This window comes from Vibrio sp. CCB-PB317 (assembly GCF_022808245.1).
Taxonomy (GTDB): Bacteria; Pseudomonadota; Gammaproteobacteria; order Enterobacterales; family Vibrionaceae; genus Vibrio; species Vibrio diabolicus.
In genome coordinates this window covers 56,705-172,047 of record NZ_JALGNU010000002.1, presented here as the reverse complement: position 1 = coordinate 172,047, position 115,343 = coordinate 56,705, and the positions used below count along the sequence as shown (strand labels likewise).

The following is a 115,343-nucleotide window of genomic DNA, read 5'->3' as shown; positions in this document are numbered from 1 at the left end:
ACCATCAAATGCACAGCATGTGAAATTCAGCAGAGAATAATTAGAAAATAACTAAGGAAGGAAAGGGCTGCGATTACTGCCGCTCTCTCCATAACCGAGTATGAAGAACAAAAGTAATCTAGCGGCTCCCGTAGAGTCGCAAATTTGAAAGCGTGTGATACGCCTTTATAGATCTGGCGTGCGGGACAAGCCGCCCTGTTTAGCTATTAATCATAGCTATCGCTCTGAATTAGATAGCTGCCGACGTATGCCTGGTAGGATGAGGAATCACTTCTCCAATTGCACGATGATTACAGCATCGGCAGTAGTATTGTGGTTCCATCTCGTAGTAGTGTTCACCTGATACAAATTTCGCCATCAGCTGTGTAAAACTCACCACTTTACCTGTCAACGAATCAACGGGCTGTGGCTCGCAACGCTTCATGATCACTTTATGTTGCGTTGATTTTCTACAAGCTGCGCAATATATATCCGGCATTTCTCTTCTCCCTGTTTTTCAGTACTACTGACAATTGACATATTTTGTTCAAAATAATTCCACAATAAAAAAGCCCCTTTAATTTTTTGTGTCCTATCTTCAAAAAATTGGACGAAAGTATCAAAAAATTGAGACATTGGTCAGACCTCAACTTTTGTACCATTATTATGAACGAACGCGCTTATGTGTGTAATAATACGACACATCACACATAACCAATTGTGGCTACTCGCTATTTCAATCTGCAATGATCAATTTTATGGCGTTTTAAATATGGCTTTCACTCACATTTTCGATTCAGGCATTACTTGGTTGTTTAAACACGCCTGATTTACAGTGTGAATCTGCAATTTCCACAATACTGACTCATCTCAAGGACGCACGATGACGCTTCAACCAACGCTCACTACAGAAAGGCTTATTCTTCGCCCATTTCATCCGGCAGACAGCGCAACAGTCGCACGACTCGCAGGAGACAAGAGCATTGCTGATATGACCGCAAACATTCCTCATCCCTATGAAGAGCCGATGGCACAAATTTGGATTAAGAGCCATGTTGGCGTATATCACCAACGTAGTGGGGTCATATATGCTATTACTCTACGTCAAGACGAAGCGTTAATTGGTGCTGTTAGTCTGCTAAACATCTCGGAGGGAGTCGGCACATTAGGGTATTGGCTTGGCGTCGATTATTGGGGGAATGGGTTTGCTCAAGAAGCGTCAATGGCTTTAATTCAGTTTGCCAGACCACATTTTGAGTTATCGGGCCTAAAAGCGATGCACTTGGTCGAAAACAGACAATCCCAATCAGTCATTCAAAAGTTGGGCATGACGTATATCGACAATCACATCATCAAAATGCAGGGAAAAGAACGAGAAGTCTGCGTATACCAGCAAATATTTTCGCCTCAAGTAACCGTAGCGACCTCTCAAAATTAAGGCACTAAAAAACCAGCCTCTCAGCTGGTTTTATCTTTCACCTTGAAAGGCAAAATACTAGTCTTGTGCGACTTTCACACGAATCTTGCTCTTGTGTACTGAAGACAGGTTTAGTGCCTCCAACGCCGCAACGGCTTCGGCTTCATCCGGCATGATCACAAAACCAAACCCTTTTGATAAACCCGTTTCTTGATCAAGCACGACGGTGCAAAGCTCAACTTTGCCGTAGTTTGAGAACAGAGTACGGATGTCTTGCTCTGTCGTCTCACGAGCTAAGTTTCTTACTAGAAGTTTCATATTAAACCATTTTATGTTTATAACGCCTCAATTCTCTCAGCTTCTCCCTTACAAACCAAGTGAATAATGTTCTTGCGAAGGCTAGATGTATCTAAGTGTTTCTGTTTAAATGATTTTTAGTGATAACGCTCTGAATCCTGCATTACGAAACGATTGGAGTATAAAAGCCTAGGAGATTCGACATGGAAACCAAACGTTTAAAGCTCATCCCAGCTTGCTTGGAACGTGCAGAAGAAGCACATCAGGCCGTTGTTCGTAGCCAAAAAACGCTTGAAGTTTACCTGCCATGGGTACCTCACGTGCTCACTTTAGAAGCGATGATTGCAGGGACAGAGAAAGCCATCGCAAACTTTGAAAACTTCGAAGAAGAGTTGCGCTACTACCTAATCGACAAGGAAAGCGATCGTTTACTCGGTGCCATTGGGTTAATGATCCATGATCAAGAGATACCGGCATTTGAGATTGGCTATTGGCTTGATGATCGCGCGGTAGGCTACGGTTATATCTCTGAGGCGGTAGCGGCGATTGAAAACTATGCATTCGAAGCGTTGGACGCGAAAAGAATCACGATTTTAGCCGATGCGAATAACCGCAAAAGCCGTGCGGTTGCTGAGCGCTGTGGGTATGAGTTTGAAGGTGAGCTACGCAATGCTCGGCGTGCGTCTTCTGGCGAGCTGAGTAACACCGTCATTTACGCCAAAGTTCGTCGTGACTAACACACTCACAATGAATAAAGCGACGTGAAAATCTGGCCTCAAGCAATCACCATTAACGTTTATTAAATTCAGATAAAACAAAGCCCGCTGTATAAGCGGGCTTTGTGTTCGTAAAGGAAGTAATTAGTCTAGTTCAACTAGTTTCTTCTCGTACGATTGATGTTGGTCTAATACGTCTTGCGCAGCACCGCCCGTTGCTTTACTTACCACAATGATAGCAAGCGTAGAGAAGATGATGCCCGGTACGATTTCATACACATCAAACCAACCGCCAGTTAGCTGCTTCCAAACTACGATAGTGATACCACCAACAAGGATACCTGCTAGTGCGCCATTACGGTTCATACCGCTCCAGTAAAGGCTAAGTACAACCGCAGGACCAAATGCAGCACCGAAGCCAGCCCAAGCGTAAGAAACAAGACCAAGTACTGAACTATCTGGTGTCATTGCTAGGAATAGCGCAACAAGCGAAATCACGATAACGCCGATACGGCCAATCATTACGATTTCTTCAGAAGAGGCTTCTGGCTTGAATACTTGCTTGTAGAAATCTTCTGCAAGCGCTGAAGATGAAACAAGAAGCTGTGAGTCTGCTGTACTCATTACCGCCGCGAGGATTGCTGCTAACAACATACCCGCAACGACAGGGTGGAATACTGCGTTAACCAATAGCATGAAGATCTTCTCGCCATCTTCTAGTTGAGTGCCCGGATGACCCGTAACCCAAACCAGACCGACAAGACCAACAAGCATTGCACCAACCATAGATAGTGCAGTCCAAATCACAGCGATACGACGTGCAGTCGTTAGATCTTTGTTTGAACGAGACGCTTTAAAACGCGCTAGGATGTGTGGCTGGCCAAAGTAACCAAGACCCCATGCCGCTAAAGAGATGATCGCAATCGCAGACAGTGGTTCGCCTTTGGCGTCATTCCATAGCGTTGCAAGTTCTGGGTTGATGTCATGCAGATCAGAAGTTAGCTGACCTAGACCACCGTCCATTACTGCAACAGGAACAATCATTAGCGCAGCCGCCATTAGCAAGCCTTGCACTAAGTCAGTCCAAGATACCGCAAGGAAACCACCGAATAGTGTGTAAGAAACGACACACACCGTACCGATGATAACAGCGTAGGTGTAATCTAGACCGAATACCGTCTCAAACAGTTTGCCCCCTGCGACCAAACCTGAGCTGGTGTAGAAAAGGAAAAATAGAAGAATGAAAAACGCAGAGATTGTCTGGATCAGTTTCGACTTATCGTTGAAGCGACGTGACAGGAACTCTGGCAACGTTAACGCGTCAGTTTGGATACTGTAGGTACGTAGGCGTTTTGCACTGATGAGCCAGTTTGCCCATGTACCAAGAAGTAGACCGCCGGCTAACCAGAAGGCCTCGATACCCGCAGCGTACGCATAGCCAGGCAAGCCTAGCAGCAACCAGCCACTCATATCTGAAGCACCTGCAGATAATGCAGCAGGCCACGGACCTAGGCTACGGCCACCTAGGAAGTAATCAGATGAATTGGAAGTCCTCTTATACGCGTAAACGCCAATAGCAACCATAATCAGTAAATACGCCACAAAAGTGGACGTGATAGCAAAGCTATTTTCTATCATTAGATAGTCCTCGTTATAATTATTTCCTTCCTTGCCTGCCCTGATATTTTACCGTCTCAGCAATACATCAGAGTATAAGAAACCAATCTGGACTGGCTCTCAGTCCAGTTATTCCAGATTGGTATCACAAGTCAGGTTAGTGAGTTTCGTTCCCCAACTCGAGTAGAGTCGCGTTACCACCCACCGCGGTAATATTTATCGTTCGAGTGCGCTCGGTAATGAAGCGCAACGAGAGATGAGGATCATGAGCCAATTTCGGTGACTCTAAATCCGTTTCAGAAACTAAGCCGACGATTGCACCGTCACGCTTAGCTAGTTGAAGATTGAGCGCATGCTCAACCTGTGAACGCCCAACATAACCCACACTACGTACATCGCTCTCAAGCAACGGGGCAGACGCATCGTACGCAACAACCTGGACTAAGTTAGATGGGAAGTTTGCCAACGCTACAGCTTGCTTAACCAGTTGGTGTAGCTCTGCATTGTCACTGCAAACGACCACACTGTTGCCTGCAATTAAGGCACAGGTGATCATCGCAAAAGCACTGTATAACGCATTATCAGCAGGCTCGATGTTGTTTTCACAAATCACCAAAGCCACACCGCGTCCTGCGGCATACAGTTCGTTAGTTTCCCCTGTAGGGCCAACTAACTGGTGAGTTTCTGCAAGAAGAGTTGATGCTTGTTGCAAGTGGTAAGAAACCACTTTGGCAACGGTAGACTGCTGCCCTTCTAATGCAGATTTAAATGCCAGAACATGCTCGCATTTGTAATCAAAATCAGTCAGATTCCACTGCTCCCACGCAGAGAATGCATCTTTAAAATAGGTGATCTGATGAACCATAATGCGACTCCTTATGCGTTTTCTGCTTGAGCAAGAAGATGTTGAGTAAAGCGGAATAGGTAGTGTGGACCACCAGCTTTCGGGCCAGTACCCGACAAGCCTTGACCACCAAACGGCTGTACGCCAACCACAGCACCAACTTGGTCTCGGTTGATGTAGCAGTTACCCACTCGAGCGTGTTTCTCAATCCAACGGTACGTGGTTTCGTTACGGCTATGGATACCCATCGTCAAGCCAAAACCCGTCTTGTTGATCTGCGCAACCACGTTCGGTAATTCAGAGGCTTTAAAGCGAACAATGTGCAAGATTGGACCAAATTGTTCTTCTTTCAGCACATCGATGCCCGAGATTTCAAACGCACTTGGTGAGACAAAGTCACCATGCTGGCACGATTCGTCAAGTTGCAGCTGAGCGACTTTAGTCTGTGTTTTGCTCATTTGCTCAAGGTGAGCAAGGAGTTTTTGTTTTGCGTTGCTGTCGATAACCGGACCAACATCTGTTTTGTGTAGGTAAGGTAAACCAACATGCAGTTCATTCATCGCACCTTGAATCAGGTTGATCATACGGTCTGCAACATCTTCTTGTACAAATAGAACACGAAGGGCAGAACAACGCTGACCGGCAGATGCAAACGCTGAACGAATCACATCACGCACCACCTGCTCTGGCAATGCAGTACTGTCCACGATCATTGCGTTTTGACCACCTGTTTCCGCAATAAACGGAACCGGTTTCGCGCTGCGCTCCGCAAGCGTGACGTTAATGCGTTGCGCAGTTGCCGTTGAACCAGTGAATGCCACACCAGCAATGGCATCATGAGAAGTCAGTGCATGACCAATCTCAGCGCCGCGACCAGTAAGTAACTGAATCACACCAGCAGGGAAACCCGCATCAAGCATTAATTCAATAGCGCGAGCGGCAATTAAGCTTGTTTGCTCAGCAGGTTTGGCAACCACTGTGTTACCCGCAATCAGTGCTGCCGTTACCTGACCAAGGAAAATAGCCAGAGGGAAGTTCCAAGGGCTAATACATACAAACACACCAAGGCCTTCACGGCTAGAAATGCGTTTCACACCGTCAAAACCTTCTAGCTCAAATGGCTGTAGGTTTTGCGCTTGTTTCGCGTAATAACGACAGAAATCCACTGCTTCACGAACTTCATCAATACTATCGTGAATCGTCTTGCCCGCTTCTTTGTGACAAATCGCCACCAGCTCAGCCAGGTTTTCTTCCATTAAGTCAGCAAGCTTTTCTAAACAAGCCGCTTTTTGCTCAACAGGCACACCTTTCCAATCAGAGAAAGCGGTTTGCGCCGCATCAATTGCAGCGGAAACATGATCAAGTGTTGCAAATGCCACCTTGCCGACTTCAATTCGGCGATCGTACGGTGCGGTGATGATCTCAGCCGCATTTTCCTTGATCATGCTTTCGGCAAAACGCTCACCATTGATCATCGGGCCTGCAACCCACTGATTGTCCATGAAGCTTTCTACTTGCGCTTCAAATGGCTTCGCCTCACTGTCGATATCAATGTTGACGCCGTATGAGTTCTTACGCTCAGGGAATATATCGGCAGGTAATGGGATCTTGTCGTTGTGTAACGTGTCAAAACCCGTCAACACATCAACAGGGTGATGAGTCAACTCGTAAATCGGACAACGCGCATCAACCAATCGATGTACAAACGAGCTGTTTGCGCCATTTTCAAGCAGACGACGAACCAAGTACGGAAGAAGATCAGCATGGCTACCGACAGGAGCGTAAATACGTACTGGCTGACCGTACATTTTCATAACATGGTTATACAGTGAATCACCCATACCATGCAGGCGCTGGAACTCGTATTCTTTGTGCTCCGCCATGACAGCAATTGCCGTAACCGTGTGAGCATTGTGGCTTGCAAATTGTGGGTAGATATTACCGCGAACACCTTCGCTAAGTAGGAAACGAGCACAAGCTAGGTACGCAACGTCCGTCGCTTCTTTGCGAGTGTATACCGGGTAATTAGCGTAACCCGCTTGTTGAGACCACTTGATTTCGCTGTCCCAGTACGCGCCTTTAACCAAACGCAGCGGAATAAGGTCACCCTGCTCTTTTGCGAGTGCGTTTAGCCACACCAAGACTGGTAGAGCACGTTTTGAGTAGGCTTGAATAACCAAACCAAACTTGCCCCAACCTTTCACAAGATCGCTACGGTACACTTTCTCAAATAGCTTCAGAGAAAGCTCAAGACGATCCGCTTCTTCTGCATCGATTGTGATTGCAACGTCGACTTCAATTGCACGTTTCAATAGCTGCATTAGTGAGTCATACAACTCTGTCATTACACGTTCTTCATTTGCGACTTCGTAGCGCGGGTGTAATGCAGAAAGCTTGATGGAAATCGAAGGCGCAGGACTGGTGTCATTGCCGTAAGTTTCTCGACCTACCGCTTCGATCGCCATTAGGTAATCTTTGAAGTACTTGTTCGCGTCCGCTGTAGTTAACGCCGCTTCACCTAACATATCAAATGAGTAGGTGAAACCTTTGTCGCGCATTGGGCGACCGTTCTTTTGCGCTTCTTCTATCGTACGACCACGAACAAACTGGTGACCCATAATCTTCATTGCCTGATACATGGCTTTACGAATCACAGGCTCAGAGAATTTATTTACCAGACGGTTTACAGCCTGACCTGGGCTCTGGGTGCCTTGCTCACCAAGACCAACCACTTTACCTGTTAGCATGAGGCCCCATGTTGATGCGTTAACAAACACAGAGTCAGAGTTTTTCAGGTGAGATTTCCAGTCTGCGACGCTCAACTTATCTTTAATCAAAGAATCTGCTGTCGCGGCATCTGGGATGCGCATTAATGCTTCTGCAAGACACATCAGCAAGATACCTTCTTGAGTATCTAAGCTGTATTCCAACAATAGAGCATCAATCATCTGGATTGACTTCTTATCGGCACGAATGGCTTCGATAAGTTGGGTCGTTTGGGTAGTGATCGCCGATTTTTCATCCTCTGTCGGCGTCGCTAGTGGCAATAGTTGCTCTAGCCATTGAGACTCGTCCACCATATACAATGGCGAGATCAGTGACCACAACTTATCAAGCGGCTGCCCGATAAATTCCGGTGTCAACACGTTCGTAGCTGTAAACATGTGTGTTCCTCAATCTCACTCCTCGAAAACCGCTTCGAGGATTATCAATGGCTGGCAGTGTATTTTGAGGCCGATAAGAATACTTGTCAAAAACTACGACATTTTTGCCAAAAACTCGCTTTTATAACAAAACATCCACATAGTCACATTCAAATAGGTAATATTTTGTGTTGTAAATTTTAATTTTTTCATTGCATTCACAACAAAATGTCAGGAATATCAATAAGATTTTTGTGAAGCGCTCGTTCTAAGAGAAAATGTAGGATCAAGTGGCATATCAGTCACACCAAAGGACAGAGAATTTAACAAAACGAGAGATAGGTCACGTGAATAAAACACAAAAAAACCATGCATATTGCATGGTTTTGTTCTGATTGCTGCTAATTTGACCTAAAAATACGCGTTGTTATCCAACTTGTTTTTTATAGCGGGATGGCGATATTCCCTGTAAGCGAGTAAAAGTATGAGTAAACGTACTCTGGCTTGAGAAACCAGTGAATTCCGCAATTTGCCCTAAAGAAAGGTGGCCTTGCTCGATTAATTCACGAGCCATGTCGATACGCTTTCCGAGAACATATTGATGAGGTGTAATCCCCATCTGCTCCTTAAACAAGCAATGGAACTGACTTTCCCCAAGAAACACTCGTCCCGCTAACTGAGCCACACTGATCTTATGGCTAAGGTGCTGCTCGATGTAGCGATCAATCGCCTCCAAATCAAAGCGTGACTCTTTTCGGCTAGTCTCAAATGCAGAGATATGGCGCTGCATCAATGCAATCACGGTGTCATTACACGCGCGACTAAGCAGCAGATCATCAGGATGGTTACGCATTTCCTGTACCAACATCTGTATCAGCTTCTGAATTTGACCGTCTAACTGAAAGTAGACATGGTCTCTCTCCAGATTATTGATTTTCTGCAGCATTTCAGGATCATCATTTGTCGGTTTCGGCATATTCAGCACCAAAATATCCGATTGATTAATGACGCCACCGAAAGCATGATCAGAGCATGCGGTTACCACACAACCTTGGCCAGGACCGACAAGATTACCTCGTCCACGCACTTCAAATTCGGCTTGTCCTTTTAAACCAATCACGATCTGTGTGTAAGAATGATCATGGCAATCCATATAAGACGGAAGTGTGATCAGTTCTGCTGGCTTAGGCAGCATAATCTCTTGATATGGCAGGGCTTTGGGGTTATCTGAATCACTCATTTTAAACAGTCGTCTTTACACGGTCAGCTTCCGTCTTGGCATCATATACCTTCCTTGTTGGGTTGCAACTTTTCCCCAACTCAATCGCACAAGATCAAAACAGCATGATCAAGTTCGTTTACATGATCATAGTTCCGGAACGATGATCATGCGAGGTTAACTTACGGTCAATGAGCAACCAATTTTATTAATAAAAACGGATAGATAGAAGCACCTTACGTATACATAACCAATAGATATAAAGATCCTTGCTACCGAACAATCCGTTATTTGGTAGAACACTGCGGTTCAAAATAGATAAATCGCCTCATAAACAGATCAAAGCCACCTCTTGAAATCAACATAGAGGGATTTCCCCCCTTACTAATATGCTTCTGATTCAATACATTAGTCCTCGAGCTTTAAGATGCATACGATCTAAAGCTCTCGGTATCTCATTGATACCTCTAACTTACTTAGCAGACCCTCGCTAGGTAATTTAGAACCTCTTCTACACGTCGACAAGATTATATCTTGTGTTGCCAGCCCGTCTTCAGGCTGGCTTTTTTTTCGCTTCTCAACAATGAAAACAATGGCATAAGCTGATATTATAGCTTTCGTCTCACTGTCCCTCTCATATGACTTAGGCGCCGTTCTCCCTCTCGATGAGTGATATGAACGCCAATTAAATTACAACTGAGTTGTAGGAAGCATGATCAAGGACGATACGAGTTGTAAGCCGAACATCAGGCGGACATCCGTGAGCACACATATCTGTAATGAAACAGACCATTTTCCCAATTAAATTCTTCGTTCAATTTCGTTGTTGTTTATCACTGTGTGACGAAAATATCGAACACCATGAACTTAATTGGATTGAGCGCCAATCAACGAACGTGTTCTAGCAACGTGACTGCCTACTTGGCAATGTCAATATTAACAACGCAACACGGACGTCTCTGTATTGGTAAAAGCAGTATGTAGTGAGTCCTTTTGTGAATATTTCAGTCGATACCATAGAACAATCCCTCCTTAAACAGCTACCAGGTTGTTGGGGATGCAAAGATAAAGATTCGGTATTCCGCTACGTAAATCAGGAATACGCAGAACTGTTGGGACACACGTCGCCCGAGGAGTGCGTCGGTAAAACTGATTTTGAGATGGCAAGCCCAACCACTGAATGTGCACAAGAATTTCAACGCCAAGATAAACACGTCATCGAAACTGGTGAGTCACTCAAAATTCTTGATATACATCCTTATCCAGATGGCCGCTGGCGAGCGCATATCTTTACTAAAACACCGTGGCGAGATGACAATGGTAACATCGTAGGGACCATTTTCTACGGAAGAGAACTCACCGACACCGCCGTGATTGAAGTGGGGTATTGGGTTTGTCGTGCAATCAGCACCAACCCTAATCAGCAATCCATCTTTCGTTTCTCTGACTTACAGCCAAAACCAGAGAAGCTCACATGTCGCGAGCAAGAAACGCTTTTCCTCCTGCTCTACGGCAAGAAGCCACAATTCATCTCTCAGGTCATGGGTATATCAACAAAAACCGTTGAAGGACACGTCGCACGCTTACGTAATAAGTTTGCAGCGAACAGCAAGAACGAACTAATAGATAAAGCAATGGAAGCTGGCTACGGATCTGTTGTACCCAAAACGCTGCTTAAGCATCAATTATCGGTAGTGTTGAATGGAGAGCGATAATTCGCGCCACTTTCTACCTACAAAAACACCGCCCAAGTGGGCGGTGTTTGTTTATTCATGAGGCACGAGAGTTTATGGCGCTAGACGGTCAATGTCCCAACTTCCGTCATGTTGGGAGAAAAGAAAGCGGTCATGAAGACGGTGTTCACCACCCTGCCAAAACTCGATGCTCTGTGGTTTTACGCGAAAGCCACCCCAGAAGGTTGGAACCGGTATTTCACCCTTAGCAAATTTCTGTTTTAGCTCTAAAAACTTACCTTCTAATACGCCTCGAGCAGAAATACGGCTACTTTGCTTGCTCGCGATTGCGGCTAATTGGCTCTCTTTTGGACGAGAAGTAAAGTATTTCATATTTTCTACGGCGGTGAGCTTTTCCGCCACACCAGTAATATGAACCTGGCGCTCTAACGGATGCCAAGGGAAGTGCAAACTAATATTGCTGTTATGCTCAAGCTGCTGGGCCTTGCGACTGCCTAGGTTGGTGTAAAATACAAAGCCATTTTTGTCGACGTTTTTCAATAGAACAATGCGTTGAAACGGCATGCCATTTTCATCAACCGTTGCAACTGTCATCGCAGTCGGATCCGTTAAACCCGCTTCAACCGCTTGCTCTAGCCACAGATTAAATTGATCAATAGGATCAGCTTTCAAATCTTTACGACGTAGCCCACCTTTGGTGTACTCACGACGAATATCAGCAAGTTCCATCTTTACTCCTTCACTCGTTTTTGTCGATTGTGCTCCCGATACTGAGGAAATACAAGGACATCATTATGCTTGTTATCGTTGCCGCTCACAGCATCACAGTGTGTCATTTGATACCATGACACAAAAAACCAGTGAGCTGATCGTGAACTTACTCAACCCTAAAGCCCTACGTCATTTTCTACTGCTGCTGTGTGCCGTTGGCATTTCAGGGCTTGCGCTTACTCATCATTACGCAACTCAATACCAACATGATCAGTGGCAACAAAAGCTAGAGAGACAAGCGGCGCAAGTGTCGCAAGAAGTAGACTACGAGCTGGCAAAGTTTGAACAGATACCAAACCTATTAAGTCACGATCCGAGATTACTCAAAGCAGTAGAACGCGGAGCGCCCTCTCACGAGCTCAACCTATTGTTAGCAGATTGGTTGAAACAAAGTTTGGCCGATACGATTTACGTTCATGACCGCACAGGGTTAGTCATTGCCTCAAGTAACTTTCAGCAAGAAGATACGTTTGTTGGTTCCAGCTTTAGCTATCGTCCCTATTTTAAAAATGCGCGACGCGGTGAACCTGCTCAATATGTCGGGTTAGGCGTTCGTTCAAATAAACGTGGGTACTTCTTCTCATCTCCGCTTTGGGTAAATGATGAGGTCGTTGGGGTGATCACGGTAAAAGTGAATTTGGAGCAGTTAGAACAGCGTCTTTCGCAAACCACGACGGACGTACTCATCACGGATAAACACAATGTCGTGTTTATGAGCAATTTGCCTAACTGGCGCTATCGTGCACTTTTCCCGCTGTCACCGAGTGCAATAAACGAGCTTACCGAAACGCGTCAGTATGGCGATACCTTACCAGAGTATTTTGGTGAGCTTACCGCGCAAAGTGGCGTCACCGAGTTTGCTGATAATCAATTGCTCCTCTCACCCAATTACCTCGCATACGCGACACATTTATTGGATAAAGGATTTCGCGTCGTTGCCTTGATAAACCACAACAGCGTCCTTGCCGCCGTTTTACAGGCTGATATCGTCTTCCTGATTCTATATGCGCTCATTGCGCTGATTGCGTTAGCGTGGTTCCAAACACTCGTGAACAAGGCACGCCTAGCCGACCTTAATGTGAGCCTAGAAGAAAAAGTAGTGCAACGGACACTAGTGCTGAGTGAAGCCAACCAAAAGCTACAACAGACCATCCGCCAATATGAGCAAAGCCAGCAGGAGCTCAAACAAACACAACAAGAACTGACTCAAGCCGCGAAATTGGCGCTACTAGGCGAGCTGTCTGCCAGTATTAATCATGAGATAAATCAACCACTTTCCGCACTAAGAACCTATACCGAAAACTCACAGCGTTTGTTGGCAATGGAACGATACCCAATGGTCGCCGACAATTTGGGCAAAATGCTGGCACTCAATGACACCATTTCGGAAGTGATCGCACGCTTAAAAGTCTTCACTCGGAAAGCCACGCACGATTCACACAATGAAATCGCGGTACTGCACGACGCAGTGCATACTGCCACCAGCATTTTGAGCAACAAACTCATTAAACAAGGGGTGACATTAAAAGTCCCAGCCATCGATTATAATGTGAAGCTAGCAATTCACAGCGTTGAGTTAGAGCAAGTTCTGATCAATCTCTTCCATAATGCTGCACAAGCGATGGAAAACTACTGCATTGATCCGCAAATATCTATTGCCGTTCAGTGTCATGATGACAGCTGTGACATTCTTGTTTCCGACAACGGGCCCGGCATGTCGGACGAAGCCCTAGCAAAAGTCTTTGACCCGTTTTTTACGACTAAGCCAGAGGGCTTAGGATTAGGTTTGACCATCTCCAAACGCATTTTAGAAAGCTATCACGGCTCACTCAGTGCTTATAAACATCAGAACACGGAACAACAAACAGGAGGCATGACCTTTATCGTAACGCTGCCAATCGCTACCCAAAACCAACGCAACCCAGAAGTGGAAAACAACCATGAATAATCCCGTTTTCTTTGTTGATGATGAACCACATATTCGTGATGCCGTCGCTCAAGCACTGCTTATTGAAGGGATAGACGTCACCTGCTTACCAAACGCCGTGGAAGCCTCGCGCGTTATCGACCCAAATACGCCAGCGATCATCATCACCGATATCCATATGCCTGTGATGGATGGATTGGAGTTCATGCGAACGTTGCGAAGCAAAAACGATCACTTTCAATTTATCGTACTTACCGGACATGGAGATGTGAAAACCGCGGTAGATGCGATGAAAAGCGGCGCGTACGACTTTCTCGAAAAGCCTTTTTCAACGGAACAACTTATGAAGTCGCTCAATAACGCTGGTGATAAGTTGAATCTATTGCAGGAAAACATCTGGCTTAAAAAAGAGCTCGACATGCAAACTCATGTTGGTCCGAAAATGATTGGTCACAGTAAAGCCATGGTGAGCATTCGTCGCGCTTTGATCAGCGCACCAACGAACCAGCCGATCATTTTTGTTGGTCAAGATGGCACAGGTCGCCGGCTCGCCGCACAATTTGCCCACGACATACATGCAACGCCAGACAGCGAGTTAATCGCCGCTTCTGGTGAGGATCTCTATGAGCTTTCATTAGAAGCCCTCGATAAAGCCATACATCGCTTGATTGAAGGAAAAAGCCATTGCAGCTTGTACTTACATAGTGCTGAGCATGTCTCATATGAACAATGGCAATGCTTGTTTAACCACCCGAAACTTGAGCGTGTTTTTGGTGCGACAACCCAAGTTGATCCGTCTATCAAAGCTCTGGCTACTCTAATTCACTTGCCGACACTCGATGAAAGAAAGGAAGATATAGGGCCTTTATATAAGCACTTTGTACGCCACGCAGCGAGCCGTTATCAGCTTCAACCGCCACACATTAGCTTAGAAGAAGTCAAACATCTGACCGATTTAGAATGGCCAGAAAATATTAAGCAGCTGCGCCAATTTGCAGAACTTCGCGCGCTCAAGCCAGATACCTTCCGAATGGAAGATTGGAACAGTGAAAAAAGTATCGAAATTCAGAGTATGACTCAGCGCACAGAATACTTTGAATATTGCTTATTATTCGATGCACTACAAAGACACCGAGGCAGACTCAAAGAGGTTCAACTAGAATTACAGGTATCACGCAAAACCTTGTACGACAAACTAAAAAAACATCAGTTGGATAAAACCAAGTTCAAGGCGCAATAGCCATACTCTGACGATATCTTCACTTTTCTTTTGCTAGAGAAGCATTGAAAACGCTCATTCGGAGAGAGAATGGTCTTCGTCTCATATTTTTATTCGCCGAGCATACTGACATGATCGGTTAATAATAATAAGATCAAAAAGATAATCAGCATTTATATAAGCAGGGACTGTGATGAGCCGAGATAACTACAACAAACTCAACAATGAAGAGTTGGATTTTGTTGACGACAAAACTGCAGCATTGCTCCTCAACACCCCCAACAGCGCACGTTTGATGCTCTGGGTGATGGTGTTGTTTTTTATTGCTGCAATAGGCTGGGCATCTTGGGCTGAAATCGACCAGGTCACTGTTGGTCAGGGAAAAGTCATTCCCTCTTCACAGATTCAAGTTGTACAAAACTTAGAAGGTGGCTTAGTCAAAGAAATTTTAGTCAAAGAAGGTCAGTTGGTTGAAAAAGGTCAGCAGTTACTTCTTATCGATGACACTCGCTTTCGCTCTGATTTTCGTGAGCGTGAACAACAAGTTGCCAACCTAACTGCGTCTGTGCTGCAACTCTCAGCTTCGATCAACAGTGTTGCCGTGAATCGTGATTTTGAAACGGAAAACTGGCGCCAAAGCGTAGTACTCGATTATGGCAAACTGACCTTTCCACCAACTTTAGAAGAAACTCAGCCGAAACTCACTCAGCGCCAGAAAGCTGAATACCGCGAAGATTTAGACAATTTACGCAACCAACTTTCGGTGATTGACCAACAAGTTCAGCAAAAGCAGCAGGACTTAGTAGAGATTGAAGCGCGAGTAAGGAACTTACGTCAAAGCTATCAATATGCGAAGAAAGAATTAGACATTACCAAACCGTTGGCTGATGAAGGTGTTGTGCCTCGTATTGAATTACTCAAATTACAACGCCAAGTCAACGACACCCGCCGCGAAATGACGTCCAGTGAGCTCAAAATCCCGGTATTAAAGTCAGCGATTCGAGAATCCATGCTTAATCGCATTGATGTTGCGCTCAAATTCCGCTCTGAACAGCAAGAGAAACTCAACAGCGCCCAAGACCAGTTATCTGCCTTGGTTGAATCAGCAGTGGGTTTAGAAGATAGAGTCAATCGAACCGTTGTGAACTCGCCAGTAACAGGCAAAATCAAAACGCTGAACATCAACACCGTTGGGGGTGTTATCCAACCAGGCATGGATATCGTCGAAATTGTACCAACTGAAGATACGTTATTAGTAGAAGCGAAAATTGCGCCAAAAGACATTGCATTTTTGCGCCCGGACCTACACGCCATCGTGAAGTTTACGGCTTACGACTTCACTAAGTACGGCGGCTTAGAGGGTGAGTTGGAGCACATCAGCGCAGATACAACCCAAGATGAAGAAGGAAATAGCTTTTACATCGTTCGTGTCCGCACCGATAAAACGAATTTTGGTCAAGATGCAGATTTACCAATCATTCCAGGAATGACGGCATCGGTCGATATCATCACAGGGAAGCGAACCGTTTTGGAATATCTACTTAAACCGATTTTAAGTGCCAAAACGAACGCCTTGAAGGAGTAAATCACACCAAGGTACTCACAACGGCGAGTATTGAGCGATAAGTGATTAAATAAAAAGCATTTGTTTCTCACTGACGAACCCTTTAGAAGAGTATACTTGTGATATGAGTCGAATATGCGATCCAATTTGAAGCGTAAAGTTACATTATTAATCAGTTTAAGTTGTTTTTCGTTCCAAATTGGTGCGTTAAGCAGTAAAGAACAACAATGGGTCAATACGGTCACAGCAGTGTACGGCGAACGTGCGGGATTGCGCGTAAATACATGGCGAAAAAACCTCGACTTATTTAAACAATTAGAGACACATGAACAGCTCGCTGGCGTCAACGACTTTTTTAACCAGCTGTATTTTGTTGACGACATAAAACTGTGGGGAAAGACAGATTATTGGGCTACGCCACTCGAATTTTTAGGGAGTAATGCAGGGGATTGTGAGGATTTCACCATCGCCAAGTACTTCTCGTTACTCGAGCTAGGAATACCAGATTCTAAGATGCGTTTGATCTACGTAAAAGCCATCGAACTGAATCAGTTTCACATGGTATTAGCTTACTACCCAACCCCAAGCTCTGAGCCGCTCATTCTCGACAATATCAACCCTGATATTGTCCGAGCCTCTAAACGTAGCGACTTGCTACCGATATACAGTTTTAATGGTACAAACCTGTGGTTGATGAAGTCTTCTGCTAGCACTGGAGAGCTGGCAGGGAAAGCATCACGGTTGAGCCTTTGGAATGACTTACGCTCGCGCGAACGTAAGTTGCAGTTAAATAAACCTAAAATTAACTATGACGAGTGAGAAACATGACCCTATATAAGAAGCTTGTAGTGGGAATGGTTACGGTCTTTATACTCTTGTTGGCATCAGTATTCGTAATCCAATTCAACACGACTCGAGACAGCTTGGAACAACAGCAACGTTCAGAGGTCAACAACACCATTAACACCGTAGGTTTGGCATTGGCTCCTTACCTTAAAGACAAAGATAAAGTCGCGGTAGAATCCGTGATTAATGCTCTGTTTGACGGCAGTACCTACTCGGTTGTTCGCCTGACCGCTTTAGATTCTGACTACCAAATCGTGCGCACTTACCCGGTTAAACCAAGTACGGTGCCACAGTGGTTTATCGACATGAATCTATTCAAAGCCATTCACGATAAGCGCGTGGTGACCAGTGGTTGGATGCAACTTGCTGAAGTGGAAATCATTAGCCACCCAGGAGCAGCTTACGAGCAGCTCTGGCAAGGCTTTATTGGTTTGTTATCTGCGTTCAGTGTCATTTTCCTGGCTGGTTTAATTGCGATTTCGTACATCCTCCGTCGCTCACTAAAACCATTAGCGGCCATCGTGAAAAAAATGCATGAAATCGCTAATAACCAATTTGGTGAACCACTTGCTCGTCCAAGAACTAAAGATCTGATCGCGGTGGTAGATGGCATTAACATGATGTCTGCTCAAATTGAGCTGTCATTCAAAGAGCAAGCGAAAGAGGCACAACGACTGCGTGCTCAAGCTTACCTCGACCCTATCTCCAAACTGGGTAATCGCTCGTTCTACATCAACCAAATAGACCAATGGCTTGCAGAGCAAACGCAAGGGGGTATCGCGCTACTCCATGCAGAATACATTGGTGACATTTACGAGACAAAAGACTACCAACGCGCCGATGCCCACGTAAAAGAACTGTCTCAACGTCTGAAAAACACCATTGATGTGCCGGGAGCTACCATTGCACGCCTATCTAGTGATGAGTTTGGTCTGCTTTTCCCACACATGGATGAAAGCGAACTACGCATTTTGGCGGACAGCATCGTGAACTGCGTTAACGGGTTGAACACTGATCCAACCGGTCTAGCCAAACCAAAAGCAGCCTTAGGTGTTGCGCATAGTAAAGACCAAAAAACGCGCTCTGAAATCTTATCTATGGTGGATAATGCGCTCTCGAAAGCCAAAGCTCAACCAGACAAAGCTTACGGCTTTATCGGCAGTGACACACCTTCTAACTTAATGGGTAAACAGCAGTGGAAAGCGCTGGTTGAAGAAGCGATTCATAGCGATTGGGTTAAATTCCGCTTCCAAGCAGCGAAGAACACTTGGGGTAAAGTGTTCCATAACGAAGTGTTCTCAAGCATCGAAAAAGAGGGCGAAACGTTCCGTGCCAACCAATATTTATTCGCACTAGAGCAGCTAGACGCCACCAATATTTTCGACCAATACGTTATTGAGTCGATGATTAAGATGTTGGAAAGTGGCGAGCTAACCGATCCTGTCGCGATCAATATTGCGCAAAGTAGCTTGTCTCAGCCATCGTTCATTCGCTGGACCACCAGCATGTTGGAAAAACACGCAAAAGTGGCCTCTAAGCTACACTTTGAAATTCCAGAGGAGTGTTTTATTGATCAGCCTCACCACACGGCGCTGTTATGTAATGCCATTCGCCAATCCGGGGCTGAGTTTGGCGTAGATAACTATGGACGTAACTTCCAATCATTGGAGTACATCCAAGAGTTCCGTCCTAACTATGTGAAGCTCGATTACCTATTCACACACAACTTACACGACGAAAAACAGAAATTCACGCTAACGTCGATTTCTCGTACTGCCCATAACCTAGGCATTACGACTATCGCGTCGCGTATTGAAACTCAAATCCAGTTGGACTTCCTCACCGAGCATTTTGTTGAGGTATTCCAAGGATTCATCGTCGACAAGGAATAAAAAGGTTTACCACAGATGAAAGACCCTTTACTGAATTCGCTCATCTACGTTAGCCGTTACTATGGGTTAGCTAACTCGCCAGAAGCGCTAGTCAATGGCCTTCCGCTTTCAGACGGCAAGCTAACTCCGTTTTTGCTACCAAGAGCAGCGGAAAGGGCCGGATTGGTTGCCAAGGAAAACCGTGCAGAGCTGGAGAACATCTCCAGCCTGATTCTGCCGGCAATCTTAGTTCTTAAAGGCGGTGACTCATGCGTTCTCAACAGCATTAACGCGGAGACACGCGAAGCCGAAGTCACCACCTTAGAAAGTGGAATGGTGCCAATCTCCATTCCATTAGAAGACCTACTTGAGCAGTACACTGGTCGCTACTTTTTAGTTAAAAAACAATTCCGTTTCGATGAGCGCTCTCCCGAGGTGCTCAAAACCAACGAAGGTCACTGGTTTTGGTCAACCTTGTGGCAGTCAAAACGTATCTACCGCGATGTTTTAATCGCCTCACTTCTCATCAACCTCTTTGCCGTTGCCGCTCCGCTATTCACTCGTTTGGTGTACGACAAAGTGGTACCGAATCTCGCGTTTGAAACCTTATGGGTATTGGCAAGCGGCATATTTGTTGTCTTTCTATTCGATTTCATACTCAAATCGTTGAGAAACTACTTTATTGATGTCGCAGGAAAGAAGTCTGACATTCTGATTTCCTCCAAGCTGTTCAGCAAAGTGATGGGCATCCGAATGGAGTCCAAGCCGCCTTCAGTCGGCGCATTCGCTCGCCATCTTCAAGAGTTTGAATCTATTCGAGAATTCTTCACGTCTGCAACCGTCAGTGCCCTAATTGACCTGCCTTTTGCCATTCTGTTCTTGGTGATTATATGGCTAATGGCTGGCGATCTTGTGTATGTTCCAATGGTCGGCGTGGTCATTTTGATTGTCCATTCGCTACTGATACAAGGACCGCTGCGTCGCTCTATAGAGGAAGGGTCACGCTTAGCATCGCAAAAATACGCCAACTTAATTGAGAGTCTAGCGGGGCTAGAAACCGTAAAAATGCTCAGCGCGCAAAGCCAATTCCAATACCGTTGGGAAGAAGCGGTGGCGCACATGGCGAACTGGAACATCAAAAGCCGCCGCATTACCGACAGCATCCAGAACGCGGCTGGCTTCGTACAGCAAAGTAGTAACGTTGGGATGATCATTCTCGGTGTTTATCTGATTGCAGAAGGCGAACTCACCATGGGTGGCTTAATTGCCGCAACCATGTTGAGTGGTCGCGCCATAGGGCCTTTGGTTCAGTTGTCTTTGCTCTCAACGCGCTACAACCAGGCGAAGTCTTCTATGACGATTATCAATCAAGTCATGGAAATGCCGGATGAGCAAGAAGAAGGGAAACGCTACATCCATCGCCCAATAATCCAAGGTAAGATTGAAATTGATCGCGTAACGTTTCATTACCCAGACTCTCCTGTCGCGTCTATACGTAACATTTCTCTCACGATAAATCCTGGTGAAAAAGTCGCGATAATCGGTCGGATTGGTTCGGGTAAGACAACGTTAGAGCGCTTGATTATGGGCTTGTATAAGCCAACAGAGGGGCACGTACGTATCGATGATACTGATATTGCACAGCTTCATCACGTTGATGTTCGACGTAACATCGGCTGTGTGCCTCAAGATTCGAATCTATTCTTCGGTTCGATTCGCGACAATATTACCTTGGGTCGTCCACTAACCGATGACCGAGACGTGCTTGATGCAGCAAACCGTGCAGGCGTGACCGCATTTACACAATCGGATCCAGCTGGTTTAGAACGTCAAGTAGGTGAAGGTGGTGCGATGCTTTCTGGTGGTCAACGTCAAGCCGTCACGATTGCTCGTGCATTTTTGGGCCGTCCTCCCGTCCTACTTATGGATGAACCGACCAGCGCGATGGATAACCGCTCTGAAATGCATATTAAGCACCAGCTATCTCAGCTCAAACCGAGCGAAACATTGATACTGATTACGCATAAAACGTCGATGCTCGACATCGTTGATCGAGTGATTGTGATGGAGAAAGGCAGCATCATTGCTGATGGTCCTAAAGCGCAAGTGCTGAATGACCTGAAGCAAGGCAAAGTACGTGCGGTTAGCTAACCGAAATTAGCATTTACAAAAGAGAAAGGCCCCGTTTGACTCATGTTTAACGGGGCTTATTTTATTGAGAATCCAAGATAGTTAAGCTCTTCAAGCACTATCCAAACGAGCACTAGCCCCACAATCACTACCAACATCATAATCGCCTTTTCATCTTCTTCCATTTGATAGATATCCTAGCAAGCCATTTCACTCAACACGTCTTAGGTTATCAGGACAAAAATCATATTCAGCACGTTTATACGCTCCTAGCCTCATACAATACCGGATATGAGATACAGCTCAAACATTAAACACTTTAAAACCGCATCAACTTTGGTTGAATATATGCGGTGAGCGCAAACAGAAGCAAAGCTCTGCACACTATTGATAAAACTCTACAACTCTCCGTAGGCTCTAGGGCGAAGTTCCTAGGTAGAGAGACGAAAAATGGAGAGAGAAAATTTGTGATTACTTACATCAGAAAATCAGCTATAACAGCGGTTTTCTTAATATCGTCGAGTTGAAGAAATGAATGATTGGATCCATCTAGATCAAGTGAGCCAGTATTTCACCGCTGGCTCTCTCGGGTACAAAGTCTTAATGGGCATTATTGTCCTGATTGCTTATCGCATTCTGAAGAGAATCGTCAATCGAGCCATTTTAAACTTAGCGACCTCAAAAGGTGTAAAAAAGGCCCGCCTGAGTTTTATTCAGCGTTGTTTTAACGTCGTGCTTTTATTTTTAACCGCGTCTGTTTTTGCCATTATCACCGGGATTGGCTATGGTGATGTGTCATTGTTCCTATCGTCCATTTTCGCCGTATTGGGTGTGGCGTTTATTGCGCAATGGTCAATTCTGAGCAACATCACTGCCAGCTTTTTGATCTTTTTTGTCTTCCCATACCGAGTGGGCGATCGCATCAAAGTCGTAGACAAAGACGAAGACATCAGCGGCGAGATTCAAGAAATCAGTATGTTTCACGTGTTAATTAAGCACGATAACGGTAACTTGATCACTTACCCAAACAACCAGATTTTGCAAAAAGCGGTACTAAAGCTGGCGAAAAACAAGCCAGAGCCAAGTAAAGCAAAATCTCGGATTTATACTCGCAGAAAGAAATAACCCACTAAAAAGCCGATGTATCTACATCGGCTTTTTAGTATCACTTGGTGGTCACAAATAACCCAAAGTTAATGGCGAAAAACAGTGAAGAGACAAAACGTATAAGCTGAAGGTCACCACTGTATTCTTTCATGATAAAAACATGACACATCGCCGAAACCAAAAGCGCCACTTTAACCAAAGGAAGCTTCTTATTTACGAACCTTAAATAAATACAAAAAATAGAGATGGTGCAAGCAAAGAAAAAATCGTCACTAGTTCCATCTTCCTTAAAATACAAGGACATGGTTTTAGGTAAGCTTATATTTTTAGCTTCATTATGAGCCACCCACTAATATTTAGCGAGATAAGGGCAGAAAAGAGGTAAAAAACAAGACTGACCGAAACAAAAAGTAGTGCATGCACTTTTTCTTCTAAGCTCTCTGGATGAACATTCATATCCACATCAAACATCCCCCCTATAAAGTGTGCAAATACCGTGGAAGAGGCTGTAGAAAGGCCTCCTACCATAATGATAATAATCCCTCGCCTTAAGAAACGATGAAATGTACTTTTCCCGCCTTGGATCAGGTCTGAGTTTACATATTTTAATCTATTTTTCCGCCTATTAATCATCACTAGCATCGGTACCTTTATCATTGTTTCCAAGAGAGTTTTCTACATCTTTAAGCTCTTCCTTTAACGCTTTTATACACGACATTCATCGTCGTTGCATTCACTGTAGTTATGCCGTCGACTTACCCTATAAGAAAGCTCTTTAGATACCAATTCGTACTTTATCTATCTCAAATCTCTTCTTGACCTCAACTTAGCTTGAGGTTTTAGCCTTAGTCGCACGATTAAAAATCAACAATGAAAAAAGGAACCATTGTGTCCAAAATTGCGATTATTTATTTCTCTAAAACCGACGTTACTGGTCAGCTTGCTCGCGCGATTGCCGCAGGCGTTGAACAACAAGGCATTAAGCAGCAAGATGAATGTGAAATCCTCTCTCACCGAATTGAAGGCAGTGAGATTATTGAGGGACGTTTTGTGAACCCTAAACTAATGGATGAACTTGCTGAGTGTGATGCGATTATCTTTGGCTCACCGACCTATATGGGCGGTGTAGCAGCGCAGTTTAAAGCATTTGCAGATGCAAGCAGTGAATCTTGGTATTACCAAAAATGGGCGAGCAAAATCGCGGCTGGCTTTACCAGTGGTGGGGCAATGAATGGCGACCAATCTTGCACATTACAATATCTACAAACGCTCGCTAACCAACACGGCATGATGTGGGTCGGGTTGGATAAGATCAGCAATTCTGGGGAGCAAAACCTGAATCGTTATGGTGTACAAGGTGGTATTGTTGCACAAGGTGGTGAAGGTGGTCAGTTGCATGCTTCTGATGTTGCAACAGCAGAGTATCTTGGCAAACGAGTCGCTATGCTCGTGAACAAGCTCTCCGCTCGCTAACAATAAAAAGAAGCCCCGTAAGACACATCTTCGGGGCTTCGTATTTATCGCTTGTTTTGAGCGCTACTTTTTAATGTAGAGATCTTTCGAGTAGATGCGCCCTTCTACGTTGTTCTTTGCAAAGCCACCCACGGTTGGACGAACCAAACGTGCTTGCATGTAGTAATAGATTGGTGCGATGGGCATATCTGTCGCCAGCAACTGTTCAGCTTGGTCGTAAAATCCTTGGCGCGCTTTCTCATCGGTTGCAGCCAGTGCCCTGTTCATCGCGTTGTCGTACGCTGCATTGCTGTAACGTGCAAAGTTACCCGAAGAACCTGAGCGAAGTAAGCTCAGGAAAGTAGACGCTTCATTGTAATCACCACACCAGGAAGCGCGCATCACATCGAAATTGCCTTGTTTACGCGCCACTAAGTACGACTTCCACTCTTGGTTTTCTAACTCCACGTTTGCACCGAGATTTTTTTGTAGCATCGACGCTATCGCAACCGCGATCGATTTGTTTGCCTCACTGGTGTTGTACAGCAATTTAAAATCGAGCGGCTTGTCTTGGCTGTAACCCGCTTCTTTTAACAACTGACGCGCTTTCTCGTCACGTTGTTGCTGACTCCACTTACTGTATTCAGGCGGCGTCGCATCAAACCCTGCGGTGTACTGATGCGCAAAAGTATAAGCAGGAAGGTTGCCCACTTGCGTGACACCATTTGTAATCACATCGCGCATGATGGAGTACGACACCGCTTGACGCACTCGCACATCATCAAATGGCGGACGAGTGGTATTGAACGCGTAGTAATACGTGCACAACAATGGCACCACCGTGTAAGCCTGCTTGTAATCTTGTTTAAGCTTCTGCGCCATATGAGTCGGCACATCTGACGTGATATCCAACTCTCCTGCCGCATAACGATTGATCGACGCGTTTTGGTTTTCAAACGGAATGTAAGTCACTCTGTTTAGATGCGTATCTGCGCTGTCCCAGTAACTTGGACTCTTAACCAGTTCAATGCGCTCATTCACGACCCACTTATCCAATGTGAATGCACCGTTGCTAACAAATTGGTCTGGATCGCTCCACGGCTTGTCGCGGTTTTCCACTGTCGCTTGATGCACTGGCATCATGGACGTGTGCCCAGTCATAGCAACAAAGTACGGCACTTGACTGTCCAACTCAAAACGTAGGGTGTATTTATCCACTGCCTTGATACCGAGATCGTCCAAAGGCTTTTTGCCCTCTGCTACATCGGTGATGTTTTTGATCTTGGTGAGTTTGAGATACCAAACATTTGGAGAAGCGGTTTTCGGATCCACCGCTCGGCGCAGTGAATAGACAAAATCATCCGCTGTCACAGGCTCGCCATTCGACCATTTCGCGTCTTTGCGCAAGTGAAAAGTAAAGGTTTGGTTGTCGTTGGTTTCCCATGATTCTGCCACACCGGGAATGATGTTTCCGTCACGATCTTGAATCACAAGCCCTTCAAATAAGTCACGAATCACATGCATTTCTGGCAGACCTTCGGCTTTCGCTGGGTCAAGCGTCGCCGCCTCTGCGTCATTCGCACGTACTAAATGCTGTTCTGCGGCAAGTTGAATGCCTTTAGGTAAGGTCTCCGCAGCAACTGATGTAGCAAGAAAAGGGGTGAATAAAGAGGAAATCAGCAACGCCGTTGAATGTTTTTTAAAATCCATATCGTTTTTCGTTCTCCTAACGCGTCTTGTGAAGCAAGTGCCACAATTAACATTTCAACCGTTGACGAGTTTAAACGGTTCAGTTTAGCTAGGTGTAATTAGCTTAGATATTGATACTACTTCATCAATCAGGAGATTACGGTGAGTCTAATTCCAAGAACGGAAAGAGCGGCATTTTTAATTCGGCCAACAATATACGGTCAATCCGTGCTTGGTGCGCCATTACTGTATTTTCCGGCTCAAGTCGAAAGTGCTTCGCGAGGTTTGATTTTGGCAGGCACTCACGGGGATGAGACGGCCTCAATTGCAGGTTTGTCCTGCGCGCTAAGAAGCTTGCCTGCTGAAAACTTACGACATGATGTGATTCTGTCAATGAATCCTGACGGCAACCAGCTAGGCACACGTGCAAATGCAAACCAAGTGGATCTCAATCGCGCGTTTCCAACCCAAAATTGGACTGAGCATGGCACCGTGTATCGATGGAGCTCTCACACACCCGTTCGAGACGTAAAGGTGAAAACTGGCACTAAAAACCAACTAGAGCCTGAAGTTAGCGCATTAATTAACTTGATTGAACTGCGCAAGCCAAAGTTTGTGGTGTCATTTCATGAACCGCTTGCGTTTGTGGATGATCCCAAACATTCCAACCTTGCCAAATGGCTCGGCGAGCAGTTTCAGCTGCCAATCGTGGACGATGTCGACTACGAAACACCCGGCTCATTCGGCACTTGGTGTAGTGAACGTGATTTACCTTGCATCACGTTGGAGTTACCGGCAATTTCTGCCGATCTCACCATTGAAAAGCATCTATCCGCTTTTATTGCTTTACTGATGCACGATCCGGATCTTTAGTTCGCTGTTGGTTAAGCGCTCATGTGAGGATCTGTTTGATGTCGGTACTGATATCGCTGATCAACTGACGTGCACTTTCGTCTCTTTGCTGAACCAAGATGATAAACAGCAAATCGGTGATCACGTTTTGCGCGGTGCGTGAAGCAATGGATGAGCTGCGATGTTCCGTTTCATTGGCAATCGTATCAAACGTAATATCGGCAATACCGCGCAAGCGACTTCTCCCAGGAGCAGATAACGCAATCACCTTCGCGCCCTGCTCTTTTGCCGCTTCTGCCGCGACGAGAATTTCTTTGCGTTCGCCCGAATACGAAATCGCGATCTGCACATCTTCTGAAGAGAGGGTACGAGCAACAGCAATCTGCACGTGGCTGTCTTGTTCAGAAAGCGCCGTAATACCGAGTTTAAGCAGTTTAAAGCTTAAATCCTTCGCGGTCAGGGCTGAGCCCCCAATCCCGACCACTTGCACTCGACGCGCTTCACTCAACCATTTCACCGCTTGGTGACAAGCTTCATAAGACAGCGCATTGGTGGTTTGAAACATAGCATCTGTTTTTGCTTTCACCAGCTTTTGTGAAATAACCGCAATGGGGTCGTCAGCCAAAATATCACTGTGCAACGGTGTCGACTGCATCGCATGCTTACGGCCAATCTCTTCATTCAGAGCTAACTTAAACTCGCTGTAGCCTTTAAAGCCAATACGCTGAGTAAATTTTACAATGCTCGATTGACTCACTTTTACTTGCGCCGCAAGTTCTTGGCTAGTGAGCAGCGCCGCCTTTTCTGCGTTTTCAACAATCCAATCGCCGACCAAACGACCACTTTGCGAAAGCTGAGTACGCCTCGCGACTATCTTATTGATAACTGACACAACAAAAACCTCAAAAAATTTAAATAAATTATTCCAAAACAAAAATAATTGGAGTTTGATTTAACTCCATGATTATTCTAACCAAGCCAGTTTATACCGGATGTAATGGACATATATTTTCTCTCATTATTCCAAATTTCTCCTGCACAAAGAATAACCTCAAGTGTGATTTTTATCACCAAAACAGAATATTTTATTCCATAGAATCGCCCTCAGATTGAACATTACGAAGAGTGTAAAACATGAAAATTGATTTAAGCCGATTGGTGACAGAAAGCCGTAATCCAGCCAGTGCAGAGATTGATACGCTTTCGACCATCGAGATGCTGCAAGTCATTAATGAAGAGGATCAAAAAGTCGCGCTCGCGGTCAAAGCAGTGCTACCACAAATTGCAAAGACGGTTGATGCAATTACTCAAGCGTTCGCCAATGGTGGCCGTTTGGTTTACATGGGAGCTGGCACATCAGGCCGCTTAGGAATTCTTGATGCGAGCGAGTGTCCTCCTACCTACGGCACGCATCCAGACATGGTGATTGGCTTAATTGCTGGTGGACACCAAGCGATTTTGAAAGCGGTAGAAAACGCCGAAGACGACGCGAAAATGGGTCAAGACGACTTAAAAGCGCTTCACCTCACCAGCCATGACGTGGTTGTAGGCATTGCAGCGAGTGGCCGTACACCTTATGTACTAGGTGGTTTGGAGTACGCTAAATCCATCGGAGCTACGACCGCATCTATCGCCTGTAATCCAGAATGTGCCATGGCAAAAGCGGCCGACATCGCGATTCTGCCGATTGTTGGCGCAGAGGTTGTCACTGGCTCTTCTCGCATGAAAGCCGGCACCGCACAAAAACTGGTGTTAAACATGCTCACGACAGGTGCAATGATTCGTAGCGGTAAGGTATTTGGCAACTTAATGGTGGATGTAGAGGCCACCAACGCCAAGCTCATCCAACGCCAAACCAACATTGTTGTCGAAGCAACCGGCGCATCAAAAGAAGAAGCAGAGCGAGCATTAAATGCCTGCGATCGACACTGCAAAACTGCCATCTTAATGATTTTGGCCGATTTGGATGCCGAACAAGCCAAATCACGCCTCGCCGCGCACAACGGTTTTATTCGCGCAGCACTAAATAATAACTAAATAATCCGAGTTCTGAAGGATAGACCCTATGGCAAAAATAACTTCAAACACAGTATCGCAGTTGCTGTCCGCAGTGGGTGGCAGCAGCAACGTAAGCAAATGTGGTAACTGTATGACGCGTTTGCGTTTATCGCTCGCCAACAATGGCTTGGCTGACCAGTCTGTTATCAAGCAAATTCCCGGCGTAATGGGTGTGGTGGAAAGCGATGAGCAGTTTCAGATCATTCTCGGTCCCGGAAAAGCTCAACAAGCGGCTGAGATGATGAATCAATTGATCGACAGCTTAACCTCTGGTGACAGTGAAGAACCAGATATGCCGCAACAAGATCTTTCTGCCGTCGCGGCCGAGCAGAAAAAACAGATGAAGAGTAAGCAAACCAGTGCGGTTCAGCGTTTTTTAAGCAAGTTTGCTACCATCTTTACGCCGTTGATCCCTGGCTTTATTGCCGCTGGTTTGTTGCTAGGTTTTGCGACGTTATTGGAACAGATGTTTGTTCTCGACCAGACACCAAGCCAGTTTATGTTGGATTTGATCGCCTACATGAAAGTCTTTGGTAAGGGTCTGTTTGCTTTCTTAAGTATTCTGATTGGTTACAACGCGCAGCAAGCGTTTGGCGGCTCTGGTGTTAATGGTGCCATTCTCGCCTCTTTGTTTGTGCTGGGTTACAACCCAGAGGCTACATCCGGCATTTACTCTGGCATGAACGAGTTTTTCGGCTTTGCGATTGATCCGCGCGGCAACATTATCGGCGTACTTTTGGCGGCGATCATCGGTGCGCAAGTCGAGCGTAAGGTTCGTCAATACATGCCAGATGATCTGGACATGATCTTAACGTCCGTTATCACTCTGTTGATCATGGGTGCGGTAACCTTCTTGATCATCATGCCAATCGGCGGCGAGCTGTTTAAAGGGATGTCTTGGTTGTTCCTCAACTTGAACGATAACCCATTAGGCGCTGCAATCTTGGCAGGTTTGTTCTTAATTTCTGTGGTATTTGGCATCCACCAGGGTTTTGTTCCAGTGTACTTTGCATTGATGGAAGCACAGGGCTTTAACTCGCTATTCCCTATCCTGGCGATGGCTGGTGGCGGTCAGGTTGGCGCGTCAATGGCACTGTATTTCAAAGCAAAAAGAGACGCTCTACTGCGCACTCAAGTTAAAGGAGCTATTATTCCGGGTCTTCTAGGCATTGGCGAACCATTGATTTACGGCGTGACATTACCACGCGTAAAACCATTCGTTACCGCTTGTATTGGTGGTGCTGCGGGCGGCTTCTTTATCGGCTTAGTTTCTTACCTTGGCTTGCCAATTGGTCTTAATACGGTGTTTGGCCCGTCCGGTATCGTGGCGATTCCTCTCATGACATCAGAAAATGGCATCTTCCCGGGCATGATGGTGTTTGTTGCTGGCCTGCTTATCTCTTACATCGTTGGCTTCCTCGCGACTTACTTCTTTGGCTGCAAAGACGTCGATTTAAGCTAAATCATTCTTCCCCTATAGGAATGGACTAGCTCGCGCCCTTGGCAAACAAGGGCGCACCCTCTCTCTACTTCACGACAATTTTTCTTATTCCGTTACTCGGAAGGGGCTTTGTCGTACCTAAAACAATAGAAATGAAAGGTCGTTAATCATGAAAAAGCACATTTTGACTCTACTTCTCCCAACATTGATGGCATCAAACGCAATGGCAGCGCAGCTGTATCAAGCAGAAGATGGGTCAGTTTTAAATATTTACTCTCGTCTTGGTTTCAATGTCACCAGTAAAAATGATGAGCATGGCGATGCAAATGGCGAGTTTGATGGCCGTATTGGTTTAAACGGTTCACAAACCATCAACGAGTACGCGTCGATCATCGGCCAAGCGCAATACCAAGTGGGTGCCGCTGAATACGCAAACCAAGTAAACGACAAACCGTCTCTGACCGCACGTTATGTGTGGGCGGGTATTGATGCGAAAGATTATGGTCGCATTACTGGTGGTCGCGTGGCATCTGGATTGATTATGTTTACCGATATTGGTGATGTGTTCGCCTCTTCCGATGTTTCTATGGCGCGCCAAGCGAATAAAGTAGACAAAACCGCGACGCAAGTTTTCCGTCAAGATGGCACGCTGCAATACCAAAATAGCCTAGGTAATTTCGACTTTTCTGTCGCGTACATTTTAGGAAACAACACTTCTGAGCTTGACTACGGTTACAACGCTGCACTGCGTTATACGCTAGACATGGGGAATTTGGGTACCTTGGCACCAGTGGTAGCGATGCAGAAAAATAAAGGTGATGCACGTGAAAGCAACGACACCGATTACACATTCTGGGGCGCAGGTACGCGTTACTACTTAGGTGATTTGATGTTGGGTGCGTTGTACTCGGAAGATGAACTAGAGGGCTATTACTCACAAACTAGTACCGACAAAGTGATGGAACTGACGGCGGTTTACAGTGTAAATGACAAATGGGCACTGCGTGCTGGTTATCGTTCTTTAGAAAACAGTGAGGGTGACGAGCTAGAGCTGAAAGATACAACGCTAGAAGTGCAATACAAACTGACGCCTCGTTCTTCTATCTACACAAACTACGTTGATCGTAACGGCTCGCGTGGCTACAGCAATGGACAAGAAGTCTCGTTTGGCGGTGCGCACGCAGACGAAAGCTACTACCACTTAGGTCTGCGTTACGAGCTGTAAGCGCGATACTTAATGTCAGTTAGCTGAATCCAATGAGCTTCTTCTGTGTCCGGTCAGTAGTTATTGCCTTTAATGCTGATTTGAAGAAGCTCACCCTCGTAATATATTTTCTTCGTTACCTGTTTTGACCAACACGCCTGCATCAGGAAAGCTGGTGACAGTAGCTAACAATTTTCCATCAACAAAGTGCAATGCCGCATAATCGTGAATGCCATAACAAGTGATGCTCGGTTGAGAACGAGCAAAGGCTTGGAAAACCTCGAACTTCTCACCTACATGAGAAAAATGCGCCGCAGCCAAACCGTCAATTAATCCAAGACAACGCATAACTTGGTATGCTTCGGGATCACTGTCTGTCACCGCAAACTCAAACCAACAAATTGCACCAGCGCTCATGCCACAAATGATAATGCCTTGTTCATAACACTGCTTGAGTATTCTATCGATTCCCCATTCGCGCCAAATGGCCAACATCGAACGCGTATTACCGCCACCGACGTAAATGATGTCTTGTTCAAATAGCGTTTCTTTCCAACCAGCATCAAACTTAAACAGCGGAAAATGAGTTACGTTTTCACTAAGCTTCGCATTGTAAAAACGTTCAATAACTTCATCGGCGTCTCCCGTGGCTGTCGGTAGAAAACAAATGTTTGGATTCTTCTTACCAGACAAAGACAAAATGTATTGATCGAGCGGGCTCGGATTCTCTCCCATCATCCAGCCACCACCACCAATCGCAATACAGTGTTTTCGCATTCCTTTGCTTCCTCTATTGTTACTAAGTTTGCTGTCGCTATTCGCCGACAGAATATATGTTCCTAAAGTGATCAATGAACGCTCGCGTTCTTCTTGGTAAGTGCTCACGTTTTGGGTAAAGCAGATAAAGCGGCAAAATCGCATCCGTTTGCCAATCTGGCAGCAAACTCACGAGTTGTTCTTTTTGTGCAGGTTCGAGTTCGGCCAGTGCAAATTCATCTAACATGGCTACACCACAGCCAGCCAAAGTAGCATCCAACATGGACTGGACAAGATTAAAACTCAGCGTACTTTCTAACTCAATGCTGCACTGCTGTTGAGTTTGCTTATGCGTAAACGTCCACTTGTCTAACCCCAAGTCACGACTTTTATAAAGGATGTGCTCCAAGTCGCAAAGCTCCTCTGGCGTACTTACATTTGGTTTATCAGCTAAATACGAGCGATGAGCGATCGGTTTACATTGTAAAGTGCGTAGCTGATGGCCGACGTATCCCTCTGGAGGAGTATCGGTAAAGTAGAATGCGATATCAAACCCAGCCTCAATCAAGTCGAGAGGTGTCTCTGTGAAGATCACTTCGACGCTCACTTGTGGATGTTGCAATCGAAACTCGATCAATGTTTGGCTGAGTAACGCGGCTCCAAAAGAAGCAGACGCCGCTATTCTCAATTTTCCCGATACGATCTCGTTTGCCATGACTTGCTCATTGATCTGCTCAGCGCCTTCGAGCAGTTGCTTTACCTGCTGATAAAACCGCAAACCATCGTAGGTCAAATTAAACTGGCGCGTAGTTCGCTGAATAAGCTGCACCGACAATATCTCTTCAAGCTGTTTAAGTTGCCGACTTACATGCGCATTCGAACAATTCAGGCGCTTTGCCGCGCCAGCAATACTTCGCTCCTCGCACAAAGCGACGTAAAGTGGTACGTAGCTGAGCCATTTTATTTCCATACAGTAATTCTGAATCTCTAAAATCAAACTACTGGAAATAATAGAAAGCATCTAAACTCTGTACAACCTAAATTTGAAAGGATGAGTTATGAGTGTTTTCGACACGTGGTTAAAAGGTCAAATCATTAAAGATCACATCACTAATCCCAATATCAATGTTGGCGATTACAGCTATTACTCGGGCTTCTATCATCAAAAAAGCTTCGAAGAGCAAGCGGTACGCTACTTGTTGGGTGACCCCGTCACACTTCAAGAATGGCAAAGTAGGGAACCCGATAGCATCGACAAATTAATCATTGGCAAGTTTTGTTCCATCGCTTCTGGAGCCACCTTCATGATGGCAGGAAATCAAGGTCATCGCATTGACTGGATTTCGACCTTCCCCTTCTCTCCTGAAGAATTTGGAGAAGGCGTACAAGACGGTTTCGAGCGTGCCGGAGACACGGTGGTGGGGAACGATGTTTGGATTGGCAGTGAGGCGATGATCATGCCCGGAGTAAACATCGGCGATGGAGCAGTCATCGGAGCACGCGCCCTAGTGACGAAAGACATCCAACCTTATTCGGTGGTGGTTGGAAACAACCAAGTCGTACGTCAACGATTTAGCGATAAAGAGATTGAAACTCTACTCAATATCCAATGGTGGAACTGGCCAATAGAACACATTAAACAAGCAATGAAAGTAATGTGTAGCAGCCAAGTCGGTGCGCTTGCGGACTACTATCAAGAGCACATTGTCGATTTTTAGTTAAACAAAAGCCCACACATCTTGTTTCGACATGTGGGCTCAGTAAGTAAGAAAGCTTAAACCGCAGCGACGTCCTCATCTTCCAAGTTCGCCGAGACTTGAATTTCGTATTGATTGAAACGGAACGAACAACCGCCATGAGTACGCTTTGTCGTTACTTGCTCGTCGCCAAACAGCACCGTCACACGAGTGAAGACATGCTCTTTGGCTTCGACAATATTTTCTTCTAACGCGACTTCAAAGTCATGTTCCGTTTGTTCTAACTTTTGCTTTATCGCTTCAAGCTGCTCGTTGTTTTGTGTTTTCATCACATCAATCTGAGCTTGTTCTTCGTCGGTACGTTCGGCTTTAGGACGTTTCTTAAATTCGAGTTCTTTACGAATCACATCCATCGTTCCTTCTTGAGCGCGTTTATATTGATCTTTGAGCTCTGCTAATCGCTCCTTAAATGCAGAATAGCGCGCGAACGCTTCTACCTTAGTGGCGGTGTCGCCTTCTACGCCCAATTGTAAGCACACCACTTTGTCACCGACTTTTGCATCTCCGCCGCTGAGCGTGCCGTTCCTACCGTTCGCATCCAGCACCGTCAGATTGCGCCCACAAACAATATCGTTATTCATGCTGTGCACCGCCAACTCAATATCTTCGCCGGCTTGCAAATCACAATATTGGGCGTAGCTGGCACGAATCGAACCTTTGGCTTTGACGTGACAACTTTTTGGCTGGCCATCACTCACGGTGTGGCCAATGATACCTTTACCAACTTGAATGTCGTCTTGCGCTTGTACGTCAGCCGATTCAATGAAGCCGCCTACAGTAATAGAGCCCGTCGCTTTAACAATCATGCCAGATTCAATGTTGCCACCGATAATCACATTCCCTTTGAATTTCACGTGGCCTGTATTCACACCAACGCTATTGAGGCAAAGTGCGTTATCAACTTCAATGGTTTTGTCTTTAATCAGAGGTGTACCGGATACCGATGCAATCAATAGGTTTGGGTCGTGCTTGCTTATCTCGGTGCCCTTGCCTGGCTTAATTGGGCTGTCTTTTCCAGCTTGTGGAGGAATCACTCGCCCTTGAACAGTAAAACCTGGCGTACCTTTGGTCGCAGGCGTGCGGCGCATCACCTCATCGCCTACGTCAACCGCGATAGTTTCACCGAGGTTACGTAAATCAATTTTGTCGCTAGCAGATTGGCCGTCTTTGGGTTTGAGGATACGTTTGGTGATGTCTTTAACGAGAGGAGTAAAAAGAGCGTCTTTGCCTTTGATAGGTTGCTTACCAACCGCTACAGGTTGAGAAAAAGTTTCGCCGGGTTTGAGCTGAGTGCTGACAACCAACACTTTCTTCAAAGCCAGTTTGTTGATGCCTTTCGAAACTCGCGCTTGAGCAAGGGCTTGAACAATCTCGGGGCCACGTAAACCTCGGCCTCCGTACGCGCCGACAACGTTCATACTGGCGAGCATGTCATTATTCGATAATTCAACCTCAACTTGCGCGTTGCGTTTTTCCGCAATGACGATGCCTTCGTAAGCTTCGGCTTTACGTTCTTTGGCGCAGTTAATGAATCTCACGACTTCCCCCTCAACAACAAACATCTTTTCAGCGTTCATTGCGACGAGCTGCTCGTTTAATTCATTTTGATTTAGCTCACCACCGAGATCCACTTCCCCCGGAAGACGGGCTATCACCTTGGTCTTATCTTCAGATAACTCAAGACACAGCTTCCACATACCCTTACCACTTTGCTTCCCATCAACACTTTCAGTCTAACCAAATCCGTTTTCTGAACAAACCTCGCATTTCTTATTATAGGGCTCACGTCACTAAAGAAAGTAATCCATCAATAACGGTTAAACAGGATATTAAGAGAGAACTCGATTTAACCTAAAGCTCAATCAAAATACACGCTCAAACAAAAAGGAGCTGGATTTACAGTGTAAAATCAGCTCCCAATAATTTCATTTACAGTGTAAATTTCCCTTTATTGTTTACAGTGTAAATCGTTCCAAATGTGCTTTACTTCGTCCCTTAGCTGCTGCTCAACTTGCTTTCTTCCAGGTAGCCCAAATTGCTGAGCACATTCAGTCCAACTACGGTTAAGAAAAAGCTTACTGATCATCAAGTCGGAAGCGGAGTTCAAACCTAAGTTAAGTAACCACTGCTGAAGCCAAGCAGACACGGACTCATAACTGTTACCACCATCAGCATAGCATTCAATTAGTAATAACTTAGCGGGATGAAGTGGACTCATTCCCAAAGGTTGCGATAATAGAGCTCGAAAAATAGAGGCTTCTAATTTTGGATAGACGTCAGCCACATTGTTAGACAACATTTCTTCAAATAGCGCCTGAGATTGGTCGACCCAAGCCGTCTGTTGGGAATCACAAGGTTTGACCATCAAGACTGAATAACAACCGCTAGCAGCATCGCGCATTGACCCTAAGCGAATTGCACGGAAGTTCGATTGTAGCCAGAAATGGACCAACTCTTCCGTCGCACCGAAACTCGTGGATAAGTAAGCAATGTGTTTAGCCGCCATTTGATCAAGTTGCTGCAGCATTTTTTGACCGATGCCTCTTCCTTGCAATTCCGGATGAACAGCAATTCTCATGACTCGCAGCGTCGATAGCTTCGCAACATTGGGGAATCCAAGGTGGTTTGCAATCGTAATTGGGGCTAAGTGTCCTTTAGGACGACGCTTACCAAGCTGAATTTCTTCAACCAATTCTGCGTCAAGCCCACCCTCTTCGACCGCTAATATTACCCCCACAACCGCATTATCTTGCTTAGCAAAATAGAGCTGACTGTTGTCGTCTTGCAAAAGGTGAATCAAATCATTCGGAGAGGTCTGATAATGAGCATTCACCAAAAGAGCGAAGCACTCACGCAGCAAACTAGGCTGCGATATCAAATCGTTCTTATCGGCTTTAGAAAGGGAAATTGAGTCGACCTGTTTAAGTTGATGGTGCGTTAACTCCGCATCCAACAAAAACGCGTCATAGAGCCATGATTCGAGCGCATCATTCATACTCCAACGGATGGGCTGTGTCATGTGCCATGTTTTCATTCCCGAACGCTGTTTCTGAAGCCAATCAACAAATTTAATCGTAAAGCCCCGACCACAACCTTCATAGCCATGAACAGTCGTAGAAAAAACGAGTCGATGATAATGTTCAGTAATGCTTTTGAGCATAGGAACTGGAATTGCAGCCGCTTCATCGACAAGTAACAAATCACATTCAGGTCGGCTCGATAGAAGTTCGTCAGGAGCAATAAATTGAATGGCTCCCTGCCCTGATTCTAATCTGTCCTTCCTAATACGCTGCGCATTAGGAAGTAACCGCAAAGCATGTTGGTAAACAGGCTCAACAGCTTTTATAGATGGTGCCGTAATTAAGATTCTAAGTGGCTTCTGCTGTAATAAGTTCGCACACGCAATGCCGAGGGCACTTGTTTTTCCGCGCCCACGATCAGCGGTCAAAACTAACGGTCGCTTTCGATGTCCAGTTACCACCTTTTCAATTAGAGAAATAGCATGTTCTTGTTCCGTGTAGTGGCTTTCTTTTTCTGCTTGCTTGATGTCTGGAGCCGTTGGCAATGCTTTGTCTTGCTCAATAACAACGAGCTTCTCCCATTGTTTGTGCATCCATTGCTGAGCAAAATTCGTAGGTTGTCGCGACTCAGTAATGACAATAAGAAGACCACCGCCAACCAATGAACCAAGCGCGGCGGTAAAGCTATTTGCGTCAAAACCATTTCGAGCATCAAACAATAGAACGTCACACTCTCTGCCTAACAACATGTGCCCTTGTTTAGGCGAAACACTGTATGCGTTTTCCAAACCAAAATCGCCGACACAAAACCAACGTTGATACATCTGTGTTTTATGGAACTCTGACACCAATGCATCTTGCCAAGAAGACTCGCCTTGAATGACGATGCCGAATCTTTGGAAAGATTGGTGAGCTTGTTGTTGAAGTGATGAAAGGAAATCAGATTGTGTCTGCATTTTGTCTATCCAACGTTGAACTGACGCAATGGTATCACATCTTTAATTTGACGCTTCTCAGATATAAAAAAACCGCCCGGGGGCGGTTGATTCAATCATCTTTTGTTATTGCAGCTTGTTTTGCACAAAGGCAAGAATCTCTTCCATCAAGCTGTCGTCAACTTTCTTCAAGTTCAACGCCAGACTGCTACCTTTTCGGCTGTAGCTTGCTCGACCTTTTACTAAGTCGACTTTTTCGGTCTTCTTGCCAGGTTTTGCTGGTGCAAGCTCAGCAATCCAGTTTTCGATGCTTTCCGTGACTTCTTTTGTCAGACGAGCAACGCCTTGAGCTGTGCTTCGCTGCCATAAAAAGCCTTCGCTAGAGCGACACTTATCTAACAGCTCTTGCTGCTGCTCTGGCGTCAACGTTGAAAACTGTTTGTGCAGTTTCACGATAGTTGGACGACCAAGATCGCCGACATTGGGATACGCTTGAAGCAGTTCTAACGGTAATGCCGCCGCTTTTAAAGCGCCACTTACTAACGCTTCACTGCACTGGAACATTTTCGCCAATGCTTTCTGATCTTCAGCTTCACCACTATCTAGTTTAGCCTGCATCTCTTTACCTTTTTCGTACAAAGAGAGCGGCTTGTGAGCATTTGCCACATCAGACAAAAACTTTGCATGGTCAGTATTGATGTTGTCAGCAACATAAACCAAAAAATCTTGCTCCGCGAGGATACAAGACATGCGACGACGGCTACCATCTAAAACTTCAATCTTGCCATCTTTAGTTCTACGACCCACCGCTGGATATTGTTGGCCACGCTCTTTGAGTGTGACTAAAACATCAGATAAAGCATGTTCGTTTAAGAACGATTGCTCACGAGCGTTATCAACAAACACCGTTGTTTCTGTCGCGACTTTCTCTGCAGGAATACGAACAAGTTCAAACTGAACAATGTTTTCACCTGCGACAGCTAGCTCAATCGTTTGAGCTTTTTCTTTTGCCGCGGTTTGCGCCTCTTGTGGAGTCACAACACGACGTTTATTCGTTTTGCCAAATAATTTCGCGTTTAATTCAGACGTTTTCAAAGCCATTTACTTATTACCCCTGATTCAATGACGGCCAATTAGAATGCAGCACACGCTCTAATTCCAGTGCGCTTTTATGAACAGCATCTTGTGCGGTGGCTAGCGTCTTCTTACCGCCTTCAAAATCGCTTACTGTCAGATCAAATACTGTGCTGTAGGTATCGGCACAGGTTTCAAACGCACGGCTACGAGGGATAGTAGCCATCATAACTTGGTCACCTAGAAGATAGTTCATTTCAGTTAAAACAGAAACTTGCTTCTTATTGTCGTCCTCAAACATGGTTGGCATCAAGCGAACAAACTCAAGACCATTCCAGTCTTCCGGAAACATTTCATATACCGTAGGCAAATGCTGGAAGAAGTTTACTGTTGAAGCCCAGTCCAGACGCTTAGCCGCACAAGGGATTAACAATGCATTTGATGCATACATCGCATTCCATACTAGTGGGTCAACGTGTGGGCCGGTATCAATCATGATGATATCGAAGTCATCAGAAATTTTATCAATCAGTTGCTCTTTTAGCAGACGAACGATATCGAGTGATGGATCTTCAGATAGCGTTTGCCATGCTTCAGCATTAAACATTGCGTCTTCTGGAAACGCTGAAATCGACTTTAAGTTCGGGTATTGCGTTGGCAGCAATACGTTTTTACGCAAAAATTCACTGTCAATTTCTACACCATCAGGCACGTTACCCAACATAATGTCTACAGCAGAATAGATATTGTCATGCTCTGCCATGCTGATTTGTGGGTTGAGGAATAAACGTAGCGAGCCTTGTGGGTCTAAGTCGATTAAACAAATACGGTAGCGTTTATCCAAATTTAGCGCTAAACATGCCGCTAAATGGACCGCTGTCATTGATTTGCCTGTACCACCCTTCTGGTTCTGCACGTTAATAATCCAAGGTTTGTTACCTGAATTCTTCTTACGCTCATGAAATTTAGGCACTTCAGCCGCATCCATAAGCATATGTGCTTCTTCTAACGTAATTGAATAGTGATTCGCGTTATTTTTAGTAAATTGATGGCCAGCCGCTTCCATCTTACCAATCGCGTCATCGAGCTTACGACGAGTTAAACCTGAACGGGTTTCCATCATCGCCTTAGACATTGGTGGGAAATAGTTATCGCTTCGCTCTTCTAAAACAATTTCAATACGGTCAGCTTGAACCTGCTGAGTCAGCTCCGCCAACTCAAGAAGGTTTTCAATCGTTTTTTCTCTTTTCATGCCAAATTCCGTTGGAAGGATTTATGCTTGCAATTGTACAGCAGTAAAGACCAAAAACAACAAAAAGGTGCACGAACATTTTGAATAACCATCACATAAAAAAACACTCAAATCGACGCTTTTATGATTTATGGTAAAAAACATAACTATTTTTAATTAAATAATCTTCGAATAAATGGACACCTTAAACTTAAAAACAAAAGTGTTACGGCGTCACTCATTTACAATGTAAATCAATTTTCTACCGGAACGATTATATTCTTAAGCTAAATTACGGATTATGTTAGGCCAACCTAATTTAAACAAAAAATAGAAAGCAATCTTTCAACATGAACGCTAATAACAACCTTGATCATGTATCCGAGCCAAAAAGGGCTGTTCAAGTGATGTTCCTATGGAAGTATGATCAAGGTATGCTTATGATCATGCTTCCATGATAAAACACAAATACGAAAGCATGATCATGGAAAAATAAAGTAGACGAGGGTGTAAACACACGGATTAAATAAGATCCATCAATCGGAAATATGATCAAGCTATAGAATCTCTCGGAAGCATGAATTTTTGTCTCTAATTTACGGTTAAATGCAGTCAGAATGGGGGATGGAGAAGAAATTAGTGGATAGAGAAGCCGGAACAATGAAATTGTTCAAGTTACTATGATAAATCTTACTCTCATGATCATGCTTCCTAAGAATAGTCCGAAACTAGGTTTTACTGCGGAATAAGAGCTACTTGGATGTATTTTCATCACATGCGTAATTTATCATCAGTATTGTCTCCAGAACGATAGCTATCTCAGCTCTTGATCATCGATCCGAGTATCAATAACATCGACAATGCTCAATAAAATTCTCATTAAGATCATTATTAAACACAGCATCTGTGGATAACCTGTAAAAACATCATGATCATCGTTTCAAGACTCTTTTGATCATCTTTTCATAAACTTAATGATCATGCTTACGAGCAAATGTGATCATGCTTTCAGGCTATTGTTGATCATAGTTTCAGAATTAAGATGATCATAGTTCCGACATGCATGAAAATAATCACTTTATAGAACATGCACTTAGCGGCAAAACGATAGCCAGATCATTAGATCATATAATCAATTAAGATCAGATTAATCAAAAAGATCAGTTATTTAAAAAACAATCTTTTTTCTTTATTTATGATCTGTTTTTCTTTATTCTTCGGAACCATAGCACAACTACGGCTAGTGTGATCTGGATCTAAAATGACGGCTGATGAAAAAATTCTGATTAAAGCACCTAGAAGCCATAAGGATGGCCATCTTTTTGAGGTACATGAATCCTCTGCAGATTGGGTAGAGCAGTACCAACATTTCAAAGGGGTGACCAAAAGCATCTTAGAGTTGCTTAATCTGATCTCATTGCGAGGTTTCAGCAGCAAAGATGGATTGGTTTCAACCACAGAGATTGTGGAAGCAACGGACGGACAACTCACTCGTGCAGCTCTGCAACAACGCTTACGTGCAGCAGTAAACATTGGTTTGTTTACTCAAACTCCAGTGCGGTTTGAAGAAGGACTTGCTGGTAAGACGATGTTACATAAGTTTGTTAATCCTAATCAGCTTATTTCAGTGTTGGGTGCAACAAGTCTTGTTACAGACAAAGTACGCCAAAACGAAAAGCAAAAACGTTCAAAAGCATTGGCTCAAACCCAAGTGAACAAGCGTTTGTTGAATGAACATGGGTTGAATATCCCTCCAACAATGAAAGATGAAGCCGATCAATTTGTCGTGTCTCCAACGAATTGGGCTGGGATCATTGACCAAGCACTTGCACCACCAAGAACTCGAAAAAGTTATCAGAAATCCATGGTGTCGATCTCTGGTACCAAAGCGGTTATTGAAACGCGATCATCCAAAAATATCATGACTGTGGATGATCTGATGACCTTGTTTGCTCTGTTCACGTTGACCGTGCAATACCATGATCATCACAAAGATCAGTATCAACTCGACGCAGCACATGTGCCGAACAAGACGCCGTTATACATTACTGATATTTTGTCGCTTCGAGGCAAAAAAGACAGTGGTCCAGCACGTGATTCTATTCGCGACAGCATTGATCGTATTGAGTTTACCGATTTCCAGCTGCATGAACTTACTGGTCGTTGGCTAAGTGAAAACATGCCAGAAGGATTCAAAAGTGATCGTTTTCGTTTTCTTGCTCGAACCATAACTGCGTCTGAAGAAGCGCCTGTAGAGGGAAGCGATGGTGAAATTCGTATCAAGCCAAACTTGTACATTTTGGTTTGGGAGCCTTCGTTTTATGAAGAACTATTAACGCGTGATTATTTCTTCTTGTTCCCACCAGAGATCTTGAAGCAACATACTTTGGTATTCCAACTGTATTCTTTCTTCCGTAGCCGCATGGTGCGTCGTCATACTGACTGCATGCTGCTGAGTGAATTAAACCAGAAGCTGGCACGTAACATCGAATGGCGACGATTCTCGATGGATTTGATCCGAGAGCTGAAGCGTTTATCGGATGGTAAGGGAACGGATGAGCTGTTTGTCGTGAATTTGTGGGGTTATCACCTGACGATCGAAACTATGATCGAGAATGACAAAGTGATGGACTACCAGATCGATATTAAATGCGATGTGGAAGAAGTCTTACGTTATTCACGTGCGCGAACAACCAACGCAGGAAAGCGTAACATGGCGCCTACGCTGCCAAACCCACTTCGTAATGAGATGGTTACCCGACAACAGCTTGAAGAGCTCTCAGGCATCATAGACGGCGAATTTGAGCCTATCCAACGCAAAGCGCCATCTCCAAGAGGGAATTTAGGCCGCCGCGTGAAGCAAAGAAAACACCTGGTAGAGATCAATGCAGACGAGATCACCATTACTTTATCTAAATATACCTCACCAGAGGCTCTAGAACGCAGTATAACGGCTTTATCTGCGATGACAGGGCACTCGTATGCCTCAATCAAAGAAGAGTGCTCTGATTACATAGAGAAGCTTGATTGGCTAAGGGTAGGGGATGAGCCAATTCCTTATGAGACATTAAGCAAAACCGTCGAGCTGTTTAACACCCAAAATGATGTTAAGCATCTTACCATTGAGCGCTTGATTGCTGGATTAGCGGTACGTCGGAAGGTGTGCCGTCAAATCTTCGATGGCCACATGGATGAAATGGTATTCCGCGCTCTGGATGAAATGGCGATTTAAAAGCGTTGCTTGATACACATCAAGCAATAGGCGTGGCGTATTGATTTGAAATGTAACAATGTCTTTCGATGATAAAAAACAGACTTAACTCTAACAAATCACTGACATTAGGAGCCAAGCCTGAGACTACTATTTATCACGAATAGACAACCTTTTGTCCTTTCTGATGATTAATAGATTGGCTCATATTGTTACATTCATTCTGAATAGACTTCGCGAGTTTCTCCTCAGGAAACTCGCTTTTTTTTACCTCAAATTCCTCAAAGTAAGCCTTGATCATTTTTCCAGATTAATGAGATAAACCTTGATCATGCTTCTTGGCTTCATTCCAGTGTAAAGAACGCATCAAAGCAACATGCGACTCGATCAAGTTATGTGCTTGTTGTTGCCACTCATTTTGATCGCATTGCTGATTACAAAACTCTAAAGCTAAAACGGTAAGGTGCTGAAGTCGCTTTAAACACCAATCTTTGATCAGAATATCGGTCGATACCTGACATGCCGCTTGCTCGAGCTTTGCGCTCGTGTAAAGCAAGGTTCGATACGCTTTTTGAGGATCTCGGTACCTAGCATGTTGAAACACACGTAAACAACCGTCTAGCCAGCAAGCAATCGCTTTGCTTTGAACTTCGTTCAGTTCTGGGCCAAACACGCCGTCGGGCGCTTGATATAAGATCGCTTCCAGGTTTTCAACTTGATCATGCTTCCGATGTTCATACCACATGGCGATCTGATCTTGCCAAGTCCTCAATTCCATTACGCAGCCTCAGTCCATTGTTTTACATAGTGATTGGGTCCTATTTGATCAAATTCGTCGACAATGATGCTGCTACGACTACGAATTTCATCGGCATCTATCGAATAGTTTGGCTCACTTTTCACTAAGTTACCAAAAGGAAGATCTGGATCGGGAACGGCTGAAATCAATAGTTTGGTGTACGGGTGCTGCGGATTCTTCAGTATTGAGTGTGTATCACCCCATTCAACGATTTGCCCTTTGTACATCACAGCTGTTTCTTCCGCGATGTAGTGTGCGGTCGCCAAATCATGAGTAATGTACAAAAAGCCGATTCCTAGCTCTTGCTTCATGCGCTGCATTAGATTCAGTACCCCGAGGCGAATGGAGACATCCAGCATCGATGTTGGCTCATCCGCAAGAATGATTTGCGAACCGACGGCGAGAGCACGTGCTAAGTTTACTCGCTGACGTTGTCCACCACTAAGCTCGTGAGGAAACTTATTTAATGTCTCTTCAGGTAGTTCCACCAGCTTTAAAAGCGCTTCCAAGCGGGCAGGAATGTCACGCTCGCTTTGGATTTGCTTATGAATCTTTAAAGGGCGTGTTAGATGATGGCGAATGGTATGAGTTGGATTGAGTGAGCCAAACGGATCTTGAAACACCATTTGTACTTTACTGCGATACTCTTGGAGCGCTGAGCGTGACGTAATCTCATTGATATTAGTGCCATTGAAAAGGATCTCGCCTTCTGTTGCCGGATAGACTTTAGTGATCAAGCGAGCACACGTACTTTTACCGCAGCCTGATTCTCCAACCAAAGCCAGCGTTTTTCCTGCATACAGATCAAAGCTCACGCCTTGGAGCGCACGGAAGGTTTCCTCTTTCGCTAAACCACCGCCTACTCTGAATTCTTTAATCACGTTTTTCATTTGGATGATAGGCTGATTCATGATTGCGCTCCTGGTCGCTCTGGTTGTTTGTGGACGTCGTGGATGTTTGGGAAAGAAGCCCATAGCTTTTGTGTGTAGGGATGTTGAGGATTATTACGAATTTCGTATGCCTGATTGACTTCGACGATTTCTCCATGCCGCATGATGGCAATGCGATCACACAATTGGCTCATCAGCGCCAAGTCGTGCGTAATAAAGAGTACTGAGAAGCCAAATTCATCTCTAAGCTGATAGATTTGTTGTAAAATCTCCCTTTGTACCACCACATCTAAAGCGGTTGTGGGCTCATCCATAATGATCAGCTTAGGGTTCAAAGACAAAGCAATAGCAATCACTAAGCGCTGACGCATTCCACCTGAAAATTGGTGAGGGTATTCCGTTAACCGTTCTCGTGGAATATTGACCAAGTCCAATAGTTTTTCTGCTCGATCTTTCGCTTTAGCGTTGGTGAGTCCTTGGTGATGACGCAATACATCTGCGAATTGCTCTTGGATCGTTAAGACAGGGTTGAGTGAGTTCATCGCGCTTTGAAACACCATGGCGATTTCACTCCACCTCAGAGCGGTTAGCTCAGAATCTGAGAGGTTAAGAATGTCTTTGCCATCAAATAATATTTTACCGCCAGAAATGAACGCTGGCGGCTTATGGAGACGATTGATCGAGAATGCGATCGTGCTTTTGCCACATCCCGATTCACCAGCAAGTCCAAATACTTCTCCTTTGCCGATATCGAAGCTGACGGATTTTACCGCATTAAAATCACCATTATCGGTGATGTAATCGACGCATAAATCTCGGATCTGGATGACCGGATTATTGTGGTATGCATGATTTAAGTTAATACCATCCATATAAACACCTTACTAATGTAAAAGATAATTATTATCATTATCAGGTGTGATGGTTTTTAGAAAGTGGCAAGCGGTGAATCAGTGAAGTGACTCGAAAGTTAGGCGAAATAAAAAGTGGTATCCGGCGTTGTTAATGAAGTCAAGGAAGACGAGAATTGAGAGCTGGATCAGCACACTTTTCTTAGGGGGAATTATTCAAATCTAATCGTAAATTTGCCCCTTGGCAAAACTTAAATGATGGATCTATTAAGGAGTTAACGAAAGGGCGGGAGGGGTCACATTTCCCTACAGTTTTTCTTACCACCTCGTTCCTGTTTTGCTATAGATTACGCATCGAAAACATGGTGTGTTCGGAGGAAATATGTCCATTAATTCTATCGACCATGACGAGATGACCAACATCGCTCACAAATGGGAATTACCTGATGAAGAAGCCGTTGTGAAGCCTGAGAAAACAGTGAAATCAGCAGAAGCCAGAAGACGCATTGAAGCGCTACGTGAAATCCGTGAAAGTGGATTGACCATTGAAGAAGCAAGGGAGCTTGGCTTGATACACTGATTGCTCTAGTTTGGTATAGCAATCCATAGGGTAGTCGTCGGGCTGCCCTTTTTATTTTTCGCTCCATTTTAGCCATTGCGTCTTACCACAACATCTCACATCTCTTTATTTTTCTTATCCAAACGTTCTAATTCACCTCTCTTTCACCTAAAAAGTTCTAGATCCAAACTCATTTTCATCTGTGTAGAAGTTTGACAATCTTACCTAGCGTTACTAAAAGATATATCAATAGCGATATGCTTTTTGTTGATTATCGCGACCACAAAGCAAGGAGCGCGAGTATGGTTGACCAAATCCTTTTTTATGAGCCCGATGAGCCCCACGGTTTTCTTTCCAATTTTTGCCATGCCCCAGTCAATATATCCTCCCAAACTTGGCCCACCAGCGAACATTATTATCAAGCCCAAAAGTTCCTCGATGCGCAGTTACAAAGCAAAATTCAACACGCGAGCACTCCAGATGAAGCGTTCGCCTTAAGTCGAAAATACGAACATTTTGTCAGAAGTGACTGGGAGGATATGAAGTTGGCCGTTATGGCTTTCATCGTTAGAGAAAAGTTTCTGCAAAATCCACCTTTAGCGCAGCAGTTAATGAGAACGGGTAACGCTTGTCTTACAGAGCATTCTCACAAAGATGCCTTTTGGGGGGATGGGGGAGACGGTAAAGGAGAAAATCATTTAGGAGAAATTCTGATGAACGTTCGGGCTGAGCTGAGACATGTCGAGCCCTACAATCTCGTGAAGTTCATCGATAAAGCCAAATTGCCGACCCAATGGGGCACATTTATGATGTATGGCTTCGTTGAAACTGCCACGAACAAAGAGCATCTTGCCCTCGTGTATGGAGAGCCTGCAAGCAGCGCTGCACCGCTTATTCGGTTGCATTCGGAGTGCCTTACTGGCGATGCCTTGTTTAGTACGCGTTGCGACTGTGGTTTTCAGCTCAACAGGGCGCTACAAAATATTGTCGAAGAGGGATGTGGTGTACTGCTTTATTTGCGTCAAGAAGGACGTGGTATTGGCTTGATTAATAAAATTCGAGCTTATCACCTTCAGGACGATGGCGCCGATACTGTAGAAGCCAATGAACGTTTGGGCTTTGCTGCTGATATGCGTGATTACGCATTCTGTAAAGGGATGTTAGAGCATTTGGGCATTGATGCGGTGCGACTAATGACGAACAACCCACGTAAGCTGGCTGCGTTAAAAGCGGTTGATATCAACGTCATTGAGCGTGTGCCCTTGCAAGAAGGTAATAATCCAAGCAATCAACACTACTTGCAAACTAAGGCGAGTAAATTAGGGCACATGTTTGATCCTAAGTTTGTCAATCACACCAAGTAAAGCATCATCTATGTCTCAATAGATGAAAACGCCAACGATAGAATCGTTGGCGTTTTCATTCGTTAGGTCATTTATTGATACCTTTGAATGATCTCATCAATTTCACCCGATGTTTTTAACTCAGCCAAACGTGTATTGATGTAGTCCTGAGTTTCTGGCTGCATTTGGGGCGAAAAGGCCAAATAGATCGAGTAGTCAGGGATAACTGAGTCGAAAGATTGGATCTGAAAATCTTCTAGCGACAAATTGAGGCGTTTTAAGTTGTACATAACGCGTGATTCCATTTCGACGAAGGCTGTATCTCCTGGTGTTCGGGTTATCACTCGATATGCGGCATCATAATCTTTAACGCGTATTTCATTCACACTACCATCCTCAAAGAATGGGATTAAATTCGGATAATCAAAACCGAGTAGTAATACGATAGATCGGCCATGCATAGTGTCCATATTCTTGAACTCTAACGGTTTCTCACTACTCGATACCAATACATGTTTTACAGTGTAAATGGGCTCTTCAGACAAGTTTTCTGATTGCACCTTGCCCCAGTTTGGGCTGCCGTAAGTTAGCCAGTTTGGTTCGCCACCTTCTTCTAATATGGAAATCATTCGTTTAAACGGATAAGTGTGATAATTCACCTGATAATCCGATTCAGCGAAAATGGCACTGACGATGTCAGTCACAATCCCGGAATGCATTTGCCCCTGTTGTTCTATTTGAAATGGCCTTGCTTGGTCGGCGATAACGTAATAGTTCACTTCAGCGGCAGTAGCATAAGTTCCTATCGCAATAAAGCTAAAAGCCAATCTAAGTAGAAGTCTTTTCATCGTATCCTCGATTATTATTTGCGCGTGGCTATATTTAGAGTAGCGCAAGTTTATCGGAGCGATTTCATATGGATGAAAAAGAGCGATCTCAACGTCGATTTAGTATCGGCAACCAACTTATGTTGGCGGTGTTAACGTTGAGTTTAATCTTTACTGTCATCATTTCCGCTGTGAGTTTATATCGAGTTTTTAATGAAGATTTAGCCCATTTGCACGTCGAGCTAAAGCAGGTCGAATCCAGTTACTTATCGAGCTTTTCTGCCAGCTTATGGGTGGAGGATAGGGAGCTGTTACTCACTCAAGCAGAGGGCGCAATGCGCATGCCCTCTGTGGATTATTTACGTATCGCTAATGAAGATGAAGTTATCGTCGAACTGGGCACCGCACTTTCTGAGGATGTCGTAGAAAGAAGTTGGCCGATGCAATATCGTGTTGGTGATAAAACCTATGATCTGGCGACATTGACTGTTCAGGCGGATCTGAGCTCGATTTATGAAGATCTTTGGCAACAATTTTTTTTCTTACTCACGACAGAAGCGATCAAGATCCTATTGCTCATAATTGGCGTGCTTTGGGTCGCCTTCCGCCTCTTGGTCAATCCTCTCCAACTGCTTTCCGGCGCCGTGAGCGATTTTAGTGGCGGGAAGGTCCCAAGCAAAGTTACGCTCCCAAAGCGTTGGTGTTTTGATGAAGTGAGCGTGTTGGCGGAGAAATACAACCGAAGCGTTGAGAAAGTCCGTGAGCATCAGACTGAACTTGAAGAAGAAAGAGATAGAGCGGAAGTCGCCAACCGCAAAAAAAGTGAATTTCTTGCCACCATGAGCCATGAAATTCGAACACCGATGAATGGCATTATTGGTGTCGCTTCATTACTGGGTGACACCAAACTCGATCCTCAGCAAAAAGAGTTTGTAGAGATCATCGATAGTTCTTCTCACTCTTTAATGACGATCATCGACGATATTCTCGACTTTTCTAAAGTCGAAGCAGGTAAAGTCGAATTAGAAAATGCGAGCTATGATCTGCGCCGTATTTTGGATGATGTGATCAGCTTACATACCGTCAAAGCCAAGCAGAAGAATCTGCAATTGCTTAGCGATATTGATCCTCACTTGCCAGCGGAAGTGCAAGGTGATGCTGCACGCTTAAAACAGGTATTGAACAATTTGTTGAGCAACGCGATCAAATTTACTGATCGTGGTCATGTGAAGCTTCTTGTTGAGTTAACACGTCAAGAGCATGATGTCGCCATGATTCGATTTCGCGTCGTTGATTCTGGCATTGGTATTGCGAAAGAGAACCAACAAGCGATCTTCGAACGTTTCCAACAAGCCGATGGCAGTACAACCAGAAAGTACGGTGGTACCGGCCTTGGTTTGGCGATTGGTGCTCAGTTGGTGAACTTAATGGGAGGAGAAATCCAACTGACAAGTGAGTTGGGGCTTGGTAGTTGTTTTGAGTTTTCGATTCCAGTTGTAGTAAAAGCACGGTCTACCTACACGGAACGACCTAATGTTTTGACGTTTCCAAAAATTGAAGATAATGAAACCAGCCTCCAGCATGACAATCAACCTTGGGTATTGATTGTTGAAGATACCATCGTAAACCAGAAAGTCGTGCGTATTATGTTGGAAAAGCTCGGCGTTCGAGTGAGCGTCGCAAATCATGGTGAAGAAGCGCTTCAGCTATGTGAGAAGCAAGCTTTTGACTTGGTGTTTATGGATTGCCAAATGCCAGTGATGGATGGTTTCATTACTACTGAGCGTATTCGACAAATGGGAGAGTGGGGGAAACACGTTCCCATTATTGCGTTGAGTGCCAATGTTATTAAGGAAGATCAACAACATTGCTTTGACGTCGGTATGAATGAGTTTGTCGCCAAACCTGTGACCAAAGATCGGTTGCATCAAATATTCGAGCAGTTTTTACCAAAAGCACTGAAAATCAGTGCGGGTCCCAAATAGTTAACTTGAAATTGATCAAGTTAAGTGCGTTTCTATTCTGCAATTGTAACTCTGTATGCTATAGTGCGCGGCTAGTATTTAAAGTACCTTGAGGCTGTAAATGTCGTTCAATCTATCCCTATTGCCGCCTGATGAAAAAAACAAAATCGAACTGGATAAACAAGCGTCGTTTTTGGTTTGGAAGCTCAGAGAGGCCAAATCTGGTCCTGAAGCAATAGAAGAACAGTTGTCCAAGATTAACGATGCTGATGAAAAAGCGTTTTTTCAGCAATCGGTCGAAAAGTACAAACGAGTAATGGGTGTCGCTTAACGCGAATCGTGACAACGGTATAAAACTATGTGGCGAATGAGGTAACCTCCCCATTCCTTTGCTAAGCGAAATTGAAAAGGTTTCGCTTTTTGCTAAAATCCTTCGCATTAAATTTGAATTTAGAGAGACATCCCGATGGGAAGAAGTTTTGAAGTGCGCAAAGCCTCTATGGCGAAAACTGCAGGCGCGAAAATTAAAGTTTATTCCAAATACGGTAAAGAAATTTACATGTGCGCGAAAAACGGCGGTAGTGACCCAGACATGAACTTGTCTCTTCGCCACCTGATCGCGAAAGCGAAAAAAGATCAGGTACCAGCGCACGTTATCGACAAAGCACTAGACAAAGCGAGTGGCGGCGGTGGTGAAGATTACCAACCAGCGCGCTACGAAGGCTTCGGCCCTGGCGGTACTAGTGTTATCGTTGACTGTCTGACCGATAACGGCAACCGTACTTTCCAAGATGTACGCCAATGCTTTGTTAAAGTGGGTGCGAAAATTGGTGTTGAGGGCTCAGTTTCTCACATGTTCGATCACCAAGCGGTATTCCAGTTCAAAGGCGACGATGATGAAATCATCCTAGAAACGCTAATGATGGAAGATGTAGACGTAACTGACGTTGAGCTAGAAGACGGTGTGATCACTGTATTCGCTCCTCATACAGAGTTCTTCAAGACGAAGACAGCACTAAATGGTGCGTTCCCAGATCTAACGATCGATGTGGAAGAAATCACTTTCGTTCCTCAAACTCACACTCCAGTAGCGGGTGAAGATGCTGAGAAGTTCCAGAAATTCCTAGATCTTCTAGATGACTGTGACGATGTTCAGCAGGTTTACCACAACGCAGAGCTATAATTTTTTAGCTTCCACCGTTGTAAAAAGGCTTCCCTCGGGAAGCCTTTTTTGATCGCACTCTTTGCTAGCAGCATTATACGTTGCGATATTTGGAATAACACAGTGACATGATCACACCAAAGCAGATGCCTTGCGTCAGCATGGCCGTGCCGCCGTAACTAAAGAACGGCAAAGGGCTTCCCATTACTGGCAACAAGCCGCTCACCATGCCTGTATTGATAAAAGCATACAGGAAAAAGCTCATCGCTAATGCACCACTCACAAGCCGACTAAAAAAGTGATCAGACTGACATGCAAGCAACATGACGCGCGCGGTAATAAACAAGTACAGTGCGAGCAAGACTAAACTACCAACAAAACCCCACTCCTCGGCATAAGTCGAAAAAATAAAGTCCGTATGACTTTCTGGAATAAAGCCAAGTGTTCCTTGCGTAGCATTCATCCAACCTTTGCCTTTCATTCCGCCGGAGCCTATCGCAATTAAAGATTGGATGATTTGGTAGCCCGAACCTAACGGATCCGACTCCGGGTGCAAGAACTGAGTAACGCGGCTTTTTTGATACGTTTCCATGACGAAGAACCACAAAATAGGCGCCAACGTTAATATACTCGCGACAAAGCCACCGATTATTTTCCAGCTCATGCCAGCTAAAAATAAAACGAATAAGGCGTAAATGACGGTAAAAACTGCACCGTCTAAATCCGGTTGTAGCGCGATTAACCCAGCAGGAATCATAGTGATGAGTAAGCAAAATGCAATTTTCCTACTATCTGGTCTGCCGCCTTCAATATGTAGCATCCACGCGATCATGATTGGAATCGAGAGTTTGATTAGCTCCGAGGGTTGAAAGCGAAAAAAGCCAATATCAAGCCAACGTTGAGAGCCATTAGTGCTATCGCCAAACAAAGCGACAGCAAGTAGCAGCGCAACCGCAATAATGTAGAGATATGGAGCTGAGCGTTGATAGCTAGCGGCGGGAATCGATGACATGACCAATATACAAACCAAGGTCAGTCCGCAGCGTGCTAAATGCTTGAAGAGCATGGCCTCATTAAAGCCACTGGCACTCCAAAGTGTTAGTGTACTCAATAGCATGATCGGAATGATCGCCATCAGCAGTGGCAAATCGACCCTGGGGAAAAAACGCTTATTCATTTTCTACGACCTAATAACGCACCCAGTTCGAGCGCGAAAACAACCAGAACTCGAGAGTTCGAACTATTCCGATGCTAAGAATCCTATTTGGAAATAACAGACACCATGCAAAGGTGTGTATGAGAGGAGCGTCGATGTCGTCTGTTATGGGTAAGCTGCTTGGAAAGCTGTGGAATGGATAAATACACTAGACGCAGGTTTTAAGCCAGTATTTTTATTCCTATTGTGGTGAAAGACAGACGCTTACAAACAAGCTGGGATAAATGTTCTCTTTAAGGATGGAATGTCATTCATCGCAGCAAACACCCGTTCACTCCATATAACTGCCATTGGTCGCATGCAAAAGCAGCGTGCGATCTTCTCCCTTAATCTGAAACCATCAAATCACGTTCAACTAAGGACAGTACATGATGGTTTCTCAATCTCGCTCAATTAAAGCTCTTAAACTGGCAAGTACGTTTATCGCCGCATTTGCACTTAGCAGCAATCTGGCTCTGGCTAATCCAAGCGAGCGCACACTCAGTCAATTCAACCAAGCGGCGCAGGGTGACTCTGGCTTAGTTGATACCGTTTACGGCGAATTATCCAAACAACTCGAAGAGCAGGGCGCAACGCCGGTGACCTTGGTTTACTTAGGCAGTGCGGAGACGTTGCAAGGTCGTGAGGCGTTTATGCCTTGGAACAAGATGAAGTTCACCGAGCGCGGTCTTGCCACAATCCAAAAAGGCTTGGACTTAATGGCGAATCAGCCATTACCACTGCAAGAACAACAACGCTTACAAGGCTTGCCGGAATACCAATTAGCCACCGCTATGGCAGCCACTACGTTTACCTCTTTACCTGACATGTTCAATCACTTTGAGCGTGGCTACGAGCTGTACCTTTCATTGCTCGATGAGCCGAGTTTTAGCCAACAACCTTTCGCGGCAACGTCGTGGATTTATCGCTACGCCATTGAAGCGGCACTGCGTGCTGAAGATGTTCAACAAGCCAAAACATGGTTAGCGCAAATGGAGCAGTTGGATGACAGCAATTTAGAAACGCAAACCGCGAAAGCGCTGCTAGCGAAGTATTAGGGAGGCGTCATGATCGTTTTTAATCAACTTAGTCGCGATTACGCCCTTGGCAGCCAAACGGTGCGTGCATTGCGAGACGTGTCTGGTGAAGTGTTTGCCGGCGAAATGGTGGCATTATGCGGACCGTCTGGCTCAGGCAAAAGCACCTTACTTAACGTGCTTGGCATGCTAGATACTCAATACCAAGGTCAGGTGACATTTGCAGGCAGCCCATACCCAACCGGGCAAATGCAGGCTGCGAAAATGCGTCGTGAAAAGCTTGGCTTTGTGTTCCAAAAATTCAACCTTGTGCCTGTGATGACGGCATTGGAGAACGTGGCTTATCCGCTGCATCTCAACGGCTTTTCAAAAGCAGAACAAACCGAGTTCGCCACACAAATGCTAGAGCACGTTGGCTTGGGCGAGTTTATTCATCATATGCCCGATAACTTGTCGGGCGGTCAGCAACAACGCGTGGCAATTGCTCGTGCGTTAGTACACAAACCAGCATTGGTGATTGCTGATGAGCCAACCGCAAGCCTTGATAGCCAAACTGCCAACAAGGTCATCGACATTATGAAAGGGCTCGGACACGAGCTTGGCACCACTTTTATCGTCGCCACTCACGACCCTCGCATGGCATCCCGTTGTGATCGCACCATTGAATTGGTGGATGGCAAAATTACCCAAACGCACGCAAGTGTGGAGGAGGTTTCATGGGCAAGCTAATTCCTGTTTCGGTTCGGCTTGCTTGGTTGAACCTGCAACGCAATCGCCGTCGCAGTTTGTTGTCGATGCTGATCATCGCTATTGCCGTGTTTGCGTTAACCAGTGCGGGCGGTTTTGGTCTGTACACCTATGACAGTTTGAAAGAATCGACAGCGCGTGACACGGGGCATCTGACGTTAACCACTCCGGGTTACTTCGCCAAAGAAGAAGAGATGCCGCTGAGTAACGGGTTAACTCATGCAGACGACATTACCAAGCAATTGATTGGCTTAAACGAAGTGCGAGGCGTGCAGCCACGAGTTGAGTTCAGTGGGTTGATTTCCAATGGTAACAAATCATCGATCTTTATCGGCATTGGTGTGAACGAGCGCGAATTCGATATGAAAGGACCGTTTTTGGATGTGCGCGAAGGGCAAACGCTGTCCAACATTCACGCATCGCGTTATGACCCTGCAGAGCCAGAAGTGATGCTCGGTGTTGATTTGGCGAACAACCTAAGCGTGCACGTTGGCGATTGGATTACCTTGCTGGCGACCACAACTGACGGCGCATTGAACGCGTATGACTTCAAAGTTCGTGGCATCTATTCAACAGGCGTACCAGAGCTTGATAAACGCCAGTTGTATGTGCACATCAACAGCGCGCAATCGTTGTTGGGCTCAGACAAAGTCAGTGCGTTATCTGTCTTCTTGTTCGACACCAGTTTAACGAGCCAAGTCGAGCAACAAGTGGCTTCGGTTCTGAGTAAGCAAAAGCAGAACTTTGGTGATCAAGATATTGAAATTACGCCTTGGCAAGAACGTGCGTTCTTTTATCTCAAAGTGAAAGATTTGTACGACCGTATCTTCGGCATCATGGGCGCAGTAATGGCGTTGGTAGTCTTTGTCGCACTGTTCAACACCATGACCATGTCGGTCACCGAGCGTACCCGTGAAATTGGCACCTTGTCAGCACTTGGTAGCTACCCTCGCGAAATCATTGCTGGGTTTTTGCGCGAGGCAGGGTTACTCGCGGTGATTGGCAGCTTAATCGGCGCTTTGTTCACTGCATTAGTCACCATTTTACTGATGGTCGTGGATGTACAAATGCCGCCACCGCCAGGACGCACAGAAGGTTACCCATTGACGATTTACTTCTCTTGGGAGCTGGTGGCTGTCGCAGGATTCGCGGTATTGATGATTTGTTTGGTTGCGGCGTTTTTCTCGGCACGCAAAGGGGTGAACAAGCCAATTACGGAGGCACTGATTTATGTTTAATTTCAGATCACTATTACCAATTGCACTGCTGACGGTAAGCGGCATCGCAAGCATGAATGCCAGTGCGAATGAAACTGCGCTAGATGCACAGCAAGTCGCGCAATTGATTGAAAAAGCGGATAGCTACCGCTTGCAAGATGATTCCTCCAAAGTGGTGTCATTGGTGCGCTTATATCAAGACCAAGAATTAGATAAAACCCGCCTTTACCACGTGTACACGCGTCCAAATCGTGAATCGTTGGTGGTGTTCAAATCAGCAGTCGAAGCTGGGCAAAAGATGCTGATGATGGGCGACAACTACTGGCTGCAAATGCCAAAGAGCCGCCGTCCTATTCGAATTACGCCAATGCAGAAGCTGCTTGGTGAAGCGTCTATCGGCGACATCTCAACCCTGACGTGGAGCCAAGATTATCAAGGTGAATGGAAAGCGACAGAAACTGTTTCGGTGAACGGAGAGAGTGTCGCGGCTTATCACCTTGCGTTAACCGCGAAAACCAAAGGGGCGAGCTATCAGAAGATCGACTTATGGTTGTCTGAGCAAGATGCGTTTCCAATCAAAGCCGATCTCTACTTGCGCTCTGGCAAACTCGCCAAGCAAGCGCAATACGGACGTGCAAGCGACAATGGCGAAGACTATGTCAGTGAGATGACCTTGCTTGATAGCATTCAGCCGAGCAAAAAGACCGTTATCGAGTATCAAGAAATCGTGCCTTGGCAGCTGGACAACAAGTTCTACAACCCAAGCTATTTGCCGAAAGCCAATACGACTCAGCTTTAGCCTGAACTCCGTAAATAGAACCATGAAAACGAGTAAGGAAGTCACATGAAATCGCACCAGCCTAACCTTAACAAAAGCACCAGTCTGTTGATTGCTGCGTCGTTGTGTGTGGGCGCAGCAGCCCCAGTTTTTGCCAATGATGAGCTGAGTTTTGAGTGGGATTGGGCTGTCAGTTACGAAACTGCCAAGCAGCGTGACAGCGCATTTATACAAGCGCAGAGCAGTTCTCGTGATTCACTTAATACACTGTTGGATGTGCAGGTGAATTATCAGAACTTCAGTGGTTTGTTCGCTCTGTACAGCCAAGGTTTGTACCTCAATCAACAAGGAGAGAGTGAGTGGTGGAGTGAAGCTGATAACCAGTTGCTGATTCGTGAGCTGGCTTGGCTAGGGGAGTGGCAAGTCGGTGATACCACTCTTGATGTGAGCTTAGGTAAGTTGCGCGTGGATTGGGGCGTGGGTTATGGCTACCGACCTTTGGATCTGTTTAAGCCTTATCGACAAAACCCGGTTGGCTTAGTCGCAGAAGAGGGTGCGGGTGTGTTTTCACTTTCACACTATGATATGGCAGGCGAGTGGACCGTCATTGCGACGGATTCAAGCTGGGGGCAACAAGACCAAAGTGCACTTGATCAAGTCGCAGAGCAACAAGGTATTGGTCTCCGCCGTTATGCGCTGGTGGGTGACACCGAGTATCAACTTATTGGTTATTACGATGATGTGCGCCGAGGTTTGCTTGGCGCCAGTGCCATTGCCGTGTGGGATGAATCCATCGCCATGCACGGTTCCATGTTGTGGCAAAAGCAAAGTGTCGGCTATCAGTTTCAGCAGGGTGATCTTTACCAACCCGTTTCGGTTGAGGAGCAGGGCAGTGCATTCCAAGCCTTAATTGGATTGAACTGGGCAAACCAAGCCGGACACAACGTGATTGCTGAATATTGGTACGACAGCCGAGCATGGTCGAAAAACGAATGGCAACAAGCAATAGAGCGCGGCGAATTACTCTCTCAGATCCCCGACCATAATGTATCTCTACTTGCGACAAGCTACGCCCAAGGGTTTCAGCATGCCAATATCGTTCAGCATAACGTAATGCTGCACTGGAGTTGGGATGTGGAAGCGTGGGCTGCATGGAACGGTAAAGCGGATATGGGCTGGCTAAGTGATGTAACCCCTACGTTGGATGTGATGCTGTCTCCACAAGATGGTGGTGTGATTGTCACGCAGTGGCTTAACTACCAATGGATTGATACTGGCGATCAAAGTGTAGAAGTGGAAGTTGCCGCACGCTTTTTAACCGGAGACGACCAATCTGCTTACGCACAAATCAATGATAAGCATATGATTGTATTTAACATCAAAGGGAAATTCTAAATGTGTTCAGCAAAATCAGTGGTGAAAAGTGGATGGCCGCGTAGCTTATTAGTGACCACGGCATTTTGTCTCTTTATTGCAGCAATGACGCTCTCGGTTTGGGGCGGTCCATTTTACATTCATGTGGCGGTTAGCTTTGGATTTGGCTATTCGGCTATCTTCTTCTCATGGCTTGTCGACCGCCTGTTTCCTACCATTCCTCGTTTGGCGGAAGTGGCTATCTCGCTGACGGCATGCCTATTGTTTGGTGTGGTGAACGCTCAGCTTTGGCTTGGGGAATACTTCGGTATCTCAAGTATGCTGTCGGTTGGTCTAATGGGGTTGTTATTCAGTGCCATGTGCTTTTTCTATTTCTACTCACGCGAGCAACATGCGATCGCTCAACGAGAGTTGGAAGCCATCAAACGCGAGAAAGCAGAGCAAGACCGTGCGCTGTTGCTGAGCCAGCTTAAGCAGATGCAAAGCCAGATTGAACCGCATTTCCTATTTAATACCTTGGCAAATATCAGTGCGCTCATGTCGCAAGATGTCGATAAAGCTAAGCTGATGCTAGAACAGTTAACCGCGCTACTGCGTGCAACGTTAAAAAGCTCACGCGAAGAGCACACCACGATTGAGAATGAAATTGCCTTAATTGAAGCCTACTTGAGTATTCAGAAGATACGTCTGGATGGACGTCTAAGCTACAAAATTGAAGTAGAAGACGGTTTAGGAACAACAGAACTGCCACCGATGATGTTGCAACCTTTGGTGGAGAATGCCATTGTTCACGGTATTGAGCCAAAGCGAGAAGGTGGTGAAGTCAGCTTGCTCATCAAGCGCGAACGACAGAACTTGCAGATTGAAGTCAGAGACACCGGTGTTGGCTTGAATCACGTAAGTGGGCACATGGGTTCAGGCGTGGGTTTAAGTAATCTCAAGCAGCGAGTTGAAGCTTTGTTCGCAGGGCGAGGAGAGGTTTCTATCAGTGAGTCTGCTCAGGGTGGGGTTTGTGTTCGCCTGAGTTGGCCAATGGAATCGTAATCAAGGAAGAAAGGAATGAATACAGGGTTTACTGCCATTATTGCTGATGATGAACCGTTATTGAGGCGTCATCTTGATAAAAGCCTAGCTGAAGTGTGGCCAGAGCTAGAGGTGATAGCCAAAGTCGCCGATGGTGAACAAGCGTTGCAAGCCATTGAGCAAAGCCAACCTGATATTGCGTTTCTCGATATTCGTATGCCAGTTTTGGATGGCATGACACTAGCGCAAAAACTCAATCAACTCGCCAACCCACCTTTGATTGTGTTTGTCACCGCGTACGATGATTACGCTATAAAAGCCTTTGAACAAAATGCCGCCGATTATTTGCTTAAGCCTATCTCGGATGAGCGCCTTCTGACGACGTGTGAAAGAGTGAAAACACGCCTTGCTAAGCGAGAGCAAGAGAGCAGTAATGTGCAGATGAGCAGCCTGTTAGAGCAACTGCAGCAATTATCCGCGCCACAAACGCCGCAGTATTTACAGTGGATTAAAGCGACGCAAGGGGAAGATATTCATCTGATCGCCACGTCTGATGTGTTGTATTTCAAAGCGGAAGAAAAATACGTTTCTGTGTATGCCCAACAAGGACAAGGCAAAGTGCAGGAGTATTTGATTCGTACATCGTTGAAAGAGTTGATAGGGCAGCTTAACCCAGAACAGTTCTGGCAAGTGCACCGTTCAAGCGTGGTGCAAGTGTGCAAAATTAACAAAGTAAACAAAGACTTTACTGGAAGAATGTTTGTGCATGTTGGAGAAACTAAGCTCCCTGTGAGTCGTGCATCTCAAAGTTTGTTCAAAGGGATGTAATCGCTAGAACTGCTCACTCTTTACACTGTAAACTCGCTGCTCTTAACCTACATTATCAAGGAAGATAAATGAGTTATCGCGTAACCCTGTTAAATGCGACGGGAGAGTTGTCTCCAATCTCTGAGTATTTGCATCAGAAACTTGATGATCTGAGCTCACTACTTTCTAGTTACTTTGATTTAAGTAACAGCGATTTAAGTAGCAACGATTTAAGTAACGTCGACCTGACTGTTAGCCCGTTTGATCGCAATGACGTACCGCAGACGGGGATTGGTGGCTATTGCTTAAGTGCCTATCGTGTAGAGATTTTGCTTGATACCCAACGTGCTGATATTAAAAATGTTATTGAGAAAGAACTGGCTGCGGTGTTAGCGCATGAGTTGCATCACCTGTTCCGTATGCGAGCGGGAGAGAATGGCGTTGCGCTTGGTGATGTACTGATTATGGAAGGGTTAGCTTGTCATTTCGAACGTAAAGTGAATGGAGGCATCACACCGAGCTTGTTTGAGAAAATCAAAGATCAAGATTGGCGCCCTTTCTATGCTGAGATGAAAGACAAGTTGACCAGCTTAGATTACAACTTCGACGCTTACTTTCTTGGTAGCGATGAAAGCCGCTGGCCGAAATACATGGGGTATTGGGTTGGGTACAACCTTGTTGCTGAATATCTGGCTGATTTTCAAGGCTCTGAGCTTGATTTAGTCGGAGCAAAAGCCGAGCTTTTCTATCAATAACTCCGGCACAAGCTAAACTAATAGGCTGAGTCATAAAAACAAAAAGCGCCTAAGTCATAAGACGTTAGGCGCTTTTATCGTTTTATAGTGACGACTTCTTCGAAGAGGCGAGTGTGCTTATTCGCTGATCGTCACCTTCTCAATAATGATTGGATCGCATGGCACATCATCATGACCAAGCTTAGAAGTTGTTTTCACTTTCGCGATGCGATTTACGACATCCATACCCGCGGTCACTTTACCAAATACCGCGTAACCCCAGCCTAGGTTGGTGGTTGCGGTGTGGTCTAGGAAATCGTTGTCTTCCAAGTTAATGAAAAACTGTGCCGTTGCAGAGTGCGGTGCATCGGTACGCGCCATTGCGATAGTGCCAACAAGGTTCTTTAGACCACGGTTTGCTTCGTTTGCGATTGGGGCGCGTGTTGGCTTTTCTGCCATGTCTTCGGTGTGACCGCCACCTTGGATCATAAAGCCGTCGATAACGCGGTGGAAAATGGTGCCGTCGTAAAAGCCATCTTCACAGTATTTTTTGAAGTTCTTTGAGCTAACTGGCGCTCGTTCTAGATTCAGTTCAATCTCGATGTCACCGAAATTGGTGGTCATAATAATCATCTTGTTTGCCCCTGTGGGTGCTATGTTGGCGGCATTATAACTAAGTCGTTTGAGGATAGCAGAAATAAAAACAGCGACGTTAAGGCGTCGCTGTTTCTACTATTAAGTATGGTTAAGGAAGTTAAACCGTGAAGCGTCCCACCAAGTCGTAAAGTTCGTTGGCTTTGTGATTGAGGTTTTGGCTGCCCGAGCGATTTTGATTGGCAAGGTGCGCCGATTGATTACTTTGCTGAGAAATGACTTCGATGCGTTGTGAAATCTCTTGTCCAACTTGGCTTTGCTCTTCGGTCGCGGTCGCGATCAGCGTGTTCATGTCCATGATATTCGCAATCGCTGCTTGAATATCTTGCAGCGCAACCGATGCAGCACGTGCTTCTTCTACTGTCGCTTCGCCACGTGCTTGGCTAGATTCCATCGCTTTTACTGCGGCATCCGATCCTGCTTTAAGTTGATCGATCATCTTGTGAATGTCACCTGTGCTGTCCTGAGTGCGGCTTGCAAGCTTACGCACTTCATCCGCGACAACTGCGAATCCGCGTCCTTGGTCGCCCGCTCGTGCCGCTTCAATGGCGGCATTTAGCGCAAGCAAGTTGGTTTGTTCAGCAATATCTTGGATGACTTCAAGTGAGGATGAGATGTTCTGCACGTCACTCTCTAGACGTGAAATTACAGTGCTTGCTTCAGATACCTCATTTGCTAGCGCTTCAACGGAGTTAGCGGCGGAGTCCACGATGTGCTTCGCTTGTTGTGCGTTGTCATCGGCGTTTTTAGCGGAATCGGCGGCTTGGTTTGCATTGCCAGAGATCTCGTGAGCGGTGGCCGTCATTTCTGTCATTGCGGTCGCGACTTGTTCCGTTTCCTCACGTTGACCTGAAGCCAATTCATCCACTTGTGAGGCGCGTTGAGACATGTTGTTAGTTTCTGATACTACCTCTTGTCCGACATGGCTGACGCTCTTAATAATTCCTTGCAAGCTCTCAACGAAGATATTGAAGTTATGCGCGAGCTGCTTGAATTCTGGCACGCTAGATTCTTCCATACGCGCGGTTAAGTCGGCGTCACCTTGTGCGAAAGATTGGATTGAGCTGTCAAACTGTTCGATAGGGCGCATAATGCTACGGTTGACGAGTACGGCAAAAATGGCCACGACAACGGCAATAGAGACACAAAACATAGCAATAGCGGCTAAGGTATTGTTTAGCTCATCGTTTGCTGTGTTTTCCATCTCTGTAATGATCGCATCGATATCATCAGTATAAAAACCTGTGCCAATCATAATATCCCACTTGGGAATGAACATGGAGTAGCTGAGTTTTGGTAATGCTTCGGTTTGCCCTAACTTAGGGAAGTAGTAGGTTGTGAAGTCACCCGTTTTGGCGTTTTTCAACAGGTCTTGGATCAGGTAGTTGCCTTTTTTGTCTTGAAGGTTATAGAAGTTTTCTCCAACCCCTTTGTTGTTTTTGCCGACAACAACACGCACGCCTTTTGAGTCGTACGCAAAAATATAACCTGATTGGCCGAACTCTAACTCTTTGAGCACTGGAATAGCTTCTTGCAATGAGGCATTACGATCCAATAACGGTTTGAGTGCGGAATGAGCCATCTGCACATAGTTTTTCAGTTCCGCTTTCTTCATCGCCATCATCGTCGTGTGCGTATGATTGATTTGTTGTTGGTTGTAGGTACTGGTTTGGAGGTAGGTAAACCACATCATACCCAAAGCAATCGTTAACACGGGAATGATGGAAAGAATATAAAGTCGCTTTCTTATCGTTAGATTCATAGGTACTTCCTTACGTCTCGGCGCAGCGTTACAAATTGGTAAACTTCAATAGCTTTACCAAATAAAAGTGTTAATAATTATTTTTGTACTGATTGCAGATTAACCGAGTTGGCGGGTGAGAAGTACAGGAAGTTGGTGATCGTGGACGAGAGAGACTCACATTTTTAAGCAGGATCACAATTAGCGAGAGCATTGGCCCGAGTTGCAGCGGGAGCTACCAGTAAGCCAGTATGAGACACGATACCTATTGTTGGCAAAACGCAGGTAAAGCCAGTCGGCAATTGGCTTGAGTAATGGCCAACGTAGTGGAGCATATAGCCAACCTCGACCGACCAACTGCCATGCTCGGTGAGTCACATCAAGACCAAGTATCAGTTCATTGTTGTCATTCAGCGCATGCAAAATCGTATTGGCTTTTTGCGCGTCTATCTGTGGGTAATCAGAAAAGTCATCGCTGTAGATATCGACGATTTTTATCGCTTGTTTTACATCTCGTCGCTTAAGTGCGTGCATTTCTTTGGCGCACAGTGGGCAAGTTCCGTCATAAAATATGGTGAGTTTTGTCATTGCGATCGTCTTACTTGATTTGTCTTACTGAATTCTACGTGGCGATTTTTCTTTTGGTTCATTATGTTGCAGGTAGTGGTTCCAATTCGTGCGTATGTTCTCGTAGTTGTATTGGCAAAAGTCTTTGCGATCTCGTAGGTAGTCTTTTTCAACTTCATCGAGAAGCGACTTGTACTGTTCCGGATCACTGCCGTACACCAAACATAAGGTAGAGAAGTAGCGTTGCAAATCAAAACTGTGCTCATCAATGTACTCACCGAAGTCGTAGTAGTCCGGTCTGTCATCGGACTCAAATGCGAACATGTCGGCGGCGCTAATGGCCATCTCTGCGCCATCTTCTAGGAAGTCAATCATTAAGATCGTGGCAAAATTATCGACGGCATCTTCTTCTTTTCCGAGAACAGGGATGTTTTGATCTTCGATGTAAGCATGCCCGGCTTCATGCAGCAAGGTGTGTAATAACGTATCTAACGCCCCTGTTTTTGGGGATTTTCCAAGGCGTTCTTCATACTGGTTATTGGAGAAGTAATTGAGTGATTCCAAATAAAAAGTGTAGGGAATGTGTATCGTGTGCGTATCGGGAGCGTACATTGGGCCATCTTCTCCGCCGTAAACCAGTGTGAGTGGTTTGCGAAATGGAAAGTGGATCTGAGATAGCTCAAGAAAAATTGGGCTTACATCGCTGTTTTGGATAGATTGCAGGGCGATTTTTTCATGGGTTGTTTCCACGGGAGAATATTCAATACGGATATTTTCCGCTGCAGTGGCAGATGAGATGGCACAGAGTAATAGCACAGGGAAAAGCAAATGAATTTTCATGTAGGGCTCTTGTTATTTTAATAACTTACATAAAAATTATACATGTTTTTGTGTGATGCATAATTGGGATTGTTTTTATCACCCAGAACCGGGTAGTTAGCCTCGAAAGACTACCATGACAACACCGTACATTTTGGTTGCTGGACCCTCAAGAAAGCCTATCAAAACACATTTTACTCAGGAGACGATAGATAAGTGATTGGCTTTTAAGGTTTATTTCTTGGTGAGGCTAAGCTGAATTCGCTTCGCTCTTTTGTCTGTAAAAATGCTATTCAGCAGTTAATCATTATGGAAAGAAAACATGGGGTTGGTGAATGTCACTGAATTGAAGAAAATTATCAGCAATATGTTATAATCCGGCTCCGTTGTGACGAAAACGTTTGTTGCAGCTTGAGAGTTTCCTTGGATTCGGCTCGTTTACACACCATGAGCCAGAGTTAAAAAACTACGACAGGAACAAGCAAACCCAATTGTTTTGAACGCGATCTCGGCGTTTAGAGGTTACAACGGGAAGGAACTTTGTTTGATAGTAATTGACACATTCTGTTTAAGTAAGGGAGCCCAATGTGGTTCAGAAAGTGTCACCCAGAATTTACTCACAACACTATACCCCAAGCAGTCACGCACAGGTATTGCGAGGGGGCATTTGAAGGAGCTATATCGGCTCCTTTCACATTTAAGGGCTTGCTAACAGCGGAAAACTGACACATCGCTAAAGGAGCGTCCCTTAAACTAGCCTAAGGCGCATCTACACCAACTTTTGAGTATTTTCGAAACAGTAAAGCGAGAACATTTGCTATTGAATGAAGGTTAAATTAACACTCGATCATTACGGAGGATGAAGAGAACAATAATAAGAGGCGATATGAATCATTTAATATCTGTAGGTGCACTGGAGTCCTTCTTGGTCGCAATCAGTGTGCTTTTCCTGGGGCATTTTATTAATGCTAAGCTACCGATTTTAAAGAAGTTCAACATACCTGAGCCGATTGTAGGTGGCCTTATTGTGGCCTGCATGATTACTGCTCTTCATTTCAACGGCATCGACTTGGAGTTCGATTTGCCGTTACAAAATACGTTTATGTTAATGTTTTTTGCGACGGTTGGTTTGGCCGCAAATTACACTCAGTTGATGAAAGGAGGTGCGAAGGTTTTTATCTTCTTAGCTGTCGCATCGTTTTACATCATCATACAAAACGGCGTTGGCGTTTCACTCGCGGCGGCGCTCGGTTTAGATCCTTTGATGGGGTTAATTGCTGGCTCGATTACTCTGTCTGGTGGCCATGGTACAGGTGCTGCGTGGTCACAAACCTTCCAAGACGTGTATGGATTGGATAACGTTTTGGAAATAGCGATGGCATCAGCCACTTTTGGTTTGATCATCGGCGGTATCATTGGTAGCCCAGTGGCACAGCGCCTCGTAGAAAAAAACAGCATTGAATCGGAGTATGGTCGTGGTGGTCGAGATGCCAAAACTCACGAAAAATTCCCTGAGTTGGTGACCTACAACGAATACGAAGAAGATAAAGTAACGGCGAAAAAAGTGGTGGAGAAACTCTTCTTCCTACTGATCTGTGTTACGGGGGCGAAGTATGTTGAGCAATGGGTTAGCACGTATGAAATCTCATGGTTGATGATTCCAGACTTTGTATATGCGCTGTTCATTGGTGTGATCATCACGAACTTCTTAGAGGTGACCAAGCTTCGTAAGTTAGATGCAGAAACCGTCGATATGCTCGGTACCGTTTCTTTGTCATTGTTCTTGGCGATGGCATTAATGAGCTTGAAGTTATGGAATATCTTTGACTTAGCGATTCCATTCTTGGTCATTTTGGCTGTGCAGTCTGTGGTCTTAGCTATCTTCACTTACTACGTTACGTTCAAAGTGATGGGACGCAATTACGACGCTGCGGTTATTGCGGGTGGTCACTGTGGTTTTGGCTTGGGGGCAACCCCAACAGCCGTGATGAACATGGGCTCTATCGTTAACCGATTTGGCCCGTCGCCGCAGGCATTTATGGTGGTGCCAATTGTGGGGGCTTTCTTTATCGACATCGTTAACTTAATCATTTTACAAGGTTACATTTCATTCCTTGGTTAAATTTAAGTTCATGATCTCCTAAGGTCGAAATAAAAACGGTCACAACACAGGTTGTGACCGTTTTTTTATGGCTCGATTTTGACCGTTTATCGAACGACGGATTATTGAATGGTTCGGCTGAACTTGAGACTAGCTGTCCAACCAAGAACGCCGATGAAAGCGTAAATGCCAACGTTTAACCAGCCCGCCTGAGGAATTGCATTAAATGGGCTTGGTGCAACAATGGCGTGCAGTGGAAGGTAAAGCACTTCGGAGAAGAACTGATCTAGGCCGTAATAGCCAAATAGTGCGATTGGCATCCAGCGCAGCGCATAAATGGCGATAAACAAAATGACCAGTGGTGAGTTCACTTTCTGAGAAATAGCCATTGCGGTTAATGCCAGCGGTAACAGTAGAATACCGGCGAATAACATTCTGATTAAAAACTCTCCCCAATGCAGCAGCACGTAACCTAACGAGGCTTGGCGGTACAATAAAGCCAATTGGTGATCGGTAGAGATGTTCAGCAACCACAGCATCAAATCTGCTGCGAGCACAAGCGCCGAGCAAACGAGCGGAATCACCAATAAGCCAAACCCTAGCTTCACTAAGTGAGTTTTTATATCGCTGACCGGCATACTACGCCAAAACATAATACTGCCCTCCGCACGCTCTTTGCGTAGCGTTCTTGGGAAGTATTGAACGGCTAACAAGATAGACAGCAGTCCTGCTCCTCCGGTAATCAACATATTGACGTCATCACCAAGCTCTTTATGAATGTCACTGACATCGCCACCAAAGCTCATTTGGAAAAACATATTGTGTTGTAGAGTGTCGTTACTCATTAAACTGACAAAGAGAATAACTCCACACGCCAACACAAACAGTGGAATACGTAAAACAAGAGGGTTTTCTAACCACTCTTTTTGCAACATCGCGACAACTGAACGCATTACGCTGCCTCCTTCTGCAATGCTAAAAATAGATCCGCTAACTTCACCCCATGGATGGCCCCCATTGTTTCTGCTTGTTGGGCATACTGGGCAGTGAGTAACCATTTCGTTGAACCGAGCCCTTTTTGTGACGACAGTGGGTTCATCGCTTCAATTTGTGTGCGGTATTCGTCGCTGGCCTCAAGGATAAAGTAGTCTTCACTGATACTGTCCATCGAGGTTTGTAGTACAGGGCGGCCATGCTTGAGAATCAGCACATCAGTCAGTAAGTGCTCAATCTCTGATACTTCATGACTGGCGATGATCAACACGCGCTCGCCGTCGTGAAACCATTCCAATAAGTGACGATAAAACGTATCACGATACACGAGATCTAACCCGAGTGTCGGCTCATCCAATATGAGGATTTGAGTGTTAGTCGCGATTACAATCGCGAGGTGCAATTGCACCTTCATCCCTTTGGATAAAGATTTGATGCGTGCACGAGGTTTGATGTCCGTTTGACGAAGCAGCGTATCTGCTTGAGCGCGATTGAACCCTGGATGCACGCCTTCGGTATAGTTAAGCAGTTGAGCGACAGTCATCCAATCTGGCAGAACGTTCACATCCGAGATGTAGGACAAGCTCTGCATTATTTTGTCGCGTTGCATAATGGGTTCAAATCCGTTGATACGAACAGTGCCTTGATATTCATGTGCGCCGAGTAGGGCATTAATAAGCGTTGATTTACCTGCGCCATTATGGCCGAGTAAGCCAAGTACTTGTCCTGCATGTAGGTCGAAACTCACTTCATGCAGTGCTTCTCCTTGTTGCTGATATTGCTTGGAGACGTTTTTTACACTGACTAATGCGCTCATTGGTCACCTTTCAAGTGTGGTTTTAGTTGTTGAATGAATTCGTCGAGTGACATATCCAGACGCTGTATTGTGCCGGCTATCTGCGGAATTTGTTGTTGAAGAAAACGTGCCTTCTCGTCTGCGAGCAATTTTAGTTTTGCCCCTGAAGCGACAAACATACCTTGACCGCGTTTTTTCTCCACTAACCCCTCATCAACAAGCAATTGATAGCCTTTCATGACGGTGAGGTGGTTAATTTTCATATCCGCAGAGATGCTACGAACAGAGGGCAGAGCATCGCCTTCTTGCCAGATACCTTGCAGTATTTGTTGAGTGATCTGGTCAGCCAACTGTCGAAAAATCGGTTGGCGATCATGCCAATTGGTCATGAGTGAATCTCTTGGCTGAAATGGTGTTATATATAGGTATAACACCTAGTGTGCCGGAGAGAAAGTAATAATTTAAAATAAAGCGTATGTACTAGCCTTCGCTTTCCCTAAATATCTACCTATGTGATAGCTATTTTGAAGACTTTATTGTGAACATAAATTAGACACTTCTCATAAGTTGAGAAGTGTTATTTTTCTAATCCAATCAAGGTATTTACCACCAGCTTGGTATTGGTATTCTCATATAATGATAATCAGTGGGATTTTTGGTGCATCCATTTCTTACTTGATGAGAATTTGTGGCAAATACACCCTAGAAAACAAAAGGTTCGAGAGGCAATCTGATTGACTTAGGCACCTATCTCACGTTGAGCGCTTGCTCAATGAATGAGAAAGAGGAGAGTAAAGAGGTCTCATGAATCAGGTAATATCTATCGGCCCACAAGAGTCGTTTCTCGTCGCAATTTGCGTGTTATTTTTAGGGCAGTTCATTAACACCAAATTACCAACCTTAAAGAAATTCAATATCCCAGAGCCAATTGTTGGTGGTCTAGTCGTGGCTTGCGTGATCACGACGATGCACTTAAATGGTGTGGATGTATCATTTGATTTGCCACTGCAAAACACCTTTATGCTGATGTTTTTTGCGACGGTTGGCTTAGCCGCGAATTACACCCAACTTATTAAAGGCGGTGCGAAGGTTTTCATCTTCCTTGTTGTGGCATCGGTCTACATTCTTATCCAAAATGCGGTCGGCGTATCCTTAGCAACCGCATTGGGGTTAGATCCACTCATGGGGTTGATCGCCGGCTCTATTACGCTTTCTGGCGGACATGGAACTGGTGCGGCGTGGTCGCAAACTTTTCAAGAAATGTATGGTTTGCACAATGTCCTAGAAGTGGCGATGGCTTCTGCTACGTTTGGCTTGGTCATGGGCGGGATTATTGGCAGCCCTGTCGCGCAAAAGTTACTCAACAAGCACAACTTAGAATCGGAATACGGACGCACCAACCAAAGCCATCAGAGTTTCCCTGAATTGGTGACCTATAACGAACATGAAGAAGATCGTGTCACGGCGAAAAGAGTCGTCGAAAGCTTATCCATTATTTTACTTTGCGTGACAGGCGCGAGCTATCTGGAGAGTTGGGTGAGCAGTTTTGGCATCAAGTGGTTGATGATCCCAGATTTTGTTTATGCGCTGTTTATTGGTGTTGTCATCACCAACATCATGGAAGTGACCAAGGTGCGCAAGGTTGATTTAGAAACCGTTGATATTCTTGGTACGGTTTCGCTATCGCTGTTCCTTGCCATGGCTCTGATGAGCTTGAAATTGTGGAATATCTTTGATCTTGCGATCCCGTTCCTTATTATTCTTGCTATTCAGTCGGCCGTACTCGCGGTGTTCACTTATTACGTAACATTCCGCATGATGGGCAGTAATTACGATGCCGCGGTGATCGCCAGTGGACACTGTGGTTTCGGTTTAGGTGCCACACCGACTGCGGTCATGAATATGGGCTCTATCGTGAGTCGTTATGGTCCATCACCACAAGCATTTATGGTAGTACCAATTGTCGGTGCATTCTTCATCGACATTGTGAACTTAGTGATTTTGCAAGGCTGCATTGCTTTTATTAAATAGCCCCCGCTTCTTTCAACTTAACATAACAAAGCCAGTCCCTTGAGATTGGCTTTGTTATTTGTAACACGAAATCTAGTTTCTCTGACTTCAAGCCGTGAAATCAATACGTTACTATGATGACATAGTGTTCAGTTCTACAGCAGCATGAGGTACCCACATGTCTGAAAAAATATCGACGTCGGCATTAGCGAAAATGCGCAAGGTTGAAGCCAAGCTGTTGTTTGCCGATCTCAAACGTGCTGGCTACATTGTTCGCCAAGACGAAAAATGGATTCTGACGGAAGAAGGCGCCAAGTTTGGCGGCGAGTATGTGGATCACCCTAAATTTGGCCAGTTCATCGTCTGGCCGACCAATTTACATATTGAGCTGACTTCCAGCTCAGGGAAAACATTAAGCGCCACGCAGCTGGGTGAAAAGCTGAAACTGAATGCGAAGCGCATGAACCAACTGTTGAGTGAGTTGGGGTGGATCGCCAAATCTGAAGAAGGTTGGAGTGTCACTGAAGCTGGTATACGCGCTGGTGGCCAGCAAAGAACCGATAAAGAGACACAAAATACCTTTGTCGTATGGCACGATGTGGTGCTGCGTAATAAGCGTCTTAAGCAGTCTGTCATTGAATTTTTAGGGCAAGATGCGGAGTCACACTCCACGGATAAATCGTACTCAAGCTTTCGCCAAAAGTTTGAAGCCAAACACCGAACATTAGATGGGCATTACGTGCGCTCTAAGGGGGAGTTGCTCATCGACAACTGGCTGTACTTGGCTGGTGTGGTGCACGCTTATGAGCGTCAACTGCCGATTGACCAAGATGTCACCAGTGATTTTTATTTGCCAGGCGGTAAAGTCTATTTACAGTTTTGGGGAAGTGATACTGGGGAGATGGCTGAGGCTGACCGTGAGACCATTCGTACTGTTTATGAGCAGCATCATTTCAACCTTATCGAAGTCGAACCGAGTGAACTAGACAAGTTAGATGAAGTGCTGCCTAAGCGTCTTCGTCAGTTTGGTATTAAAGCTTATTAACGACTTAAGCTCGCTGTTCAGATAAGAAAAAACCCGTGATCAATCACGGGTTTCGTATTTTTAGCGTGCATCTAGGCTGTCATCCTATGGATTAAAAACCTTTGATGTTTTCCGCTTCTAGCTCCGAGAAGTACTTCACAGTCTTCACTTTCAGTTCTTGTTGAGCTGGCTCGTCACATACGATCACTGCTTTAGGGTGAAGTTGAAGTGCAGAAACCGTCCATAGGTGGTTTACACAACCTTCTACTGCTGCTTCAAGTGCTTGAGCTTTGTTATGACCTGTTACCAGAATCATCACTTCTTCTGCGTCTAGCAGTGTACCCACACCGATAGTCAGTGCGTATTTAGGCACTTGGTTGATATCGCCGTCAAAAAAGCGAGAGTTCGCAATGCGAGTGTCTTCAGTCAGTGTCTTGATACGAGTACGAGAAGACAGAGATGACGCTGGCTCGTTGAACGCGATGTGACCGTCGTTACCCACGCCGCCCATGAACAGGTTGATCTTGCCGTAAGACTTAATTTTGTCTTCGTAACGCTTACATTCTGCGTCGTGATCGTCAGTGTTACCGTTCAGTAGGTTGATGTTTTCTTCTTGGATATCAATGTGATTAAAGAAGTTGTTGTACATGAACGAGCGGTAAGACTCTGGGTGATCTGCAGGGATGCCAATGTACTCATCCATGTTGAAAGTCACGACGTTTTTGAAGCTCACTTCGCCGGCTTGGTAAAGCTCGATTAGGGCTTTGTAGGTTGCTAGAGGAGTGCCACCAGTTGGTAGACCCAGAACGAATGGACGCTCAGCAGTAGGTTTAAAGTCGTTTATACGCTTAGCGATATGCGCAGCTGCCCACTTACCTACTTGTGCTGCTCGAGTTAACGGGATAAGTCTCATTTTGTGCCCCTAGTTATTGGAATTTACGATGTACCGAAACATTAATTCGCATTATAAAATAAGTAATGACGAACTGCTATTGTTTTAGGTCAAAATTTTGCTTTTTCTTTAACCAGTGTTGATTTTATCGACTGTTTTTATATCTAAATGCTTTTATAAGCCGATTTTTTACAAAGAAATTGCATTATGAAACTGACGAATTGATAGATAAAATTTATGATCTAAATTAAGTTCTGTCTTCGCACTTAACCTTGTTTTTTAACAACCTACAGAGTGTGAAATCGCACACGAACTTCAAATATTATGGGATGGACATGGCACGACGCTCATTCCTTAACCATAATTGAAATGTGTAAACCAGTGAGGAATTCGGTATGAAAAATGAGTTAGATCCGAGCAAAGTACTACAGGCTTACGAATGTGTGATGAACAACGGTACACCAACCGAATTTGGCAAAATGTATGAAGGTGTAGAAGCGTTTTCCGATTACGACGGGTACAACGTTTTCTTACGAGGGAATGGTGTTGAGCTAAAGGTTGGCTTCCACAATACCTATCAATTGGAGTACGACCAAGAGCACTTGAAAGAGAGCTTTTTGAAAAAGATCGCGATGCTTGCCAAGTAGACTAGCACTAAATACTAAAAAAGCCCTTGGGAGAACGCGCCCTTGGGCTTTAGGAGAAGAAATGAGCTTGTTTTGCTCGCTCAGTCAAACCAAACGAGCTTTCGCCTACTGCCTACTGCTAGAAAAAGGCGAGAATTAGTTTATTTGGTTATTAATCGTCTTCGACCAAACTCTCTTCAATGTAATCTTCTGTCGCGTCAGGCTTATTACGACCATTTAGCGTGTGGAAGCGCTTGCGACCACGAGCAAGTTGGGTGTACTTTAGCCACGTACGCTCAAGTTTTGTTTTTGCTTTGCCTGGGTTTTCTAGCACCTTGATGAAGTGTTTCTCTTCGCTATTTTCAGGTGTTAATTCGCCTGACTCTAAGCCAAGCATAGTATCCCCATAAATTGTTAGGATTTCCTCTTCCGAGAGAGTAAAATCGCCAGACTTTGCAAAGCCGCGTGGGAATTTTACGTTGTCGTAAAAACGTTTTTTGCCATGACGGAATTCAGTGTCAGACATGTCAACAGCCTCTGTAACCGTTATTGATGAATGTAGTGAACTACGGCGAAAATTAGGCGTAAAGCTAACAAAAGAAAAACAAAACTTTTTTGTCGTCATGATTTTAATTAGTTGTTAATCTGGTTTTATATTAACCAGGAGATGGTTTATGGATGTAAAAGTCTTTCGAACATTTTTAGAGCTGGCAAGGGTTCGTCACTTCGGACGCGCCGCTGAGAATCTTTATATTACCCAAGCTGCAGTGAGCGCACGTATCAAACAATTGGAAAGTTACTTCGATACGCAATTGTTTATTCGTGATCGAAATAACATAAAGTTGACCTCTGCAGGTGAGCGCTTAATCAGTTATGCAGAGGTGATGGTCACCACATTGCAACAAGCGAAGCTAGAGTTATCGCTTGAAGATGGCAAAGCGCTGCAATTAACGTTAGGCGGTACGCCAAATATTTGGGACGCTTACTTGCAGAACTGTTTAAGTGTCGTCACAGATTCATTTGGTGGTTATGGCTTCATGGCAGAAGTAATGGGGCGGGAAATGCTCAGTCGCAGCTTGCTAGAGCGCACGTTAGATATGGCATTTGCGTTCGACCAAATCAAAGCTGATGAGCTTAACTGCAAAAAAGTGGCCGATGTTGTTCTCGTTCTGGTATCGACTGAGAAAGACTCTTTAGACACCGTTTTTGAAAACAAATACGTGTATGTGGATTGGGGAACGCGCTTCTCATCAGAACATTCTGAACGTCACCCTAAGATCCCGGCTCCGTATCTGCGCACGTCAACGGCGCGCATTGCATTGGACTTTATTTTGGAGAAGGGCGGTGCCGCTTACTTACCCATCTCTCTGGTAGAGCCTTTTATCGCCAATGGGCAGCTTCACAAGGTGTCTGGCGTAGAAGATTGGTATCGCCCTATCTATTTGAGCTATCGTAAAGCTAGCTCGTCGGTAGACGCGATTAAGCAAGTGGAAGAAATTGTTAAAGAGATTGATCCACTGACGGCTTACAGTTTTCAGCAAATTGGTTCCGGCACTTCCGACGAATAGCGTTGAGTGAAAAGTCAGAGAAATTAAAAAGCCGCCTTGGAAAATCCAGGCGGCTTTCTTTTTATCTCGATGAATCGATAGTTATGGCAAGTCAAATAGCAGGGCGGTTGTGCTCTTGTTTGATGTATTGCGTAAAACAACCTTACTTTGCTGTTCGACCTTCGCGCCGTCGCCCGCCGTCAAGGTGGTATTGTCGATGCTAAGGCTTCCCGTTACTTGGTGAACGAATAAGTTTCTACCCGATTCTATCTCAAAGTTAAGTTCGCTATTTGGTTCAAGAATTAACTGATGTAATGTGGCATCTTGCTTAATAAGTAGCGTACCGTTTTCTCCTGTTGGAGTCGCGATAGTTGTTAGTCCAGGCGTGCGACCAAAGTCTTTTTGCTGATAACCTGGTTTGGTTCCAAATGTATTTGGCTGAATCCAAATTTGTAGGAAGCGCAGCGTGTCGCGGTTCGACGCATTGTACTCACTGTGGTAAATCCCTTTCCCTGCCGACATGAGTTGGAATTCCCCGGCAGGTAATGTTTTCACGTTACCTTCGCTGTCTTTGTGCGCGATAACACCTTCCAGCACATAGCTGATGATCTCCATATCACGATGGCCATGTGTATCAAAACCTGCGCCAGGTTGGACTACATCGTCATTAATGACTCTCAGCTCAGAAAAGCCCATATATTGTGGATCGTAATAGCTACCGAAAGAAAACGTATGTTTGCTATCAAGCCAGCCAAAGTTTGCTCGACCTCGGTCTGCTGCAAGTCTTACCGTAATCATAAGGCCTCCCTAAGAGAGTTTTTTGTGCAAGAAGTTATCTAGCGCGACCTTACCTGCGCCAGAAAACGCCAGTGAAACACTTGCTGCCAGTAAAGCTAAGCCAAACTCGTAACCGTTGTTTGCCATGAACAGGCCATTTTCAAAGTGGACAGAGAATATCGCTACCACCATCGTGAACGCTAAAGCAACGGCTGCTGGGCGAGTTAGCAGACCAAGTAAAATGAACAAGCCGCCAAAGAACTCTGCGCTGCCAGCAAGGAATGCCATTAGCACGCCAGGACCTAAACCGATGGATGCCATCCACTGACCTGTACCTTCTAACCCATAGCCACCAAACCAACCAAACAGTTTTTGTGCGCCGTGCGCCATAAAGATAATGCCGATTGGAATGCGAAGTGATAGTGCGCTGTAACCTGCGTTTGAAGTGGTGATTTTCTGTAATAGTGCTTTCATGATTCTGTCCTCTGACTCTTTTCAATGAGTGGGAAGCGTGTGCTCCCGTGCTGTTGAGAACAGTTTAGGTGGCGGTGAGAATAAAAATAACGGGAGTATTTTGATAAACTCGTTCTAAAAAATTGAATAATGGATTTTTGTTATTTTTAATCAGTTGCTTGAGTGTTTTTTATGAGTTTTTTTATGCCAGTTTTGTCGTGTTTTAAATCAGGTTCCATCATTATTTTCGATAAACATTTTTGCTGTTAAACAAAAAAAAAAGAGCACAGGTTGCTGTGCTCTATTGCTTTCGCTATTAACAAGGGAGAAAGGTGTGTTAAAGAAAACCGTCAGAGGTTCATTAAGCTCTCTAGTGACTCCTCTACATTGTTGTAGTGATAGGTTCGAATATTACGCCCATCCGTGGCATTAATTTGAATTTCTGAGATCTCGTTATCTGAGTCTCGTTCGATAATTCCAATTGAATGATCTACGGATTTACTGGTAATAACCTTTTGGTTTCTTAGTACAATTACGCAAGTGTGTAAGTCCATGCCAATTCCCTTTAGCCGACGTTGTTGTGATGTTCTGAATCTAACTTTAGTGTACAAAAGCGCTAATGCCAATAAATCTCAATATTGAGTTCCGAAAATGGCTAATGGTAGGCGCTTAAGCAAGCTACAATAACATTATATTGAACGATGCCTATGAACAATAAATGACAAAAGGCATGAGCAAGGAAAGCACTATGTTTATTCACCCCCATACCTCACTGACTTTCGAGCAGTGTCATAAGGCGCGAGTCGCGCGAGACAGCCGCTTTGATGGGCGATTTTATGTGGCTGTGAAAACAACGGGGATCTTTTGTCGCCCAATTTGTCCGGCTAATTTACCTAAAGAAGAAAATGTAGAGTACTTCACCGATAAAGCGCAAGCTCTCCAAGCGGGGTACCGTCCTTGTTTGCGTTGTCGACCTGATAGCGCGCCGGGTTCTTGGGCATGGAAAGGCGTAGAAACGACCTTTCAACGAGCGATTTCGTTAATTGATCGAGGGGAACTGCATCATCACTCGGTGTCTGAGCTAGCAGAGCGTGTTGGGATTTCTGATCGTTACTTACGTATGTTGTTTGAGCAGTATCTAGGGATGTCACCCAAGCAGTATGCGCAATATCAGCAACTAATGTTCGCCAAACAGTTGCTTCACTCCAGCTCTATGTCGGTCACGGAAGTAGGCTTCGCCGCCGGTTTTAATAGTACACGCCGCTTTAACGATGCTTTCCAAAAGTTTCTCAAACTGACGCCTTCTCAAGTCCGTCGCAAAGAGTTTGACGGTATGGGTAGCAATCGAATTGCCTTGCCTTATCGAGGTGAATTGAATTGGCAGCACATGCTGAACTTCTACCGTTTACGAGCGATTGAGGGGGTTGAGCTGGTGAGTGATGAGAGTTATCAGCGCAACGTTTGTCTGGATACCAGTAAAGCATGGTTTAAAGCGACCAAAGGTGAAGGGTACCTAGAGCTAGCGTTTGAAATTGAAGATGTAACGAAGCTGCAAAACTTGGTGTCTGACATTCGTCGTATGTTCGATCTTGACGCCGATATTTGTACTGTTGAGCAGCATTTGGATTATGTTGCACCAGGGCTTGTGTCGAGTAAAGGTATTCGGATTCCTGGTGTATGGAATGCATGGGAGGCTGGAGTTCGAGCGATTTTAGGCCAACAAGTGTCGGTTAAAGCGGCGATTGGTCAACTTAACTTATTGGTGACCACACTTAGTGGAGAGTCAGAAAAACGCTTTTTCCCGACACCAGATGCGATAGCTAATACCGACGTGAGCTTTTTGCGCATGCCGCAAAGCCGTAAAGAGACGCTAGTGCGCTTCGCCCAGTTCATGCAGGACAACTCAGAAACCGACCCCCAGCAGTGGCTAGCTTTGAAAGGCATTGGACCTTGGACAGTCAGTTATGCTCAACTGCGAGGGCAATCTCAACCCGATTGCTTTTTAGATAAAGACTTGGTGGTGAAAAAGGCGATGCAGCGTTACCCATCACTGAATATGCACACTGCGGCCCCTTGGGGAAGCTACGCGACGTTTCACTTATGGAATCAATCATGAAAACATTTTATACCGAAATGCCGAGCCCATTAGGAACGGTAACCATCCAATCTAACACTGAGGGCTTGCTTGGCATTTGGTTTGAAACATGCACCACTAAGCCGAGTGAACTGGGAGCGCGAGACGATCAACACCCGATTTTGCGCCAAGCTGTTACCCAGTTGAATGAATATTTTTCTGGCCTACGTAATGAATTTGAGCTGCCTTTGGCGGCTACAGGCACGGATTTTCAAAATCAAGTTTGGCAGGCACTAACGACCATTCCATACGGCGAGACGTGGAGCTATCAAGATCTCGCCAACGCGATTGGCAACTCTAAAGCTGTGCGCGCTGTTGGGTTGGCAAACGGAAAAAACCCTATTTCTATCGTGGTGCCTTGTCATCGCGTTATTGGCAAAAGCGGTAAATTGACAGGGTATGCTGGTGGAGTAGAGCGCAAGCAACGTTTACTTGCGTTGGAGCAAGGTACACCACTTTAAGTGAGGCGATTCTCATATTGTGATTAAGCGAGCTACACAGGGGAAACGATAGTGTAGAGTTTCATATTCGTTATACGAATAGAAAAAGGATAATAAGGACATGCCTTTCAAAACGGATTTTGATGCATTCATGAGTGAGTGTTGGCAGCATCACGAAGCACAGCCCGAACAAACTTATGCTCAATTGGAAACGGCTCTGAGTGAGGTGGAAAACGTTAGCCACATCGAGCGAATATTCGCATTGATGCTGCACACCGCGATTGGGCACCTCCAGCGTCCAGAACCGTTTCTTGCTTGTTTAGAGCGCTTTGATAAACGCAATGTTGCCGAGAGTTCGGCATTGCAACGCAGTATTGCCGTTGCGCGCTACTTCGTAGATGGCACTGACAATATGGAATTATTGGAAGAGCAAGAACAACGCCGAGTTTACGCTCTGATTTCGAATGAACTTTCTGCGCTTGCTCAGCTTGAACTGGCGAGCCAATGGCTGGAGAAAGCCGCGCTAGGTATGACACCACAAGATGCTGAAGGGCCGCTAGCGCGCTCTATCGCAATCACGGCAAACAACTTGGCGTGTCAGTATGAAGCGCTGGCTGAGCGCACGGATATGGAAAAATCGAGGATGCTAGAAGCGGCGAAGCTCGCGTTGGATTACTGGAAAGTGGCGGGTGGTTGGATGCAAGAAGAACGTGCTGAGTATCGCTTAGCGATGAGTTTACTCAAAGCGGGTGAAGCCGGACAAGCCAAGCAGCATGCCGAGCGCTGCGAAGCCATTTGTCAGCAAAATGGTGGTGACGCGTTTGAGCTGTTCCATGCGCATGATTTGCTGATGCAAGTGCACTTCCATCTTAGCCAGAAATATAAAGCTCAAGTGGATGTGGGGATGCAGCAATACTGCACAACGAGTTCGTTGACATGATCTCAACGTTGAATAAAAAAGCCCCGAGCGAATGGCTCGGGGCTCATATTTTGTAAGTTCACTCATTACACGATGTTGATTATGCTATTTGCGCTTTTGCCTGGTATCGTCCTGGTTTATGGTTCATCGCCAAAATCAAGTTTGTCGCCACGGCACCTAGGACGGATAGAGCGATAAGGTGCACATCCACAATGAACAGCGACATCACTACGATGGCACAATCGAGCGCCATCTGAACTTTACCAGCTCGAATCCCAAAACGTTCCTGAAGGTACAACGCTAGAATGTTAAAACCGCCTAAACTCATCTTGTGACGGAAAATCACCAACATACCTATTCCAATTAACCCACCACCTAGAAGTGCTGCATAGAAAGGTTCGATTCGTGAAATTTCAATCACATGGTGCAGATGATCGACCGCAAAAGAAACAATCGAGACCGCAATGAAAGTATTAATGGTGAAGCGCCATCCCATGCGCATTACAGACAAAATATAAAAAGGGAGGTTGAGAGCGAAAAATATCTGACCAAAGCTGAAGTCACTCACTTTGGTAAGGAAGATCGCCAAACCAGCCGTACCGCCGGTGAGCAATCCTACTTTGCTGAAAAATATTACCCCAAGCGACACTAACGCACTGCCGAGCGTCAGAGCCAAGAGGTTCTCTCTTAGGCTATGATCTTTATCCATAAAATTTTTTCCTTGGTTTAAAAACCGCGCCGGAGACAACACGTCCATCCAACGAGATAAACAGTTGCCAAAATAGCAACTAACAAATCGGCCAATAAAATGTCGCGAAAAGTGATGAATGTCGAGTTTTTGGACAAGATTGTGCTGATGCTAGCCTGTTTAACATAATGTACACAGGTAGAAAAACAACAAGGAAAAGTTATGATTAAGAAAGTCGGCACTACCCAAATCAACGCATTACATCGACTGAGTTGTCACTGCGGAAAAGTTGAGCTGGAACTTGCATTACCTAATGGTATTGAGAAGCCGAGACGATGTGATTGCTCCATGTGTCGACGTCGCGGCGCGATTGTGGCATCTGTGCCTCTGAATGGTATTCGTATCGTGCAAGGCGAAGACGTTTTGAAGCTGTATCAGTTTAACACTCGCACAGCGAAGCACTTTTTCTGTGGCGAATGTGGTATTTATACGCACCATCAGCGTCGCTCTGACCCGAGTGAATACGGCTACAATGTCGGCTGTTTAGAGGGCGTCAACCCATATGAATTGGGAACTATCGAAGTGATGGATGGCGTTAACCACCCATCAGACCGTTAGGCCGCATAGCAAGTGATGAACGTGAGTTGCGGTGCTTAGGTAAATAAACCGCTATTCATCCACAAGTGTACCGCAATACTGGCCGCATAACCCAAGGCGATGACGGGAGCCCATTTTAGGTGGCCAAAGAAGGTATATTGACCACGCGCGGCTCCCATTAATGCGACACCTGCCGCAGAGCCAATTGAAAGCAAGCTGCCCCCCACACCCGCAGTCAATGTGACAAGTAACCAGTTCCCCATCGACATGCTTGGTTCCATAGTCAGTACAGCAAACATAACCGGAATGTTATCGACGATGGCAGATAGAACACCAACCATCACGTTGGCCCAGACAGGGTTCCATTGGTTGTACATGACGTTTGAAACCAGTTCTAGATAGCCAAGTAAGCTCAAACCGCCGACACACATCACTACGCCGTAGAAGAACAGCAAGGTATCCCATTCTGCGCGAGATACACGGTGGAACACGTCAAACGGAACGACTGAACCTAAGCGTTTTAATGCGTGATCGTCGCCATTGGCAATTGCCATGGCCGCTTTTTTTGCCAAGGAATGTTTGAGTGTTTGGCGTAAGAAGTAGCCGAAAAATTGTAAGTAGGCCAAGCCCATCATCATGCCCATAACTGGTGGGAAGTGCAGCAAAGCGTGGAAAGAGACTGCGGTGGCAATCGTCAGAATGAATAGTGCGACAATACGTCTCGCGCCGCGTTTCAGTTCTACGTGTTGGTGAATCGTATTCGGTTTGGTGTTTGGAACAAAGAGTGACATCAAAAACGCAGGAACCAAATAGTTCACCAGTGACGGGACGAATAACGGGATGAATTCAGCAAAGCTGACATGCCCGGCTTGCCACACCATCAGGGTCGTAATGTCACCAAATGGGCTGAATGCACCGCCAGCGTTGGCAGCGATAACAATGTTGATACAGGCAAGATTCACGAATCTAGGATTATCACCAGAGACTTTCATCACCACAGCGCACATCAAGAGGGCTGTGGTTAAGTTATCGGCAATCGGTGAAATAATAAAGGCGAGAAACCCCGTCAGCCAAAACAGCTTTTTGAAGCCAAAGCCTTTGCCGACCATCCACGCCTGTAAGGCATCGAAGAGTTTGCGCTCTTCCATAGCATTGATGTAAGTCATCGCTACTAACAAAAACAGCAGCAGTTCCGCGTATTCCAACAAGTTGTGCTCTAGTGCGGATTTGGCGATTTCTGGCTGGTTGTGTTGAGCAAAGGTGTAGCCAATTAGAATCCAAATTAACCCTGCAGCGAGCAGCACAGGCTTGGATTTTCTCATTTTCAGATACTCTTCCAACATAACCAGTATGTAAGCAATCGAAAAGATAATGAGAGCCGCGTAACCGACACCAGAATTAACAAGGTTCAGTTCATTGGTGGGGGCAGCAAAGGTGGCGCTAGAGAACAACAAACAGCAGAAAGCTACAATTGGATAGATTGGCATAGACATTTCTCCTTTGTCTGGTTGGAGAAATATTAGCCACAAATTAATGAGTTAGTTGTGAGAGAGCTCGAATTAACAGTAGGAGTTAGGAAATGATAGTGTGCGCCACTATTTTCTGAGTGACGCAATGCTTGCTGCGCCAAATAAAACCACAGCGGCATACAAACCGTAAGTTAACCAATGGCTAATCTCTAAAAAAGGAACGAGTCCTTGACCTGCCCACATACAGCCTCCGTTTAATGAGCAATGTTGTAATAGTCGAGCCAATTTAAAGGAAATGAACAATGTTTTTTGTGAGTGACGGCAAATTCTGAAGGATTAGAAAGTCAAAAATTGGTCAGTGAGAGAGAAATCTCATTTTTAACTGGCTAGCTCTAACCCTTTTGAGCTAGAGCTAGCTATATCGAGCGCTGAATGGATTTAGCGCAGCAGCCATTTTCTCAACGGCGAAGCCTCAATTGCTTTCACAAGTATTATGGTTGCGACAATCGTTGCAGGATAAATAAATGCGTCTTTCGCGAGGTGTTGCAACCCGATAAATTCAGCGACATTCATCATAATAATTATCACAAGCAGATGGCTAACATAAATGCCTAACACGCTAGGAGATAGTTTGAATACCCAAGGCATATCGCCAAAATGTGGGTGGACTAAGAGCCACATGAAGACACCCACGGCCCAGATAACAGTACCAAACAGGAAGTCGTGAGAATTAAAAGCGACCTCGTGTTGCATTAGCCAATAAGCTTCACCAAAATGCAGCGCCGTACCAAGAAGAATGCATCGAATCGTATTGTTTCGCGACCATCGCCACTGCTCTTCTCGTGCTAGATAACCCAGTGTTACCAGCAACGTACTGAAAAACGGCCCATTACGAGTAAAGAAAGGCGCTGGCAGATCGGTAATGGTCGAATAACTGCCAGCAAACACGCCGTATATGTATAGCAATACGGCGGTTGGCAGTACCAATTGAGCCATATTGATATGCACGAGGAAGGCAATTAAGGCAACGGCAATGACCAGAGCTGGAATAAACCACAGGTGAACGAGCCCGCCTTCGACGAGTGAATTGAGCGGGGTCGACATTAAGTAGCCCCAGTAGCCCTGCCTTTCGGCGAGATACCCCGCCTCAGCGACAGTTTGCCACTGGAATGGCATCAATAAACTGAGCACGCTCCAAATGAGCCAAACCTTCATCAGTGGTTTGGCGTAGTTTTTTAGTGTTTCGATAGGTGCGCGGCTTAACTTGGGCTGGATAAGATAACCAGAAATGAGAAAAAACAGTGGCACAGCAAAACGAGCCAATTGGTTGAGCATATAGCCAACCCACGGTATTCCATCCCATTGCCAGTATGTCAGGGCCATCTGGCAGTGCAATCCTATAATTGCAAACATCGCAATAATACGCGCAAACTCTAAGCTGGCTATTTTTTGTTTCTTTGCCATTACATTACTTACCTAAATAAAAAAAACTTAGGTGAAAGTAGCAGGTTGTGGCTGAATTAATGCGTGAAAAAGTCAACAGACTCGCGCTTACACTGAAGCTGTGTTTAAATTTAAGACTTACTTCAAACTTCTTAATTATTAACCCATTAACCAACTCAATACGTGATTAGCGAGTCGAAAATGACACTAATGTATGGTTAGACCAGTTAACTCTAGATTGCAAAAAAGAACGATCGTGCTAAAAATAAGATTATGCAAAAAGGAAAAGTGACAAAAGAGTTTATTCTGCAACGGGCTTTTGAGATCGCCAGCGAAGACGGATTAGAAAGTCTTACGATTGGTGAGTTAGCCAAGCAATGCGGTATGTCGAAAAGTGGTCTGTTTGCTCACTTCAATTCGAAGTTGAATTTACAACTATCGGTATTGGAGCACGCCAATAAAGTGTTCGCTGCTCGGGTTATTGAGCCTGTTCGTGAAGCAGGGGATGGCAATATCGAACGTAAAATTCGAGGGTTGCTCGACTCTTGGATGACTTGGAACCACGCATTTCAAGGAAGTTGTATGTTTCTAGACGCTTGGAATGACACGGCAGATAAAGATTGCCCACTTCAGGCCGGACTGCGTAAATCCATAGACACTTGGCTGAGCTATTTGGAGATCCAAATAGCGAAAGGCAAAGAGAAGCAAGAATTTGCAGCAGACTTAGATACACGCCAAGCAACGTTTGATTTATACGGTCTTTATTTGAGTGCGCATGTTTTTTACTCAATTAAAGGTGAGGAAGAAAGCTTGCGCCTGTTTTGGCAAGGGATCGACAACTTATTTTCTCGCTGGAAAGGCTGATACCAGTTATTCGCTTTCCAGATTTGTAGACATAAAATCATAAAGAGCGGCTGAGTTCGCTCTTTCTTATCAGCATAAAAAGCACGACCGTTCTATTTTTGTGCGTAGCTGATAGTTAAGGACATAATCATGAGTGAAAAAATTTACTTTAATACATCGCAACGTTTCAGTATTAAGCGCAGTTTGGTGAACATCAGTACGCGTTTACACCATACGCTGGCCCCTTCCCATGCAAAGAATACCGCGCGTAAGTTGCTCCTGACACCTGCTCGCACAGCACCTAAAAACACCGAACCTCAAGGACTTGCCAAAGGTGAAATTAAAGGACATGCAGGCATTATCAAAACCTACACTTTGGGCTCTGGACCTATTTGGGTGTTAACTCATGGTTGGTCTGGCACCGCAAGTCAGTTTTATCCGTTGATGGAACATATTGCGTCGAAAGGTTTCACCGCTTTGGCATACGATCATCCAGCACATGGTGAGAGTGAAGGGCAGTATGGGCACATTCCGGGTTTTGTCAAAGGGTTAGAAGATGTGTTAGATACGGTAGACGATATTGTTGGTCTAGTTGGGCACAGCATGGGCACCGCTTCTGCTCTTGAGTGCCGACATAGCAAATTAGAAAACAAGCCTTTACTGCTTATTGCACCGGTATTGAATTACGTAGAGAACCTATTCGGTAGCATTGCGCGTTCAGGTTATTCGATGAAGCTTTTTAATGCCGTAGTTTCTGAAGTTGAAGATCAATTTGGTTACCCATTACAGTCAATTGATCCGCTGAAGCGTTTGGCTGAGCGCTCGTCTCCAGCCATCATTGTTCATGATGAGCAGGATAAGTTCACTAAGTACAGTATCTCTGCACAAGCCGCTGAAGAGATTGAAAATGTTGAGTTAGTGACAACGCAAGGTCAAGGTCATGGCCGAGTGATGAAGTGTGCACAAGTCTTCAGTAGTTTTGACCGTTTACTCGATCGTTCTTGGTAATCTTCATTCTTACTAATCGGCTCGATCCGTTTTGGGCTAATTCGATTTGAAAGCAATACCTCGGACTGTTTTTCGTCAGTGGTATCGCTTTTCTCATTATGAGATAAAAACAAAAAAGGACAGCCGAAGCTGTCCTTTCATCGTTAACTTTACAGAAAGTCTGCAAGGTTGGGCTTAGTTACAGTTAGCTACGCCAACTTCTTTCCATACGCCCCATTCGCCAGATTGGCTAGGATCGTCACCCTGAGTCCACCATTTCGCTTCCCAAGTTTTACCTGCATGAGTGACTTGGTTGCCGCCTGTGTACACTGCGCTTGCATCCCATGCGTTGTCACAGGTGCCTGGGTTTGGATCGGTGGTATGCTGTGCAACAACAACAGTTGCGCTTGCCGTTGAAGACGCTTTGCCGTCGCTCACACTTACGGTAAAGCTTAGGCTAGTGTCTTGCGGGTATTCAGCAGCAGTGAAAGTTACTTTAGAACCGTCAACCGTTGCGTTCAAACCTTGAGGAAGCGTCCAGTTGAAAGTAAGAGTATCGTTGTCTGCATCGCTAGACGCAGACGCATCTACAACCACAACGTCACCAGCGTTTGCTGTTGCTGGAGCAACAACTTGCGCTACTGGCGCGGTGTTCACAGGGTCAACCACACCTGCTGGCTTCACCGTTACCACAACTAGATCAGATGCCGTTGCACCTTCGTTGTCAGTCACTGTCAGCTTGAAAGTTAATTGCTCCTCAACCGTAACTTCTGCTGCATCAAAGCTTGCTTTCGCAGTGTTGGCGCCTGCTAGTACCACTGCAGTGCCAGATACTTGTTCCCACGCGTAACTCGCGATAGTGCCGTCAGAGTCTTTCGATAGGCTACCATCTAGAACCACACTTGCAGGGCCAGTTACAGATTGATCTGCGCCAGCAGCTGCGGTTGGTTTACGGTTTGGTTGAGGAACCACACCGCCAGCCATACCTTCGTGCATTGCGTTGAGAATGTCACCGTTATCCGCGTCGATTTCCCAAGAGAATAGACCCGCTAGACCTAGAGACTTAGCGTAGCTACCTTTTGCTAGCACTGAGCGATGGTCATCAAATGTGATCAACTCGCCCGTAGTACGGTTCCATACCCATGGTGCTTCTGCTTGGGCATCGTAGCCGTACTCGAAGCCGTTAATGCCAGTGTTGTTTGCACCTAGCATGAATGACTTAATGCCTTTGTAGTCAATTACGCCATCTTCCCAAACACCTTGCGCTGTACTGCCTTTCAGTTTGCCTGTAGCAGTACCTGTCATTGGGTCATTTGGATCGGTTAGCGTATCTGGAGTTACGCCTTCCCAGCCACGACCGTACATTGCTGTACCAAGTACTAGCTTGTTCGCAGGAACGCCTTGAGCAAGAAGAAGCTGGATGCCGTTATCTGCTGTGTAAGCAGGACCTTTGTACGGTTCGCCGTTCTCATCAACGCCACTACCGTCACACTGACCAGGGCGCATGAATGAACCACAGTAAAGCGCAGTTTGGTGACCAGGAACGTTGTTCCAACCGCCATAGAAGTCGTAAGTCATCGCGAAGATGTAGTCCATGTATTGAACCGCATCTGCATAGTCTACGTCTTCAATCTTATCGTAACCGACACCGATAGCTGACGTTAGCTCGTAAGTACGGCCTGTCTCAGCTTCTAATTCATCAAGCATTACGCGCAATTCACGCATCAGTGCGATGTAAGCAGGGCCATCGTTTACAGGGTCACCCTTATCCGCGGCTGCACCGCCGCCACCTGGGAATTCCCAGTCGATATCAACACCGTCGTAGAATTTCCAAGTTTTCAGGAACTTCTTAACCGATGCGACGAATGTGTCTCGGTTTTTCTTGTCCACGAAATCGAAGAATGGGTCAGACAATGTCCAGCCACCGATAGATGGGATGATTTTTAGATCAGGGTTACGTTGTTTCAATGCCATTAGCATTGCGTAGTTACCCTTGATAGGTGTGCTGTATTCATGACCAGCTTGTGGGAAGCTCTTCTGATAAGCAGCCCAAGGGTCGTGGATCACGACTTCGTAGTCAGGCACGCCTGTACAAGCGGTTTGTAGTGCATTGAAGCTGTTGCCGCCAACAGACTTCACAGACTCATTTGGGCCACAAATTGGGATAAAACCGTAAAGGATGTGAGTCAAGTTGTCGACTGGCATGTTATCGACCGTGTAGTCACGACCATAGATACCCCACTCAACAAAATACGTACCCATCACGACGCTTGGATCGGTATTGTACGTTTTGTTGTTTGGATCAACATTCATCGTCAGTGGCTTCAAGTGAGAACCATCGGTATCTGCAATCGTGATTTCAGCTGGTGCGCTTTTCGCACAACCTGTCGCATCACACGCCTCGATTTCCATTTGGTATAGGCCGCCCTGACCATATTCAAATGTCGCTGTTGTTTGGCTACCAGTGATTGGGCCGGTTGCTACTTTTGCACCATCAAAATAGACGTTGTAAGTATCACCTGGCGTGCCACTCCACTGGTTAAACTTAACAGTGATCTTCGCTTGCTCATGGTATTTCACCATGTCGTAGTAGCCTGACGTGGTTTCCATCGCGAGTTCAATTTTAGAAAACTGAAGGTTGTTGGAACCGTACATATCGATACTTGGCGCGGTTGGAGCCGCAACTGCAGCACCTGATAGTGCTAAAGCAACGCCAGCTGCACATAGGTTAAATCGAATCATAACTTCTCTCTCAATCCTTGGATTCATGTTCTACCTAGAACATAGGCTGCTCTTGCACCAGATAAGATGATTGGATTTACTCCATGTGCAAAAGCATCACACTCAGCATTTCAGAGAGTTTTTTTTCGTCAAAAAAAATTAAGACGGTTTTCGAGGCACTTGAGAGAACTTAACTAAAACTCGCACTCTGTTACACAGAAAGTGTCAGACTGAGTCAATAATTTATAAAATCTCAGCAGAAACTAAAATTATTGTTTACTCAGTATCGGGTGGGATAAATGCGATGAATACCTTATTTCATTGTTTATTAAGGTTTTGTTTCATCGAAATAGAAAGAGAATTGAAAGGAGAAATAGCCGTGAAGACGTGCTAGTCACGGCTGAAATGTTCACTTAATGCAGCGCGACGTTTTGAAGCCGCTCCGGTTTCTGAGCCTTGAACGGTATGCTCAAATCCCTTACGGATGAATCGTTGGTCTGGAATAAGAGGCTCAATACGGCGAATCTGAGGTGAAAGGTGAGAGCCCGAGATCTGGTACGCGGTTTTTCCTAATCCAGTGTTCAACGTGATGACCTTTCCATCGAATTCAAATTCTGTCGTGATGAGTCGATGGTTTCGATATACCCCATCCTCTGTGAAAGTCAGACGTTCTGTTTGGTAGGGTGGCGCGCCGATCTCAATCCACTCGCCGTAGACTTTTTCCGGGTCAATATGGTCTTGATAGGATAGGTGGATTTGATAGCTGAAAAACGTCAAAAGACCCACCCCGAAAACGGCAAATGTGCTTTTGAGGACTTTGGATTGGTGGCGAGCCCAAAATGAAAGTTTTGGTTCCTGTCTTGTTTTCCGCCTTCGGCGAGCTGAGTCCGTCATTGGTCTACTTTTCTTCCCTTTTTTAATATGGTGGAAACCTTCCTTCTCAAAAACAAACAATCCCGCGATTAAGACTAAGAAATTATGATCTAATGTCCACTTTTACATTCAGATACACTCTTATTGATGATTTTATTGATTGCTGGCGTTAACTAATTCACCGACTTTATCTCACTAATTACGTCGTCTGGTTAAGCCTAGAAAAAGGTGGCCTCGCTCAGTAGCAAAGGATGTGCTTTATAACGTTGAGCTTAATGGCTTTCAGAGCTTGAGTAACAGGAAGAAACAAGGTAAAAAAGAGCGGACTTTTGATAAGGAAACCAATAATGAGTATTAAGGAAAATAGCTATTTTGCAGGTAGTGTAAAATCACTAGGCTTTAACCAGAATGATCAGGACGTTAGCGTTGGTGTAATGCTTCCTGGTGAATACACGTTCGGCACTCAAGCGCCTGAGCGTATGACGGTTGTAAAAGGTGCGCTTGTGGTCAAGCGTGTCGGCGAAAGTGATTGGACGACTTACCAAAGTGGTGAGTTTTTTGAAGTGGAAGGGAACTCCTCATTTGAGCTTCAAGTGAAAGACGCGACTGCGTATTTATGTGAGTACTTCTAAAGCGTCCTTTTTGCCTGTAACAAAGCCACCTTCGGGTGGTTTTTTCGTCTATGTCCTTCACTTATAACGCATCTTTTGGTTATTTGGGTATATACTTAATAAAAATGTACCCATCGACCAGGGAGGAAGTGATGGCAGTACAACGCAAGCATTCTGATCTCCCTCCTCGTTACGAGGACAAAGATCTCACCAATGAGCAAAGACATCGTTTTACCGAGGTCGCCAATGCAGCCCATAAGAGACGTGAATTCTATCGACGTGCTCTAGGAAAAGGCTTAATGGGCAAAGTGAAGGACCGTGCGTTTAAAGGCCAATTCGGTCGCCAGCAAGATAAGCCAAGCAGAGTGCTGCAAGCTGTGTGGCTAATCGTATTTCTGGTGCTGGGGCTATGGGTGATGCATGTATTCGCTTAACCGTTAGCAAGCTTCTGACACAGCCGGCGTTTCAGAGGCTGACTTCTCTTCGGTATTGCAGTGTTCGTAATACGCGTATTGGTTTTTCCCTGTGTGTTTAGCCGCATACATTGCTTTATCTGCGCACCGAGTCAATTCAGATAAATCCTTCGCATCTTGTTTGTAGATAGCAGCGCCCACACTCATCGTTAACTCGTTAATCATATCGTAGCTTCGGTAGCCTTTTGGGAATAGATTCACAATACGCTTCAAAATGCTGTCGAGGTCATCTTTACTGTTTATGTCGTACAGCATGAGCACAAACTCGTCGCCCGCAAATCGAGCGATGGAGTAGTCGTGTTTGTCTGTTTTTCTATCTTTATGGCGAACATTGTTTTTTAATCGAGTTGCAAAAGCTTGAAGCACTTGGTCACCAATATCGTGCCCGTAGGTATCGTTAATGTGTTTGAAGTTATCAATATCTAGGAAGACCAGAGCAGTGATACTGTCATCAGATGAATGGTTGATCTCATCGAGCTTTGCACGCGCCCAAGTTTCAAAGCTCCAGCGGTTGGCAAGCCCTGTGAGTTGGTCAAAATACGCCAACTCTTCAATCCCTTCACGATAAAGTGTTTGAATGTAGTTGAGGACTTTTGTGTAGTAGTACGAGAATGTGTGACACACAAATGCAGTCGCTATCAAGGTCAGCATAAATCGTCGTTCTATGATGTCACTGGTTGTTGGTAGCCGATCTAAAAAAACGACGCCAAAAAAGATCAGTAAGATATAGGTGCCACTAAACAGCAGACCGACTTTAAACTCATTGATCAGCACCAGAGTGGCGACAATGGGGTATAGCCATAGCAGTTTGCCTGAGGGGGCATCGTTATACAGAAGTAGCAATAACCCTTCGAACATCAAAACTGCACTCAGCCATAGGTCGGCATATTGATGATGTCGTTGAACCTTTATCACATAACTGATACCTAAACAGGCTAAGGCACACAGAGCATGGAAAAAGCTTAAGCCCCAATTATCCTCAAACAATTGAGCAATGGAGCCATAAGTTAAACATGCCGCGGCGATACTGGAGCATAAAAAGACAATTTTCTTTTTTCTTGTTGAGCGGATATCCGCCATTTCCTCTAAGCGTGCTCCAGCCAATGTCGACATTACGTATCCTTGCTTAATTAACGTGTACGCTTATTCTAGGCGGTATTTTAGCGATAAATAGAACAACAAAGTTTCCAAATGTGATGTCAGTCATTTTTAGTATGGGCCTAGAGGTGTGGTTTGGTGAGAGTGCTCAAAGCACAACAAAGGCTTATAAAGTTTTCCATGGCGGATCTTTATGGCTTCAGATGGTTCGATTAATAATTCAAAGTAATGCATTTCCACTGCCGTATTTGCAGGATCTATCCTGACTCAACTCTGTTGGAAGTAGCATGAATGGCGCCTTCTACCTATTGAGCTCATTGTTCGTCAATCGACGATCTCTAAGTTCCGTCAATGAGTTTTTCGTTGTGAAAAAGCATTAGAAATATTTTTCCGAAACAGAGCGAAATATTGTTGTCGTTGTGACCAATATGCGACTAGAATCCGCGCTAAATCACGACCTCATATCGAGCTTCATTCGAGTTACTCTTTTTCCAAACTGCTTCACACATTTTGTGAGGCAGTTTTTAGTTGTAGGAAAGGTTAAAAACATGCCTAAAAGCCAAAACATCAACCAACGAATGTCCATCGTGGCATTGGCTTGGCCGATTCTTGTCGAAATTTTGCTACGGACGGCTTTAGGAACCAGTGACGTGTTCATGCTGAGTGGCTACTCGGACAAAGCCGTATCCGCTGTTGGTGTGATCACGCAGATTACCTTTTTCTTAATCATCGTTTCGACGTTTGTCAGCAGCGGAACGGGGATTTTGATTGCCCAATACAACGGCGCTGGGCGCGAGCAAGAGTCTGTGAACGTCGGCGTTGCAAGTATTGCGCTGTCCGTGATTGTCGGTGCATTCTTGAGTGTGATTGCTGTGCTTGGCGCGATATTCCTGCTCCCGTATTACGGTTTGGAGGCACAAGTCGAGCAATACGCACGTGAATATCTGCTGATCAGCGGTGCGATGACGTTTAACGTTACGATTGGCGTTGTTTTTACAACTATTTTGCGTAGCCATGGCTATTCACGCTCTCCAATGGTGGTGAACTTGATCTCTGGTGTGTTCAACATCATTGGTAACTACATTGCGCTTTACCAGCCATTTGGTTTACCTGTGTATGGTGTGCAAGGTGTAGCAATAGCAACCGTCGTCAGCCAAGTCATCGGTACGTTAATGTTATGGTTTATTCTCGCTCGCAGCAGCATTGAACTACCGATGTCGACCATGAAACAAGTGCCCGCAGAGATTTACAAAAAGATCTTAAAAATCGGCGGCATGAACGCGGGTGAAGTGCTGTCTTATAACGTGGCGCAAATCTGCATTGTGTACTTTGTGGTGCAAATGGGGACGGCATCGTTGGCGGCTTTCACTTATGCACAAAACATAGCCCGTTTCTCGTTTGCTTTCGCATTGGCAATTGGTCAGGCAGCGCAAATTCAGACTGGTTACTACATCGGTAAAGGTTGGGTGAGCAGCATTTTAAAACGCGTACAAATCTACTTCTTAGTGGGATTTGTGGCATCAACGGCGGCAACCACACTGATTTACCTGTTTAGAGAAGAGATTCTGCGCGTATTTACCGATCAACCGGAAATACTCGCATTGGCAGGCTCGTTAGTCATGGGCTCAATTTTGCTCGAGGCCGGACGTGTGTTTAACCTGATTTTTATCGCGGGGCTCAAAGGCGCGGGTGACATCAAGTTCCCAGTGCAAATGGGGATTTTGAGTATGTGGGGACTAGGCGTGTTTTTCTCCTACATCTTTGGCATCCACATGGGTTATGGCGTTTTAGGGGCTTGGATGGCAATCGCTCTCGATGAATGGGTGCGTGGTATCATCATGGCAAGGCGTTGGCGCTCTCAGGTGTGGACCAAGTTTAAGGTGAGCTAACGGTTTTCGGTATCGCGCATCACGCTTATTCTGTTGTTAGAAACCCAAAAAGGCACTGTTAGTCAGTGCCTTTTTGTTATTTAAAATCTGGAAGAAGTTAGAACTCGCACTCAGCTCTGAACACCATGCGCTCTTTGCTGTATGGATGATCCAGCTCTAGCATCTCAGCATGCAGGTGTAAGCGATTCGCTTTTTCGCCGTATAAACCATCACCAACCATCGGCATGTTTAACCCCATGTGATGAGCACTGTGTACACGTAGTTGGTGAGTTCGCCCGGTTTTCGGATACATGTATACCTTGCTGCGTCCATCTTTGACTTCAATCAGTTGCCAGTAGGTTTCTGCATGTTTACCGTGTTCAAAACACACCAACTGACGTGGGCGATCGTCGGGGTCGCCACGCATTGGCAGTGAAATTTCTCCTTCCGGCGCGTTCAATACGCCTTCGAGTAGTGCCATATAACGTTTTTGTACGCCGCGAGCCATAAACTGTTTTTGCAGACTTTTGTTCGCGCGTTTAGTTAAGGCAAACACCAAAATGCCAGAGGTCGCCATGTCGAGGCGATGAATCACAAACGGCCCTTCCACATCAGGGAACATCGCTTGTAGGCGCGTATAAGCAGAGTCTTTGATGGTTTTACCCGGTACTGAAAGTAAGCCCGAGGGCTTGTTGACGACGACCATAGCGTCGTCTTGGTAGATTATCTCTAGCTCTTTGTCTTCTGCCCAATTCTCCGCCAATGGGTTAGGTTCGACATCCAGCCCTTGCATCATATGACCCAAAATCGGCTGACATTTGCTGTTGCACGATGGGTAGAATTTTTTGTGTTGGCGAACTTCAGACTTTGGCGACACACCCCACCAAAATTCTGCCAGCGCCAGCGGTTTGAATCCGTGTTTAAACGCGTATTGAAGCAGTTTTGGCGCAGCACATTCCCCCGCACCTGCTGGTGGGATTGGGTTTGTGGTGTCCGCAAAAATGTCCACCAAGTCGCGTGCTTCGCCATAGTTGTTTAGGAAGCGGTATTGTTTATGCAGTTTGTGCTGCAAAGCGTTGGAGAGCGTTTTGCGCTGCTCTTTAAGGTGAGCAAGTTGCTGCTCTAACTCGGCCAATCGCGCTTCTTTGATTGCAAGCTTTTCATCCCACGCTTGCTTTAAGTATTTGAGAACGTTTTTCTCGGCGACACTTTGTTTACCCAACTCATCCAACAAGATTTTGAGGTCATCGGCATTGAGTGTTTGCTCGCCCTGTTGGCGCTGTCGTTTGCGTGCGGCGCGGCCGTCTATCATCACTTGGCGCTGTGTTTGCTCTTCTTGCTGATAAGCGGCTCGGTCGGCTTGGATTTGCGCTTTAAGATCTGCCAATTCCGGATTCGCAGCACAGGTTTTGTACTCCGCATTGGCGGCGTTGATGGCATCCGTTTCTGCGCGGAAGAAGCCTTCATCGGTCAGCATGTCGTACACAGGAGGGACAAATCTTGGAATCAAGTTTTGGTCGGCAATTTTGCCAGAAAACGCACTTAAAAAGCCGAGCTCGCCTTGAGGGCTTTTTACCAGCAATACGCCAAACATTTTGCCTCGCCCCGTTTCTTCATTAACCAAACCAAAATTGTGTTCGAAGTCGGTTTGCGCTAATAAGTGCTGTTGCAATTGCTTTGCGGCCATAACGCAAAGAGGATGCGGCGTGTAGTAGAACGGAAACGTAAACTGCGTTGGTAATTCATAGTCAGAAGTATCAGCAGTAAAACGTGTAAAACAATGTTCAGGCGAGTGCATGGTGGGTATCCGCGCGAGTAAAAATTCGAGCGAGGATTGTACCTGTTTGAGTCAGGATTGCCATGTCGGTGTTGGCACTCGCTCTTGGCTTAAGAACAAGAGCGAGTGGGGAAGAGCTTATTGCAGTTTTCGTAATGCAAGCTTCCACTGTGCCGGTTTGTCGTAGTAGGTCGAGTGCGGCAAGGTCAAGTACTCGCCATTTACTTCTGCAATCAGGGTTGGATAACCACCAACGTGTAACTGGCGCATCAACTGTCGGCTGGAGCGAATTCTTTCGTTTAGCTCGGCTTCGCTTAACGTCATGTTTTGCTCCCACGCATCGTTTGCTAAGCCTAGCGATTCTGCAATGGCTTTGAGCGTCGATGCTTCATTTACTTTTAACCCGAGCTGATAATGCGCGGATTGGATGGCCTTTAGCATGTGCCATGGATTCAGCCCCATTTTCTCCGCACTCAAGATCGCTTGTGTGGGTAGATAAGAATCAAGAACAAACGCATCTTCGCTTTTCACGCGTTGCAGATATGCTTCACCAAACGTTGCTCCGGTTTCGGTTGCGATACGAGCGTCACTGTTGATGATGTGCTGACGAAATTCAGGCTCAATCGCGCGTTTCTCAATCATGCCGCCGGGATGAAGCACTACCTTAAATTGAGAGGTGTCCATCAAGGCTTCGATGAGTGGTGATGCCCCGTAGCACCAACCACACATGGGATCGAAGAAGTAATGCACGGTTACCATGACATTTCACCAGTATGCACTTTTGCACCGATTTCTAGCGCGATTGGTAATTGAACTTCTGGGTATTTCGCTGACATGGTGTCAATGAGTTGAGCGCTGTTATTGCTGTGTTTTTTCGCTTGCTGAAAATCCTGCAAGTATTGTTGCGAGTAGCGAATGGTGTCTGCGTTCAGCTTTGTGCCTGCTTTCATGTGACCAGGAATGACCACTTGAGGTTTAAGCGCAAGCATCTCGCTAAGTTGTTGCTCCCAAGCATTGATAGCGGTTTGGTCAGCGGCATCGGCCATCCACAAATGTACGTTTGAGTACACGGCTACGTTACCTAGAATCGCTTTGTTATCTGGAATCCATAGGTAAGGGCGGTGTGCTGATGTGCCATGGTTACCACGGATTTCAATCTTATGACCTTCTAGCTCTAATGATGCTTTATCGTACGCGACAGGGATCACTGGTTTTACCGGTGCGTTTGCGCCAAGCTTTGGCCCCCAGTACGCCAGCTTTCCAGCCAATTTCTCTTTAATAATTTTTTGAACCGCAGGCGTTGTGATGATCTGCGCATCAGGGAACTGTTGGTGTAAGGCCTCTGCGCCAAAGTAGTAATCTGGGTCCGCTTGGCTGATAAAAATGGTTTTAAGTGTTTTGCCTGAGTCCAGCACTTTAGCGGCAATGCGCATCGCGTCAGCTTTGGTGAAGCCAGTGTCGATAACCATGGCGTCAGTCTCACCGTATACCAAGGTTGAGTTTACGTGGAAGCTGTTACCGTCGGCGTTGTAAACCTCAAGAGTAAGGGGAGAGTGGTTTGCCGCTAGAACAGGGCTTGCCATTAAAATGGATGCAGCAATCAAAGTGAATTTTTTCATAATAAGCTCCTAAAGAATTTGGGGCCAAGCGACCATGGCTTGGGAACGGGAGCTATATTAGGAAATTGATACGCTCGGAAAAATACACAATAATGTGCATCACTATTTCTTATTTCGAGCAAATTTATGGACAGAGTAACGGCAGCAAAAGTATTTGTGGATGTGGTGTATTCTGGCAGTTTTACCGCTACCGCCGAGCGGTTAGACATGTCTCGGCCAATGGTGACTCGTTATGTAGAGGCGATGGAGAACTGGCTACAAACTCGTTTGTTGCACCGCACCACGCGCAAGGTGTCGCTCACCACCGCAGGGGAACGCAGCTTGCCTCAGATTGAGCGTTGGTTAAAACAGGCCGATACGTTGACGTCGAACATTGCCGTTGATGGTGAGCTGTCCGGAAAAATCCGTCTCGCGTCTAGCACTTCATTTGGGTTCTCACAGTTGATCCCAGCAGTAAACAGTTTTATGCAAAAGCACCCCAAAGTGCATATCGACATAGATCTGCAAGATTCAGTGAGTGATCTAACCGAGCAACGCATCGATCTGGCAATCCGAATTGCGTCAGATCCCGATCCTTCTTTGATTGGTAAGCCGATTGCGGTGTGTGAATCGGTGTTGGTGGCATCGCCGCAATACTTGCAAACTCATCGCGCGATCGCGCATCCGCGAGATTTATCTTCACACGACTGTTTGGGTTACAAAAACTTTGAGCGTCACGTGTGGCATTTGTCTCAGGGCGACCAGTTCGAATCGGTGGGAATTGAGTGTCGCCTAACCAGCAATGAGGCCACGGCGTTATTGCATGGCGCTTTGCAAGGCATGGGTATTTCGATGCTGCCAACCTATTTGAGCAATATCTATCTGCAATCGGGTCAGCTTGAGTCAGTGTTGCCGGATTGGAAGCCAAATGATCTCAACATTTACGCGCTTTATTCATCGCGTAAGCACTTGTCTCCTGCGGTGAGAGCCTTCATCGATCACAGTGAAGATTACTTTAAACAGCACCCTTGGTAATCGCGAAAGGCGTCGTCATCCCGACTTGAGATTCATACAAGATCCTGTACCTTACATGGATTATATTTTCGCAGCGTCATTTAGAGTTTTAGTTAATGTCACAAGTTCGCATCAAATTTATTGCTTCCGATATGGACGGCACCTTGCTTGACCAATACGGTCGTTTGGATCCAGAGTTTTTCGATCTGTTTTTGCAATTGGAAGAGCAAGGTATTTTGTTCTCCGCTGCGTCTGGTCGTCAGTATTACAGCCTGCGTGACACGTTCGCGCCAATCAAAGATCGAGTGTTGTATGTGGCCGAAAACGGCACCTTGGTGATGTACCAAGACAAAGAGCTCTACAGTTGCACCATTCCTAAAGCGGAAGTGGCGGAGATTGTGAAAGCGGCTCGTGAAATTGACGGGGCGAACATCGTATTGTGTGGCAAGCGCTCGGCGTACATCGAAACGCATGATCAGCAATCGCTGGAAGAATTTCAAAAGTACTACCACCGCTGTGAATACGTGCCGGATTTGCTTGAGGTCGAAGACGAGTTTATTAAGGTGGCAATTTGTCACTTTGACGGTTCGGAAGAGCTCCTGTTCCCGACCATGAACGCGAAGTTTGGCGCAACGCATAAAGTTGTGGTGAGCGCAAAAATTTGGCTGGATGTGATGAATGCCGAGGCGTCTAAAGGCGCGGCCATTCAGCACCTTCAAGAGACGATGAATTTTACTCCGGCAGAAACCATGACGTTTGGTGATTACCTCAACGACCTCGAAATGCTGCAAGTCAGTGAGCATTCGTACGCGGTTGCTAACGCGCATGAAGAGATTAAGAAAATCGCTCGTTATTCTGCGCCAAGCAACCAAGAGGCTGGGGTACTAAAAGTGATTAAAGAGAAAGTGTTAGCGAAGTAACGCTCATCCTTTCGATGTTCTTTTCTTGTTAACGTAAAAAGCCCCGCAGTGCATGCGGGGCTTTGTTTTTTTGTGTGTGTGTGGTGGGAGGGGGGTAGTAATGTTCCCGTTTTTTAGCGCACGTACTTAGCGGTTGCGCTGACCAAAAAGTGCTGCAACTTTCCATTCGATTTTGGTACCCACAAGTCGTTGTGGTATTGGTAGATACGGCCATTGACGGTCACAGACAAGGTGTTATCACCCGTTTTTTCCATGCGAATAAACTGATCCGAAGTGACCAAAAACGGCTCTTGCTCTTCAATACTTTGACCCGTTGCCAATACGAAGTAGCCGAATCGGTTGCCAGCATCCGGATCGGTTGAGTAGATTCGATGCCCAACGAGGCTGTAGTCGTCGTTGAGTGCCTGCTCAAGCGTTTTTTGCCCGATGGTTTCGTGCGATGGGATAAATACCCAAGCCAACACACCTGCCGCAATGACTGCTAGTAGAAGCAGTACTTGCATGAACTTTCTCATCATAAATACCGTTTAACGTTGAAATTTCATTTTGTACATGCGCTTATCCGCTATGCTGATAAGAAAGTCAACATTGTTACTGTCTTTTGGGTATTGCGCTAAGCCCATGCTGGTTGATAGTGTTGCGACGTTGTCGGAATTTAGTATTGGCGCATCAAATACCGCATTGATATGCTCACGAACGCCTTCTTCATCAACATGCTCCCCTTCGAGGATGACGGCGAACTCATCGCCTCCCATGCGATAGACGGTAAAATCATTCAACGCCATAGATTTAAGCCGTCTAGCAATTTCACGCAGTACGGTGTCTCCCACTTGGTGACCGTGTGTATCGTTGACACTTTTAAAACCATTTAAATCTAAAATCCACAGAGAAAAAGGCCTTTTCTCTTGAGTGAGCTCATTCAGGTTGATAAATAGTGCATTGCGATTTCCAAGATGAGTAAGTGGGTCGCTGAGCGCCAGTTTTCTATGGAAATGGGATTCACGATAAAAGAAATAAGTCAGAGACAGGATCGACAAAACGAATGTAGCAAACAGCATATACTGCGCTTGCATTAACCGTTGCGTTTCTCCTTTCTGTGCCTCATAGACTTTGCTGCTTAGGCGAAAGTTCTGATTAACGAAATCGACCAAGCTTAAGTACAGTGTTTGAGTGGATCGATAAAATTGAGCCGCAGCTTGGCTATCGCCAGTTCTTGCTTCAACTAATTGCGCTTCCAGGCCCTGAAATTCCTCAAAAAGATCAATGAAATACTGATGCATATTATTTCGAGAGAAAAAAGTGTAGGCTTCATTACTACTAATTAATAAATCGAATCTACTCCAGGCCAATTCATATTGCAGCTCTGCACCTTCGATATTTAATACATTTTCATCGACTCGTCTCGCTTCTCCGACAAGTTCCGAAAGCTCTTTAGAGAGTTGGAATAAAAACCAGGTCGCTTGTTTTTGCTCATTATTAAAGTTTTGTGACAGTGCGCGTGTCTGCTGCAGAAGCAATACATTTGCGAGAAGCAAAGAAGTGGCAAACACCACAAGCAACATTTTACTGGTTGTAGAGTATTGTGGTGCTCTCTGCTTTTGATGGGTGGGTTCTGATAACTTCATTCTTATTATTTTGCTTTCATCTCATTTACTTGCCAGACCATTTGCGCGTGATATTTATTGTAGTTGAGCTCAGGATAGAGACTAAGAGAGTATATTACCCAAAATGGCCCCTTATTCCTGACTTTTATATAGTGTTGATCTTGTTGGTAAGCCAGTATTGGTTGGTATCTAAGAATGTCTTGTCGAGACAGTGTCGAGTGATAGTCATTCAAGCTACTGACATCAACTTGTTCTGGCACTTTGCCATAGACGTGGGTGAGGAGCGTGCTAAGTTTGACCCCAAGAAATTCAGAAGAAGCAGGGATCCAAGGCAGCGTGGTTGTGTAGCTGGTGGTTGGTAAAGATTGAATCTCTTCCAGTTTTAATGTGACACTAGGTTGTTGGCTACTGCTAAATACGATCGTACTTGCAGATAAGAATGGCGCAACAAAAAACAGACCTAGCGCGACTATCTTTTTCATCATATGCCCTTTGAGTTTTATTCTTTTTGCTGAGCTAGGACAAAGGTGCTAGCGGTACTTTATTTGTAATTGTAATAATAGAGCCAACCGGATGAGATTTTATAATATGTTATGTTTGAAAAGTAACTGTCGGTTTACTGTACGTCAAGGTTATTAAGTGACTTCTTAATTAAAAGGTCAGAAATATGCGTTATTATTTCGCTCTATAACGAATTCGTGTCAGTTCGCAGATTTTTAATGGAAATTAATCCTATTTTCAACCGATGAATTGTATTGTGAATGAGAATTAGAAGGGTTAATGATTGAGGTACAAGCAAATCCGATTTCATCCTTACATTGTTCTCTATCTTTATTCCAATGTTATTTAAGATTGGTATGTTAATGCGCACCAAAAATAAAGCCACCTAGGTAGGTGACTTTATTTTTTAATTCATCAAGTTACTTCTATGAATTAGGCAAACAAATACTTCGCATGGAAGTTGAGATGATCGTCAATAAAGCTTGAGATGAAATAATAGCTATGGTCATAACCAGATTGCATTCTTAAGTTCAGGTTTGAATCATGCACTTTTGCTGCAGCAACCAGCGCTTCTGGCCTAAGTTGCTCGTTGAGGAAGCCATCAGCATCACCTTGATCAACCAAAATAGGAAGTGGTGATTGTTTTTGCTTGAGAAGCTCACTTGCATCGTATTGTTTCCAGCTTTCAATATCTTTGCCTAAGTAAGCAGTAAAGGCTTTTTGTCCCCAAGGGCATTGGACTGGGTTACAGATAGGGCTAAACGCCGATATTGAGCGATATTGTTCTGCGTTTTTCAGACCAATGGTTAATGCTCCGTGACCTCCCATGCTGTGCCCAGAAATGGATTTTACTTCTGAGACAGGGAAATTGCTTTCAATGATCTCTGGTAACTCTTTAGTCACGTAATCGTACATGAAGTAATGCAGTGACCAAGGTGCTTGAGTCGCATTAAGGTAAAAGCCAGCTCCTTTACCCAGGTCATAGTTTTCATCGTCAGCGATACCTTCGCCTCTTGGACTCGTGTCCGGAGCAATGATCGCAATGCCAAGCTCGGCCGCCATACGAAATGCGCCCGCTTTCTGCATAAAGTTTTCATCGGTGCAGGTTAAGCCCGACAACCAGTATAAAGCGGGTACGGGGTTCGATTTAGTGGCATTCGGTGGTAAGAAAATCGCAAAGCGCATCGTGCAGTTTAGGGCTTTGGATTCGTGTGTATATTGTTTGTGCCAACCGCCAAACACTTTGGTTTGGCTTACATTTTCAATGGTCATGAATAAACTCTCTAACAACAGAATGAATTCAGGCTCCCCAAAAGGAGAGCCTGAGGTAGCATTATTGATCCATATGAATAACAGTACGGATGCTCTTACCTTCGTGCATCAGATCAAACGCTTTGTTTACGTCAGCCAATCCCATTGTATGAGTAATGAACTCTTGCAAGCCAAACTCACCAGCCATGTAACGGTTTACGATTTCTGGAAGCTCAGAGCGGCCTTTAACACCACCGAAAGCCGAGCCACGCCATACACGACCAGTTACGAGCTGGAATGGACGAGTTGAGATCTCCTGACCTGCACCCGCAACACCGATGATCACCGACTCACCCCAACCTTTGTGACAACACTCAAGTGCCTGACGCATCACGTTTACGTTACCGATACATTCGAATGAGTAGTCAACACCACCGTCAGTCATTTCAACAATCACTTCTTGGATAGGCTTGTCGAATTTCTGTGGGTTAATCACATCGGTTGCGCCTAGCTGTTTTGCAAGATCGAATTTGCTTTCGTTGATATCGATACCGATGATGCGGCTTGCACCCACCATGCGTGCACCGATGATCGCTGAAAGACCGATACCACCCAGACCGAATATCGCAACCGTGTCGCCTTTTTCAACTTTTGCCGTATTCATAACTGCGCCCATACCGGTTGTTACGCCACAACCTAACAGACACACTTCTTCAAGTGGTGCATCTTTGTTTACTTTCGCTAGCGAGATTTCAGGGAGTACCGTGTACTCAGAGAAAGTAGAACAACCCATGTAGTGGAAGATGGTTTCACCGTTGATAGAAAAACGGCTCGTGCCATCTGGCATCAGGCCTTTACCTTGTGTTTCACGCACGGCCTGACAAAGGTTGGTTTTGCCCGATTTACAGAACTTACACTCGCCACATTCTGCGGTGTACAGTGGAATTACGTGGTCGCCTACCTTAACGCTAGTGACACCTTCGCCCACCATTTCAACAATGCCGCCACCTTCGTGACCAAGAATAGAAGGGAAGATGCCTTCTGGATCGTCGCCTGACAGAGTGAACGCATCAGTATGACAAACACCTGTTGCGACGATGCGCACTAGCACTTCACCCGCTTTAGGAAGCTGTACATCCACTTCTTCCATTTTCAGTGGTTCGCCAGCGGCCCACGCAACCATTGCCTTGGATTTGATGTGAGTTTGACCAGGTTTGATTTCAACAGTCATTGGATTTTCCTTTATATTCTCAGTATATGGAGTGACGTAATAAGCGTAGTTAAGGTTTGCTTACTGCGCTGCGTCGTTTTGTTGGTATCTATTCTAGGTGTTTCAATAAAAATGATAATCCGTCCATTTTGAAAATGATTTTTACATATACGTAATAATGGTAAGGTAAGCAGATTATAAGAGTGTGATGCCTCCTCAACGCGGAAGGGAAAGCGGAAAAGGCAGTTGACCTGAAGTTAGGTAGAGGGGCTAGAGTAGAACGCAATCAACCCATCAGCGAAGTAAGAGTGATTATGAACAAGACGGATCTGAATGCCTATTTAAACAAGCTCGGTTTGCCAAGAGAGCTACCTGCCGATTTAGAAACATTACATAAAGTACACGTGGCACAGCACCGCAGCCTGCCGTTTGAGAACTTTGATATTGCGTTGCAGCGCGGCATCTCTGTTGAGATTGAAGACATCATTCAAAAAACCGTGTATCACTCTCGCGGTGGTTACTGCTTTGAATTGAATGGCTTAATGCTTGAGGTACTCAATACTCTCGGATTTGAAGCACGCAGTTTACTAGGACGTGTGCATGTGTCGGGCACACCAACGGGCCGTAGTCATCAAATCACGTTGGTAACGCTGGATGAACAAGCATGGATTGTCGATGTGGGCTTTGGCTCCAATACGCCGCGTGCGCCATTGCCGTTTATCCTCAACCAAGTGATTCAAACGGATTTACAAACCTTCCGCTTTGTCGAAGATGCTCAGTTTGGTTACTTCCTTCAAGTGTTGTCAACGGACGGAACGGACACGTGGAACAACCTTTATAGCTTCGATTTAGAGTTTGTATTTGCGGGTGATATCGCGTGTGGCAACTTTTTTACCTCCACTTCTCCTCACTCGCGTTTTACCAGCGCAAGAGTCGCGGCTAAAGCAACAGAAAGTGGGTTGGTGACATTGCTTAACTACACACTCAAATACACCAGCCAAGGTGAGCAGACAGAATTGGAGTTAGAGCCAGGCCAAGCCTATCTGGATGCATTGAAAGAATACTTCGGCATTGAACTTGATGCGCAGTACGGCGATCTTCGTCCGTTGCCTGATGCGTAAAATTCTCCCGTTTTCAAAGCGTAGCGCGACGAGAACATTTTCATCACTATTTGTCTAAAAGAGGTCGACAGGAATACAGCATGGCGAATTGGGAAGGGGTCAGCGAATTTGTTGCTGTGGCGGAAACCAACAGTTTTACCGGAGCAGCAGCTAAGCTGAAAACATCGGTGGCACAAATCAGTCGTCGGGTATCGGCACTTGAAGAAAGACTTGCGGTGAAATTGCTGCATCGCACGACGCGAAAAGTCTCCCTGTCTGAAGCCGGACAACTCTATTACCAGCAGTGTAAACATTTGGTGGAAGGGTTAGAACTGGCCGAGCTTGCCGTAACGCAAATGCAGACCGAACCGCGCGGTTTGCTGCGCGTGACGGCTCCTGTGACGTATGGGGAAATGAATCTCGCGCCGCTTTTGCATCAGTTTTTGGAAAAGTACCCGCGTGTGGATCTTGATTTAGTGCTGACCAACCAAAAGCTGGATTTGATTGAGCAAGGTGTGGACGTGGCGATTCGTCTTGGCCGCTTGCAAGATTCCAGCATGATCGCCAAGCGTCTTTCCTCACGTCAAACCTACGTGTGTGCCAGTCCGATGTATTTGGAGCGTTTTGGTGAGCCACATACGTTGTCGGAATTGGGACGGCATCAATGCTTGGTTGGCTCGGTCGACTACTGGCACTTTAAGGAAAATAAACGCGATAAATCTTTACGCGTGTCGGGACGGATTAAATGCAACAGCGGTTTTGCTTTGGTGGACGCAGCGAAACGCGGTCTGGGTTTGGTGCAATTGCCGGACTACTACGTGCAAGAGGCGTTAGACAGTGGTGAGTTGGTCGAGGTGCTGACCGATTACCGCGACGATCGCGAAGGCATTTGGGCGCTGTATCCGCAAAGTCGCAATTTGTCGCCAAAAGTGCGGTTATTGATCGACTTTTTGGCGCAAGAGTTGGCATGATCAGCGCATCAACTGACGCAACGTGACATCCGGAAGCGCGGTCAGTTTTTTACTTTGCACCAAGAACAATTCCGCGCACGCCAAGGCATCACTGGCGGCTGAGTGCGATAAGTACCCCGGCAGGTGATAGTAGCGGCGCAAATCGTCCAACTGATAACTGCTGTGCGCGCCGCTTTTCCCTGCATAGCTAAACTGCTTTTCGATTTGCAGAGTGTCGATAAAATACGCGGGGAAATCCTCTACTTGGTAGCGAGAGGAAAAGTAAGCGTGAATGAAGGCTTTTTCAATGCAGCATCCGTGGGCGAGCACCACTTTTCCTGTGATGCGTTCCAACAACCGATTCATCCCCTCATCCAATGGCAGTCCTTTAGCGAGATCTTGCGGAGTTAAGCCATTAATTTTCGCTGTTTCTGGTTTGATGAATTGTCCGTGACAAATGTACCACTCTTTGGAGCTGGCGATATCAATGCCGTCCAGCGTTAGGTCAACCACGCCAATCGATAAGATTTTATCACCTTGCGCGTCCACGCCTGTGGTTTCAAAGTCCAACGCAACAAAACTCAAATCCTTCAAGGTCGTTGAGTCATCCACCAAAGGCCGTTGAAGATAGTCTTTCAGCACCATTGGCCAATCGTCAATAACGTGAATGGCTTGGCGTTTTTGCTCAGGAGAGAGCGGCGTTTCCCACCGCTTAAACCAACGTTTAATCATGGTTACGCCCCTTTCACAAACTTCAGTTTCGCGACATCTTGCAGCTCACTGATGATCTTAAATGCATCCTTTAAGTGCTTGCGCTCAAAGCTACTGAAATCATCGGGTGCGATGTGGTTGTCTGGAGTGGTGCCCGCCAGAATCGCATTGAGTTGATGACGGAAACGTACCTGAGTAATAAAGCGATACGCGCCAATGATGTTTTCAACACTGTCTTTCGACAATGTGCCGTGCTGGGCTGCGTAGCGAAAACGCTCTTCTGTGCCAGTTAACGAGCCGCCAGCGGCAAGACTGAAAATACGCGCCAGATCGATGATCAGATTCAAGGCGTACTTTTTGATGTTTAACGTGTTGCTGTTTTCCCCACCTTTTTCCAACACCAAATTGTTGAAAATGCCAAGTGGCGGCTGAGTGTCAATCGCATCGCGCACCAACGCTGGTATAAAGCTCGGGCTCTTTTGAATACAATCATGCAAGTGTTGTTGGATTTGGTCGATAAACTCGCGGTTGCCGTGAATGGCACGCACTTCAAGGAACACGCTAATGCTCAATAGTTTGTTGTATTCCGGGCTAGCCACCCATTTCTGATAGTACTCTTTCCAACGACGAATTGGCTGACACCACTTTGGTGACGCTGCCATGTACTTGCCGTCGCAAAGTGGATAGCCGCACGCCGCTAAACCATTACACACCCGCATAGCAAGGTGAGTGAAGTACAGTTTATGTTCTTCGGTGGCGTCATCGGAAAGCACAATCGCACTGTCTTGGTCCGACAGCATGTGCACTTCGTTACGGGCGTGAGAGCCTGCAACCAACCACGCGTAATCACACGGCGGTGGGCCCAACAGTTCTTCATTGAGCTGGATGATGCGGCGCGTGAAAGCGTCCATGATCATCGACATCACCCGACCCTGAATTTCCGCACTCACACCGCTTTCCACCAACGCTTGGAAAATGGTTTGACGTTCTTCTTTCAAAGCCGCCAGCGCGTTGAGTGAACTCGCGTATTTGATTTTCTCAATTAAGAACAAAGACTGCGTGCGGTGGTTATGCACTAAATGTGTTGTCGTTAGAAGTCCTTTCACTTGCTTGCCATGTACCACGGGCAAACAGCGAATGTTGTACTGCAGCATCAAGGAAATGGCTTGAATCACTTTAGCATCGTCTTCGATCAACACAGGGTTTGGCGTCATCACGTCGGCAATGGGCTGATTGGTATCCATGTCTTGCGCGACGACCGATTTCGTCATATCTCGGTCGGTGACTAAGCCAATAATTTCGCCTTCTTTCATCACAACGGCACAGGAGCTGCGTTGTTTGCCGCACATGGTTTGCGCCACACTGCGGATAGAGTCGTTCACATCGACAATCGCAATGTTTTCGCTGGCGATCTCGCCAACAGTACGAAAGAACAGCCCTTTTTCTTCTTTCCGACAAACGTACTTCACCGCAGAACTCAAGCGCACATTGGCTTGGGCGGCAAAATAGTCGGCAAATTCTGGGTGTTCTTCGCTGACCAGTTTTAGCTCAGAATGGGGGATCAAATAGAGCAATGAATCTTCAATCGCTTCCGCTTGGTAACCATCTTCGGCATTTTCGAGTGGGTCGAGGAAAGTAAAACCAAATTGGTCATCTTGCCCAAGGCGCGCACGTAGTTCGCCATTAGGCGTGCGCTGTTCAATGGCGCCGGTTCGGATGATGTAGAGGTAACGTTGATCGCACAAGGCGCTAAAACCGATGGTTTCACCCCTCACGAGGTACTTGACCTTGACGGAGTTCGCGATGCTTTCAACCACAGGTTCTGGCAGTTTATCAAAGGGGTCAATTTTGATTAAAAAGTCGAAGATGTTTGGAGTGACGGATGTGCCCATGGTTTACCTCTAAAATGAACCGGTGTTTCAACATTGTTCTAAGTGGCAAAAAAAGCAGCCTCGCGGCTGCCTCTTGTTTCTGATTATGCCGGGTAATCGTGGTAACCCAATTGCTCAGAAATGTTTTTACCTGCTTGATGCAGTAAGCCGACGTAATATTCCATTCTCTCTTCATCGAAACGGATGGTTGGGAATGAGATAGACAAGCCAGCAATGATTTGACCAAAGCGGTCATAAATCGGCGCAGCGATACAACGAAGACCTGGTTCTTGCTCTTCGTTATCTTCTGCATAGTGGAAATCGCGCACTTTCGCCAATTCTTCTAGCACTTGATCGGTGTTTTCCAATGTTTTTTCTGTGTGCTTAATGAACTCGACATCGCTCAATACGTCACGAACGAAGCTTTCATCGCGCTCAGAAAGCAGCACTTTACCAATCGCAGTACTGTAGAGCGGATTGCGACGACCGATGCGCGATTGCATGCGTAGGTTGTAGCCAGAGTCGATTTTGTGGATGTAAATGATGGCATTTTCATCCAGCGCACCAAGGTGCAAGGCTTCGTTGGTTTGTTCTGAAATGTGGCGCATTTCTTTGTCGGCCAGTTCGATCAGATCGACGTACTCAAGCGATTTTGCGCCCAACTCGAACAGCTTAAGTGTTAGAGAGTACTTATCCGCTTCGCCTTCTTGAGACACGTAACCGAGCGATTTCATGGTTTGCAGAAAACGGTAAGTAGTCGCTTTCGACATCATTAGACGTTGTGAAAGCTCTGAAACGCCGATGGCTTTCTGTTCACCAAGTGCTTGAAGAATATGAAAAACCTTAAGTACTGACGAAACCGCTTCAGGCTGAGTCGACTTTTCCATTGTTGCCCCTTTCATTCTTAGTTTTCTGCATTATATCGCTGAAAAATTTAAGAACCAGTATTTTTAAAATGCCTTTTCAAAAATTTGAAACCGCGCAATTAAAGAATCCAGAAAAACTAGATCGCAATCAATATTTTTAAAACGCCTTTTCAAAAAAAATTGCAAACAGTTTCTTTTTGGGTCAGGATGAATGCATACAAAGTGACATGGCCAAGACGCCAAATCACGACATTACCTACTATTGAGGAAAACGACATGATTCTTGATTCATTTAACCTTGAGGGAAAAGTGGCCATTGTTACTGGTTGTGACACTGGTCTTGGTCAAGGTATGGCGCTTGGTCTAGCAAAAGCGGGCTGTGACATTGTTGGCGTAAACATCAGCGAACCAACAGAAACGATTGAGAAAGTAGAGGCTGAAGGCCGTAAGTTCGTCGATATCCGCGCTAACTTAATGAAACTAGACGACATCCCAACTATCGTTGACCGCGCAGTAACCGAACTTGGTCGCATTGATATCCTAGTGAACAACGCGGGCATCATTCGTCGTAACGATGCCATTGAGTTTTCTGAGCAAGATTGGGATGACGTAATGAACATCAACGTGAAGTCTGTGTTCTTTATGTCTCAAGCGGTTGCAAAACAGTTCATCGCGCAAGGTGAAGGCGGCAAGATCATCAACATCGCATCAATGCTTTCTTTCCAAGGCGGTATTCGCGTGCCTTCTTACACTGCGTCTAAGAGTGGCGTAATGGGTGTGACTCGCCTAATGGCGAACGAATGGGCAAGCCACGGCATCAACGTAAACGCGATTGCTCCGGGTTACATGGCAACCAACAACACGGCGGCATTGCGTGCAGATGAACAGCGCAACAAAGAAATCGTAGACCGTATTCCTGCTGCTCGTTGGGGTACGCCAGAAGATCTAGCTGGCCCTTGTGTATTCCTAGCGTCTAAAGCTGCGGATTACATCAACGGCTACACCATCGCAGTAGATGGTGGCTGGCTAGCGCGCTAATCGAGTTGCGAGAAGGTGATGGTGGATACCACGATATTAGCGCAAGCTTTAGGGTTTATTAGTTTTGGTTTGGGATTCTCCGTCTTCTACCAGAAAAATGACAGGCACCTAAAAATCTTGATGCTGATTTTTAACCTCAATCATCTTCTCCACTTTTTATTGCTGGGTTCGATGGTCTCTGCGCTGAGCGCATTGCTGTCGGCGCTCAGAACGACCACGGCGATTTTTGTCTCGTCGAAACGAGTCGCTGCTGTCTTTATTGTTATCAGTTTAGTCAGTGGCTTTTGGGTAGCAGAGCAATGGCGTGATTTATGGCCGATTATCGGGACGGTGATTGGTACATACTCGGTGTTCTGCTTGTCAGGGATCAGGATGCGCATTGGCTTTTTGCTCGGCGCGTCTTGCTGGCTAACCAATAATATTCTGGTGGGTTCCATTGGTGGAACGTTGTTAGAAATGACCGTGATCGTGATGAATTTATTGACGATTTATCGCTTACATCGTCAGCAATCAGAATCCATGATTAATCAATCAAGTTATTAGGTGAACCATGTTCGTATTTAACCAAGACATTCCGATGGAAGATCTCGGCGAAGGGATTTCACGCAAAGTACTGGCACACAGCGACAACATGATGTCGGTAGAAGTGCACTTTGAAGAAGGTGCAATTGGTGCGATGCACTCACACCCGCACGAGCAGCTGACTTACGTGCTTTCTGGTGAGTTTGAATTCACCATCGGTGATGAGAAAAAAATCGTCAAAACGGGCGATACTATGTACAAAGAGCCAAACATTGAGCATGGCTGCGTTTGTCTGAAAGCGGGTGTACTTATCGATACTTTCACCCCAATGCGCAAAGATTTTGTTTAAGAATTGAAATTTGAATGCGGAGTTTCCGCAGGAGTAACACATGAAAATTGCACTAATGATGGAAAACAGCCAAGCAGCGAAAAACGCAATGGTGGCTGGCGAGCTTAACTCTGTAGCAGGTGGCCTTGGTCACGATGTTTTCAACGTTGGTATGACGGATGAAAACGACCATCACCTAACTTACATTCACCTAGGTATCATGGCGAGCATTCTGCTGAACTCAAAAGCCGTGGACTTCGTGGTAACTGGTTGTGGTACAGGCCAAGGTGCATTGATGTCTTGCAACTTACACCCTGGCGTTGTTTGTGGTTACTGCCTAGAGCCATCAGACGCGTTCCTGTTCAACCAAATCAATAACGGCAACGCGATTTCTCTAGCATTTGCGAAAGGTTTTGGTTGGGCGGGTGAATTGAACGTTCGTTACATCTTCGAAAAAGCGTTCACAGGCAAACGCGGCGAAGGTTACCCAATTGAGCGTGCAGCACCTCAGCAAGCGAACGCGGCTATCCTAAACAACGTGAAATCAGCGGTAGCAAAAGACGTGGTTGAAGGTCTACGTGCTATCGACCAAGAGCTAGTGAAAACTGCAGTAGGCAGCACGCAATTCCAAGAGTGTTTCTTTGCGCACTGCCAAGTGCCTGAAATTGCAGAATATGTGAAGTCGCTACTAGACTAAGCACTCATTTTATCGGGAAATAGGTTAAGGCCAGCCATTGAGCTGGCTTTTTTTGTTTTTAAGCCGGAGAGAATGCCATGCACGTTGCGCCGATTACTTCACTACAGACTTGGTTTCCTGAGCATCCCGTTTTGCCTTTGTGGTCTGAGCCTCAAATCCCCTCCCATCTGGTGCAAAGTTATCAAGAAAGAAATCCGAACGAGTTGTTACCAGATCGTGCAGTGTTTGACATCACGCATCCCGAAATTGTCGTGTTTGAACCAGAGCAATCCAACGGGATTGGTATTTTATTGATGCCTGGTGGCGGTTATCAGCGAGTCTCGGTGGATAAAGAAGGGGCGGACAGCGCACGCGTGTTGAACCAAGCAGGTTTTACCGTGTTTGTGATGACCTATCGCATGCCAAACGAAGGGCATGAATTTGGAGCTTGGACGCCACTGGCGGACGCGCAGCGAGCAATGCGTTTGGTGCGTCAGTTGCCTTTGGCGTCTCATTTATCATCGATTGGTGTGTTAGGTTTCTCGGCTGGCGGACACGTTGCAGCGAGCTTAGCGACGAGTCACGCATTGGATATTTATCCTCTTCAAGATGAGGCGGACCGTGTATCTGCCAAGCCCGATTTTTGCGCTTTGATGTACCCGGTGATCAGTATGAACACCGACATTGCGCACATGGGCTCGCGTGCCGAGTTACTGGCTAATTTGGAACGTGAATCTGACCTTCTCCGATTCTCGCTAGAAAAACAGGTGACGTCAGACATGCCGCCTTGTTTTCTTTTACATGCCAGTGACGATACTGCCGTGAGCGTGGAAAACAGCATCGTGTTTTGGCAAGCACTTCGCCAGCACGAAATCGCGACCGAAATGCACTTGTTTGAGCAAGGTAAACACGGTTTTGGTATTCGCGATGCGCAAGGTTTGCCTGTTGCGGCGTGGCCGCAATTGCTCTCTGCATGGCTACAAAATCTGACCGAGAAAGCACGCAGATAGATCAAGCTCACGAAATAAATGAACCGTTGTTTTATTTTTATTGTTAACTGGTTTTGTAATTGCAATAATGGCGACATCAAATACTGAGGAGACTTCCCATGAACCCAATCAGTCGTGTCGCCATCATCGGCGAATGTATGGTGGAGCTTAAAAAACATGACGGCGTGCTACAGCAAGGTTTTGGCGGTGATACGCTCAATACCGCGGTGTACCTTTCTCGTCTAACCAAACAACACGGGGTCGAAACTTCGTATGTGACGGGATTAGGGCATGATCCGTTTAGTCGTGAAATGCTAACGGCATGGCGTGAAGAGGGGATCAATACGGACATGGTCTACCTTTCTGAAGATAAATTGCCAGGCATTTACGCGATTGAAACCGCCGCAGATGGCGAGCGTAGCTTCTTTTACTGGCGTAATGATGCGGCAGCAAAATACTGGTTGCGTGAACGAGCATTGCTGTCGTTGGTGAAAGATCTTTGTCAGCATCAAATGATCTACCTGAGTGGCATTAGCTTGGCGATCATCTCGGACGATTGTCGTCAGATGTTGATTGAGCTGCTAACAATGTGCCGTAAAGAAGGTGTGAAAATCGCATTCGATAACAACTTCCGCCCTAAGCTCTGGCCTAACATCGAGCAAGCTCGTGATTTTTACTCAAAGATCCTCAGCGTCACCGACATGGCATTTTTGACCTTCGATGACGAGGTCATGCTGTGGGGAGATAAGCACGAAGATGAAGCGATCAGCCGTACGAAAAACTTTGGCGTGAAAGAGATCATCGTGAAACGTGGCGCGGACGACTGTTTTGTTGTAACACAAGATCAACAACACACCGTTGCGGCCTTGAAGGTTGATGCTGTGGTGGATACCACGGCGGCGGGTGATTCTTTTAGTGCGGGTTATCTTGCAAAACGAATTTTAGGCGGAGACGTTGCCGAGTCTGCGCTTGCTGGCCACAAAGTGGCTGGCACGGTTATTCAACATCGCGGCGCGATCATTCCAAGCCAAGCGATGCCAACTATTTAAGGAACGATGAAATGAAAGATCTGAACCAACAACTTTCAGAAATTAAAGTAGTCCCTGTTATCGCGATCAAAGACGCAGGCAAGGCAGTGAAATTGGCACAGGTGCTGATTGAAAATGGCCTGCCATGTGCTGAAGTGACGTTCCGTACTGAGGATGCCGCTTTAGCGATCAAAAACATGCGCGAAGCGTACCCAGAGATGTTGATTGGCGCGGGAACTGTGCTGACAAGCGCGCAAGTGGATGAAGCGATTGATGCGGGCGTGGACTTTATTGTGAGCCCAGGTTTCAACCCAACTACAGTGAAATACTGCCAACAGCGTAACGTGACCATCGTCCCTGGTGTCAACAACCCAAGCTTGGTTGAACAAGCAATGGAAATGGGTCTGCGTACGCTGAAGTTTTTCCCAGCAGAACCGTCAGGCGGCGTCGCGATGCTAAAAGCATTATCTGCGGTTTATCCTGTAAAATTCATGCCAACCGGTGGCGTGAGCCCAAGCAATGTTAAAGATTACTTGTCTATTTCTTCAGTCTTAGCGTGTGGTGGTACTTGGATGGTACCCGGCGATTTGATTGACAACGAGCAATGGGATGAACTGGCGAAGCTGGTTCGTGAAGTTGCGGGAATTATCGAATAATTCCTCACCCCGGTTAGCGCCGAGAACTATCGTAGATAGTCGAACGATCTTTTGAGCAATTTGCCAACGCCTGCGGCTCCACCGTAGGCGTTTTTTTATGTGCAGTTTTGGCGAGTTAAAAGCCAGCTTTCCACTAGGCGCGACACAAAACAACGCGCCCAATACGGTTTACTTACCCATTTACTTACTTAGTTTTTTGTTTCTGCCAAGCACGTTTAGAGTGCTGGGTAGGTTGTAGTAGGAACAAGCTAAACAGCAACACAATGCAGCCAATTGCGACAAAGATGGATTGAGAAGAGCCCGCTAACACGACGCCGGCAAGAATCAGTAACATGCCCGCCAACGCTGTGATGGAGCCGACATAAAGTCCTTGCTTATGATTGATAGGGGACAGCTCCTCGTCGCTGATCGGTGTGGCTAGTTGAATCGCAAGTGCAGTGCGACTTTGCTGGATTGATGGTGGCTCTTTGGCATAAAAGACCCGCGTAAACAGGAAGAAGCCTCCAGTCACCAGTAAATGAACGGCAAGCGTTGCGACCACGGACAGGTCTTTGCTTTCTCTTGGCGTTAATGGCAAGGAAGAGAGCCACTGTACATCAAAGATAAACATCATAAAGAGCGATACTGCGCATCCGACCATAACGGTGGCCCACCCCGACCAGTTTGGTGTTTTCAAACTGACAAGCGCAAGCAGAGATGGGATGTTGATTGGCATCTGAATGAACGCCGCGAACACAATCATCATGTCGAACAAGCTGTACGACTCAACAGACGCCAGCAGTAAAGCTGTGACCGTGGCTAATACGCCAGATACTATCGTCGCAATTTTTCCAACCATCAACTGCTGACGATTGGTAGCATTTGGGTTGAACCACACTTGGTAGAGGCTTTTGACCACAATGCCAGCGTTGCGGTTGTGTGCTGATGAAAGCGGCGCAATGGTCGCAGCCACCAAAGCCACCATCACCAATCCGAGTAAACCTTGAGGCATGTAATGCTGGATGTAGTAGAGATAAGCGGCGTTGTTCGCACTCTGCTCTAGTGCAGGATAGATCGCCAGTAAATCGATGTTTTGTGCTGCCACGAACCACGCTGGCATAAACCACAGTACAGGGGCAAAAACAAACAGCACACCAGCAACGAATGCGGCCTTGGTGGCGTCTTTATCGTTGGCGGTGGTCAGAAAGCGATAGCAGCTCAAGGTGTGGTTATTACTCATGGTTTGTTGCAGCAGCATGGCGATCGCCCACATCACAAACAGAGACGGCATCCTGATCTGTTCACCATAAATTGGCGTGGTGTACGCAAACACTTCGCTTGGTGAGTCAAAGCGTTGCAGTGCGGTATAGCCGATCACTAGAGTAATGGCGATCAGCAAAATTAATTGAATCACATTCGTCACAGACACCGTCCACGCGCCGCCACTCACGGCGATCAAAGTGACGATCACCCCCATAGCGAGAATAGTGGTCGACATCTCAATGGCAAAAACGGCAGAGAAAAAAGACGCCAATCCATTCATCCAAATAGCGCAGGCGATCAAAGTCAGCGGAAAGCTTAACCATGTGAATAGCTGTTCTGATGTGTGGCCAAACCGCACTCGAATCACTTCCATGGCAGTTTCTACGCGTAACCTTCGATAGCGACGCGCAAAAAACGCCGCCGCGACGAAAAATCCCAACGCATTTCCCCAAAAGATGAACATCACGCTGATGCCATCTTCATACGCTTTGGCAGCGGCACCCGTAAACGTCCACGCTGAAAATTGTGTCATGAATGCGGTCGCGCCAGCCATCCACCACATCATGGTTCCTCCACCCTGAAGGAAGTCGTTCGACGAGGTGGAAAAGCGGCGAAATAGCCATGCAGCGATCCCAATAAAGAGCAGATAGATCATTACGATCATCGAATCCAATAAAGTCATGTGTCATAGCTCACGAAAAAATTAAAACACCGTTTTAAAGATCACAAAAATACCGATAAGAACTTTATCAGCACGTAATAATGAATATATTAAAACAAGATTTATTATAAAATAAAATGGTGTTTCAAAATGAAAGTTAGATACCTTACTTCTGCACTCTTACTTGCAATGACTTCTGGTTTAGCGGCTGCCGCATCGGTGGATATTCGTCATGAATATGTGCCTGATCGTGATGGTGACGAACATCGAGATCGTATTTACGTTTCTCACCGTTTCGACAACCAAATCGGTTTTAGC

At 45.6% G+C, this 115,343-nt stretch carries 107 protein-coding genes (1 of these 107 cut by a window edge); 56 read left to right on the top strand and 51 right to left on the bottom strand.

What is annotated here, in order from left to right; all coding sequences use genetic code 11:
* Positions 1-229 precede the first annotated feature (229 nt).
* Positions 230-478: a hypothetical protein gene (locus tag MTR11_RS09960; RefSeq protein WP_243327425.1), complete on the bottom strand. Its 249-nt coding sequence runs from the start codon at positions 476-478 to the stop codon at positions 230-232.
* A 384-nt stretch (positions 479-862) separates the two neighbouring features.
* Between MTR11_RS09960 and MTR11_RS09955 the strand changes: the two genes are divergently transcribed.
* A complete protein-coding gene (locus MTR11_RS09955) occupies positions 863-1,417 on the top strand; it encodes a GNAT family N-acetyltransferase (RefSeq protein WP_243327424.1) in 555 nt (184 codons plus the stop codon).
* A gap of 57 nt (positions 1,418-1,474) precedes the next feature.
* On the opposite strand, the gene MTR11_RS09950 is transcribed toward MTR11_RS09955, so the two are convergent.
* Positions 1,475-1,714, bottom strand: coding sequence for an RNA recognition motif domain-containing protein (locus MTR11_RS09950; protein WP_005392166.1), 240 nt, complete (start codon positions 1,712-1,714; stop codon positions 1,475-1,477).
* Between the two features lie 182 nt (positions 1,715-1,896).
* Between MTR11_RS09950 and MTR11_RS09945 the strand changes: the two genes are divergently transcribed.
* Positions 1,897-2,430, top strand: coding sequence for a GNAT family N-acetyltransferase (locus tag MTR11_RS09945; protein WP_243327423.1), 534 nt, complete (start codon positions 1,897-1,899; stop codon positions 2,428-2,430).
* A gap of 123 nt (positions 2,431-2,553) precedes the next feature.
* On the opposite strand, the gene putP is transcribed toward MTR11_RS09945, so the two are convergent.
* From putP to MTR11_RS09925, 4 genes are all read right to left on the bottom strand, one after another.
* A complete protein-coding gene (gene putP / locus MTR11_RS09940) occupies positions 2,554-4,047 on the bottom strand; it encodes a sodium/proline symporter PutP (RefSeq protein WP_193447572.1) in 1,494 nt (497 codons plus the stop codon).
* 136 nt (positions 4,048-4,183) lie between these two features.
* The gene (locus MTR11_RS09935; protein ID WP_243327422.1) at positions 4,184-4,891 is read right to left on the bottom strand and encodes a 1-pyrroline-5-carboxylate dehydrogenase; all 708 of its coding nucleotides are present in this window, start codon (positions 4,889-4,891) and stop codon (positions 4,184-4,186) included.
* An 11-nt stretch (positions 4,892-4,902) separates the two neighbouring features.
* Entirely contained in the window at positions 4,903-8,034 is a 3,132-nt protein-coding gene (gene putA, locus MTR11_RS09930; protein WP_243327421.1) for a bifunctional proline dehydrogenase/L-glutamate gamma-semialdehyde dehydrogenase PutA, read from the bottom strand.
* Positions 8,035-8,440: 406 nt separating this feature from the next.
* Positions 8,441-9,253 (bottom strand): AraC family transcriptional regulator, encoded by an 813-nt coding sequence (locus MTR11_RS09925; RefSeq protein WP_005392148.1) that lies wholly within the window; start codon positions 9,251-9,253, stop codon positions 8,441-8,443.
* Between the two features lie 974 nt (positions 9,254-10,227).
* Between MTR11_RS09925 and MTR11_RS09920 the strand changes: the two genes are divergently transcribed.
* Positions 10,228-10,947, top strand: a complete 720-nt coding sequence (locus tag MTR11_RS09920; RefSeq protein ID WP_005392144.1) for a PAS domain-containing protein — start codon at positions 10,228-10,230, stop codon at positions 10,945-10,947.
* 72 nt (positions 10,948-11,019) lie between these two features.
* Here MTR11_RS09920 and pdxH read toward each other — a convergent pair whose 3' ends face one another.
* Positions 11,020-11,655, bottom strand: a complete 636-nt coding sequence (gene pdxH / locus MTR11_RS09915) for a pyridoxamine 5'-phosphate oxidase (RefSeq protein WP_005392142.1) — start codon at positions 11,653-11,655, stop codon at positions 11,020-11,022.
* A gap of 115 nt (positions 11,656-11,770) precedes the next feature.
* Here pdxH and MTR11_RS09910 point away from each other — a divergent pair, with 115 nt between their 5' ends.
* From MTR11_RS09910 to MTR11_RS09880, 7 genes are all read left to right on the top strand, one after another.
* Complete coding sequence (locus tag MTR11_RS09910) at positions 11,771-13,645, top strand: sensor histidine kinase (protein ID WP_243328108.1); 1,875 nt, start codon at positions 11,771-11,773, stop codon at positions 13,643-13,645.
* Positions 13,638-14,864, top strand: a complete 1,227-nt coding sequence (locus MTR11_RS09905; protein WP_243327420.1) for a sigma-54-dependent transcriptional regulator — start codon at positions 13,638-13,640, stop codon at positions 14,862-14,864. The genes MTR11_RS09910 and MTR11_RS09905 overlap by 8 nt, the downstream gene beginning before the upstream one ends.
* Positions 14,865-15,036: 172 nt before the next feature.
* Positions 15,037-16,428: an HlyD family type I secretion periplasmic adaptor subunit gene (locus tag MTR11_RS09900; protein WP_005392136.1), complete on the top strand. Its 1,392-nt coding sequence runs from the start codon at positions 15,037-15,039 to the stop codon at positions 16,426-16,428.
* Between the two features lie 114 nt (positions 16,429-16,542).
* A complete protein-coding gene (locus tag MTR11_RS09895) occupies positions 16,543-17,226 on the top strand; it encodes a transglutaminase-like cysteine peptidase (RefSeq protein WP_005392134.1) in 684 nt (227 codons plus the stop codon).
* A 5-nt stretch (positions 17,227-17,231) separates the two neighbouring features.
* Positions 17,232-19,145 (top strand): LapD/MoxY N-terminal periplasmic domain-containing protein, encoded by a 1,914-nt coding sequence (locus MTR11_RS09890; protein ID WP_031780239.1) that lies wholly within the window; start codon positions 17,232-17,234, stop codon positions 19,143-19,145.
* A gap of 15 nt (positions 19,146-19,160) precedes the next feature.
* Complete coding sequence (locus tag MTR11_RS09885) at positions 19,161-21,275, top strand: type I secretion system permease/ATPase (RefSeq protein ID WP_006740888.1); 2,115 nt, start codon at positions 19,161-19,163, stop codon at positions 21,273-21,275.
* Between the two features lie 510 nt (positions 21,276-21,785).
* Positions 21,786-22,379: a mechanosensitive ion channel family protein gene (locus tag MTR11_RS09880; protein WP_012842403.1), complete on the top strand. Its 594-nt coding sequence runs from the start codon at positions 21,786-21,788 to the stop codon at positions 22,377-22,379.
* Positions 22,380-22,679: 300 nt separating this feature from the next.
* Here the strand turns inward: MTR11_RS09880 and MTR11_RS09875 are convergent, their stop codons facing one another.
* Positions 22,680-23,018 (bottom strand): hypothetical protein, encoded by a 339-nt coding sequence (locus MTR11_RS09875; protein ID WP_150918138.1) that lies wholly within the window; start codon positions 23,016-23,018, stop codon positions 22,680-22,682.
* Positions 23,019-23,249: 231 nt separating this feature from the next.
* Between MTR11_RS09875 and MTR11_RS09870 the strand changes: the two genes are divergently transcribed.
* Positions 23,250-23,834 carry a flavodoxin family protein gene (locus tag MTR11_RS09870; RefSeq protein WP_140382528.1) on the top strand — a complete coding sequence of 195 codons (585 nt, stop codon included), beginning with the start codon at positions 23,250-23,252 and terminating at the stop codon, positions 23,832-23,834.
* A 63-nt stretch (positions 23,835-23,897) separates the two neighbouring features.
* Here MTR11_RS09870 and MTR11_RS09865 read toward each other — a convergent pair whose 3' ends face one another.
* Complete coding sequence (locus MTR11_RS09865; protein WP_243327419.1) at positions 23,898-25,523, bottom strand: ABC transporter substrate-binding protein; 1,626 nt, start codon at positions 25,521-25,523, stop codon at positions 23,898-23,900.
* A 141-nt stretch (positions 25,524-25,664) separates the two neighbouring features.
* Between MTR11_RS09865 and mpaA the strand changes: the two genes are divergently transcribed.
* Positions 25,665-26,375, top strand: coding sequence for a murein tripeptide amidase MpaA (gene mpaA, locus MTR11_RS09860; RefSeq protein ID WP_243327418.1), 711 nt, complete (start codon positions 25,665-25,667; stop codon positions 26,373-26,375).
* A gap of 19 nt (positions 26,376-26,394) precedes the next feature.
* Here mpaA and MTR11_RS09855 read toward each other — a convergent pair whose 3' ends face one another.
* Positions 26,395-27,246, bottom strand: a complete 852-nt coding sequence (locus MTR11_RS09855) for an SIS domain-containing protein (RefSeq protein WP_021452841.1) — start codon at positions 27,244-27,246, stop codon at positions 26,395-26,397.
* A 242-nt stretch (positions 27,247-27,488) separates the two neighbouring features.
* Between MTR11_RS09855 and murQ the strand changes: the two genes are divergently transcribed.
* The 3 genes from murQ to MTR11_RS09840 all read left to right on the top strand — a co-directional run bounded on the left by murQ (position 27,489) and on the right by MTR11_RS09840 (position 31,078).
* The gene (murQ, locus tag MTR11_RS09850; protein WP_193253019.1) at positions 27,489-28,391 is read left to right on the top strand and encodes an N-acetylmuramic acid 6-phosphate etherase; all 903 of its coding nucleotides are present in this window, start codon (positions 27,489-27,491) and stop codon (positions 28,389-28,391) included.
* 28 nt (positions 28,392-28,419) lie between these two features.
* Positions 28,420-29,874, top strand: coding sequence for a PTS N-acetylmuramic acid transporter subunit IIBC (murP, locus tag MTR11_RS09845; RefSeq protein WP_243327417.1), 1,455 nt, complete (start codon positions 28,420-28,422; stop codon positions 29,872-29,874).
* Positions 29,875-30,022: 148 nt separating this feature from the next.
* The gene (locus MTR11_RS09840) at positions 30,023-31,078 is read left to right on the top strand and encodes a porin (protein ID WP_015313726.1); all 1,056 of its coding nucleotides are present in this window, start codon (positions 30,023-30,025) and stop codon (positions 31,076-31,078) included.
* 90 nt (positions 31,079-31,168) lie between these two features.
* Here the strand turns inward: MTR11_RS09840 and MTR11_RS09835 are convergent, their stop codons facing one another.
* Positions 31,169-31,834, bottom strand: a complete 666-nt coding sequence (locus tag MTR11_RS09835) for a peptidase E (protein ID WP_243327416.1) — start codon at positions 31,832-31,834, stop codon at positions 31,169-31,171.
* 37 nt (positions 31,835-31,871) lie between these two features.
* Positions 31,872-32,783 (bottom strand): LysR family transcriptional regulator, encoded by a 912-nt coding sequence (locus tag MTR11_RS09830; RefSeq protein WP_243327415.1) that lies wholly within the window; start codon positions 32,781-32,783, stop codon positions 31,872-31,874.
* An 88-nt stretch (positions 32,784-32,871) separates the two neighbouring features.
* Here MTR11_RS09830 and catC point away from each other — a divergent pair, with 88 nt between their 5' ends.
* Positions 32,872-33,531 (top strand): CatB-related O-acetyltransferase, encoded by a 660-nt coding sequence (catC, locus tag MTR11_RS09825; protein WP_243327414.1) that lies wholly within the window; start codon positions 32,872-32,874, stop codon positions 33,529-33,531.
* A gap of 56 nt (positions 33,532-33,587) precedes the next feature.
* On the opposite strand, the gene MTR11_RS09820 is transcribed toward catC, so the two are convergent.
* From MTR11_RS09820 to MTR11_RS09805, 4 genes are all read right to left on the bottom strand, one after another.
* Positions 33,588-35,267, bottom strand: coding sequence for a DUF342 domain-containing protein (locus MTR11_RS09820; RefSeq protein ID WP_243327413.1), 1,680 nt, complete (start codon positions 35,265-35,267; stop codon positions 33,588-33,590).
* 251 nt (positions 35,268-35,518) lie between these two features.
* Positions 35,519-37,546 carry a tRNA(Met) cytidine acetyltransferase TmcA gene (locus tag MTR11_RS09815; RefSeq protein WP_243327412.1) on the bottom strand — a complete coding sequence of 676 codons (2,028 nt, stop codon included), beginning with the start codon at positions 37,544-37,546 and terminating at the stop codon, positions 35,519-35,521.
* A 105-nt stretch (positions 37,547-37,651) separates the two neighbouring features.
* Positions 37,652-38,626, bottom strand: coding sequence for a ParB/RepB/Spo0J family partition protein (locus MTR11_RS09810; RefSeq protein ID WP_006740903.1), 975 nt, complete (start codon positions 38,624-38,626; stop codon positions 37,652-37,654).
* A 7-nt stretch (positions 38,627-38,633) separates the two neighbouring features.
* The gene (locus MTR11_RS09805; protein WP_243327411.1) at positions 38,634-39,851 is read right to left on the bottom strand and encodes an AAA family ATPase; all 1,218 of its coding nucleotides are present in this window, start codon (positions 39,849-39,851) and stop codon (positions 38,634-38,636) included.
* 1,240 nt (positions 39,852-41,091) lie between these two features.
* Between MTR11_RS09805 and MTR11_RS09800 the strand changes: the two genes are divergently transcribed.
* Entirely contained in the window at positions 41,092-43,062 is a 1,971-nt protein-coding gene (locus MTR11_RS09800; protein WP_243327410.1) for a replication initiator protein RctB domain-containing protein, read from the top strand.
* 289 nt (positions 43,063-43,351) lie between these two features.
* On the opposite strand, the gene MTR11_RS09795 is transcribed toward MTR11_RS09800, so the two are convergent.
* From MTR11_RS09795 to MTR11_RS09785, 3 genes are read right to left on the bottom strand one after another with little or no spacing between them, the layout of a single operon-like run.
* Entirely contained in the window at positions 43,352-43,819 is a 468-nt protein-coding gene (locus MTR11_RS09795; protein ID WP_243327409.1) for a transcriptional regulator, read from the bottom strand.
* Entirely contained in the window at positions 43,819-44,751 is a 933-nt protein-coding gene (locus MTR11_RS09790) for an ATP-binding cassette domain-containing protein (RefSeq protein WP_170892440.1), read from the bottom strand. Before MTR11_RS09790 ends, MTR11_RS09795 begins: the two co-directional genes overlap by 1 nt.
* On the bottom strand, positions 44,748-45,602 hold the full coding sequence (locus MTR11_RS09785; RefSeq protein WP_243327408.1) for an ABC transporter ATP-binding protein: 855 nt from the start codon (positions 45,600-45,602) through the stop codon (positions 44,748-44,750). Before MTR11_RS09785 ends, MTR11_RS09790 begins: the two co-directional genes overlap by 4 nt.
* 361 nt (positions 45,603-45,963) lie before the next feature.
* Between MTR11_RS09785 and MTR11_RS09780 the strand changes: the two genes are divergently transcribed.
* Both MTR11_RS09780 and ribA read left to right on the top strand, forming a co-directional pair.
* Entirely contained in the window at positions 45,964-46,161 is a 198-nt protein-coding gene (locus MTR11_RS09780; RefSeq protein WP_005392088.1) for a PA3496 family putative envelope integrity protein, read from the top strand.
* A 281-nt stretch (positions 46,162-46,442) separates the two neighbouring features.
* Positions 46,443-47,504 carry a GTP cyclohydrolase II gene (gene ribA / locus MTR11_RS09775; RefSeq protein WP_074190277.1) on the top strand — a complete coding sequence of 354 codons (1,062 nt, stop codon included), beginning with the start codon at positions 46,443-46,445 and terminating at the stop codon, positions 47,502-47,504.
* Between the two features lie 71 nt (positions 47,505-47,575).
* On the opposite strand, the gene MTR11_RS09770 is transcribed toward ribA, so the two are convergent.
* Positions 47,576-48,331 (bottom strand): substrate-binding periplasmic protein, encoded by a 756-nt coding sequence (locus MTR11_RS09770; RefSeq protein ID WP_006740908.1) that lies wholly within the window; start codon positions 48,329-48,331, stop codon positions 47,576-47,578.
* 68 nt (positions 48,332-48,399) lie between these two features.
* Between MTR11_RS09770 and MTR11_RS09765 the strand changes: the two genes are divergently transcribed.
* The 3 genes from MTR11_RS09765 (at position 48,400) to MTR11_RS09755 (ending at position 51,457) form a co-directional block, all read left to right on the top strand.
* Positions 48,400-50,295, top strand: a complete 1,896-nt coding sequence (locus MTR11_RS09765) for an ATP-binding protein (RefSeq protein ID WP_243327407.1) — start codon at positions 48,400-48,402, stop codon at positions 50,293-50,295.
* Positions 50,296-50,395: 100 nt separating this feature from the next.
* Complete coding sequence (locus MTR11_RS09760) at positions 50,396-50,605, top strand: DUF3283 family protein (protein WP_005374484.1); 210 nt, start codon at positions 50,396-50,398, stop codon at positions 50,603-50,605.
* A 135-nt stretch (positions 50,606-50,740) separates the two neighbouring features.
* Complete coding sequence (locus tag MTR11_RS09755) at positions 50,741-51,457, top strand: YebC/PmpR family DNA-binding transcriptional regulator (RefSeq protein ID WP_005392082.1); 717 nt, start codon at positions 50,741-50,743, stop codon at positions 51,455-51,457.
* Positions 51,458-51,530: 73 nt separating this feature from the next.
* Here MTR11_RS09755 and rodA read toward each other — a convergent pair whose 3' ends face one another.
* On the bottom strand, positions 51,531-52,613 hold the full coding sequence (gene rodA, locus MTR11_RS09750) for a rod shape-determining protein RodA (RefSeq protein WP_005392081.1): 1,083 nt from the start codon (positions 52,611-52,613) through the stop codon (positions 51,531-51,533).
* A 407-nt stretch (positions 52,614-53,020) separates the two neighbouring features.
* Between rodA and MTR11_RS09745 the strand changes: the two genes are divergently transcribed.
* The 8 genes from MTR11_RS09745 (at position 53,021) to MTR11_RS09710 (ending at position 60,369) form a co-directional block, all read left to right on the top strand.
* Complete coding sequence (locus tag MTR11_RS09745) at positions 53,021-53,689, top strand: hypothetical protein (RefSeq protein WP_243327406.1); 669 nt, start codon at positions 53,021-53,023, stop codon at positions 53,687-53,689.
* Between the two features lie 9 nt (positions 53,690-53,698).
* Positions 53,699-54,397 carry an ABC transporter ATP-binding protein gene (locus MTR11_RS09740; RefSeq protein ID WP_038883359.1) on the top strand — a complete coding sequence of 233 codons (699 nt, stop codon included), beginning with the start codon at positions 53,699-53,701 and terminating at the stop codon, positions 54,395-54,397.
* On the top strand, positions 54,385-55,653 hold the full coding sequence (locus tag MTR11_RS09735) for an ABC transporter permease (protein ID WP_005448873.1): 1,269 nt from the start codon (positions 54,385-54,387) through the stop codon (positions 55,651-55,653). Before MTR11_RS09740 ends, MTR11_RS09735 begins: the two co-directional genes overlap by 13 nt.
* Positions 55,646-56,431 (top strand): outer membrane lipoprotein-sorting protein, encoded by a 786-nt coding sequence (locus MTR11_RS09730; RefSeq protein WP_243327405.1) that lies wholly within the window; start codon positions 55,646-55,648, stop codon positions 56,429-56,431. Before MTR11_RS09735 ends, MTR11_RS09730 begins: the two co-directional genes overlap by 8 nt.
* A 45-nt stretch (positions 56,432-56,476) precedes the next feature.
* The gene (locus MTR11_RS09725; RefSeq protein WP_243327404.1) at positions 56,477-57,805 is read left to right on the top strand and encodes a hypothetical protein; all 1,329 of its coding nucleotides are present in this window, start codon (positions 56,477-56,479) and stop codon (positions 57,803-57,805) included.
* Positions 57,806-58,828, top strand: coding sequence for a sensor histidine kinase (locus MTR11_RS09720; protein WP_243327403.1), 1,023 nt, complete (start codon positions 57,806-57,808; stop codon positions 58,826-58,828). It abuts the gene before it with no gap.
* Between the two features lie 15 nt (positions 58,829-58,843).
* Positions 58,844-59,635, top strand: coding sequence for a LytR/AlgR family response regulator transcription factor (locus MTR11_RS09715; RefSeq protein ID WP_243327402.1), 792 nt, complete (start codon positions 58,844-58,846; stop codon positions 59,633-59,635).
* A gap of 68 nt (positions 59,636-59,703) precedes the next feature.
* Positions 59,704-60,369: a DUF2268 domain-containing putative Zn-dependent protease gene (locus MTR11_RS09710; RefSeq protein ID WP_243327401.1), complete on the top strand. Its 666-nt coding sequence runs from the start codon at positions 59,704-59,706 to the stop codon at positions 60,367-60,369.
* 117 nt (positions 60,370-60,486) lie between these two features.
* Here MTR11_RS09710 and MTR11_RS09705 read toward each other — a convergent pair whose 3' ends face one another.
* From MTR11_RS09705 to MTR11_RS09690, 4 genes are all read right to left on the bottom strand, one after another.
* Entirely contained in the window at positions 60,487-60,981 is a 495-nt protein-coding gene (locus MTR11_RS09705; protein ID WP_005374458.1) for a peptidylprolyl isomerase, read from the bottom strand.
* A 121-nt stretch (positions 60,982-61,102) separates the two neighbouring features.
* A complete protein-coding gene (locus tag MTR11_RS09700; RefSeq protein WP_243327400.1) occupies positions 61,103-62,764 on the bottom strand; it encodes a methyl-accepting chemotaxis protein in 1,662 nt (553 codons plus the stop codon).
* Positions 62,765-62,944: 180 nt separating this feature from the next.
* Positions 62,945-63,331 (bottom strand): thiol-disulfide oxidoreductase DCC family protein, encoded by a 387-nt coding sequence (locus MTR11_RS09695; RefSeq protein ID WP_006740919.1) that lies wholly within the window; start codon positions 63,329-63,331, stop codon positions 62,945-62,947.
* A gap of 24 nt (positions 63,332-63,355) precedes the next feature.
* Positions 63,356-64,150 (bottom strand): DUF4344 domain-containing metallopeptidase, encoded by a 795-nt coding sequence (locus MTR11_RS09690; protein ID WP_243327399.1) that lies wholly within the window; start codon positions 64,148-64,150, stop codon positions 63,356-63,358.
* Between the two features lie 865 nt (positions 64,151-65,015).
* Here MTR11_RS09690 and gltS (MTR11_RS09685) point away from each other — a divergent pair.
* The gene (gene gltS, locus MTR11_RS09685; RefSeq protein ID WP_006740921.1) at positions 65,016-66,251 is read left to right on the top strand and encodes a sodium/glutamate symporter; all 1,236 of its coding nucleotides are present in this window, start codon (positions 65,016-65,018) and stop codon (positions 66,249-66,251) included.
* A 101-nt stretch (positions 66,252-66,352) separates the two neighbouring features.
* On the opposite strand, the gene MTR11_RS09680 is transcribed toward gltS (MTR11_RS09685), so the two are convergent.
* The 3 genes from MTR11_RS09680 to MTR11_RS09670 are packed head-to-tail and all read right to left on the bottom strand — an operon-like array spanning position 66,353 to position 68,408.
* Positions 66,353-67,183, bottom strand: coding sequence for a hypothetical protein (locus tag MTR11_RS09680; RefSeq protein WP_085344468.1), 831 nt, complete (start codon positions 67,181-67,183; stop codon positions 66,353-66,355).
* Entirely contained in the window at positions 67,183-68,040 is an 858-nt protein-coding gene (locus tag MTR11_RS09675; RefSeq protein ID WP_150917316.1) for an ABC transporter ATP-binding protein, read from the bottom strand. Before MTR11_RS09675 ends, MTR11_RS09680 begins: the two co-directional genes overlap by 1 nt.
* Positions 68,037-68,408 carry a GntR family transcriptional regulator gene (locus MTR11_RS09670; protein WP_085344466.1) on the bottom strand — a complete coding sequence of 124 codons (372 nt, stop codon included), beginning with the start codon at positions 68,406-68,408 and terminating at the stop codon, positions 68,037-68,039. The genes MTR11_RS09675 and MTR11_RS09670 overlap by 4 nt, the downstream gene beginning before the upstream one ends.
* A 415-nt stretch (positions 68,409-68,823) precedes the next feature.
* On the opposite strand from MTR11_RS09670, the gene gltS (MTR11_RS09665) reads away from it, so the two are divergent.
* On the top strand, positions 68,824-70,050 hold the full coding sequence (gene gltS / locus MTR11_RS09665; protein WP_006740924.1) for a sodium/glutamate symporter: 1,227 nt from the start codon (positions 68,824-68,826) through the stop codon (positions 70,048-70,050).
* 157 nt (positions 70,051-70,207) lie between these two features.
* The gene (locus MTR11_RS09660; RefSeq protein WP_139059720.1) at positions 70,208-71,074 is read left to right on the top strand and encodes a glycerol kinase; all 867 of its coding nucleotides are present in this window, start codon (positions 70,208-70,210) and stop codon (positions 71,072-71,074) included.
* Positions 71,075-71,165: 91 nt separating this feature from the next.
* Here MTR11_RS09660 and nagB read toward each other — a convergent pair whose 3' ends face one another.
* Positions 71,166-71,966, bottom strand: coding sequence for a glucosamine-6-phosphate deaminase (gene nagB, locus MTR11_RS09655; protein WP_006740926.1), 801 nt, complete (start codon positions 71,964-71,966; stop codon positions 71,166-71,168).
* 374 nt (positions 71,967-72,340) lie between these two features.
* Between nagB and MTR11_RS09650 the strand changes: the two genes are divergently transcribed.
* Positions 72,341-72,592, top strand: coding sequence for a DUF3081 domain-containing protein (locus MTR11_RS09650; RefSeq protein WP_005392042.1), 252 nt, complete (start codon positions 72,341-72,343; stop codon positions 72,590-72,592).
* Between the two features lie 151 nt (positions 72,593-72,743).
* Here MTR11_RS09650 and MTR11_RS09645 read toward each other — a convergent pair whose 3' ends face one another.
* The gene (locus MTR11_RS09645) at positions 72,744-73,097 is read right to left on the bottom strand and encodes a DUF413 domain-containing protein (RefSeq protein ID WP_005392041.1); all 354 of its coding nucleotides are present in this window, start codon (positions 73,095-73,097) and stop codon (positions 72,744-72,746) included.
* Between the two features lie 148 nt (positions 73,098-73,245).
* Here MTR11_RS09645 and MTR11_RS09640 point away from each other — a divergent pair, with 148 nt between their 5' ends.
* Positions 73,246-74,139 (top strand): LysR family transcriptional regulator, encoded by an 894-nt coding sequence (locus MTR11_RS09640; RefSeq protein ID WP_006740927.1) that lies wholly within the window; start codon positions 73,246-73,248, stop codon positions 74,137-74,139.
* Between the two features lie 81 nt (positions 74,140-74,220).
* Here MTR11_RS09640 and MTR11_RS09635 read toward each other — a convergent pair whose 3' ends face one another.
* The 3 genes from MTR11_RS09635 to MTR11_RS09625 all read right to left on the bottom strand — a co-directional run bounded on the left by MTR11_RS09635 (position 74,221) and on the right by MTR11_RS09625 (position 75,902).
* The gene (locus MTR11_RS09635) at positions 74,221-74,916 is read right to left on the bottom strand and encodes a pirin family protein (RefSeq protein ID WP_243327398.1); all 696 of its coding nucleotides are present in this window, start codon (positions 74,914-74,916) and stop codon (positions 74,221-74,223) included.
* Positions 74,917-74,925: 9 nt separating this feature from the next.
* Positions 74,926-75,369 (bottom strand): DoxX family protein, encoded by a 444-nt coding sequence (locus tag MTR11_RS09630; RefSeq protein WP_243327397.1) that lies wholly within the window; start codon positions 75,367-75,369, stop codon positions 74,926-74,928.
* 329 nt (positions 75,370-75,698) lie between these two features.
* Complete coding sequence (locus MTR11_RS09625) at positions 75,699-75,902, bottom strand: hypothetical protein (RefSeq protein WP_017633816.1); 204 nt, start codon at positions 75,900-75,902, stop codon at positions 75,699-75,701.
* A gap of 194 nt (positions 75,903-76,096) precedes the next feature.
* Here MTR11_RS09625 and MTR11_RS09620 point away from each other — a divergent pair, with 194 nt between their 5' ends.
* The 3 genes from MTR11_RS09620 to MTR11_RS09610 all read left to right on the top strand — a co-directional run bounded on the left by MTR11_RS09620 (position 76,097) and on the right by MTR11_RS09610 (position 78,862).
* Entirely contained in the window at positions 76,097-77,464 is a 1,368-nt protein-coding gene (locus tag MTR11_RS09620) for an AlkA N-terminal domain-containing protein (RefSeq protein ID WP_243327396.1), read from the top strand.
* Positions 77,461-77,943, top strand: a complete 483-nt coding sequence (locus tag MTR11_RS09615) for a methylated-DNA--[protein]-cysteine S-methyltransferase (protein WP_243327395.1) — start codon at positions 77,461-77,463, stop codon at positions 77,941-77,943. The genes MTR11_RS09620 and MTR11_RS09615 overlap by 4 nt, the downstream gene beginning before the upstream one ends.
* A gap of 100 nt (positions 77,944-78,043) precedes the next feature.
* Positions 78,044-78,862, top strand: coding sequence for a hypothetical protein (locus tag MTR11_RS09610; RefSeq protein WP_243327394.1), 819 nt, complete (start codon positions 78,044-78,046; stop codon positions 78,860-78,862).
* 79 nt (positions 78,863-78,941) lie between these two features.
* Here the strand turns inward: MTR11_RS09610 and MTR11_RS09605 are convergent, their stop codons facing one another.
* On the bottom strand, positions 78,942-79,550 hold the full coding sequence (locus MTR11_RS09605) for a YitT family protein (RefSeq protein ID WP_006740933.1): 609 nt from the start codon (positions 79,548-79,550) through the stop codon (positions 78,942-78,944).
* Between the two features lie 201 nt (positions 79,551-79,751).
* Between MTR11_RS09605 and MTR11_RS09600 the strand changes: the two genes are divergently transcribed.
* Entirely contained in the window at positions 79,752-80,147 is a 396-nt protein-coding gene (locus tag MTR11_RS09600; protein ID WP_006740934.1) for a GFA family protein, read from the top strand.
* Between the two features lie 35 nt (positions 80,148-80,182).
* On the opposite strand, the gene nhaD is transcribed toward MTR11_RS09600, so the two are convergent.
* The gene (nhaD, locus tag MTR11_RS09595; protein ID WP_005392020.1) at positions 80,183-81,613 is read right to left on the bottom strand and encodes a sodium:proton antiporter NhaD; all 1,431 of its coding nucleotides are present in this window, start codon (positions 81,611-81,613) and stop codon (positions 80,183-80,185) included.
* Positions 81,614-82,033: 420 nt separating this feature from the next.
* Complete coding sequence (locus tag MTR11_RS09590; RefSeq protein ID WP_243327393.1) at positions 82,034-83,059, bottom strand: acyltransferase; 1,026 nt, start codon at positions 83,057-83,059, stop codon at positions 82,034-82,036.
* Between the two features lie 252 nt (positions 83,060-83,311).
* On the opposite strand from MTR11_RS09590, the gene MTR11_RS09585 reads away from it, so the two are divergent.
* Positions 83,312-83,902 (top strand): TetR/AcrR family transcriptional regulator, encoded by a 591-nt coding sequence (locus MTR11_RS09585; protein ID WP_176319900.1) that lies wholly within the window; start codon positions 83,312-83,314, stop codon positions 83,900-83,902.
* 129 nt (positions 83,903-84,031) lie between these two features.
* Positions 84,032-84,889, top strand: a complete 858-nt coding sequence (locus MTR11_RS09580; protein WP_005392011.1) for an alpha/beta fold hydrolase — start codon at positions 84,032-84,034, stop codon at positions 84,887-84,889.
* A gap of 174 nt (positions 84,890-85,063) precedes the next feature.
* On the opposite strand, the gene MTR11_RS09575 is transcribed toward MTR11_RS09580, so the two are convergent.
* Together MTR11_RS09575 and MTR11_RS09570 are read right to left on the bottom strand one after the other, a co-directional pair.
* A complete protein-coding gene (locus tag MTR11_RS09575) occupies positions 85,064-87,610 on the bottom strand; it encodes a glycosyl hydrolase family 18 protein (RefSeq protein WP_150917298.1) in 2,547 nt (848 codons plus the stop codon).
* A gap of 369 nt (positions 87,611-87,979) precedes the next feature.
* Positions 87,980-88,483, bottom strand: coding sequence for a DUF2850 domain-containing protein (locus MTR11_RS09570; protein WP_104972159.1), 504 nt, complete (start codon positions 88,481-88,483; stop codon positions 87,980-87,982).
* 326 nt (positions 88,484-88,809) lie between these two features.
* Here MTR11_RS09570 and MTR11_RS09565 point away from each other — a divergent pair, with 326 nt between their 5' ends.
* Together MTR11_RS09565 and MTR11_RS09560 are read left to right on the top strand one after the other, a co-directional pair.
* A complete protein-coding gene (locus tag MTR11_RS09565; protein ID WP_005392006.1) occupies positions 88,810-89,094 on the top strand; it encodes a pyrimidine/purine nucleoside phosphorylase in 285 nt (94 codons plus the stop codon).
* Between the two features lie 131 nt (positions 89,095-89,225).
* Positions 89,226-89,507 carry a hypothetical protein gene (locus tag MTR11_RS09560; RefSeq protein WP_041853103.1) on the top strand — a complete coding sequence of 94 codons (282 nt, stop codon included), beginning with the start codon at positions 89,226-89,228 and terminating at the stop codon, positions 89,505-89,507.
* A gap of 3 nt (positions 89,508-89,510) precedes the next feature.
* Here MTR11_RS09560 and MTR11_RS09555 read toward each other — a convergent pair whose 3' ends face one another.
* Positions 89,511-90,659: a GGDEF domain-containing protein gene (locus tag MTR11_RS09555; RefSeq protein WP_243327392.1), complete on the bottom strand. Its 1,149-nt coding sequence runs from the start codon at positions 90,657-90,659 to the stop codon at positions 89,511-89,513.
* A gap of 533 nt (positions 90,660-91,192) precedes the next feature.
* On the opposite strand from MTR11_RS09555, the gene MTR11_RS09550 reads away from it, so the two are divergent.
* The gene (locus MTR11_RS09550; protein WP_104970335.1) at positions 91,193-92,533 is read left to right on the top strand and encodes an MATE family efflux transporter; all 1,341 of its coding nucleotides are present in this window, start codon (positions 91,193-91,195) and stop codon (positions 92,531-92,533) included.
* Between the two features lie 97 nt (positions 92,534-92,630).
* Here the strand turns inward: MTR11_RS09550 and MTR11_RS09545 are convergent, their stop codons facing one another.
* The 3 genes from MTR11_RS09545 to MTR11_RS09535 form a co-directional block, all read right to left on the bottom strand.
* Positions 92,631-94,310: an RluA family pseudouridine synthase gene (locus MTR11_RS09545; RefSeq protein WP_243327391.1), complete on the bottom strand. Its 1,680-nt coding sequence runs from the start codon at positions 94,308-94,310 to the stop codon at positions 92,631-92,633.
* Positions 94,311-94,427: 117 nt separating this feature from the next.
* Entirely contained in the window at positions 94,428-95,048 is a 621-nt protein-coding gene (locus MTR11_RS09540; protein WP_237284563.1) for a DsbA family protein, read from the bottom strand.
* Positions 95,042-95,908 carry an MBL fold metallo-hydrolase gene (locus tag MTR11_RS09535; RefSeq protein WP_237284564.1) on the bottom strand — a complete coding sequence of 289 codons (867 nt, stop codon included), beginning with the start codon at positions 95,906-95,908 and terminating at the stop codon, positions 95,042-95,044. Before MTR11_RS09535 ends, MTR11_RS09540 begins: the two co-directional genes overlap by 7 nt.
* A gap of 126 nt (positions 95,909-96,034) precedes the next feature.
* Between MTR11_RS09535 and MTR11_RS09530 the strand changes: the two genes are divergently transcribed.
* Complete coding sequence (locus MTR11_RS09530; RefSeq protein WP_005391995.1) at positions 96,035-96,922, top strand: LysR family transcriptional regulator; 888 nt, start codon at positions 96,035-96,037, stop codon at positions 96,920-96,922.
* 95 nt (positions 96,923-97,017) lie between these two features.
* Entirely contained in the window at positions 97,018-97,821 is an 804-nt protein-coding gene (locus MTR11_RS09525) for a Cof-type HAD-IIB family hydrolase (protein ID WP_046875603.1), read from the top strand.
* A 113-nt stretch (positions 97,822-97,934) separates the two neighbouring features.
* On the opposite strand, the gene MTR11_RS09520 is transcribed toward MTR11_RS09525, so the two are convergent.
* The 5 genes from MTR11_RS09520 to MTR11_RS09500 form a co-directional block, all read right to left on the bottom strand.
* A complete protein-coding gene (locus tag MTR11_RS09520; protein WP_243327390.1) occupies positions 97,935-98,324 on the bottom strand; it encodes a hypothetical protein in 390 nt (129 codons plus the stop codon).
* 24 nt (positions 98,325-98,348) lie between these two features.
* Positions 98,349-99,446 carry a GGDEF domain-containing protein gene (locus MTR11_RS09515; RefSeq protein ID WP_109169350.1) on the bottom strand — a complete coding sequence of 366 codons (1,098 nt, stop codon included), beginning with the start codon at positions 99,444-99,446 and terminating at the stop codon, positions 98,349-98,351.
* A gap of 5 nt (positions 99,447-99,451) precedes the next feature.
* A complete protein-coding gene (locus tag MTR11_RS09510) occupies positions 99,452-99,907 on the bottom strand; it encodes a hypothetical protein (protein ID WP_005391987.1) in 456 nt (151 codons plus the stop codon).
* Between the two features lie 451 nt (positions 99,908-100,358).
* Entirely contained in the window at positions 100,359-101,198 is an 840-nt protein-coding gene (gene fghA / locus MTR11_RS09505; RefSeq protein WP_243327389.1) for an S-formylglutathione hydrolase, read from the bottom strand.
* A 61-nt stretch (positions 101,199-101,259) separates the two neighbouring features.
* On the bottom strand, positions 101,260-102,408 hold the full coding sequence (locus MTR11_RS09500; protein ID WP_046875600.1) for an S-(hydroxymethyl)glutathione dehydrogenase/class III alcohol dehydrogenase: 1,149 nt from the start codon (positions 102,406-102,408) through the stop codon (positions 101,260-101,262).
* Positions 102,409-102,701: 293 nt separating this feature from the next.
* Between MTR11_RS09500 and MTR11_RS09495 the strand changes: the two genes are divergently transcribed.
* Both MTR11_RS09495 and MTR11_RS09490 read left to right on the top strand, forming a co-directional pair.
* On the top strand, positions 102,702-103,508 hold the full coding sequence (locus tag MTR11_RS09495) for an arylamine N-acetyltransferase family protein (protein ID WP_243327388.1): 807 nt from the start codon (positions 102,702-102,704) through the stop codon (positions 103,506-103,508).
* A gap of 80 nt (positions 103,509-103,588) precedes the next feature.
* Positions 103,589-104,458 carry a LysR family transcriptional regulator gene (locus tag MTR11_RS09490; protein WP_005464972.1) on the top strand — a complete coding sequence of 290 codons (870 nt, stop codon included), beginning with the start codon at positions 103,589-103,591 and terminating at the stop codon, positions 104,456-104,458.
* On the opposite strand, the gene MTR11_RS09485 is transcribed toward MTR11_RS09490, so the two are convergent.
* From MTR11_RS09485 to kdgR, 3 genes are all read right to left on the bottom strand, one after another.
* Positions 104,459-105,169, bottom strand: coding sequence for an exonuclease domain-containing protein (locus tag MTR11_RS09485; protein ID WP_021452800.1), 711 nt, complete (start codon positions 105,167-105,169; stop codon positions 104,459-104,461).
* 2 nt (positions 105,170-105,171) lie between these two features.
* Entirely contained in the window at positions 105,172-107,040 is a 1,869-nt protein-coding gene (locus tag MTR11_RS09480; RefSeq protein WP_243327387.1) for a DUF294 nucleotidyltransferase-like domain-containing protein, read from the bottom strand.
* An 83-nt stretch (positions 107,041-107,123) separates the two neighbouring features.
* Complete coding sequence (gene kdgR, locus MTR11_RS09475; protein WP_005460804.1) at positions 107,124-107,906, bottom strand: DNA-binding transcriptional regulator KdgR; 783 nt, start codon at positions 107,904-107,906, stop codon at positions 107,124-107,126.
* Positions 107,907-108,161: 255 nt separating this feature from the next.
* Here kdgR and kduD point away from each other — a divergent pair, with 255 nt between their 5' ends.
* The 7 genes from kduD to MTR11_RS09440 all read left to right on the top strand — a co-directional run bounded on the left by kduD (position 108,162) and on the right by MTR11_RS09440 (position 113,122).
* Complete coding sequence (kduD, locus tag MTR11_RS09470) at positions 108,162-108,923, top strand: 2-dehydro-3-deoxy-D-gluconate 5-dehydrogenase KduD (RefSeq protein ID WP_005482916.1); 762 nt, start codon at positions 108,162-108,164, stop codon at positions 108,921-108,923.
* A gap of 18 nt (positions 108,924-108,941) precedes the next feature.
* Positions 108,942-109,466: a YgjV family protein gene (locus MTR11_RS09465; RefSeq protein ID WP_005497706.1), complete on the top strand. Its 525-nt coding sequence runs from the start codon at positions 108,942-108,944 to the stop codon at positions 109,464-109,466.
* 7 nt (positions 109,467-109,473) lie between these two features.
* Entirely contained in the window at positions 109,474-109,794 is a 321-nt protein-coding gene (locus MTR11_RS09460; RefSeq protein ID WP_005467181.1) for a cupin domain-containing protein, read from the top strand.
* Between the two features lie 40 nt (positions 109,795-109,834).
* Complete coding sequence (locus tag MTR11_RS09455; protein WP_005460779.1) at positions 109,835-110,470, top strand: RpiB/LacA/LacB family sugar-phosphate isomerase; 636 nt, start codon at positions 109,835-109,837, stop codon at positions 110,468-110,470.
* A gap of 77 nt (positions 110,471-110,547) precedes the next feature.
* Positions 110,548-111,459 carry an alpha/beta hydrolase gene (locus MTR11_RS09450; RefSeq protein ID WP_140354203.1) on the top strand — a complete coding sequence of 304 codons (912 nt, stop codon included), beginning with the start codon at positions 110,548-110,550 and terminating at the stop codon, positions 111,457-111,459.
* Positions 111,460-111,557: 98 nt separating this feature from the next.
* A complete protein-coding gene (locus tag MTR11_RS09445; RefSeq protein WP_025632390.1) occupies positions 111,558-112,487 on the top strand; it encodes a sugar kinase in 930 nt (309 codons plus the stop codon).
* Between the two features lie 11 nt (positions 112,488-112,498).
* Positions 112,499-113,122 (top strand): bifunctional 4-hydroxy-2-oxoglutarate aldolase/2-dehydro-3-deoxy-phosphogluconate aldolase, encoded by a 624-nt coding sequence (locus MTR11_RS09440; RefSeq protein ID WP_005460834.1) that lies wholly within the window; start codon positions 112,499-112,501, stop codon positions 113,120-113,122.
* Between the two features lie 184 nt (positions 113,123-113,306).
* Here the strand turns inward: MTR11_RS09440 and MTR11_RS09435 are convergent, their stop codons facing one another.
* Complete coding sequence (locus MTR11_RS09435; RefSeq protein WP_243327386.1) at positions 113,307-115,046, bottom strand: sodium:solute symporter family transporter; 1,740 nt, start codon at positions 115,044-115,046, stop codon at positions 113,307-113,309.
* Between the two features lie 129 nt (positions 115,047-115,175).
* On the opposite strand from MTR11_RS09435, the gene MTR11_RS09430 reads away from it, so the two are divergent.
* Positions 115,176-115,343: the start of an oligogalacturonate-specific porin KdgM family protein gene (locus MTR11_RS09430; protein WP_005482845.1), read on the top strand. The gene runs 510 nt beyond the window's last position; only the first 168 of its 678 coding nucleotides appear in the window; the start codon lies at positions 115,176-115,178; the stop codon falls past the right edge of the window.

Coding starts and splice junctions, on each gene's coding strand:
- MTR11_RS09960 (WP_243327425.1), bottom strand. CDS start 478: ATGCCGGATATATATTGCGCAGCTTGTAGAAAATCAACGCAACATAAA.
- MTR11_RS09955 (WP_243327424.1), top strand. CDS start 863: ATGACGCTTCAACCAACGCTCACTACAGAAAGGCTTATTCTTCGCCCA.
- MTR11_RS09950 (WP_005392166.1), bottom strand. CDS start 1,714: ATGAAACTTCTAGTAAGAAACTTAGCTCGTGAGACGACAGAGCAAGAC.
- MTR11_RS09945 (WP_243327423.1), top strand. CDS start 1,897: ATGGAAACCAAACGTTTAAAGCTCATCCCAGCTTGCTTGGAACGTGCA.
- putP (WP_193447572.1), bottom strand. CDS start 4,047: ATGATAGAAAATAGCTTTGCTATCACGTCCACTTTTGTGGCGTATTTA.
- MTR11_RS09935 (WP_243327422.1), bottom strand. CDS start 4,891: ATGGTTCATCAGATCACCTATTTTAAAGATGCATTCTCTGCGTGGGAG.
- putA (WP_243327421.1), bottom strand. CDS start 8,034: ATGTTTACAGCTACGAACGTGTTGACACCGGAATTTATCGGGCAGCCG.
- MTR11_RS09925 (WP_005392148.1), bottom strand. CDS start 9,253: ATGAGTGATTCAGATAACCCCAAAGCCCTGCCATATCAAGAGATTATG.
- pdxH (WP_005392142.1), bottom strand. CDS start 11,655: ATGGAACTTGCTGATATTCGTCGTGAGTACACCAAAGGTGGGCTACGT.
- MTR11_RS09910 (WP_243328108.1), top strand. CDS start 11,771: ATGACACAAAAAACCAGTGAGCTGATCGTGAACTTACTCAACCCTAAA.
- MTR11_RS09905 (WP_243327420.1), top strand. CDS start 13,638: ATGAATAATCCCGTTTTCTTTGTTGATGATGAACCACATATTCGTGAT.
- MTR11_RS09900 (WP_005392136.1), top strand. CDS start 15,037: ATGAGCCGAGATAACTACAACAAACTCAACAATGAAGAGTTGGATTTT.
- MTR11_RS09895 (WP_005392134.1), top strand. CDS start 16,543: ATGCGATCCAATTTGAAGCGTAAAGTTACATTATTAATCAGTTTAAGT.
- MTR11_RS09890 (WP_031780239.1), top strand. CDS start 17,232: ATGACCCTATATAAGAAGCTTGTAGTGGGAATGGTTACGGTCTTTATA.
- MTR11_RS09885 (WP_006740888.1), top strand. CDS start 19,161: ATGAAAGACCCTTTACTGAATTCGCTCATCTACGTTAGCCGTTACTAT.
- MTR11_RS09880 (WP_012842403.1), top strand. CDS start 21,786: ATGAATGATTGGATCCATCTAGATCAAGTGAGCCAGTATTTCACCGCT.
- MTR11_RS09875 (WP_150918138.1), bottom strand. CDS start 23,018: ATGATAAAGGTACCGATGCTAGTGATGATTAATAGGCGGAAAAATAGA.
- MTR11_RS09865 (WP_243327419.1), bottom strand. CDS start 25,523: ATGGATTTTAAAAAACATTCAACGGCGTTGCTGATTTCCTCTTTATTC.
- murQ (WP_193253019.1), top strand. CDS start 27,489: ATGAAAATTGATTTAAGCCGATTGGTGACAGAAAGCCGTAATCCAGCC.
- murP (WP_243327417.1), top strand. CDS start 28,420: ATGGCAAAAATAACTTCAAACACAGTATCGCAGTTGCTGTCCGCAGTG.
- MTR11_RS09840 (WP_015313726.1), top strand. CDS start 30,023: ATGAAAAAGCACATTTTGACTCTACTTCTCCCAACATTGATGGCATCA.
- MTR11_RS09835 (WP_243327416.1), bottom strand. CDS start 31,834: ATGCGAAAACACTGTATTGCGATTGGTGGTGGTGGCTGGATGATGGGA.
- MTR11_RS09830 (WP_243327415.1), bottom strand. CDS start 32,783: ATGGAAATAAAATGGCTCAGCTACGTACCACTTTACGTCGCTTTGTGC.
- catC (WP_243327414.1), top strand. CDS start 32,872: ATGAGTGTTTTCGACACGTGGTTAAAAGGTCAAATCATTAAAGATCAC.
- MTR11_RS09820 (WP_243327413.1), bottom strand. CDS start 35,267: ATGTGGAAGCTGTGTCTTGAGTTATCTGAAGATAAGACCAAGGTGATA.
- MTR11_RS09815 (WP_243327412.1), bottom strand. CDS start 37,546: ATGCAGACACAATCTGATTTCCTTTCATCACTTCAACAACAAGCTCAC.
- MTR11_RS09810 (WP_006740903.1), bottom strand. CDS start 38,626: ATGGCTTTGAAAACGTCTGAATTAAACGCGAAATTATTTGGCAAAACG.
- MTR11_RS09805 (WP_243327411.1), bottom strand. CDS start 39,851: ATGAAAAGAGAAAAAACGATTGAAAACCTTCTTGAGTTGGCGGAGCTG.
- MTR11_RS09800 (WP_243327410.1), top strand. CDS start 41,092: ATGACGGCTGATGAAAAAATTCTGATTAAAGCACCTAGAAGCCATAAG.
- MTR11_RS09795 (WP_243327409.1), bottom strand. CDS start 43,819: ATGGAATTGAGGACTTGGCAAGATCAGATCGCCATGTGGTATGAACAT.
- MTR11_RS09790 (WP_170892440.1), bottom strand. CDS start 44,751: ATGAATCAGCCTATCATCCAAATGAAAAACGTGATTAAAGAATTCAGA.
- MTR11_RS09785 (WP_243327408.1), bottom strand. CDS start 45,602: ATGGATGGTATTAACTTAAATCATGCATACCACAATAATCCGGTCATC.
- MTR11_RS09780 (WP_005392088.1), top strand. CDS start 45,964: ATGTCCATTAATTCTATCGACCATGACGAGATGACCAACATCGCTCAC.
- ribA (WP_074190277.1), top strand. CDS start 46,443: ATGGTTGACCAAATCCTTTTTTATGAGCCCGATGAGCCCCACGGTTTT.
- MTR11_RS09770 (WP_006740908.1), bottom strand. CDS start 48,331: ATGAAAAGACTTCTACTTAGATTGGCTTTTAGCTTTATTGCGATAGGA.
- MTR11_RS09765 (WP_243327407.1), top strand. CDS start 48,400: ATGGATGAAAAAGAGCGATCTCAACGTCGATTTAGTATCGGCAACCAA.
- MTR11_RS09760 (WP_005374484.1), top strand. CDS start 50,396: ATGTCGTTCAATCTATCCCTATTGCCGCCTGATGAAAAAAACAAAATC.
- MTR11_RS09755 (WP_005392082.1), top strand. CDS start 50,741: ATGGGAAGAAGTTTTGAAGTGCGCAAAGCCTCTATGGCGAAAACTGCA.
- rodA (WP_005392081.1), bottom strand. CDS start 52,613: ATGAATAAGCGTTTTTTCCCCAGGGTCGATTTGCCACTGCTGATGGCG.
- MTR11_RS09745 (WP_243327406.1), top strand. CDS start 53,021: ATGATGGTTTCTCAATCTCGCTCAATTAAAGCTCTTAAACTGGCAAGT.
- MTR11_RS09740 (WP_038883359.1), top strand. CDS start 53,699: ATGATCGTTTTTAATCAACTTAGTCGCGATTACGCCCTTGGCAGCCAA.
- MTR11_RS09735 (WP_005448873.1), top strand. CDS start 54,385: ATGGGCAAGCTAATTCCTGTTTCGGTTCGGCTTGCTTGGTTGAACCTG.
- MTR11_RS09730 (WP_243327405.1), top strand. CDS start 55,646: ATGTTTAATTTCAGATCACTATTACCAATTGCACTGCTGACGGTAAGC.
- MTR11_RS09725 (WP_243327404.1), top strand. CDS start 56,477: ATGAAATCGCACCAGCCTAACCTTAACAAAAGCACCAGTCTGTTGATT.
- MTR11_RS09720 (WP_243327403.1), top strand. CDS start 57,806: ATGTGTTCAGCAAAATCAGTGGTGAAAAGTGGATGGCCGCGTAGCTTA.
- MTR11_RS09715 (WP_243327402.1), top strand. CDS start 58,844: ATGAATACAGGGTTTACTGCCATTATTGCTGATGATGAACCGTTATTG.
- MTR11_RS09710 (WP_243327401.1), top strand. CDS start 59,704: ATGAGTTATCGCGTAACCCTGTTAAATGCGACGGGAGAGTTGTCTCCA.
- MTR11_RS09705 (WP_005374458.1), bottom strand. CDS start 60,981: ATGATTATTATGACCACCAATTTCGGTGACATCGAGATTGAACTGAAT.
- MTR11_RS09700 (WP_243327400.1), bottom strand. CDS start 62,764: ATGAATCTAACGATAAGAAAGCGACTTTATATTCTTTCCATCATTCCC.
- MTR11_RS09695 (WP_006740919.1), bottom strand. CDS start 63,331: ATGACAAAACTCACCATATTTTATGACGGAACTTGCCCACTGTGCGCC.
- MTR11_RS09690 (WP_243327399.1), bottom strand. CDS start 64,150: ATGAAAATTCATTTGCTTTTCCCTGTGCTATTACTCTGTGCCATCTCA.
- gltS (WP_006740921.1), top strand. CDS start 65,016: ATGAATCATTTAATATCTGTAGGTGCACTGGAGTCCTTCTTGGTCGCA.
- MTR11_RS09680 (WP_085344468.1), bottom strand. CDS start 67,183: ATGCGTTCAGTTGTCGCGATGTTGCAAAAAGAGTGGTTAGAAAACCCT.
- MTR11_RS09675 (WP_150917316.1), bottom strand. CDS start 68,040: ATGAGCGCATTAGTCAGTGTAAAAAACGTCTCCAAGCAATATCAGCAA.
- MTR11_RS09670 (WP_085344466.1), bottom strand. CDS start 68,408: ATGACCAATTGGCATGATCGCCAACCGATTTTTCGACAGTTGGCTGAC.
- gltS (WP_006740924.1), top strand. CDS start 68,824: ATGAATCAGGTAATATCTATCGGCCCACAAGAGTCGTTTCTCGTCGCA.
- MTR11_RS09660 (WP_139059720.1), top strand. CDS start 70,208: ATGTCTGAAAAAATATCGACGTCGGCATTAGCGAAAATGCGCAAGGTT.
- nagB (WP_006740926.1), bottom strand. CDS start 71,966: ATGAGACTTATCCCGTTAACTCGAGCAGCACAAGTAGGTAAGTGGGCA.
- MTR11_RS09650 (WP_005392042.1), top strand. CDS start 72,341: ATGAAAAATGAGTTAGATCCGAGCAAAGTACTACAGGCTTACGAATGT.
- MTR11_RS09645 (WP_005392041.1), bottom strand. CDS start 73,097: ATGTCTGACACTGAATTCCGTCATGGCAAAAAACGTTTTTACGACAAC.
- MTR11_RS09640 (WP_006740927.1), top strand. CDS start 73,246: ATGGATGTAAAAGTCTTTCGAACATTTTTAGAGCTGGCAAGGGTTCGT.
- MTR11_RS09635 (WP_243327398.1), bottom strand. CDS start 74,916: ATGATTACGGTAAGACTTGCAGCAGACCGAGGTCGAGCAAACTTTGGC.
- MTR11_RS09630 (WP_243327397.1), bottom strand. CDS start 75,369: ATGAAAGCACTATTACAGAAAATCACCACTTCAAACGCAGGTTACAGC.
- MTR11_RS09625 (WP_017633816.1), bottom strand. CDS start 75,902: ATGGACTTACACACTTGCGTAATTGTACTAAGAAACCAAAAGGTTATT.
- MTR11_RS09620 (WP_243327396.1), top strand. CDS start 76,097: ATGTTTATTCACCCCCATACCTCACTGACTTTCGAGCAGTGTCATAAG.
- MTR11_RS09615 (WP_243327395.1), top strand. CDS start 77,461: ATGAAAACATTTTATACCGAAATGCCGAGCCCATTAGGAACGGTAACC.
- MTR11_RS09610 (WP_243327394.1), top strand. CDS start 78,044: ATGCCTTTCAAAACGGATTTTGATGCATTCATGAGTGAGTGTTGGCAG.
- MTR11_RS09605 (WP_006740933.1), bottom strand. CDS start 79,550: ATGGATAAAGATCATAGCCTAAGAGAGAACCTCTTGGCTCTGACGCTC.
- MTR11_RS09600 (WP_006740934.1), top strand. CDS start 79,752: ATGATTAAGAAAGTCGGCACTACCCAAATCAACGCATTACATCGACTG.
- nhaD (WP_005392020.1), bottom strand. CDS start 81,613: ATGCCAATCTATCCAATTGTAGCTTTCTGCTGTTTGTTGTTCTCTAGC.
- MTR11_RS09590 (WP_243327393.1), bottom strand. CDS start 83,059: ATGGCAAAGAAACAAAAAATAGCCAGCTTAGAGTTTGCGCGTATTATT.
- MTR11_RS09585 (WP_176319900.1), top strand. CDS start 83,312: ATGCAAAAAGGAAAAGTGACAAAAGAGTTTATTCTGCAACGGGCTTTT.
- MTR11_RS09580 (WP_005392011.1), top strand. CDS start 84,032: ATGAGTGAAAAAATTTACTTTAATACATCGCAACGTTTCAGTATTAAG.
- MTR11_RS09575 (WP_150917298.1), bottom strand. CDS start 87,610: ATGATTCGATTTAACCTATGTGCAGCTGGCGTTGCTTTAGCACTATCA.
- MTR11_RS09570 (WP_104972159.1), bottom strand. CDS start 88,483: ATGACGGACTCAGCTCGCCGAAGGCGGAAAACAAGACAGGAACCAAAA.
- MTR11_RS09565 (WP_005392006.1), top strand. CDS start 88,810: ATGAGTATTAAGGAAAATAGCTATTTTGCAGGTAGTGTAAAATCACTA.
- MTR11_RS09560 (WP_041853103.1), top strand. CDS start 89,226: ATGGCAGTACAACGCAAGCATTCTGATCTCCCTCCTCGTTACGAGGAC.
- MTR11_RS09555 (WP_243327392.1), bottom strand. CDS start 90,659: ATGTCGACATTGGCTGGAGCACGCTTAGAGGAAATGGCGGATATCCGC.
- MTR11_RS09550 (WP_104970335.1), top strand. CDS start 91,193: ATGCCTAAAAGCCAAAACATCAACCAACGAATGTCCATCGTGGCATTG.
- MTR11_RS09545 (WP_243327391.1), bottom strand. CDS start 94,310: ATGCACTCGCCTGAACATTGTTTTACACGTTTTACTGCTGATACTTCT.
- MTR11_RS09540 (WP_237284563.1), bottom strand. CDS start 95,048: ATGGTAACCGTGCATTACTTCTTCGATCCCATGTGTGGTTGGTGCTAC.
- MTR11_RS09535 (WP_237284564.1), bottom strand. CDS start 95,908: ATGAAAAAATTCACTTTGATTGCTGCATCCATTTTAATGGCAAGCCCT.
- MTR11_RS09530 (WP_005391995.1), top strand. CDS start 96,035: ATGGACAGAGTAACGGCAGCAAAAGTATTTGTGGATGTGGTGTATTCT.
- MTR11_RS09525 (WP_046875603.1), top strand. CDS start 97,018: ATGTCACAAGTTCGCATCAAATTTATTGCTTCCGATATGGACGGCACC.
- MTR11_RS09520 (WP_243327390.1), bottom strand. CDS start 98,324: ATGCAAGTACTGCTTCTACTAGCAGTCATTGCGGCAGGTGTGTTGGCT.
- MTR11_RS09515 (WP_109169350.1), bottom strand. CDS start 99,446: ATGAAGTTATCAGAACCCACCCATCAAAAGCAGAGAGCACCACAATAC.
- MTR11_RS09510 (WP_005391987.1), bottom strand. CDS start 99,907: ATGAAAAAGATAGTCGCGCTAGGTCTGTTTTTTGTTGCGCCATTCTTA.
- fghA (WP_243327389.1), bottom strand. CDS start 101,198: ATGACCATTGAAAATGTAAGCCAAACCAAAGTGTTTGGCGGTTGGCAC.
- MTR11_RS09500 (WP_046875600.1), bottom strand. CDS start 102,408: ATGACTGTTGAAATCAAACCTGGTCAAACTCACATCAAATCCAAGGCA.
- MTR11_RS09495 (WP_243327388.1), top strand. CDS start 102,702: ATGAACAAGACGGATCTGAATGCCTATTTAAACAAGCTCGGTTTGCCA.
- MTR11_RS09490 (WP_005464972.1), top strand. CDS start 103,589: ATGGCGAATTGGGAAGGGGTCAGCGAATTTGTTGCTGTGGCGGAAACC.
- MTR11_RS09485 (WP_021452800.1), bottom strand. CDS start 105,169: ATGATTAAACGTTGGTTTAAGCGGTGGGAAACGCCGCTCTCTCCTGAG.
- MTR11_RS09480 (WP_243327387.1), bottom strand. CDS start 107,040: ATGGGCACATCCGTCACTCCAAACATCTTCGACTTTTTAATCAAAATT.
- kdgR (WP_005460804.1), bottom strand. CDS start 107,906: ATGGAAAAGTCGACTCAGCCTGAAGCGGTTTCGTCAGTACTTAAGGTT.
- kduD (WP_005482916.1), top strand. CDS start 108,162: ATGATTCTTGATTCATTTAACCTTGAGGGAAAAGTGGCCATTGTTACT.
- MTR11_RS09465 (WP_005497706.1), top strand. CDS start 108,942: ATGGTGGATACCACGATATTAGCGCAAGCTTTAGGGTTTATTAGTTTT.
- MTR11_RS09460 (WP_005467181.1), top strand. CDS start 109,474: ATGTTCGTATTTAACCAAGACATTCCGATGGAAGATCTCGGCGAAGGG.
- MTR11_RS09455 (WP_005460779.1), top strand. CDS start 109,835: ATGAAAATTGCACTAATGATGGAAAACAGCCAAGCAGCGAAAAACGCA.
- MTR11_RS09450 (WP_140354203.1), top strand. CDS start 110,548: ATGCACGTTGCGCCGATTACTTCACTACAGACTTGGTTTCCTGAGCAT.
- MTR11_RS09445 (WP_025632390.1), top strand. CDS start 111,558: ATGAACCCAATCAGTCGTGTCGCCATCATCGGCGAATGTATGGTGGAG.
- MTR11_RS09440 (WP_005460834.1), top strand. CDS start 112,499: ATGAAAGATCTGAACCAACAACTTTCAGAAATTAAAGTAGTCCCTGTT.
- MTR11_RS09435 (WP_243327386.1), bottom strand. CDS start 115,046: ATGACTTTATTGGATTCGATGATCGTAATGATCTATCTGCTCTTTATT.